Below are 115,343 nucleotides of genomic sequence, written 5' to 3'. Positions count from 1 at the left end.
CTACGCCTATTCCCTGCTCGCGGCCCCCTGGGAGCTGACGCTGCTGCCGGAAATGGCCCACTCGACCCTGCGCGCTCACCAGGATGAATTGCGCAGCCAATGGCAATCGGACTGGGAGAACTGGCAGGCGGTCGGTCAGTGGCGCGCTATCGTCGCGGGCGGCGGCCAGCATCTGGACGTGGACAGCCAGAGCAGTAGCGCCAGTGCCGACGGCAGCGGCTACAGCTTGAATATCGGTGGCAGCTATCGCCTCAACGAGGCTTGGCGCGTGGGCATAGCCGCCGGGCTTTACCGCCAGGACATGGAGGCCGGCCATAACGACTCGGACTACAAACTCAACAGCTACCTGGCCACCGCGTTCGCCCAGTTCCAGCAGAACCGCTGGTGGGCCGATGCGGCGCTGACCGGCGGCAAGCTTGACTACGACAATCTGGAGCGCAAGTTCGACCTGGGCGTCAACGAATCGCAGGAGAAAGGCGATACCGATGGTCACCTCTGGGCATTCAGCACGCGCGTGGGCTACGACATCGCCCAGCCGGGCAGTGAATGGCACCTGTCACCGTTTATCAGCGCCGATTACGCGAAGGTGGAGGTCGACGGGTATTCCGAAAACAGCGTCCGCTCCACGGCCCTGACCTTCAATGACCAGACCCGCGACTCGAAGCGCCTGGGCATTGGCTTGCAGGGCAAATACAACTTCACCCGTCAGACCCAGGTGTATGGCGAATATGCCCACGAACGTGAGTACGAAAACGACATCCAACAGGTGAACATCGCCCTCAACAGTTTGCCGGACAATGACTTCACGCTTGAGGGCTATACACCACCAAGCCACCTGAATCGCCTGAGCCTGGGGGTCAGCCACAAGTTGACCAATGATCTGGCGCTGCGGGGCGGTTATACATTGCGCAAGGATGATGACTTTACCCAGCAAGGGGTGAGTGTCGGGGTCAGTCTGGATTTCTGATCGCGCGCGAACCATGTGGGAGCGAGCCTGCTCGCGATGAGACCGTCATGTTCGACAAATGTATCGACTGACAGTCCGCTATCGCGAGCAGGCTCGCTCCCACAGCTGATCGGGTTCTACCTGAAGGAATGCGGGCTTCAGTCGCTTGTGGTCTGCTCGGCCAACGCCACGGCGCGGAACATCGCTCGGCGCTTGTTCAGGGTTTCTTCCCATTCCAGCGCCGGCACCGAGTCGGCGACGATGCCGCCGCCGGCCTGCACGTGCAGTTCACCGTTCTTGATCACGGCGGTGCGGATGGCAATGGCCGTGTCCATGTTGCCGTTCCAGGCGAAATAGCCCACGGCCCCGCCATACACACCACGCTTGACCGGCTCCAGTTCGTCGATGATTTCCATCGCGCGGATTTTCGGCGCGCCGGACAAAGTGCCCGCCGGCAGGATCGCCCGCAGGGCGTCCATCGCCGTCAGCCCGGCCTTCAGCTGGCCCGTGACGTTGGAGACAATGTGCATCACGTTGGAATAGCGTTCGATGACCATCTTCTCGGTGAGCTTCACCGAACCGATTTCCGAAACCCGCCCGGTGTCGTTGCGCCCCAGGTCGATCAGCATCAGGTGCTCGGCGATTTCCTTGTCATCCGACAGCAGGTCCTCTTCCAGCGCCCGGTCGGCCTCCTCCGTGGCGCCACGAGGCCGAGTGCCCGCGATGGGCCGCACGGTGATCAGGTTGTCTTCGACCCGCACCAGCACTTCTGGCGAACTGCCGACGACATGGAAGTCGCCGAAGTTGAAGAAGTACATGTAAGGCGTCGGGTTGAAGCAGCGCAGCGCCCGGTACAGATCGATGGGCGCGGCCTTGAAGTCGATGGACATCCGTTGCGACGGCACCACTTGCATGCAGTCGCCAGCCAGGATGTATTCCTTGATGGTATCGACCGCTCTTTCGTAATCGTCCTGGGTGAAACTGGAACGGAACACCGGGTCGGCCGCCGACTGCTTGCTGAAGTCCAGGCCCGGACGCGGAGTGATCGGCTGACGGAGTTTCTCCAACAGCGCCTGCAGGCTTTTCTGACCTTGCTCGTAGGCATCTTCCGAAGACGGATCGGCCAAGACGATGGCGTGCATCTTACCGGCAAGGTTGTCGAAGACGACGACTGCGTCGGACACCATCAGCAAAATGTCTGGCACACCCAGCGGATCAGGATTCGGGCAGGTGCCCAGGCGTTTTTCCACGTAGCGCACGCAGTCATAGCCGAAATACCCCACCAGGCCACCATTGAAACGCGGCAGGCCGGGAATGATCGGCACGTTGTAGCGGGCCTTGAAGGTTTCGACAAAGGCCAGCGGATCTTCAACGTCCAGGCTTTCGATCTCGACGCCGTCATGGGTCACGCTGATGCGATGGTCGTGGACCCGCAGCACCGTGCGGCATGGCAAACCGATAATGGAATAACGGCCCCATTTCTCTCCGCCCTGCACCGATTCGAGCAGGTAGGAGTTGGGCTGGTCGGCCAGCTTGAGGTAGATCGAAAGCGGAGTATCGAAATCGGCCAGGGTTTCGCAGGCAAGTGGGATGCGGTTGTAGCCGGCAGCGGCTAGACGCAGGAATTCTTCGCGGATCATGGGGTGCCTCGTGGCAAGAGAAGCTGACAGTCAGGTATGCAAACGCGCCGGATAACCGGCCAGGATCACGTCAGGCGCGCCAACGCCAGCGGGCCAGGGCCTTGATGACTTTCATCCAGAGTTTGCGAGTGACCACCACGATGGCGTTTCCAGAAGAGGATTGAACAGCGTCGGGCAACGTTATCTCAGCGGCCGGGTCCAGGCAACCGGGAATTAACAGACGCAAATCGTCGATCACCAGCGAGGGGAATTCTTCGGCGATCGGCCGGCCATGGTTGTAGCCGTAACTCAACCCCACGCACTTGACACCCGCCGCTTTCGCCGCCAGCACATCGCTGCGCGAGTCGCCGACGAACAGCGATTGGGAGGCGGGGATGTTGGCCATTTTCATCACGAAAAACAGCGCGGCCGGGTCGGGCTTTCTCTGCGCCAAGGTGTCACCGCCGATGATCCAGCGGAAATACCGACCGATTTTCATCTGATCCAGCAGCGGCGCGACGAAGCGCTCCGGCTTGTTGGTGATCAGCGCCATTTCCACGCCCTGCTTGTGCAGCCATTTGAGGGTGGAGTGCACGCCGGGGTAAACCACCGTCAGCTCATGATTACCCTCGTAGGCTTCGTTGAACAGTTCCAGCGCCCGCTCGGCCTCGGCCTCATCGACACCCTGGGCATCGATGTGGTTGGCCAGGGCTCGGCGCACCAGCATGGGCGCCCCGTTGCCGACCCACTGACGCACCGAGTCGAAGCCGGCAGGCGGGCGCCCGAGCTCGAGCAGCATGTTGTCCACGGCCACGGCGAGGTCTGGAACCGAATCGACCAGCGTGCCATCGAGGTCGAACATCACCAGACGCGGCAGGCTGCCGGGAAACAGCTGCTCGAAGCCGCTCATGGGCGTGCCAGAGCCAGTTCACTACGCATTTTTTCAATCACCTCTTTGTAGTCGGGTGCATTGAAGATTGCCGAGCCTGCGACAAAGGTATCGGCACCGGCCGCGGCGATTTCACGAATGTTGCTCACGTTCACGCCGCCGTCGATTTCCAGGCGGATGTCACGCCCCGAAGCATCGATCAGCGCACGGGCTTCGCGCAGCTTGTCGAGGGTGCCGGGGATGAACTTCTGCCCGCCGAAACCTGGGTTGACGCTCATCAGCAGGATCATGTCGACCTTGTCCATCACGTACTTGAGCACGTCCAGCGGCGTGGCCGGGTTGAACACCAGGCCGGCCTTGCAACCACCTTCGCGGATCAACTGCAGGGAACGGTCAACGTGCAGCGTCGCTTCGGGGTGGAAGGTGATGTAGGTGGCACCGGCCTCGATAAAGTCGCCAACGATGCGATCCACCGGGCTGACCATCAGGTGCGCGTCGATTGGCGCGGTGACGCCGTATTTGCGCAGCGCCGAGCAGACCATCGGGCCGATGGTCAGGTTGGGCACGTAGTGATTGTCCATGACATCGAAGTGCACGATGTCGGCCCCGGCGGCCAGCACGTTGTCCACTTCCTCGCCCAGGCGGGCGAAGTCGGCAGAGAGAATCGACGGAGCAATAGCGAAGGACTGCATGACGCACCTTTTTTGAGCGAAATCACGATGGCGCGCATTGTATACCTCCCAATTTGGCGCGCCCACCGTGACAGACGATCAATACGCTGCGCGGTAGATCTTCTCGATATCGCCGGGGCTCAGTTTGCGCGGGTTGTTGCGCATCAGCCGCTCGATCCCCGCGGCTTCCACCGCCATGGAAGGGATCACGTCCTCGGTCACGCCAAAGCTGCTCAGGCCTTGGGGAATTTCCATGGCGGCACAGAAGGCGGTCATGGCCTCCACGGCTTCGTCGGCGGCTTCGAGATCGCTCAGGTGCGCGGTCTTTATACCCATGGCTTCGGCGATGTCGCGCATGCGCTCCACGCAGGCCATCTTGTTCCACGCCATGACATACGGCAGCAACAAGGCGTTGGCGACGCCATGGGAGACGTGAAAACGCCCGCCCAGCGGATAGGCCAGCGCATGCACCGCCCCGACCCCGGCATTGCCGAACGCCATGCCGGCCATCAGGCTGGCGGTGGCCATGTCCTCGCGGGCTTGTAAGTGAGCGGGGTTGGCGTAGGCCTTGGGCAATGCACGAGTGATCAGTTTGATGGCACCGATGGCCAGGGCATCGGTGATCGGCGAGGCATTGAGCGACAGGTAGGCCTCGATGGCGTGCGCCAGCGCATCGACGCCACTGGCAGCCGTTACCTTGCGCGGACAGGTGAGGGTCATCTGCGGGCTGACCAGCGCCACATCCGGCAATAAATAATCGCTGACGATGCCTTTTTTCAGCTGCGCGGCCTTGTCGGAGAGGATTGCCACGTTGGTGACTTCCGAGCCGGTACCGGCCGTGGTGGGGATGGCAATCAATGGCGGGCCTTTGCGCGGCACCTGGTCGACGCCGAACAGGTCTTGCAGTTCGCCGTGATAACCGGCGTAGGCCGCCACGCTCTTGGCGATGTCGATGGCACTGCCGCCGCCCAGGCCAATCAGGCCATCATGGCCGCCATCGCGATAAGCCTGCATGCAGTCTTCGACGATGGCGATTTCCGGGTCCGGCATGACTCGGTCGAAAATCTCGTAGTCGCGCCCGCCCAGGTGTTGCAGGGCCAGCTCCACGGTGCCGGACTTGACCAGCGCAGCGTCGGTCACGATCAACGGGTTGTCGACGTCCAGCCGCGTCAACTCGTCCGCCAGTTGCTCGATGGCACCGGCGCCGGTGATCAGTTTGTGGGCGATCTTGAATGAAGAAAGACTCATGTGCGCGGCCTCTTATTCTAGAGTGGGCTGGCACAAGAATAGCTCGGTATTTAAGGTTGTCTTCTATTCAGGACATGAATGCGATCAGTACCCTGTGGGAGCGAGCCTGCTCACGATTGACGGTGTGTCAGCCGATGAAGATATCGAATGTCCCACCGTCAATCGCGAGCAGGCTCGCTCCCACACTGGATCGGCGAAAAGGCTTTAAACCTGCGTGGTCCGCAGTTTTTCGCTACGCCCACGCAGCCATTCCAGGGTCAGCAACAGAATCACCGAGAAGGCGATCAGCAGCGTTGCCGCAGCGGCGATGGTGGGGCTGAGGTTTTCGCGGATGCCGCTGAACATCTGCCTTGGCAGCGTCGCCTGCTCGGGGCCGGCCAGGAACAGGGTCACCACCACCTCATCGAACGAGGTCGCGAAGGCGAACAGCGCGCCGGAGATCACGCCCGGGGCGATCAACGGCAGGGTCACCCGACGAAATGCCGTCAGCGGCGACGCGCCAAGACTGGCGGCGGCTCGAACCAGGTTGTGGTTGAAACCCTGCAAGGTCGCCGACACCGTGATGATGACGAACGGCACGCCGAGCACCGCATGTACCACAATCAACGAAAAGAAGCTGTTACCCAGCCCCAGCGGCGCGAAGAACAGGTAACTGGCCACCCCGATGATCACCACCGGCACCACCATGGGCGAAATCACCAGGGCCATCACCAACGCCTTGCCCGGGAAGTCGCCACGGGTCAGGCCAATCGCCGCCAGCGTGCCGAAGACCATCGCCAGAAACGTCGCCGCTGGGGCCACGATGATGCTGTTTTTCAGCGCCCGCATCCATTCGGCCGAGGCAAAGAAATCGTGGTACCACTGCAGGGAAAAGCCTTGCAGCGGGTACACCAGGAAGCTGCCGGAATTGAACGACAGCGGAATGATCACCAGCACCGGCAGGATCAGGAACAACAGGACCAGGCCGCAAAGTGTACGCAAGCAGTAGAACCACACCCGTTCGACGGGGGACATGTAAGGACTCAGCATTTCAATCTCCCCTTAGCTCAGGCGCAGGCGACTGGCGCCCACCAGCCAGCTGTAAATCAGATAAAGCACGATGGTCGCCAGCAACAGCAGCCCGCCGAGCGCCGTGGCCATGCCCCAGTTGATGCTGGTGTTGGTGTAGAACGCGACGAAGTAGCTGACCATCTGATCGTTCGGGCTGCCCAGCAATGCCGGGGTGATGTAGTAGCCGATGGCAAGAATGAACACCAGCAGGCAACCAGCGCCGACGCCGGCATAGGTCTGCGGGAAGTACACCCGCCAGAAACTGGCGAACGGATGGCAGCCCAGGGAAATCGCCGCACGCATGTACGTTGGCGAGATGCCCTTCATCACGCTGTAGATCGGCAGAATCATGAACGGCAGCAGGATGTGGACCATGGAGATGTAGACACCGGTGCGGTTGAACACCAGCTCCAGGGGTTTATCGATGATGCCCATGGCCATCAGGCCGCTGTTGATCAGCCCGCCCGACTGCAGCAGCACGATCCACGCCGCCACCCGCACCAGGATCGAAGTCCAGAACGGCAGCAGCACCAGGATCATCAGCAGGTTGCTCTGGCGCGATGGCAGGTTCGCCAGCAGGTAGGCCAACGGATAGGCCAGCACCAGGCAGATCGCGGTGATCACCAGGCCCATCCAGAAAGTACGGGCAAAAATGTCGAGGTAGATCGCCTGGTCGGGGGTGGCCGGTGCCAGTTCACCGAGGTCATCGATGCGGTGATCGACGGCCGCCAGCAGGTAATACGGCGTGACGTCACTGGTGTTGCGGCGGATCACCTGCCAGTACGCAGGGTCGCCCCAGCGCTCGTCGAGGTTTTCCAGCGCCTCTTTATAAGAAGCCGGCTCGGTGGCGAACGGCAGCGCACGAGCGGTCTTGGTCAGCAGGCTGCGATAGCCGGCCAGTTCCATGTTCAGGCGCTTGGACAAGTCGCCCAGGGTCTGATTCTTGCGGGCTTCGGCCAGGTCTTCAGTGGCAGCCTTGTACACCGGCTCGCCAGGCAACCCACGCCCGTCCCATGCAGCGACCGCAGCCACGGTGCGCGGCATGGCGCCGACCACTTCCGGGTTACCAACGCTTTTGAACAGCAGCGCCACGATCGGTACCAGGAACACCAGCAACAGAAACAGCACCAGCGGCGCGATCAAGGCTTGGGCCTTCCAGCGGTTGACCCGCTCGGCGCGCTTGAGCCGCTGCTTCAGGGTGGGGCTGGTGCCCGCGTTCAGTGGAACGGCGATGGCCATGGCGAACTCCGCAAATCTTTTTGATCGTTACAGAGACGGCGGGCCGCCTCTGTTCTTTTGAAACACCCTAACTGTGGAAGCTGATTCCCCTGGGGGAGCAAAGCTTGCTCGCGATGGTGCGACACATTCAATATTGATGTGTCTGACAGACCACTATCGCGAGCAGGCTCGCTCCCACTTGGATCTCGTCCAGCTTCAGACCGTCGAGTTACTTCGCAGCCCAGGAGTTAAACCGCTGCTCCAGTTGCTCACCGTTGTCAGCCCAGAAGCTGACGTCGATCTGCACCTGGTTGGCGATGTTTTCCGGGGTGGTAGGCATGTCTTTCAGGACATCCTTGGCCAGCAACGGTACTGCCTGGGTGTTGGCCGGGCCGTAGGCGATGTTTTCGGAGTAGGTCTTCTGCTGCTGCGGTGCCACCGAGAAGGCGATGAATTTCTTCGCAGCTTCGGCGCGAGCCTTGTCCAGACCGCGTGGAATAGCCCAAGCGTCGAAGTCGTAGATGCCGCCGTTCCACACCACTTTCAGGTTGCTTTCTTTCTGTACCGCGGCGATCCGACCGTTGTAGGCCGAGCTCATGACCACGTCACCGGAAGCCAGGTACTGCGGCGGCTGGGCGCCGGCTTCCCACCACTGGATGCTCGGCTTGAGTTCATCGAGCTTCTTGAACGCGCGATCCTGGCCATCCTTGCCGGCCAGTACCTTGTAGACGTCCTTGGGCGCTACGCCGTCGGCCATCAAGGCGAATTCCAGGGTGTACTTGGCGCCTTTGCGAAGGCCTCGCTTGCCCGGGAATTTCTTGGTGTCCCAGAAATCCGCCCAACTGGTCGGCGCGGTTTTCAGTTTGTCAGCGTTGTAGGCCAGCACGGTCGACCACACGAAGAAACCCACGCCGCAAGGCTGGATGGCGCCCTTGACGTAGTCATCGGCTTTGCCGAACAGCGCCGGATCCAGTTGCTCGAACATGTCTTCGTCGCAACCACGGGACAATTCCGGGGACTCGACTTCTACCAGGTCCCACGAGACGCTCTTGGTATCGACCATGGCCTTGACCTTGGCCATTTCGCCGTTGTACTCGCCGGCGACGATCTTGCCGTTGCCGGCCGTTTCCCACGGTGCGTAAAAGGCTTTGACCTGAGCCGCCTTGTTCGCCCCGCCGAAAGACACCACGGTCAGGTCCGGACCCGCCGCCATCGCGCTTGCCGCACCCATCATGCCCAGTGTCAGGGCTGTAAACTTCAGGGATCTCAACATTTATTGTTCTCTCCACGTGCAGGGTTGGTGTTGGTACAGCAGGGGGCGATCAATTCGCCTCTAGAAGGGGATCGAGCGCACGCACATGCTCGACTTGCCAGCCAAGCGGAACCACGTCCCCGACGGCGAGCCCGGGATCGAGCTCGGCAATCGGTTGTTTCACGAAGAAGTCTTTCTTGCCGCAGACTTCCAGGCGAACCCGGACGTGGTCGCCCAGATAGATGAATTCCGCCACCCTCCCTGAAAAGCGGTTGACACATTGTTCGCTTGCGCCGTTGAGGCTCACCCGCTCCGGGCGGATAGACAGCGTCACCGGTTCGCCGGGCTTACCGACGTTCACCGCCAGCGCTTCGACTTTTTCACCGCGCCCCAGCTCTACCAGGCAACGATCGCCGGTTTGGCTGTGCAGGCGGCCGTTGAGACGGTTGTTCTCGCCGATGAAGTTGGCGACGAAGGTGTTTTTCGGCTCTTCATAGAGTGTGCGCGGCGAAGCAATCTGCTGGATTTCCCCCTGGTGGAACACCGCCACGCGGTCGGACATGGTCAAGGCTTCGCCCTGATCGTGGGTCACGTAAACCACTGTCACGCCAAGGCGCTGATGCAGGTGTTTGATTTCCATCTGCATGTGTTCACGCAGTTGTTTATCCAGCGCGCCGAGCGGCTCGTCCATCAACACCAACTGCGGTTCGAACACCAGCGCCCGGGCCAGGGCCACACGCTGTTGCTGGCCACCGGACAGTTGCGCCGGGTAGCGCTGGGCGAAGGTGTCTAGTTGGACCATGCTCAATACCCGCTTGACCCGATCGCTCACGTCGCTCTTGTTCAGGCCGCGCACGGTCAACGGGAACGCCAGGTTCTCGGCGACGGTCATGTGTGGGAACAAGGCGTAGTTCTGGAACACCATGCCAATGTCACGCTTGTGAGGCGGCACGTTGTTGATCGAGCGCCCAGCCAGCTGGATTTCACCGGCAGTGGGGGTTTCAAACCCGGCGAGCATCATCAGGCTGGTGGTCTTGCCGGAGCCGGACGGCCCGAGCAGGGTCAGGAATTCGCCTTTACGAATGTCCAGGTTGAGGTCTTTGACGATCAGGTTCTCGCCGTCGTAGCTCTTTTGCACACCACGAAAGCTGACCAGCACATCACTGGCCCCCGCGTTTGAATCGACCTGGCTCATACCCGCACCTTTTGTATTGATGACTGCTTGTGAATCAAGCCTAGTGGAGCCTGGGGCCCACGCAAATCGGGACGCAGGAGAGAATCGCCTCAGCCGGGTGGAAGAGTCGGGGTAGGGATTGCCCTACAAGGATGGCGGGATTGGATAAGGGCAGTGATGAGTTTGGGAGCGGCAAGCGGCAAGCGTGGGCAAAAGCGGTTTCGAGGCGTGTCGCAAATGGATACGTCGGCGTATTCCCCACCAGGGCATTGTGGTGAGGCTTAGAGCAGTTTGTGCTCCATCGCGTATTTCACCAGTTCCGCCAACGAAGTGATGTTGAGCTTCTGCATCAGCCGCGCCTTGTGAGTGCTGATGGTTTTGCTGCTCAGGGCCAGTTGCTGAGCAATGTCGTTGACGTTGGCGCCTTGGGCCAGGCGCTCGAAAACCGAGAATTCGCGCTCGGACAGCAACGAGTGCAGCGGGCGGGAGTCGGTCAGGCCGACTTCGAAGACCATGCGGTCGGCCAGGTCCGGATCGATGTAACGCCCGCCGGCCGCGACCTTGCGAATCGCCATCAGCAGCAAGGCCGGGTCGCTGTCCTTGGTCGCGTAGCCGGCGGCACCGACCTTCAGCGCACGCGCCGCCATTTGCGCCTCGTCGTGCATCGATAACACCAGAATGGCCGGTGGGTTATTCAGCGCACGGATCCGCGGGATTGCCTCCAGGCCATTGACCCCCGGCATGGAAATATCCAGCAGCACCACTTCACAGGGCAAATGCCGCAGGGTCTCGAGCAACTGCTCGCCATTGCTCGCCTCCCCCACCACCACCAGATCCTTCGCCAGGCCGATCAATTGCTTGATGCCTTCACGGACGATGGTGTGGTCTTCGGCTACCAGTACACGGATCACGTTTTTCTCCAGATTTAAAATCTCATCGCGAGCAAGCTCGCTCCCACAGGTTTTGTGCACACATCAATCAATGTGGAAGCGAGTCTGCTCGCGATAGGGCCAGCCCAGACAACCCAAAACCTTCAGGCATCACCCAAAGGCACCCGCACCGCCAGGGTAGTGCCCTCCCCCGGCTCACTTTCCAGCGACAACTGCCCGCCCATGATCAGCACCCGCTCACGCATGCCGACCACGCCAAAGGACGTCGGCCGGCCCGTAGGGGCGATAAAGCCTACACCGTCGTCGCTGACGGTCAGACACAATTCGTCGCCTTCCTGCACCAGCGTCAGCTCCACAGTATGCGCCTGGGCATGGCGCATCACATTGGTCAGTGCCTCCTGGAGAATCCGGAACAGGCCGATGGCCTTGGCGTCGCTCAAGGTCGGCAGATTGTCCGGCACCTGCACCAGGCACGGGATCTGAGTACGCGCCTCAAAGCGCCGGGCCTGCCATTCGATGGCCGAGGCGATGCCCGCATCAAGGATCGGCGGACGCAATGCCGTCGCCACGTCCCGCACCAGCTGGAACAGCTGGGCAATCAGGCGCTTCATGCTGTTGAGCCGCTCCTGCAGGCCCGGGTCGAGTTGCGCGTAGGCCAGCTCGCACATGGACGTTTCAAGCTTCAACACCGTCAGCATCTGACCCAGCTCGTCATGGACTTCCCGGGCGATGCGCGCCTTTTCCTCTTCCCGCACACTCTCCAGGTGCGCCGACAATTCGCGCAGCTGTTCCCTGGAGCTGGCCAGCTCCAGTTCGATGCGTTTGCTTTCGGTGATGTCCCAGACAATGCCGTCCCAGACGTAGGTGCCGTCCTCGAGACGACGGGTGATCGCCTTGATCTCGGCCCAACGCTCCCGTCCTTCGCGGGTCAGGATGCGGCCCTGCCACGACCAGTCGCTGTCGCTGTCCAGCGCCTGGTCCTGGGTACGGTGGTAACCGGCCTTGTCGTCCGGGTGCACCAGGCTGCGCAGGCCGGTGTCGCTGCGGGTCAGGGTCGCGGGGGAATAACCCACCAGGCTTTCGCTGCCTTCACTGATGTAGGCAAAGTCGATCTGGCCGGTCACCGGTGCCCGCTCCAGGCGAAAGACCAGGCCCGGCACGTTGGCGGCGATGCCCTGCAACCGCGCCTCGCTTTCGCGCAACGCCGCCAGCGCACGACGGCGCTCGGTCACGTCGTTGAGGTAGACCACCAGGTATTCGGCGTCGCGAAAACGCAGAAAACTCAAGGAAACATCGGCCGGCAGGATGCTTCCATCGGCCCGCACACATTCGGTTTCGAAACTCTGCGGCCCGTCTTCACTGGCCCGGGCGCGCTTCCACAGGTTCAACCAGCGATCCATGTGCAGGCCCGGCTCGAAGTCGATCAAGGGCCGGTCAATGATCGCGCCCGGTGCATAGCCGAGCATGGTTTCGGCCGCGTGGTTGGCGTAGCGCACATGGCTGTCCCAGTTGACCCAGAGGATGCCGACGGTGCTTTGATCAATGGAAAACTGCGTCAGGCGCAAGGCCTCTTCGCTGGCAGCACGCTGGACGATGTCCGCGCGCGCGGCGCGCAGGCGACGTTCCAGTGCCCGCTGCTGGCGGCGCTGCCAGAACACGATGGCCACGCTGCTTAGCAGCAAGGCCAGCATCAACAGGGTCAGGTTCTGCCAAAAGCCCGGGGTCTCGGTCAGGCGCGGATATTTGGGTTTGAGCCAGCGGCTGTGCAACTGCTCCAGGTCTTTGGCCGGGATCGCCTGCAAACCGCTCTCGATGATCCCGGCCAGCGCCGGCCAGTCCCGCCGCGTGGCGACCCGCAACAGCTGCGGCAAGCCGATGTCGCCCACCACCACCAGCCCGGCGAATTCCGGTTCAACCATCAGCCGCCCCAACTGCGCCTCGTCGACCACGGCGTAACGGGCCTGCTGGCTCAGCAGCAATTGCAGCGCCTCTCGCTCCATCGGCACGCCTTGCAGATTCAGCATCGGGAAATTGCTACGCAGATAGTCAGCCGTGGCACTGGGCATGCGCACCGCAACCCGGACCTGGGCATCGAGCTTTTCCAACTCCACGCCTTGCGCGCCCTTCTGCTCGCCGACGATCAATTGCGGCACGCGCATGTAAGGGTCGGAAAACTGCCAGAGCCTGAGCCCGACCGGGGTCTGGGTCAGGCCCGGAGCGACATCCACTTCGCCGTCGCGCACCGCCGCTTCCAATTGCGCCACATCCTGAAAGTTTCGCCAGGTCAGCTCGACCTTCAACGCCTTGCCCAGCCATTGCATCAACTCGACATTGGTGCCGGACAAACGCTGCAGGCGCCGGTCGTATTGCGCATAGGGCGCCTGCAATACCAGGCCGACACGCAATTGCGGGTGTTGCACCAGCCACTGGCGCTGCTCTGCATTCAATTGCACCCCATGCGTCGAGGGCGCGGGCGCGGCCCACGCCATCAAGGGAAGCCATAAACAGCCGATAACCCACAGGCAGCAAAAACGCATATCGAAGTCTCATGCACTGACAAATACTGACCAACCCATTAGGCTGCCGGAAATACTTCTGGTCCTGGAATATCCGATGCCCTTTGTTTACCGCCTGGCATTGCCAGCATTGTGCCTGTCGCTGATCCTGCCGAGTGCCTTTTCTGTACAGGCCAGCGAACCCGCGCCCGCCGAGGCACAGAAACCGGCCGAGGAAAAATCACCCGAGCGCCAGCCTTTGCTTGAGCGTAGCCAGGAAGAAGCGACGGCACTTGAACGACAAATCCCGGCCCAGGAACAACAACAGTTGCAAACGGGCAGCGACACTTTCCTGGCCCTCTGGAAACCGGCCAATACCAGCGACCCCAAGGGCGCGGTCATCATAATCCCCGGCGCCGGCGAAACGGCTGACTGGCCTCAAGCGATTGGCCCGTTGCGCAAAAAATTGCCCGACGTCGAATGGAGCAGTCTGAGTATCACCCTGCCGGACCTGCAAAGCGACGTCATCGCACCGCGCGAGGTGCAGGCACCACCCGAAACAAAACCGGCTGACACGGCTGCCGCAGCCCCGGACGCCACGACCGCAGCCCCGATCGAACAGGTTGCAGGGGGCGAAGCCGATGCGGCGGACCCGGCCGTTGCCGAAACCTTCGAAGAACACACCCGGGCCGACGCCGAACGTATCTTCGCGCGCATCGATGCGGCACTGGCCTACGCCGAACAGCAGAGCGCCCGCCGCATTGTGCTGCTGGGCCACGGCACCGGCGCCTACTGGGCGGCGCGTTACCTGAATGAAAAGCAGCCTTCGCAAATCGAGCGTTTCGTGATGGTCGCCGCGCAAAGCCCGGTTGCCGCCAAGCCCGGCCTGGCCGAGCTGACCCCAACCTTGAAACTGCCGACCGCCGACTTCTTCTATACGGACAAACTGCTGGACCGCAACGCCGCGCTGGAGCGCTTGCAGGCGAGCAAACGCTTGAAAGACTCGGCCTTCAGCCAGATCTCCCTCAAGGCTTTGCCGAACTTATCGGCGGAGCAGGAACAGCTGTTCCGTCGAGTTCGGGGTTGGTTGAGCCCGCAGAAACCGGGGGAGTGAGGGTTACCGCAGACCTCAGGCCAAACACAAAAAGTGGCGAGGGGATTTATCCCCTCGCCACACCTATCGAAAATCCCGCCGCTCCCGAATCAACCGAAAAGCGTTATGCAGCTCCCGGGTTTTGTCGGTGGCCTCACGCACCTGCAAAGGCGTTGCTCCGCTGCCGGCAATTTTGTCTGGGTGGTGCCGGCTGAGCAGGCGTCGATAGGCCCGTTTGATCTGCGACGGCTCACTGGTCGCCGAAACACCCAGCATGCGCAACGCCTCCTGATAGGTCATGCCACTGCTGGGCTGTGACAATTTATGGGGTTCGTAATCAGCCGCCAGCGCCTGGACCTGTTGCGGTGTCCAGCCCAACCACTTGCCCCACTGGGCAATCAACTCGCGCTCGCCTACGCCTGCGCGACCATCGGCCCAGACCATCCGCCAGCACGCCCGCAGCACGCCTTCAGCCGCGTAAGGCTGAGCGCTGAGACGACGCAGGTAACTGCGCAAGCGGTCGTTCCCGGACTTACCTCGGTTGAACGCAGCGATGGCCCGGCGTTGCGCCGGCTCGCTCAGGTCCAGCGCGCGCATCTCCTGACGAGCCTGCTGGATGTGGCCATCAACCACACGCCCATCGATTTTCGCCAGCCGCCCCAGCAAGACAAACAACAATTCATCGTTGCGCAATGCCGGTCGACCACCCAGACGCTCACGTACCTGCGCCCAACCCTGCAGGTTCAGGCGCCGATCCAGCGCCTGCCCTAACAACGCCCCCAGCATGGCCCCCGGAATGCTGGCTATTGCAAAGCCCGCTCCGGCTCCAATCAGAGTCCCTGGCCACCACATATCACTAGCTCGCTTCTATCAAGGTTTCGACTTGCGCCAGACGTTCATGGGTGCCGACATCCACCCAGTGCCCTTCCAGGTGCTCGCCGCTGACTCGCCCCTCGGCCATGGCCTTGCGCAACAGCGTTACGAGTTTGAACGTGCCGTCCGAGCAACCGTCGAACAGCCGCGGGTGCAGGACGGCGATGCCGCTATAAGTCAGTTTGTCGGCAGCCGGCGCCCCATCGTGAACCTTTCCGTCGGCCAGGATGAAATCGCCGCCCGGGTGATGCTCGGGATTATCCACCAGCACCAGATGAGCCAGCCCCTCGATCGGCCGACGCAAGGCACTGAAGTCGTAATCGGTCCAGATGTCGCCATTGACCACCACGAATGCTTCATCGCCCAGCAGCGCCAAGGCGCGGAAAATTCCGCCGCCGGTTTCCAACGGCTCACCTTCCGGCGAGAAGTGAATGCTCACGCCAAAGCGCGAACCGTCTCCCAGGTGATCTTCGATCTGCTGACCGAGCCAGGCGTGGTTGATCACGATATCGGTAAACCCGGCCTTGGCCAGGGCCCGCAGGTGGTATTCGATCAAGGGAACACCGCCGACTCGAATCAACGGCTTGGGGGTGGTGAGGGTCAGGGGGCGCATTCGCTCACCCTTGCCCGCCGCCAGGATCATCGCTTTCATGCAGTCGCTCCAGCCGGTTGACGCAGGCTGACAAGCAGCTCCTCCAGCGGCGCCAGTTCAGGGCGACGGGCGATGACCGCTTCTATATAAGCAAAGAAGCGCGGCACGTCGCCCAGGTAACGCGGTTTACCGTCGCGGTGGCAAATGCGCGCGAAGATCCCGATGACCTTGAGATGGCGTTGCACGCCCATCAAGTCGCTGGCCCGCAGGAAGTCTTCGACATCCGGCTGGACCGGAATGCCGAGCGCACCGGCCTGCTGCCAGTAATCCTTGAGCCAGCCGCCCACACGCTCCTCGGGCCAACTGAGGAAGGCGTCCTTGAACAGGCAGGTCACGTCGTAGGTGACAGGACCATAGACCGCATCCTGAAAATCCAGCACGCCGGGGTTCGGTTCACTGAGCATCAGGTTGCGTGGCATGTAATCGCGGTGCACCAGCACTTTTGGCTGGGCCAGGGCGCTATCGATCAGCAGGTCGCTGGCCTGTTGCCAGAGCTGTTGCTGCTGCGCATCAAATTCGATACCCAGCTCATGCTTGACGTACCACTCGGGAAACAATTCCAGCTCACGACGCAGCAACGCGACGTCGTAGCTGGGCAGCGGCGCCACCATCGGCAATTGCTGAAAAGCCAGCAGAGCCTGAAGGGCATCGCGGAATAAATCGTCGGCATTTTCGCCGTTGATCACGTCCAGATAGGTCTGGTTGCCCAGGTCATTGAGCAAAAGAAAGCCCCGTTCGAGGTCTTCGGCATAAATTTTCGGCACGTTAATGCCAGATTTCGCCAGCAAAAAAGCAATGTCCACGAAGGGTTTGCAGTTTTCCTGGGGCGGTGGCGCGTCCATCACGATAAAACTGCGGCCCTCGCCTTCCCAGCGAAAATAACGCCGGAAACTCGCGTCGCTACTGGCCGCGGTCAACGTGGCCGGGGGTACGGCGCCCCAACCCTGTTGGGTAAAAAGGATCGGCAGCTGCTCATCGAGCCAAACTTTCAGGTGTTGCAAGCGTACATCTTGGTCGGGCATTGCAAGGGTCTCCGACGGCGCTAGCCGTCAAGCGGGTCATGCTTTATTATCCAGCATCTTTTTCAGACCATCGAGAGGCGTGCGGCCCACACCGCGGGCAGATGGCACGCAGGAAGCCCGGACTAATAAGATGGCATTGAAATCCCCCGCGTTTCGTAAAAAATTTCCGTTGCTGGTCACCGGCAGTTTGCTGGCCCTGCAACCCCTGGCCTCTTCATTCGTCGTCGCGGCTGAGCAGTATGACTGCTCCGTCTCCGCTTCGGGTGCTTGGGACTGTGCGCCCAAGACACCGGCCGCTGCATTGCCGCCGCGTCCTGTGCACGATGGCAGCGCGGTTTCCGCCAGCGGCGACGCCCCGGCCGATACCGGCTCGGGCGAAGCCGTCGGCGACAAGCCGATGCTCGTCACCGAAGCCAAGGGCCGCGGCCTGAAGTCGCGCAGTGCAGACTACAGTCACCTGGACTGGGTTCCGCGCGCGAACCTCACGCCTGCACAATTGGCTGAAACCGGTCCTTACTGCTCTGGTTCCTATATCGAACCGACTCGTCCTGGCATGAATGACAAGACGAATAAAAGTGACGCGCCGACCTTCATCGGTGCCAAGGCGTCGCGCTACCAGCAGGAAGACCAGGTGGCAACCCTGGCCGGCGATGTGGTCATGCGCCAGGGCAGCATGCAGGTCGAGGCCGACGAAGCCAGCCTGTACCAGGCCGAAAACCGTGGTGAGCTGAACGGCAATGTACGGGTTCGCGACAACGGTGCACTGATCGTCGGCGACCACGCCGATGTTCAGTTGGACACCGGTGAAGCCAAGGTCGACAACGCCGAATACGTGATGCACAAATCGCGTATCCGCGGTAGCGCGCTATACGCCCGACGCGCTGAAAACGCGATCATCCGCCTCAAGGATGGTACGTACACCACGTGCGAACCAAACAGCAACGCCTGGACGCTCAAGGGCAACAACATCACCCTGAACCCGGCCACTGGCTTCGGCACCGCGACCAACGCGACGCTGCGGGTCAAGGACATCCCAGTCCTGTACACGCCGTACATCTATTTCCCGATCGACGACCGTCGCCAGTCCGGCTTCCTGCCGCCGACCATCGGCACCGGCAGCGATACCGGCTTTTTGCTGGTCACCCCGTACTACTTCAACCTGGCGCCGAACTACGACGCCACGTTGTACCCGCGCTACATGAGCAAGCGCGGTCTGTTGATGGAAGGCGAATTCCGCTACCTGACCAAGTCCAGCGAAGGTCAGTTCGGTGCCGCGTACCTCAACGATGAGGACGACGACCGCAGCAAGCAGACCGACTACAGCAAGACCCGCTACATGTACAACTGGCAGCACAAGGGCGGCTTGGATTCGCGTGTGCTGACGGAAGTCGACTACACCAAGATCAGCGATCCGTATTATTTCCAGGATTTGAAGACCGATCAGATCGGTGTCGAATCCAGGGACTTCGTGAACCAGCAGGGTGCGGTCAGCTATCGCGGGGACAACTACACGGCGCGGCTGAATGTCCAGGCGTATCAGTTGGCGACGATCTCGAACACTACGCCATATAACCGCCTGCCGCAGATCACCTTTAACGGTGCGCTGCCGGAGCATCCGTTTGGTCTGGATTTCGCTTACCAAACAGAACTGGTGCGGTTTGAACGCGATCTGCGAACTGGCGACTATAGCGATGAAAATGGGAACACGTCCGCGTTTCTCGACACCAACGTCAAGGGCTTGGCTCGGGCTAACGGTGATCGCTTAAATCTGGCACCGGTTGTCAGTCTGCCGATGGAAGCAACCTACGGCTATATCAAGCCGGCGCTTAAATACCAGTACACCCGGTACGACCTGGATCTCGATAATCAGGGCAAAACCGACATTGCCGGTCAGAACGCCGAAGGCGACCGTCTGAACGGCACCTACAGCAGCACCCAAAGCCGCGGCATTCCAATCGCCAGCATCGACAGCGGCCTGTATTTCGATCGCAACACCCAATGGTTCGGCACCAACTATCGCCAAACCCTGGAACCACGCCTGTTCTATCTCTATGTGCCTTATAAAGATCAGAGCGACATTCCAATCTTCGACAGCAGCGAAAGCACCTTCAACTATTCCTCGCTGTTCCGGGACAACCGCTTCAGCGGTTCCGACCGTGTTGGCGACGAGAACAAGCTGTCCCTGGGCGTGACCAACCGCTGGATCGAAGATAACGGCTTCGAACGTCAACGCATCAGCATCGGCCAAGCGCTGTACTTCAAGGACCGTGAAGTTCAACTGCCCGGTATCGACGCCAAGACGCGCGCCGACGCTCAGTCCAGTGTTTCGCCTTACGCGCTGGAATACGAATACCGCTGGAACCGCGACTGGCGCACCACCGCCGACTACAACTGGGACCCGGACACCCACAGCCCTCGCTCGGGCAGCGCAATGTTCCACTACCAGCCGGAAAACAACCCGAACAAGGTCATCAACGCCGGTTATCGCTATCGCAACGACCAGGTCCGTTACGATCAGAGCACCGGCACATGGGAAGTGGGCAGCGACTACGGCACGCCGGGTACAGCTGGCTACGTGAAGGACTACTACAAGATCGTACAGCACGACTTCTCGGTCATCTGGCCGATCGTGCCGCAGTGGAACGCAATCAGCCGCTGGCAGTATGACTACAACCGCAACCGTACCCTGGAAGCCTTCGGTGGTTTCGAATACGACAACTGCTGCTGGAAACTGCGCCTGATCAACCGTTACTGGGTCGACTATGAAGATAACAGTCAAGACGCCCCGCAAAACGAAAAAGGCGACCACGGCATCTTCCTCCAAATTGTTCTGAAGGGACTCGGCGGCCTCACTGGCGCCAAGGTAGAGAGCTTCCTCGACAAAGGCATTCAAGGTTATCGTGAACGTGAAGACCAAGCTTTCTGATTGTCTGCGCCCGCTGATGCTGGGCGCGTTGTTCCTGGGTACCGCAGCCAACGCCGCGGTTCAGTCCATCGATAAAGTGGTGGCCATCGTCGACAACGACGTGGTCATGCAGAGCCAGCTGGACCAGCGCGTCCATGAGGTGCAGCAAACCATCGCCAAGCGCGGTGGCAGCCTGCCGCCAGCGGGTGTACTGGATCAGCAGGTGCTCGAACGCCTGATCGTCGAAAACCTGCAGTTGCAGATCGGCGACCGCTCCGGCATTCGCATCACCGATGAAGAACTGAACCAGGCTGTCGGCACCATTGCCCAGCGCAACAACATGTCTGTCGACCAGTTCCGCGCCGCCCTGGCTCGTGATGGCCTCTCTTATGAGGACGCCCGCGATCAGATCCGCCGTGAGATGATCATCAGTCGTGTGCGCCAGCGCCGCGTGGCCGAACGCATCCAGGTGTCCGAGCAGGAAGTGAAGAACTTCCTCGCCTCCGACCTGGGCAAGGCGCAGCTTTCCGAAGAACTGCACCTGGCAAACATCCTGGTTCCTACGCCGGAAAGCGCCAACTCTGAAGCCATTCAGAGTGCTTACCGTCAGGCGATGGAGATCTACCAGCAGCTCAAGCAGGGCGCCGACTTCAATCAGATGGCCATCGCCAAGTCTGCCAGCGACAACGCGCTGGAAGGCGGCGACATGGGCTGGCGTAAAGCCGCTCAATTGCCACCTCCGTTCGATCGCGAACTGAGCACCATGGCCGTTGGCGACATCACCGAGCCAGCCCGCACGCCTGGCGGCTTCATCATATTGAAGCTGCTGGAGAAACGCGGCGGCGCAACCCAGGTGCGTGATGAAGTGCATGTTCGCCATATCCTGATCAAGCCAAGTGAAATCCGCAGCGAAGCCGAGACCAAGCGTCTGGCGGAGAAAATCTACGACCGCATCGAAGCGGGCGAAGACTTCGCCGAACTGGCCAAGAGCTACTCGGAAGACCCGGGGTCGGCCCTTAACGGCGGCGACCTGAACTGGGTTGACCCGAATGCACTGGTGCCTGAGTTCCGTCAGGTCATGGCTCAAACGCCTCAGGGCGAGCTGTCCAAGCCGTTCAAGAGCCCTTATGGCTGGCACGTACTGGAAGTCCTTGGCCGCCGCGCCACCGACAGCACCACCCAGGCCCGTGAGCAACAGGCGATGACCGTCTTGCGTAACCGCAAATACGACGAAGAGCTGCAAACCTGGCTGCGTCAGATTCGCGACGAAGCCTACGTCGAAATCAAACTCCCTGGTGCAGACCAGGCAGCGCAGTGAAACCCAAGCGTTTCGCGCTGACACCCGGCGAGCCTGCTGGCATTGGTCCCGACCTGTGCCTGCTGCTCGCCTCGCAACCCCAGCCACATCCCCTGATAGCCATCACCAGCCGCGACCTGCTCCTTGAGCGGGCCGCGCAGCTGGGGGTGGTCGTCGACCTGCTGCCGGTGACACCGAGCGCCTGGCCGGATGTTCCGGCGCCGGCCAATAGCCTGTATGTCTGGGACACCCCGTTGGGCGCCCCGGTCATCACCGGGCAGCTGGACAAGGCCAATGCGGCGTTCGTCCTCCAGACGCTTACCCGCGCCGGCCAGGGCTGCCTGGACGGGGCTTTTGCCGGCATGATCACCGCACCGGTGCACAAGGGCGTGATCAATGAATCGGGGACTGCCTTTTCCGGGCATACCGAATTCCTGGCGGACCTGACCCACACCGAGCAAGTGGTGATGATGCTCGCCACCCATGGCCTGCGTGTGGCGCTGGTGACCACCCACCTGCCCCTGCGGGACATCGCCGACGCCATCACCCCGGAACGCCTTGAGCGAGTCACGCGGATCCTGCATACCGACCTGCAGAAAAAATTCGGCATCGCCCGGCCCCGCATCCTGGTATGCGGGCTCAATCCCCATGCCGGTGAAGGCGGCCACCTGGGCCGTGAAGAAATCGACATCATAGAACCCACATTGGAGCGCTTGCGCAGCGAGGGCATGGACCTGCATGGCCCGCTGCCTGCCGACACTCTGTTTACCCCCAAATATCTGGAGCACTGCGACGCGGTGCTGGCGATGTACCACGACCAGGGCCTGCCCGTGCTGAAGTTCAAAGGCTTTGGCGCGGCCGTCAACGTGACCCTGGGCCTGCCGATCATCCGTACGTCGGTGGACCATGGCACTGCCCTGGACCTGGCCGGCAGCGGCAGGATCGACACCGGCAGCCTGCAAGTCGCGCTGGAAACCGCCTACCAGATGGCCGAGACCCATTTATGACCGAGCAATACCAACACCGTGCGCGCAAGCGCTTCGGCCAGAATTTCCTGCATGACGCCGGCGTGATCGATCGCATCCTGCGCTCCATTCATGCCAAACCCGATGATCGCCTGCTGGAAATCGGCCCGGGCCAGGGCGCCCTGACCGAGGGCCTGCTCAGCAGCGGTGCGCAATTGGACGTGGTGGAGTTGGACAAGGACCTGATTCCGATCCTCAACCAACAATTTGCCGGCATGAGCAATTTCAATCTGCATCAGGGCGACGCGCTGAAGTTCGACTTCAACAGCCTGAACGCCGCGCCGAACAGCCTGCGGGTGGTGGGGAACCTGCCATACAACATTTCCACGCCGTTGATCTTCCACTTGCTGAGTAATGCCGGCCTGATCCGCGACATGCACTTCATGCTGCAAAAAGAAGTGGTCGAACGTCTCGCCGCCGGCCCTGGTGGCGGTGATTGGGGTCGCCTGTCGATCATGGTTCAGTACCATTGCCGGGTCGAACACCTGTTCAACGTAGGCCCGGGGGCATTCAACCCGCCGCCGAAAGTCGACTCGGCCATCGTCCGCCTGGTGCCCCATGCGGTCCTGCCGCACCCAGCCAAGGATCATCGCCTGCTGGAGCGCGTGGTACGCGAAGCATTCAACCAGCGCCGCAAAACCCTGCGCAACACCCTGAAACTATTGCTCAGCAGCGCCGAAATCGAAGCCGCTGGCGTCGACGGCAGCCTGCGCCCCGAGCAGTTGGACCTGGCCGCTTTCGTGCGCCTGGCCGACAAGCTCAGCGAACAGGTCGTGCCAAAAGCCGACGCCAGCTGACCGCAGAAGATTGCTATCGGGTGGGACTCTGGTTTACTACCCGATACTTGGCCTAGACTGATCCCATCAGCTACGCCCGCGTCCCGCTTCGCTTTTAAGGCCTTCTTGCATGTCCGATCCTCGTTATCAGGTCGACGTCAGCGTCACCACCCGCTTTCTGGCAGAACAGTCTCAACCCGAGCACAACCGTTTCGCCTTCGCCTACAGCATTACGGTGCACAACAATGGCTCGTTGCCAGCCAGGCTGCTGTCGCGGCACTGGGTCATCACCGACGGCGACGGGCACGTCGAAGAAGTGCGCGGCAAGGGGGTGGTCGGCCAGCAACCGCTGATCGAGGCGGGTAAAAGCCACAGCTACAGCAGCGGAACGGTGATGACCACCACGGTCGGCACCATGCAAGGCACCTACCAGATGCTGGCCCAGGACGGCAAACACTTTGACGCCACCATCAACCCCTTTCGCCTGGCGGTACCCGGAGCCTTGCACTGATGGCCACGTATGCGGTCGGTGATCTGCAAGGTTGCCTCGACCCGCTTAAATGCCTGCTAGAGCGGGTCAGCTTCGACCCGCAGAAGGACACGCTGTGGCTGGTAGGCGACCTGGTCAACCGTGGCCCGCAATCGCTTGAGACCTTGCGTTTTCTCTACAGCATCCGCCAGTCGCTGGTGTGCGTACTCGGCAACCACGACCTGCACCTGCTGGCGGCCTGGCAGAACATTGAGCGCCTGAAAAAATCCGATACCTTGAGCGAAATCCTCAACGCCCCCGATTGCGTCGAGTTGCTGGAATGGCTGCGCCAGCAAAAGCTCATGCACTACGACGAGCAGCGCAACCTGGCGCTGGTTCATGCCGGTATCCCGCCTCAGTGGTCCCTGCGCAAGGCGCTCAAATGCGCCAACGAGGTCGAACAGGCGTTACGCGACGACAACCTGTTCGCCCCCTACCTGGACGGCATGTACGGCAACGAGCCGGTCAAGTGGGACAACGACCTCACCGGCGTCGCTCGCCTTCGCGTCATCACCAACTATTTCACTCGCATGCGTTTCTGCACCCGTGACGGCAAGCTCGATTTCAAGGGCAAGGAAGGCATCGAGACCGCGCCGCCCGGCTATGCCCCCTGGTTCAAGCACAAGGAACGCAAGACCCGTAACCTGAAAGTCATTTTCGGTCACTGGGCGTCGCTGGAAGGCCAATGCGACGAACCCGGGGTCTTCGCCCTCGATACCGGCTGCGTATGGGGCAGCGCAATGACGCTGATGAACATCGACACCGGCGAGCAACTGCGTTGTGATTGCGACGAACAGGGCCACGTCAAACCCCATCATCACCCGACCACTGCATCAGTGCCGGCCGGCCCCGCTCTTTGATCAGCGCTGCGCCTGGCTACAGGAGTCTTCTATGAGCGAATTCAAACGTATCCCCCCAGACCAGGCCCAGGCCTTGCGCGAGCAAGGCGCGGTCGTCGTCGATGTCCGTGACCCGGCCACTTTTGCTGCCCTGCACATCAGTGATTCCAAGCACCTGGACAACCACTCCCTGCATGACTTCATCACCCACGCCGACCTCGACGTCCCGGTCGTGGTCGTGTGTTATCACGGCAACTCCAGCCAGAGCGCAGCCGCCTATCTGGTCAGCCAGGGCTTCACCGACGTCTACAGCCTGGACGGCGGCTTTGAGCTGTGGCGCACGACTTATCCTTCAGAAACAGCGCAAGACGCTCACGAATAATTTTTTAATGTTGCCTGAGCCCACGTGAACCGTGGGCTTGAGCGATGGCAGACGAACGGTCTGCCATAACTTATTACGCATTCCACCTTTATCTCTCCGATTCCGAACTATCCTTAGCCTCAGGCCATCCAAAACAGGGGAGAGCCGGTACACCGGCGCGCGGGTCATCGGGAGTAAGCTTTCAAGAGCCTGCATTCTTGAAAGCATTCTGGGGGGTAAACGGCAGCTGGGTTCCCAGCGGCTGTCCAGCATCGACTGATTGATCCGACACCGGCTCCACGTATCGAGCGAGGTGACGTCATGAGTATTTTTAGCCACTTCCAACAACGTTTCGAGTCCACGCGGCAAGAGGAATACTCGCTGCAGGAATACCTCGAACTCTGCAAACAGGAACGCAGTGCCTACGCATCGGCTGCGGAACGTCTGTTGCTGGCAATCGGAGAACCGGAACTGCTGGATACCTCGGCCAACTCGAGGCTTTCGCGGATTTTTTCCAACAAGGTGATTCGCCGCTATCCGGCCTTTGAAGACTTCCATGGAATGGAAGAATGCATCGACCAGATCGTGTCCTATTTCCGCCACGCCGCCCAAGGCCTGGAAGAGAAGAAGCAAATCCTCTATCTGCTTGGCCCGGTGGGTGGCGGTAAATCGTCCCTGGCCGAAAAGCTCAAGCAACTGATCGAGAAAGTGCCCTTCTACGCCATCAAGGGCTCACCGGTGTTCGAGTCGCCCCTGGGGCTGTTCAACGCCACCGAGGACGGTGCGATCCTCGAAGAAGACTTCGGCATTCCACGACGCTACCTCAATACCATCATGTCGCCATGGGCCACCAAGCGCCTGGCCGAGTTTGGCGGGGACATCAGCCAGTTCCGGGTGGTCAAGCTCTACCCGTCGGTCCTTAACCAGATCGCGGTGGCCAAGACCGAACCGGGGGACGAAAACAACCAGGACATTTCGGCCCTGGTGGGCAAGGTCGATATCCGCAAGCTGGAAGAATTCCCACAGAACGACGCCGACGCTTACAGCTACTCGGGGGCGCTGTGCCGGGCCAACCAGGGCCTGATGGAATTCGTCGAGATGTTCAAGGCACCCATCAAAGTGCTGCACCCCTTGCTGACCGCAACCCAGGAAGGCAACTACAACAGCACCGAGGGCCTGGGGGCGATTCCGTTCACCGGTATCCTGCTGGCCCACTCCAACGAGTCGGAATGGCACACCTTCCGCAACAACAAGAACAACGAAGCCTTCATCGACCGGATCTATATCGTCAAGGTGCCGTACTGCCTGCGCGTCACCGATGAGGTGAAGATCTACGACAAGCTGCTGTTCAACAGCTCGCTGTCCAAGGCCCATTGCGCGCCCGATACGCTGAAGATGCTTGCCCAGTTCACTGTGCTGTCGCGCCTCAAGGAGCCAGAGAACTCCAACATCTATTCGAAGATGCGGGTGTATGACGGTGAAAACCTCAAGGACACCGATCCGAAGGCCAAGTCGATCCAGGAATACCGCGACAACGCGGGGGTCGATGAAGGGATGAACGGCCTGTCCACGCGTTTCGCGTTCAAGATCCTGTCCAAGGTCTTCAACTTCGACCCCCATGAAATCGCCGCCAACCCGGTTCACCTGCTGTACGTGCTGGAACAGCAGATCGAGCAGGAACAGTTCCAGGCGGAAACCCGCGAGCGTTATCTGCGCTTCCTCAAGGAATACCTGGCGCCGCGGTACATCGAATTCATCGGCAAGGAGATCCAGACGGCGTACCTGGAGTCCTACAGCGAGTACGGCCAAAACATCTTCGACCGCTACGTGCTGTACGCGGACTTCTGGATCCAGGATCAGGAATACCGCGATCCGGAAACCGGCGAAATCCTCAACCGGGTGGCGCTCAACGAAGAACTGGAAAAAATCGAGAAACCGGCAGGCATCAGCAATCCGAAGGATTTCCGCAACGAAATCGTCAACTTCGTGTTGCGGGCCCGGGCCAACAACAACGGCAAGAACCCAACTTGGCTCAGCTATGAAAAGCTGCGGGTGGTCATCGAGAAGAAAATGTTCTCCAACACCGAAGACCTACTGCCCGTCATCAGCTTCAATGCCAAGGCCAGCAAGGAGGACCAGCAAAAACACAACGACTTCGTCACACGCATGGTCGAACGTGGCTACACCGACAAACAGGTACGGCTGCTCTCCGAGTGGTATCTGCGGGTCCGGAAATCGCAGTAACGCAGCTGCAAGCTACAAGCTACAAGCTGCAAGAAAAGCGCGTGAGCCCGAGTATCGGACGACTGCTTCTACTTGCAGCTTGTAGCTCACAACTTGAAGCTGCCCGGAGGGCCACCTATGAGCTATGTGATCGACCGACGCCTTAATGGCAAGAACAAGAGCACGGTGAACCGCCAGCGGTTTCTGCGGCGTTACCGTGACCACATCAAGAAGGCCGTCGAAGAAGCGGTCAGCCGTCGCTCCATTACTGACATGGAACATGGCGAGCAGATCAGCATTCCCGGCCGCGACATCGACGAGCCGGTGCTTCACCATGGCCGCGGCGGCAAACAGACCGTCGTGCACCCTGGCAACAAGGAATTCACCAGTGGCGAGCACATCCCTCGCCCACCGGGCGGAGGCGGCGGTAAAGGGCCGGGCAAGGCCGGTAATTCCGGCGAAGGCATGGACGAGTTCGTGTTCCAGATCACCCAGGAGGAATTCCTGGAGTTCATGTTCGAGGACCTGGAGCTGCCGAACCTGGTCAAACGCAACCTGACCGGCACCGACACCTTCAAGACCGTGCGCGCCGGCATCAGCAATGAAGGCAACCCGTCACGCATCAATATCATCCGCACCCTTCGTTCGGCCCACGCCCGACGCATCGCGCTATCAGGCAGCAGCCGGGCAAAACTGCGGGAGATCAAGGAGGAACTGGACCGTCTCAAACGCGAAGAACCCGACAATTTCGGCGACATTCAAGCGCTGGAAGCGGAAATCGAGAAACTCAGCGCACGCATTCACCGGGTGCCGTTCCTCGATACCTTCGACCTCAAGTACAACTTGCTGGTGAAACAGCCCAACCCCAGTTCCAAGGCAGTGATGTTCTGCCTGATGGACGTGTCCGGCTCCATGACCCAGGCCACCAAGGACATCGCCAAGCGGTTCTTCATCCTGTTGTACCTGTTCCTCAAACGGAACTACGACAAGATCGACGTTGTGTTCATCCGCCACCACACCAGCGCCAGGGAAGTGGACGAGGAAGAGTTCTTCTATTCGAGGGAGACCGGCGGCACTATCGTCTCCAGCGCCCTGAAGCTGATGCAGGAAATCATGGCCGAGCGCTATCCGGCCAACGAGTGGAACATCTACGCGGCCCAGGCCTCTGACGGTGACAACTGGAACGACGACTCGCCGATTTGCCGGGACATTCTGATCAACCAGATCATGCCGTTCGTCCAGTACTACACCTATGTGGAAATTACTCCACGGGAACATCAGGCCTTGTGGTACGAATACGAACGCATTGCCGAAGCTTTTTCCGATACCTTTGCCCAACAGCAACTGGTCTCGGCCGGGGATATCTACCCGGTCTTCCGTGAACTCTTCCAGCGCAGGTTAGTGTCATGACCGCCAAAAAAGAGCAGAAGCGCCAGCCCATCTCCACCGGTTCCGAATGGACGTTCGAACTGATCCAGGCCTACGACCGCGAAATCAGCCGTATCGCGGACCGTTATGCCCTGGACACGTACCCGAACCAGATCGAGGTGATTACCGCCGAGCAAATGATGGACGCCTATGCGTCGGTCGGCATGCCGCTGGGTTATCACCACTGGTCCTACGGCAAACACTTCCTCAGTACCGAGAAATCCTACAGTCGCGGCCAGATGGGGCTGGCCTACGAAATTGTGATCAACTCCGATCCCTGCATCGCTTACCTGATGGAAGAAAACACCATCTGCATGCAGGCCCTGGTGGTGGCGCATGCATGCTATGGGCACAACAGTTTTTTCAAGGGTAACTATCTGTTCCGCACCTGGACCGATGCCAGTTCGATCATCGATTACCTGGTGTTCGCCAAGCAGTACATCATGCAATGTGAAGAGCGCCACGGCATCGACGCGGTAGAGGATCTGCTGGATTCCTGCCACGCCCTGATGAACTACGGCGTGGACCGTTACAAACGACCGTATCCGATTTCTGCCGAAGAAGAGCGCCGGCGCCAAAAGGACCGCGAAGAGCACCTGCAAAAGCAGATCAACGATTTGTGGCGCACCATTCCCAAAGGTGCAGACAAGTACAACGAGAAAGACAACGCGCGCTTCCCGGCCGAACCCCAGGAAAACATCCTCTATTTCATTGAAAAACACGCGCCGCTGCTGGAACCGTGGCAGCGGGAAATCGTGCGCATCGTGCGCAAGATCGCCCAGTACTTCTATCCACAACGCCAGACTCAGGTCATGAACGAGGGCTGGGCCACGTTCTGGCATTACACGCTGATGAACGACCTGTACGACGAGGGCCTGGTTACCGATGGCTTCATGATGGAGTTCCTGACTTCCCACACCAGCGTGGTGTTCCAGCCAGGCTTCGACAGCCCGTACTACAGCGGCATCAACCCTTACGCACTGGGCTTTGCCATGTACCGGGATATCCGGCGCATGTGCGAAAACCCCACTGAAGAGGATCGCCACTGGTTCCCGGAAATCGCCGGCTCGGACTGGTTGTCCTCCATCAAATTCGCCATGAGCAGCTTCAAGGACGAGAGTTTCATCCTGCAGTACCTCTCGCCCAAGGTGATCCGCGACCTGAAACTGTTCAGCATCCTTGATGACGACCAGAAAGATGACCTGTTGGTGCCTGCCATCCATGATGAGAACGGTTATCGCGTCATCCGTGAAACCCTGGCGGCGCAATACAACCTGGGCAATCGCGAGCCCAATGTGCAGATCTACAGCATCGACCGTCGAGGTGATCGCTCATTGACCCTGCGGCATCAGGCGCACGACCGAAAACCGCTGGGCGACTCCACCGATGAAGTGCTCAAGCATCTGCATCGCCTCTGGGGCTTCGACATTCATCTGGAAACCCTGCAGGGCGACCAAGTGATGAAAACCCATCATGTGCCGCCCAGAAACGAACAGACCGAAGGAGATTATGGTCGCCTGGACTTGGCCGTCATTCATCTTTGATCCCGTTTTCGCCTCCGAACGTCCGGCGCAAAGGTTATCCTGTCGGACCAACGGAGGTTTTTTATGCAGATCTATAAAGTCGGCGGCGCCGTTCGCGATCGCCTGCTGGGCATCCCCGTCACCGACATCGATCGGGTCGTGGTGGGTGCCACCGCCGAGGAAATGCTCGCCAAAGGGTTTCGCCCCGTGGGCGCTGACTTTCCGGTGTTTCTCGACCCGAAGACCGGCGAGGAGTACGCCCTCGCCCGTACCGAACGCAAAAGCGGTCGAGGCTATGGCGGCTTCGTGTTCCATGCCAGCCCTGAAGTGAGCCTCGAAGAAGACCTGATCCGCAGGGACCTGACGATCAACGCCATGGCCGAAGACGACCACGGCAACCTGACCGACCCGTACCATGGCCAGCGCGATCTCGAAGCCCGCACGCTTCGCCATGTTTCCCCCGCGTTTGCCGAAGATCCCCTCAGGGTCTTGCGGGTTGCCCGCTTCGCCGCGCGTTATGCTCCACTGGGGTTCAAGGTGGCGGACGAAACCCTTGAACTGATGCGCCAGCTCAGCGATTCCGGCGAATTGGAGGCATTGACCGCCGAACGCAGCTGGAAAGAAATTTCCCGCGCGCTCATGGAAAACCAGCCACAAGTGTTTATCCAGGTCCTGCGCGACTGCGCGGCCCTCAAGGTCCTGATGCCCGAGGTCGATGCGTTGTTTGGCGTGCCGCAACCTGAAGCCCATCACCCGGAAATCGACACCGGCGCGCATACCCTCAGCGTGCTGGAGCAGGCAGCACTGCACCGACAGCCACTGACGGTCCGCTGGGCGTGTCTTTTACATGACCTGGGGAAAGGCCTGACACCCGAACACGAATGGCCGCGACACATCGCTCACGAGCATAAGGGGCTCAAGCTGATCAAAGCGGTCAACGAGCGCTTCAAGGTGCCGCGCGACTGCCAGGAACTGGCGTTATTGGTCGGCCAATATCACACCCACGGTCACCGTGCGCTTGAGTTGAAGGCATCCACCCTGCTTGAGCTGCTGCAGAGCTTCGACGCTTATCGCCGACCTCAGCGCTTCGAAGAATTTATCGCAGCGTGTGAGATGGATGCGCGGGGACGTAAAGGGCTTGAAGAGCGAAGTTATCCACAGGCAGATTATCTGCGAGGCGCCGCAGCAGCGGCGCGCGGGGTGGCGGTGCAACCCTTGCTGGAGAAAGGCTTCAAGGGGCCTGAGCTGGGCGAGGCGATCAAGCGCGAGCGGCTTGGCGCGTTGAAGGCCTACAAGGAGGCGGCGAACTGACGGAAGGCACTGGGCGCCATCGCGAGCCTGCTCGCGATGGCTGCAGACGCATCACAGCAAGTTAGAGGGTGTGAGCTGCTCTCCCCGCCATTCAAAAGCCACCGGCGCCAGCACCTGATCAATCTGCGACTCGCCCCACAAAGTGGCGAAGCTCTTGTTTACACCAGGATGAACCCGATCCGGCGCGATCAACGACAATGGCCATAGAACAAAGGCGTTTTTGAGGATTTCGGCACGCGGCAGAATCAACCCGTCGAAATTACCGACCAGCTCACCATACAACAACACGTCGATATCCAGCGGCAACCCCTTGCGATCCGGCGCATAACGACCATTGTCCGCCTCGATGAATTTGAGGCGCCGGTCCAGCTCCATCAGCGATAGATCCGTGAAGGCCGACACGACGAAATTGAAGAACGGTCCGCTCTTGATACCCACCGGCTGGCTCTCGAATACAGCCGAGCAGCGTATGTCCACCAGAAAACTGGCCAGGGCTTCAAGCCCCGCACACAAATGGGTTTCGCGCTCGATATTGCTACCAAGCCCGAGAAATACCTGAGTCAGCGACATCCGCGCTCGATCTCCACGCCCACTCCACTGGCCGCCGGTACGGCGCCGGGCTTGGTTACTTTCAGACGCAGCCAGGTGATCTTGAACTCGTCCATCAGCTCCTGGGCCAGTCGCTCGGCAAAAGTCTCGACCAACTGGAACCGCGCTTGCTCGGCAAACGCCTGGATGCGCGACGATACGCTAGCGTAGTCGAGCGCCAGGGTCAGGTCATCACCCGCGGCGGCCGGGCGGTTATCCCAGGCGAAACTCAGATCAAGCCGCAGACACTGTCGGATGCCTCGTTCCCAGTCGTAGGCACCGATTACCGTGTCGACTTCCAGGCCCTCGATAAACACTCTGTCCAAGCACTCTTCTCCGCAGCACGACAAGGGCGCAATGCGCCGTTAGAATCAGGGCGTCCTCGCCCGGAATAGTTAGCATGTTTTGGTTACTGGCGACCCTCGCCTACCTGCTCGGCTCACTGTCCTTCGCCATTTTGCTCAGCCGCCTGACCGGTCGCCCGGATCCGCGAATGAGTGGCTCAGGCAATGCCGGCGCCACCAACATGCTGCGCCTGGCCGGACGCAAACTTGCCGTCCTGACCCTGCTTGGCGACCTCTGCAAAGGCCTTGTGCCGGTACTGATTGCCAGCCTTGCAGGGCTCTCGTTGCAGCAACAGGCCTGGATCGGCGTCTGCGCTGTCATCGGTCATCTGTTCCCGCTGTACTTTCGCTTTCGTGGCGGCAAAGGTGTCGCCACTGCCGCCGGCATGCTGCTGGGCCTATATCCGCCCGCCGCCCTGCTCGCTGTCTGTGCCTGGCTGCTGACGTTCTACCTGACCCGCACCAGCTCACTGGCCGCGCTGATCGCCACACCACTGACCCTGCCGCTACTGGCTTGGCAGGAACCGGCGGCGTTGCTGCCAATGACCGCACTTGTTGCACTGATCGTCTGGCGCCACCGGGGCAATCTACGCGACCTGTTTGCCGGGCGCGAACGGCATTTCTAATCAGCGCGCCTCACAGCGGCGACAACTGCTCCATGGGCCAGCGCGCTTGCACGCTGATCGCCAGGCTTTCCTGCTGGCCGGCCTGCAGGCGCTGACAGCCAGCAAAAGCAATCATCGCGCCGTTATCGGTGCAGAACTCCGGCCGAGCGTAGTAAACGTCGCCCTTCATGTCGCCGAGCATTTTCTCCAGCGATACCCGCAAGGCCTTGTTCGCACTCACGCCACCAGCGATCACCAGGCGCTTGAGCCCGGCCTGTTTCAGGGCACGCTTGCACTTGATGGTCAAAGTCTCCACCACGGCCTGCTGGAACGCCAGGGAGACGTCGCAACGAGCTTGCTCACCGTCGTCCCCAACGCTGACGCATTGCTGCCAGGTGTTCAGGGCAAAGGTTTTCAGGCCGCTGAAACTGAAATCCAGACCGGGCCGGTCGCACATCGGACGTGGAAATACGAAACGTCCTTCAACCCCTTGGCCCGCAAGCCGTGCGATTTCCGGTCCGCCTGGGTAATTGAGGCCCATCATTTTCGCGGTTTTGTCGAAAGCTTCACCGGCGGCGTCGTCGAGAGTTTCGCCCAGCAGCTGGTATTGGCCGATTCCATCGACCCGGACGAGCTGCGTATGACCGCCGGACACCAACAAAGCGACGAACGGAAATTCCGGCGGCTGCGGCTCCAGCATCGGCGCCAGCAGGTGGCCTTCCATGTGGTGCACACCCAGTGCCGGAATGCCCCAGGCAAAGGCCAGCGCCTGGGCACAGGAAGCGCCTACCAGGAGCGCCCCCACCAGGCCCGGCCCGGCGGTGTAGGCGATAGCATCGATCTCGGTCGGCACACAGCCGGCTTCGGCCAGGACCTGGCGAATCAAGGGCAGCATGCGCTTGACGTGATCACGGGACGCCAGCTCAGGCACCACGCCGCCATAGGCGCGGTGCAGGTCGATCTGGCTGAACAGCGCGTCGGCCAGCAGGCCGCGTTCACTGTCGTAAAGTGCAACGCCGGTTTCGTCGCAGGAGGTTTCTAATCCCAGTACTAGCATGGGTTTGCGCCTTGTAGAGGCTGAATTCGAAGGCGCGCATAATAGTCGCCGCGTTGTGCCCCGGCCAGCGGTTTTCGATCAGAGGCTTTGCATTCCGAGCGATGAGGGGTTAACATCCGCAACCCTTAAAAACCGACGTCTTCAAGTGCTCTTTTGCCGCGAGGATGTTGACCCCGGTAATGAATGAAGGTAGCTCTGGATGCCAGCCGTCAAAGTAAAAGAGAACGAACCCTTCGACGTAGCTCTGCGTCGTTTCAAGCGCTCCTGCGAAAAAGCCGGTGTTCTGGCTGAAGTTCGTAGCCGCGAATTCTACGAGAAGCCGACTTCTGAGCGTAAGCGCAAAGCAGCAGCCGCTGTTAAGCGTCACGCCAAGAAAGTTCAGCGCGAACAGCGCCGCGCCGTACGTCTGTACTAATACACAGACGTCCGTAGCAAGCTTCTGCCAAGCCCGGCCCTCAAGCCGGGCTTATGGCATTTGCGGAATAACGCTTGATGCTTCACCGTCAAAGCCGCAGACGCGACCGAGACAACCTGCTTCACCGCGTCAGACCTGGCTCTTTTGCCAGCGGTGCACGTCTCTTCTGACGAGCCTTCCAAGGCTACTGACGAGCACACCCCCTGATTCCTCTAACGACGATCAGCCCAAGGCACCTGCATGCGTGCCCGCTTGATGAGCTATCCGAGGCCTGACCGGCCGTTACCGGACTCAGCGCAACATATTCAGACAGTCGAATACTGATAGTAATAACGTCAGTGGATTATCGGCAGTTACACTTCCCGACAGCGATGATGCAGACGACCCGGTCGAGCCACAGTTTTACCGTGCCTCAGAACCAAGAACCGGTTACGCCTGCTGATTTCGGGTTCTATTTCGCGCAGTGATGATGAGAACGCCATGGCCGGGCTGATTCCCCAGAGCTTTATTGACGACCTCTTGAACCGCACCGACATCGTCGACGTGGTCAGCTCTCGCCTGCAAATGAAAAAAGCTGGCAAGAATTACACGGCCTGCTGCCCGTTTCATAAAGAAAAAACCCCCTCCTTCAGCGTCAGCCCCGACAAGCAGTTCTACTACTGCTTCGGGTGCGGCGCTGGCGGCAATGCCCTCGGCTTCATCATGGACCACGACAACCTGGACTTCCCCCAGGCCGTCGAAGAACTGGCCAAAGCCGCCGGTATGGAAATTCCTCGCGAGGAAAGCGGTCGACCGCACAAACCGCGTCAACCGACCGATTCGCCGCTCTATCCGCTGCTCACGGCAGCCGCCGATTTTTATCGCCAGGCCCTCAAAAGCCATCCAGCACGCAAGGCGGCGGTGGATTACCTCAAGGGCCGCGGCCTGACCGGCGAAATCGCCCGGGACTTCAGCCTCGGCTTCGCCCCGCCCGGCTGGGACAATCTTTACAAGCATTTAAGCAGCGACACGCTGCAGCAGCGGGCCATGATCGACGCCGGCCTGCTGATCGAGAATGCCGAGACCGGCAAACGCTACGACCGCTTCCGCGACCGAGTGATGTTCCCGATCCGCGACACGCGTGGGCGGATCATTGCCTTCGGTGGCCGCGTGCTGGGCGACGACAAGCCCAAGTACCTGAACTCCCCGGAAACCCCGGTCTTCCATAAAGGCCAGGAACTCTACGGCCTGTACGAAGCGCGCAAAAACAACCGCAACCTCGACGAAATCATCGTCGTCGAGGGCTACATGGACGTGATCGCCCTGGCCCAGCAAGGCCTGCGTAACGCCGTCGCGACCCTGGGCACGGCCACCAGCGAAGAGCACATGAAGCGCCTGTTTCGCGTCGTGCCCAGCGTGTTGTTTTGCTTTGATGGCGACCAGGCTGGCCGCAACGCCGCCTGGCGCGCATTGGAAGCCACCTTGCCGTGCCTGCAGGACGGACGACGCGCACGCTTTCTGTTCCTGCCCGAAGGTGAAGACCCGGACACCCTGGTGCGTTCCGAAGGCACCGATGCGTTCCGCGCTCGGATCAACCAGCACGCGCAACCGTTGGCCGATTATTTTTTCCAGCAGTTGACCGAAGAAGCCGATCCACGCTCCCTCGAAGGCAAGGCTCACATGGCCACCCTTGCGGCACCGCTGATCGACAAGGTGCCCGGCGCCAATCTGCGCACACTGATGCGCCAGCGCCTGACCGAAATCACCGGACTCAACAGCGAAGCGGTCAATCAACTGGTCCACAGCGCCCCCCAAGAGGCGCCGCCAGCTTACGACCCGGGCATCGATTACGACGCGATGCCGGATTTCGCCGACTATCATCAACCTCAGCAGGACTATGCGCCGCAGCAGGAATGGACGCCGAAAAAGCCCGGCAGCGGCGGCAAGAAATGGGACAAGAAACCCTGGGACAAGAACGGCAAACGCGGTGATCGCGACCAGCCACGTGCCCCGCGCGTGCCGGCCGCCGTCGAACCACCAACACTGGCTGCCCTGCGCACCTTGCTGCATCACCCGCAACTGGCTGGAAAAGTCGAAGACGCGGGGCACTTCGCCGCCGAGGACCACAGCAATACGCAATTGCTGGTCGCTCTCCTTGAAGCCGTGCAGAAGAACCCCAAGCTAAACTCTTTCCAGCTGATTGCACGATGGCACGGCACCGAGCAAGGGCGCCTGCTGAAGGCCTTGGCCGAGAAGGAATGGCTGATTGAAGGAGACAACCTTGAACAACAGTTTTTCGACACCATTAATAGCTTGTCCGCCCGCCAACGCGAGCGAAATCTGGAACAACTTCTGCGAAAAGCTCGCCAGAGCGAGTTGACCAGCGAAGAGAAAAACCAATTGCGCGACTTACTCAGCCGCAATGTTTGCGCATCAAACCCGACCTCAACTGGCGCGTGAGGTCATAGCTCAGGTATAATCCTCGGCTTGTTTTTTGCCCGCCAAGACCTTCAGTGGATAGGGTGTTATGTCCGGAAAAGCGCAACAGCAGTCTCGTATCAAAGAGTTGATCACATTAGGTCGTGAGCAGGGCTACCTGACTTACGCGGAGGTCAACGACCACCTGCCGGAGGATATTTCAGATCCGGAACAGGTGGAAGACATCATCCGCATGATCAATGACATGGGGATCAACGTATTCGAGGTTGCGCCAGATAAGGATTCCCTTATGCTGGCCGACGCCGATACCGACGAAGCCGCGGCCGAAGAGGCAGCAGCAGCGTTGGCAGCGGTCGAAACCGACATCGGTCGCACCACCGACCCGGTGCGCATGTACATGCGTGAAATGGGTACGGTAGAGCTCCTGACGCGTGAAGGCGAAATTGAAATCGCCAAGCGTATTGAAGAAGGCATCCGTGAAGTGATGGGCGCAATCGCGCACTTCCCTGGCACGGTTGACCATATTCTCTCCGAGTACACCCGCGTCACCACCGAAGGTGGCCGCCTGTCCGACGTTCTGAGTGGTTACATCGACCCGGACGACGGCATTGCGCCGCCTGCCGCCGAAGTGCCGCCGCCGATCGACGCGAAAGCCGTCAAGGCCGACGATGACACCGAGGACGACGACGCTGAAGCCAGCGACGACGAAGAAGAAGCCGAAAGTGGTCCGGATCCGGTCATCGCTGCGCAGCGTTTTGGCGCTGTGGCCGACCAGATGGAAATCACCCGCAAGGCGCTGAAAAAGCACGGCCGCAACAACAAGCTGGCGATTGCCGAGCTGTTGGTACTGGCTGAGCTGTTCATGCCGATCAAACTGGTGCCCAAGCAATTCGAAGGCCTGGTTGAGCGTGTTCGCGGCGCCCTGGATCGTCTGCGTCAGCAAGAGCGCGCGATCATGCAACTTTGCGTTCGCGATGCCCGCATGCCGCGTGCCGACTTCCTGCGTCAGTTCCCAGGCCATGAAGTTGACGAAAGCTGGACCGATGCACTGGCCAAAGGCAAAAGCAAATACGCTGAAGCTATCGGCCGCCTGCAGCCGGACATCGTTCGTTGCCAGCAGAAGCTGACCGCGCTGGAGGTCGAAACCGGCCTGACCGTCGCCGAGATCAAGGACATCAACCGTCGCATGTCGATCGGTGAGGCCAAGGCCCGCCGCGCGAAGAAAGAGATGGTCGAAGCGAACTTGCGTCTGGTGATCTCCATCGCCAAGAAGTACACCAACCGCGGCCTGCAATTCCTCGATCTGATCCAGGAAGGCAACATCGGCCTGATGAAAGCGGTGGACAAGTTTGAATACCGTCGCGGCTACAAGTTCTCGACTTATGCCACCTGGTGGATCCGTCAGGCGATCACTCGCTCGATCGCCGACCAGGCCCGCACCATTCGTATTCCGGTGCACATGATCGAGACGATCAACAAGCTCAACCGTATTTCCCGGCAGATGTTGCAGGAAATGGGTCGTGAACCGACCCCGGAAGAGCTGGGCGAACGCATGGAAATGCCTGAGGACAAAATCCGCAAGGTATTGAAGATCGCCAAAGAGCCGATCTCCATGGAAACCCCGATCGGCGATGACGAAGACTCCCATCTGGGTGACTTCATCGAAGACTCCACCATGCAGTCGCCGATCGATGTCGCCACCGTTGAGAGCCTCAAGGAAGCGACCCGCGAAGTACTCTCCGGCCTCACAGCCCGTGAAGCCAAGGTACTGCGCATGCGCTTCGGTATCGACATGAATACCGACCACACCCTTGAGGAAGTCGGTAAGCAGTTCGATGTGACCCGTGAGCGGATTCGTCAGATCGAAGCCAAGGCGTTGCGCAAATTGCGCCACCCGACGCGAAGCGAGCATCTGCGCTCCTTCCTCGACGAGTGACCTTCAAACCCCCGGCCCTGCCGGGGGTTTTGTTATGCACAGATAAAATCCCCTTCGTTACGCCCCCCGCCTATTGCCCGTCTACACTCGAAACATCCTCCCCAAGCCATAACGAGACCGTGATGCCGAGACTGACGGCCGCGCTGTTGCTGTCATTGATGACCTGGACCGCAACGGCTGGCGCGCTAACGCTCACCGACGAGGAGCTCCGCTGGCTCAAGGAACACCCCGACCTGCGGCTGGGTGTCGATGCCTCATGGCCGCCGTTTGAGTTTCGCGACGATCAGGGCCGCTATCAAGGCCTGACCGCCGACTACGTCGATATCATCCGTGATCGGCTGGCCGTCACGCTCACGCCCATCGAGCCAGCCAGTTGGACCGCGGTACTGGAACAGGTCGTACAGGGCAAGATCGACCTGTTGCCGGGCGTCATGTCCACCCCCGAGCGCCAGAATTACCTGGCGTTTACACGCCCCTATCTGGACTTCCCAATCGTCATCCTGGCCCATCGCGGCGGTGCCCAGCCTCACAACATCCAGGAGCTGTATGGGCTGAAAATCGCCGTGGTAGAGAACTATGCGCCCCACGAACTGCTGCGCAACTACCATCCCGACCTGAACCTGGTAGCGCTGCCCAATACCAGTTCAGCCCTGCAAGCCCTGGCAACCGACCAAGTGGACGCCGTAGTGGGCGATCTGGCTTCCAGTGTCTGGAGCCTGCGCCAACTCAAGCTCGAAGGGCTCTATGTCAGCGGGGAAACGCCTTATCGCTATCAGCTGGCAATGGGCGTCCCTCGCGACAACAAAATATTGGCGGGCATCCTGGACAAGGTCCTGTCGGACATGACCCCGGCCGAGATCAACGAGATCCAGGAGAAGTGGGTCGGCAATGTGCGTGATTACCGCCAGTTCTGGTCAGACCTGCTGCTTTACGGTCTACCAGCACTGATCCTCTTGATCGGCATCCTGGCGGTGGTGATTCGCATCAACCGCCGTCTCAGCCTGGAGATTGCCCGACGCGTCGATCTGGAACAGGAACTGCGCAGCAGCGAATACCATTACCGCGGGCTGGTGGAAAGCCTGTCGGCGATTGCCTGGGAAGCAAGGGTCAGCGATTTCACCTACAGCTATGTGTCACCCCATGCCGAAGAATTATTGGGTTACCCCCTCGCCCATTGGCTGATTCCAGGGTTCTGGCGCAACATCATTCATCCGGCCGACCTGATCCGCGCCCAAACCTATTGCGATCATGAAGTGCAGGCGGGCCGCGATCACTGCATCGATTACCGCGTGATCACCGCCGACGGCCGCTGCCTGTGGGTGCGCGATATTGTGAGCCTGATCGAGCACGGCCACGAACCGATCATGCGCGGGCTGATGATCGACATCAGTGAAGCCAAGCGCACCGAGGAAGCGCTGCGCCTCTCGGAGCAGAAATTTGCCTCGGTGTTTCGCCAATGCCCGGACATTCTGGTAATTGCGCGCCTGTTGGACGGCTGCCTGCTGGAGGTCAATACGGCCTTCGAAGAACAGATCGGCCTGAGCGCCGTCGAGGTGGTCGGCCGGAGCGCGACCGAACTGAATATCTGGGGCATCCAGGGCGTCGGCCCGAGCCTGTTGCAACGCTTGCAGGCCGGGAGCATCCGCAACCTGGAAATGCCCTTTCGGCGCAACAACGGCCAGGTGTTCACCGGGCTGATCTCCGCCGAACCTTTTGACCTCGACACGACACCAGCCCTGGTCGTGGTGGTGCGGGACATCAGCCAGCTCAAGGAAACCCAACAGCAACTGCAGACGTCCGAAGAGAAGTTCGCCAAGGCTTTCCACGCCTCGCCCGATGGCTTGCTGCTGTCCCGGCAAAGCGACGGCCTGCTGATTGAAGTCAACGAAGGCTTCAGCCGCATTACCGGCTTCAACAGCACCCTGTCGGTAGACCGCTCCACCCTGGACCTGGGCATCTGGGTCAACCTCAACGAGCGCAAACAGATGCTCGACATGCTGCAACGGGACGGTTATGTGAGGGATTTCAGCTGCCATATCCGCCGCAACGACGGGCAGATAAGGCTCTGCGAAGTGTCCAGCCGCCCGCTGCCCATCGGCAACGAAGACTGCATGCTGACCATCGCCCGAGACATCACTGAACGCCACCTGATGCAGGAAAAACTGCAACAGGCCGCCACCGTGTTCGAAAGCACCGCCGAAGGCGTACTGATCACCGATACGCAACAGCACATCAGCGCCGTGAACCGCGCCTTCACCGAGATCACCGGCTATAGCGAAACCGAAGCCTTGGGCCATACGCCACGCTTGTTGGCTTCCGGTCTGCATGACAGCGCATTTTACGCCGCGATGTGGCACCAGCTGACGGCGGAAGGGCACTGGCAGGGGGAGATTTCCAACCGGCGTAAAAATGGCGAGCTGTACCCCAGTTGGCTGACCATCAGCGCGGTGCGCAATCGGGACCGGCAGATCACCCATTTTGTGGCGGTCTTCGCCGACATCTCCAGCCTCAAACACGCCCAGGCGCGCCTTGATTACCAGGCTCACCACGACCCACTCACGGGCCTGCCGAATCGCACATTATTCGAAAGCCGTTTGCTGACGGCCCTGAACAACCAGCAGGAAAATGGTAGCCAGGGTGCGGTGCTGTTTCTGGACCTGGACCGCTTCAAGCACATCAATGACAGCCTTGGGCATCCGGTCGGCGACCTACTGCTCAAAGGCATTGCCGTGCGCCTGCGCGAGCAGTTGCGTGATATCGACACCGTGGCGCGGCTGGGCGGCGACGAGTTCATCATCCTGCTGCCAGGCTTGCAGCAACCCAGCGACGCCGAGCACATCGCCCAAAAGCTGCTGAATTGTTTTACCGCGCCGTTCCAGGCCGGGGAGCATGAGTTCTTCATCAGCGCCAGCATTGGCACCAGCCTCTACCCACAGGATGGCTGTGATGTCGCCACGCTGGTCAAGAATGCCGATGCGGCGATGTACCGCTCCAAAGCCAAGGGTCGCAACCGGGTGGAAAGCTACACCCGCGACCTCACTGCCCAGGCCAGTGAGCGCGTGGCGCTGGAACACGAGCTGCGGCGGGCCATTGAACGCAACGAGTTGTCACTGTCCTTCCAACCGAAAATCAGCCTCGCCGACAACCGATTGGTGGGCGCCGAAGCGCTGATTCGCTGGTATCACCCCACGTTTGGTGACGTACCGCCGGAACACTTCATTCCCCTGGCCGAAGAAAACGGCATGATCCTGCAAATCGGCGACTGGGTACTGGAGAATGCCTGTCGACAACTGTGCGAATGGAACAGCGTCTACGACAGCCTCGGCCCGCTGTCGGTCAACCTGGCCGGAGCCCAACTGCGCCAGCCCAACCTGCTGGGACGTATCGAACAGTTGCTGCGGGAGAACCATCTCAAGCCCGACTTGTTGCAACTGGAAATTACCGAAAACTTCATCATGAGCCAGGCCGAGGAAGCCCTGACGGTGCTGCACCAGCTAAAAACACTCGGCGTGCAACTGGCCATCGACGACTTCGGCACGGGCTACTCGTCCCTGAGCTACCTCAAGCGCCTGCCGCTGGACATTCTCAAGATCGACCAGTCCTTCGTACGAGGCCTACCCGACGACCCGCACGATGTAGCCATCGTGCGGGCAATCATCGCCCTGGGCCGCAGCATGCAATTCACCATCATCGCCGAGGGCGTCGAAACCCTGGCCCAGCAGCAATTCCTGGCTGAAGAAGGTTGCGAACAGATCCAGGGCTACATCGTCAGCCTGCCCCTTGGCGCCGAAGAATTTGCCGCAACGTTTCTTCGTATGCCCGTATCGGATTTTTCGGATAGCACAGCCGAGAAACCGTCGTTATAATCCGCGGCCTACTGAGGGCCTATAGCTCAGTTGGTTAGAGCAGAGGACTCATAATCCTTTGGTCCACGGTTCGAGTCCGTGTGGGCCCACCATACTCAAAGCCGCGCACTGCGCGGCTTTTTGCTGTCTGAGATTGCTATGCCAAGGACGTCATTCGCCATCCGAGCTTTTTTCGTCTGTTGCCTTTTGGTTGCAACCACCAATCACATCCGAGCAGATTTTCAGCATGGATTGTTCTGGGACTATGGATACGGGGCTAACGCCCACTGGGTTAGCCGTATTTTCTGGGGGGCGCTTACGTTTTTTGACCCGCTGGCAGCACTGCTTCTTTTCATCAAACCAAGGGTGGGCATCATCCTTACGGCAGCAATTATTTTGGCTGACGTCACCCATAACACCTATTACGTCGCATTGAATCAGCAATGGCTGGCGCCGTTCTACCTGTCCCAGGTAGCGTTTCTTATCGCGGTCTTTCTACTGTCGCCTATCGCCTGGAACTGCACCGTTCGCCGAACAGTAATAGCTAACACGATTCGATCGTGAAGGTGGCCAAAATAAAGTTGCTCGATTCCCTGTGGCAAATGCTGCGGTTTTAGTAGGCCCCCAGTCCTGGCTTGCGTGACCCGCGTTAGCCCGACTCGTGATATCCCTTTTCAGCCGGTGCAAGTTCGGGGAACTCGACCAGCAGCGCCTTGTTCCCCCTGGCAATTTGTTCCATTACCGCCAGGGTGATATTTTCACGCACCGCCCCGGCCGAGACGTAATACATAGCCCAGGCTTGTTCCGGCGTGCAGTGGCCGATCTGTTCCTCGATTTCCTTGTAGGCTTTGTACTCGTCCGACGCCAAGTCGCATGGGTCATCACCTGGGCACATGATTTTTCTCCTTCCCTGGAACCTCTGTGACAGCCCCTTAGTAAGTCGACGGATGAGAGCAACAAAAACGCCAACCCAGTCAGATCACGTACCACTCTTCACTTTGGTCCAAACCCGGGTGCGGATTCGCTCCAATTTCAATGGCAGTGGTTCAAGAGGAATGAGTGTAGCAATAGTCTTTTTGTCTGGATAAATCCAAGGGTTGTCTCGCAGCTTTTGCTCGACAAACTCAGTGGCATCTTTATTAGCGTTAGGGTACAGAGTGTGGTTTGAGGTCTTGGCAATAACATCTGGCCGTAACATATAATTAATAAACGCCATGCCTTCCTTTGGATGGGGAGCGTCTTTTAACAGAACCAGATTTTCCGACCACACCAGCGCTCCCTCGCGAGGCAGGCTGTAGGCAATCTTGCGTCCCGTGTTGGCCTTCTCGTTTATGGCCTGTGCAGCAAGGGCACCATTCGCCCATCCCACAACGGCACAAATATTGCCATCCGCCAGGTCAGAGTCGATTCTGGATGAGTCGAAATAGAGGATGTATGGACGGATTTTTAACAGCAGGGCTTGAGCCTTCTGGTAATCATCCGGGTTCCTACTGTTGCTAGGGAGCCCAAGGTAATTCAAAGCAATCGACATGATCTCACTTGGAGAGTCAAGCATTGCCACACCACACGACTTGAGTTTACTGATGTTTTCTTCTTTGAAGATCAAATCCCAGCTGTTCACCGGAGCATTATCTCCCAGTGCTGCTTTGACTTTATCAACGTCATAGCCAATGCCGGTGGTTCCCCATAAATAGGGCACAGCGTAGCGATTACCAGGGTCATTGACCGCGACCTGGGACAAGATATCAGGATCGAGATGTGACAAATTACTCAGTTGATCACGATCCAACGGCTGAAGCACTCCCGCCTGGATCAGGCTTGGCAACACATTGGAGGTAGCCACCACCACGTCATACCCCGTGCGCCCAGCCATTATTTTGCTCTGCATGATTTCGGCGCTGTCGAACGCGTCCATATGAAATCTAGTGCCGGTTTCCTGCTCAAACTCCTTCGGGGTCTCCGGTGCGATAAACCCGAACCAGTTATACAGATACACCCCAGGCTCTACAGCCGCCACTGATGTGCTTATTCCTACACAGAGAAGCGAGGCTGAAAAAATGGTTCGCAAAAGTGTTTTGCTCATATAACTATCCTTGTCAAGACGATAGACCCTCATGGCCATCGTAAGCCCTGGTAGCGAATATACCGGGCATTGACGAATAGTAAATACCTACGAATACTTAACTCTGACCTACGAATCCCTAACCCTAAAGGGGTAGAAAATGCCATTCGACCTTCATAGCCTGGCCTGGCACCGATCGATTGGAAAGCTGATCATGCAATTGAACCGCCCAGAATTCTGGAGTTCACTGATTCGTACGTTAAATGAATATGTACAAATCGACAACTGGGTTGTGTTAATTTTTAGCAATCAACACGTGCAAGTTGTCAGTCTTCCTGAAGCAATAGATACAGAGGAGATAGACGCCTTCACGCAGCGCTACGTCAAGGGACTTTATCTGCTGGATCCATTTTATATAGCGAATCGAGAAAACCCCCAAAGCGGTTTCTTTCATATGCGGGACATTGCGCCGGAATACTTTTTTGAAACCGAGTACTACCAGCAATACTTCGCACACTATATTTCTGTCGATGAGGCGCAATACAATGTCCAGCTCGATGCCGACAGAACCTTATGCATTTCCTTTGGCAGCCACGTCCGATTTAATCAAGAACAAATAACAACACTTGATATTATCAAACCTTGGGTGACGGCATTAATGCATCAACGCATGCATTTTGAGATTGACCTGGAAAAAAATCTCACCGAACCACCTCTATGGCCAGAAACGATTATCCGGCTTGGCACACAAATAACAACGCGCGAAAAAGACGTGCTCAAATTGTTACTCAGTGGTTTCTCCAACAAAGAGATAGCCGGAAAGCTATCCCTGTCGACGGAAACAATAAAAGTTCACCGCCGCAATATTTACACCAAATTAAATATCAAATCACAATCCGAATTATTTGCTCGATTTTTTATGCCGAAACAGGATATTTTCTCTACACATTGAAATCCAGAATACCTCGAAGGCAGCGACCCGATTGAACATCGATACACGAATCAAATTCCGTCATCTGGTGTGTTTCCTCGAGGTGGCGCGTCAAGGGAGCCTGGCACGTGCGTCAGACCAACTGGCAATCAGCCAACCGGCGCTTTCCAAAACACTGAAGGAGCTGGAGACCCTGCTGGCTGCCGTGTTGTTTGAGCGGAGTAAAAAGGGTTCGACGTTGACGGACGCTGGGGTGGCCTTTCTGCGATATGCAGGGCCGAGCGTGCAAGCGCTGCGCGAGGGGGTCAATAGTTTGCGCTCAGGGGTCCATGAGCCCATTGCCGTTAGAGTCGGCGTGCTGTCCACTGTCGAAAGTATGTTGGTTCCTGAAGTTGTCTGTCGTTTGCATGCTCGACACCCTGCCCTGGTGGTCAGCGTGGTAACCGGGCCAAGTGCGTACCTGCTATCCCAGCTGCGGGTCGGTGAGCTGGATCTGGTAGTGGGCAGAATGACCGACAGCCCATTGATTCATGGGCTGACGTTCGAGCATCTCTACAGCGAATCCATGACCCTGGTGGTGCGTAGCGGCCATCCGGTGCTCGCTGATCCACAGGGGCATAAAAACCTCGAAGACTATCCATGGGTATTGCCGTTGGCGGGAACGACGATCCGTAAATTCGCCGACGGCCTGTTTGTGCAGCACGGCATCACCCCATCCCGCCAACGCCTGGAAACCCTATCGGTCGCGTTGAGTCGGCGCTACGTACAATGCAGTCAGGCGATCTGGGTCGCGCCTTTCGATGCGGTCAGACAAGACTTGAAACATGGTGAGTTGGTGGAACTGGAGTTGGGGTCGCGTGAACCAGGCGGTTCTGTGGGGCTGTGCACAAATCCTGCGTTGCCGCTGACACCCGCCGCGCAGTGGTGCATGGCGGCACTGCGGGAAGTCGGGCAGGAATATCTTGAGGGCAAATATCCATAACCGTTTGGATATGTATCAAGTCGATTTTTTCAATTTTTGGTTGGGTCGCACAAGAGGAAACTGAGCTACAAGTCGCCGCCAACGCCGCGCTTGCCTCTGACTCACCATAACAATAGGAAGATCGACATGTCTGATGCGCATGACAGCCGCTTCGTCATTCGTGACCGAAACTGGCATCCAAAAGCCCTGACACCTGACTACAAGACTTCGATCCTGCGATCACCGCGCCAGGCGCTGGTGAGTATCCCTCAATCGCTATCGGAAACCAGCGGCCCGGATTTTTCCCATCTGAAGATGGGCCAGCACGATAACGATCTGTTGCTGAATTTCAATCACGGTGGCCTGCCCATCGGCGAACGCATTATCGTCGCGGGGCGGGTCTGCGACCAATTTGGCAAGCCGATCCCCCACACCTTGGTGGAGATGTGGCAAGCCAATGCGGGTGGTCGTTACCGGCATAAAAAAGACACCTATCTGGCGCCTCTTGACCCAAATTTTGGCGGGGTCGGCCGTGCGTTGACTGACCGTGATGGCAACTACAGCTTCCGCACAGTCAAACCCGGCCCCTACCCATGGCGCAACGGCCCCAATGACTGGCGCCCGGCCCACATTCATGTCTCTATCAGTGGCCCGTCTATTTCCACACGGTTGATTACTCAGCTGTATTTCGAAGGTGATCCGCTCATTCCCATGTGCCCGATCGTCAAGTCGATCTCGAATCAGGAAGCGGTGCAGAGTTTGATCGCCAAGCTTGATATGAGCATGGCCAATCCTATGGATTGCCTGGCTTATCGTTTTGACATTGTTCTGCGCGGACAGCGCAAGACCCACTTCGAAAACCGCTGAGGAGGCATGCGCATGTCCGTTCAACTTCTGCCTGAAACCCCTTCGCAAACAGCCGGCCCTTATGTACATATCGGCTTGGCACTGGAGGCGGCTGGCAATCCGCCGCGGGAGCAGGAAATCTGGAACGAAATGGCGAAGCTCGGTGCGCCAGGTGAGCACATAGTACTGATGGGCCACGTTTATGACGGCAACGGCCATTTGATTCGTGACGCGTTTCTGGAGTTCTGGCAGGCCAATCCAGAAGGTGTCTACGACGCCGAATACGATTTGGAAAAACCCTTCAACAGTTTTGGTCGTACCGCCACTACCGACGTCGGTGAATGGACAATCAAAACCGTAAAGCCTGGCGTGGTGAATAACGCCTCGGGTTTTCCTATGGCGCCCCATGTCAACGTTTCCCTGTTTGCTCGAGGGATCAACATTCACTTGCAGACCCGGCTGTACTTCGACGACGAATCCGACGCCAACGCCGTGGACCCCGTCCTGGGTCTGATCGAGCAACCGCCACGCCGCGAATCTCTGATTGCCAAGCGTTGCACGATTGATGGCAAGTTGGTTTATCGGTTCGACATTCATGTGCAAGGTGAATCAGAAACCGTTTTCTTCGACTTCTAGTCACCGCCGGCACAGGGCTGTGACATAAACACTCAATATTTAGGCCCCCCGCCCTCTAAAACCAGACGCTCCAGAGTCTGGTTTTTTTGTCGAAGTCGGTTTTAAAACTGGCCATTTTTTGACCGCTATAACAACTCTGGCAACCGACCGCTCCCCCGCCCTTGTCCCTGGACTCACCTGAAGCAATACTCTGGGGAGTTACGACACTACCCCCGCCTAAGACTGTTCAGGAAGCTACGCCGACATTTTGAAGATGGCGCGGGAAAGGCTCAGAGATGGATGACCGCAATGGTCCCAGGCTTGGTGAAAAACTCCCCAAATTGTGGTTTAGCCTTTGCCTTGCCCAAGTTCTTCTTGAGCAGAAATAGACTAGCGCATATCCGCATAAGGCGAGATCGGCTCCACCGGTAGCGGCAGGTTGCCTTGCCAAGGGTCAAACGTGTAACGCAAATAAAGCAAAGCGCGACTTGGGGCGTAGCCTTCGCTGTGCTGCCAAGTGATACCGGTACCCAGCACCAAATTGTCGGAAAGGCGACGCTCCACTAGGCCCTGGACACGGAAGTTGATGCCGTTGCTGCTACTGCCGCTCGTGGTCAGGGACGGGTTGTCAACCAGGGTCTGATTCGATTGCGCCAGCAGGTTTTGCAGATCGGCTTCGCGATTGTCTTTGGGGTAGAGATCAGAACCGTCGATTTTCGCGAACGACCAACCCACCGAGCTTTCGAGCAGGGCCGACCAGTCAGCGTTGCGCCAGGCATAGTTCACCGGCACGCTGACCGAGTAGTACTGCTGTGGGCTGTAGTAGCCGCCCTGGCCGAGTGTGACTTCGCTTAAGTCCTTGTCGTATCCCATGTACATCAGCGTCAGGCCAGTGCGCAGACGTTCGTCGGCGCGTTCCACCAGGCGATAGTAATAGCCGCCCATGGCGGTGCGTCGCTGGTTGTTCTCAACGTTCTGGCCTATCAACCAATGACTGCTCAGGCTTGCCCACACGCCATCATCGCCGCCTTGGTCATGGCTCAGGCCCAGGGTGAAACCGTTGGCCGTAACGCCGCCCCACTTGGTTCCGGTGACCGGATCGACCGCACCGGCATACGACACCAGTGAGTTGGTCAGGGGCCGCCGTGATGCCGTGAGGCGGTAGCCCAAGCTGTTCCAGTCACCGCTGTAGGTGACACCGCCCACCCAGTTGGACACCGTGAACTCTTGTGGCGTATGGCCAAGGTCAAAGGCCCAGCGATCATCGTGCCAGCCCATGCCCAGCAAGGTACCGCGCACGCTCTGCGAGGAGGTGGCACAGCCACCCTGCACCACCGCGCACAAGCCGAACCGGTCGGTGCTGGAGAAATTTGCGACATCCAGATTGATGTCTTCGGCCTGGACGAATCCCTGTCCTTGCGCCACCGGCGCGTCAATGCGCAGGATGGTGGTCTGGGTGGTCAGGTCCGAGACCCCCGATGAGCTGTTATCGGTGCGCCAGGCGAAGTCATGGTACAGGCTCACCGTCGGGTTCTGCTTTTGGTACAGCTCGTCGACGTCGCTGCGGATGCTGCGCTGCAACCAGTCATCGCTGTCCTTAGCACGGCTCGCCAAGGTCATGGCACGGTTGTCACGCGGTTCGGCCTGTTGCGGTTCGATCATCTTTGCCGCGCTCATGCTGCGCGCATAGTCATCCAGAGCCCGCTGCGGCTCTTCTCGGGACAGCAGACGCGCCGCATCCCGATAGACCAGCGGATCACTTTGCGGGGTTTTGAGCAACTGCGCGAACAGCGCGTTTGCACGCGTCTTGTCGCCCAGCGACGCCCAGGCATTGGCCAAGCGGCGCTGAAACGACGCATCGACCGGTACTGGCGCCGTCACTGCCATAAGACTGGCCTTGGCGGCGTTCGGCTGACCGCGGGCGATCAGCACTTCACTCAGGCCCAGTTGGGCCTCGGCATTTTTCGGCGCGCTGGCCAGCACCTTGCGGTAGCGGCTTTCGGCCTGCACCAGGTCGCCACGCTGCTGTGCCCAGTCGGCCAGGGTCAGATAGTCGTCAGTGGTCGGCGCGCGCATCAGCAGCGCTTCGGCCTGGGCCTCATGGCCGCCGTCGCGTAGTGCCCGGGCCTTCGCGAGTAACTGGCGACGCTGCAGGCGTGCCCACAGCTCGTTCATGTTGTCGCTCCAGGCGGCACGGGGGATCTGTTGCAGACTGCCCATGGCATCGCCGTCACGCTCACCATCGGCCAGAAACAGACCGTGGGCATAACGCGCCTCGGTGTTCTGGCCCTGAGTTTGTAACAGCAAGCGGAAGCTTTGATCAGCCTCGGCATTGCGGCCCAGTTCGCGCTGGGCATTGGCCAAACGGTACACCAGCCAGGGATTGTCCGGGTCCAGCACCCGAGCCTTGCTCAAAGCTACCGACACCTGCGCCCAATCGCTGCGTCGGGTAGCGTCATCTGCCTGCGCGTTGAGGCGATCCAGCGTCAGCCCCCGACGCACACTTTGGAACGCTTGCTGCTCCTTGGGCGTCAGGCTGTCTAGGTAGTGTTCGGCCTTTTCCGGTGATTGCGACTGGTACAGGCGGACCATCGCACGCACCACGCTTGCGTTGTTCGGATCGAGCTTGCGCGCCCGCACCAGCAGGGCTTCTGCGGTGATGTCATCGGATTCGCCCCTGGCAGCGTAGGACAGACCAATCAGCGGCGCAGGATCGTCCGGCTTGGCTTGGTTCGCCTGCCGATACCATTTTTTCGCAACGGGATAATCCTTTCGCTCGAGGGCTTCATCACCCTTTTGCAGCAGCATCCACTGGTAGTTGACCGCCTTGAGATCCTGCCACTTGGTCATCCAGGAGGTGTCCTGCTCGATGGCCGCGGCTCGAACGAACGTATTGTATGCCGCTTCGTTCTTGTTCTGGCGCATCTGCGCAATACCCAGCAAACCGAGCAGGCTGGAGTCTTGCGGATAACGCTTGATCGCCCGAAGCAAACTGGCTTCAGCACTGACGTTGTCGCCGGCATCGAGCAATGCCTTGCCTTTGACTCCGGCCTGCCAGGCGGGATCAGCCAGGTATTGCTCCTGGTCTTGCAACTGTTTAGTCGCGTCAGCGCGCAAGCTGGTGTCAGGATAGACATTCAGAAAAGCCCGCCAACCTTTCGCAGTTTCGGGCCCTACCGGCTGCTTGAGCCAATAGTTGTATTCACGTTCGGCAGCGTTGCTGCTGGCGTTCGGATCGCCAGCCAATTGATGCAGGACGTCCAGCGCCTCGGGATCACGTTTTTCGGCAAACAGCAGGCCGGCCAAGGTCTGGCGCAGTGAGGCATTGCCGGGATACTGCCGGTCCAACTCGCGCAACTGATCTATCACCACCGGCCGCTCAGCCTTGATGCCGCCACGCACGCTCAGGTATTCCAGAGCCGTGGCAAAGTCCGGCATGTCATCACCGAACAATTGCCGATAGGCTTTGGCCGCGTCTTCGGAACGGCCGGCGACGGCCAGCAGACGCGCCTCCTGCAGAGCTTTCTGACCATCGGTGCCGTGCATTTTCAGCAGGCTCTCGGCCTGACGCAGGGCCGCAGTCCCTGGCACCTGCTGGCGCAGTTGGGCGACCAGACGTTCGGCTTCCGGCTGATTCTTTTGCAGCAGTGCCTGGCGGACTTCAACGACTTTCACCAGAGGATTGTCCGGGGCGATCAGCTCCAGACGAGCCAGCGAGTCATGCACCAGGTCTTCGCGGTACAGAGCCTCACCAATGCGGACCTGCTCCAGCAGCCATTGCTGCTGGTCGGGCGGGCTGAGAGGCTGGCCCAGGGCGACCCCATAAACGCTACTCAACAGCAGCCCAAAACCGGTCAATTTGTGCATGCGGCAGTCCAGTTTGGCACGAGGCGTCCGTTTTTATCGAAGCGATAACGTTGTTGATCCCAGCCCTGCCCGAACAGCATCAGCGACTGGTTGTAATAGGCATCCGCCAAGGGCGGTTGTTGTTGCAGGCGTTGGCGTTGGGCCTTGAGGGCACCCACACTGTCCGTGCTTGCGGCCAGCAAGGGCAGCAATGCAGCACTGAAGCCGACCGGGCCGGTGCCATTGTCGAGGCCGGTGATTGTGTCGACTTTTTCCGGAACATGGCCCAGCCGCGCAGTCAGATCCAGCATGGGTTTGAAGTGCTCGATCAACCCGGTGCGCCCCGGCGCATCCTTGTCCAGCATGCCCAGCCAGAGGTAGACACGAATGGCGTCATAGCCACCAACACTGCCCTTCTGACTGTCCGCGGCCCAACCCTGCCCGGCTTTCCACAGTTGCCAGTCGGATGCCAGGCCCTTGGGCGAACTTTCGATCAGCAGACGCTCGGTATTGCTGGCCAGCTCTGCCCAGATCGGTGCTTCCTGGGCAAAGCGTGCCAGCAATTGCGGTGGCAGATAGCTGGCATTCAGGCGCCAACCCTCGGCATTATCGAATCCGACGTCGCCGGGCAACAGCATCAGGCCCAGGCCCGGCAGCTTGCGCAGGCTTTGCGCAGCGCTGCGCCAGAGCAGGTTGCGGCCCAATGCCAGGTAAGTTGGTTGATGCCACAGACGCCCGGCTTCCAGCAGGCTATAGGCGATCCACAAATCGGCGTCGGTGGCGTTGTTGCTATCAAGTACCTGCCAGCGGCCCGCTTTGTCGCGGCCCCACTGCCACGCCGGAAGCTGACGGTTCAGGTCTCCGCCGGCCAGGTTGTCCTGAGTCCAGCGCAGCACCTTGGCGAAGCTGTTGCGGTCATTGCCCAGCAGGGCGAAAAACAAACCGTAGCTCTGCCCTTCAGACGTGGTGATCGACTGCTCCGAGGCGTGGTCAATTACCCGTCCGTCCGAGCTGAGCATCGCTTGGCGATAATTCTGCCAGGCCGGCCAAGCGCATTCAGCAGCACCGGCAAAACCAGGAGCTACGATGATCGCGGTCAAAGCCAGCGCGAAGAAAGCTTTCACCCCGACTACTCCTGACCAGCCAGGCGACGACGGGCGGCCCAACGTAGTGCGCGCCACAGGAGGAACGCCGTCAGCAGCACACTGATGGTGGCCATGACTGCCAGCAGGATCGGGTGCTCGGACAATTGGTACCAAAGCAGCAGCCACCACGGAAGGTGGCCGACGAAGTACTGCTGGCCCACCCAACTGCTGTCTACGCCACTGCTGCGGATCAGCGCCACGGAACCGACAACGGCGTCCATTTTTCCCGTGTCGCCCAAGGTGTCGCGCAGCAGTTGGTAATCGGCGTCATCACTCGCCAGCAAGGCCACAATGCTGCGCTGCTGGTGATACGGCGACTGCAAGCCGACGATGGCGGCGATCGGTGCCAGGGCGCTGACTTCGACGCGGTTGGCACCCAAGTCGCGTTCATCGCTGAACTGGCCGGCGCGGGCCGACTTGCCGCTCTGCTCATTGGACGGTTTGAGTAGCCAGGCACGCGTCTTGTCCAGCACCAGATTGGCATCGGCACCATCGCCCACGCCCGACGCCATGGCGCCGAATACCAGCAGATCGGCATCCGCTTTGGCGTCGTCCCAGTTGTCCGAAAACCGCAGGCCAAACGCTGGCAGGCCCGAGCGCGCAGAGATTCCAGCAATGGTCTCGAACACAGTACTCAGTTGCACAGGGCGACTGTGGGTCGGGACCATCACCAGGGTTTGCGACAGGTCAGCCATGCGGCTGTATGGAAAACCGCCTCGGGCAAAGGCGCGCAGGTCGGGCATGGCGATGTAGTGATAGTAGCCGGACAGGTCAATGGTCGACTCTTCATCGATCACGGCCTGGTTGTTCACCGGCAGCGAAGTCTGGCAACGGTCGCGCTGGGAACTGCTGAAAGTGCTGGCGAAGTTGAAGTCAAAACGCAGGGTATTACGGTCGCCAATCTTCAGCGCTGGCACCAGTAGCTTGTCGCTGAAGTTAGCCGAATCGTTGGACAACACCGCCAGGCGCAACTCCTCCAGACGGCTGTCGGTCTGGCTTTTCAGCGGCAGGCTGGTGATGAACTGGTTGTTCAGGCTGATGGTCAAGCGCGACTCGTCGTTGACCGCCGGTGGCGTATAACGAAACTTGGTTTGCAGCGGGATCCCCTGGTTACGCCAGACGAACAGGTCAGGCGGCAGATTCACGTCCACCGTGATGGGCCGTGGCTGCAGACCGTGGGCCTGAAGCTGCTCGGGGTACTTGATCAACTCGGCGAAGCGTACCGAGCGGTCCGGGCGCATCCAGTTCGGCGCGTCATAAGGCACCCGAGGCTTGAGCTGCTCGACCTTGTTGACGGTCACGTGCGAGCCACGGAACGCGCCTGCGCCCAAGGCCAGGGCGCGGGTAGCCACAGCCAGGTCATCGTCGTTGCGACCCAACACCAGCAACATCTTGCTGTAGGGATCCTGCGGGTTGTCGATCATCTGTACAACGGGCGCATCCACCGCTGGAAACTTGTTTGTGTCAGCCAGGAAGGACGGGCGATGATCGTTGGTGGCGAAGACAATGACCGACTTGGCGCGATGGTGTTCATCGGCGGGCGGCAGTTGGTCGAACAGAACGGGAAACCGTGCACCACGCCAAGCGGCCTGGCTGCCGAAATAGGACGCCAGGATACCGGCTGCACGCTGCTCGCCCAGGGTCGGCGAATCAGCGAAGACCAAATTGATGACCGGCTTGTCCTGGCCTCGGATGTCGAAGAAAGGCATCGGGAAATAGGCCAGGTCGTTCTTGAGCGTTAATGCCTGCTCCTGCAATTGGATCTGACTACTGCGCCCCACGTTCAACCATAGTGTGCTGTTGGCCGGATCTTCGCAGACATCGGTATAGTGGCCGACGAACTCCAGGCGTATGCGGTTGAAGTCCGAAACCAGACGCGGGTCCAGGGCTACCGATTGGTTGACCCTCTTACCCAACTGGTCCTTCTCGATCGGCACAACGCTCATCAACACGTCGTTGAGGTACACACGTAAATGCGAGACCTGTGGCAGCAGCGAAGGCGACGGCGTGTACTCCAGCTGCAGTTTCGCAGCACTGGCAATACGATCGCGGCGCAGGCTGAATTCGATCTGGTCGCTATTGTGGATGCCCAGCAACAGACTGTCGGCGGGACGGCCCAGTTGTTCGAAGCTGTACGCGGTGCTCCAGCTCGGTACGTTGCTGACCGCGGCCGGTGCGACAGGTACAGGTACAGGTAGGGTGTCGGCCAAGGCGCAACCGGCGGCCAAGAGCGCCAGACTGGCAACAAGGGATTTGCTGAAGTAGCGGCTCATGGTGCGCTCACTGATGGGGAGTTGGAAATTGGGGCAGCAGTTGGCGTGCGCGGCAGGAAACTAACCAACCAGCGCAACATTCGCAAAGGCGGGCCGGCGATGCGGCGGATCCAGGCAGGCAGGTATTCATAGAGGCGGTAGTAACCGGTGCCGCCAAGTTTGAGAATGTCCACGAAGCTGTGCAGCGGGCGATCCGGAGTGAAATTTTCGCCCCAGTTGAGCCAGGCGTCGGCGCGGGCAAACGTGCACTGCACAAAGTCGATTTTCTGCTGTGCATTGAGGGCGGTGAAGCTGATGCCAATGAAGGTCTTGTGGCTGCGGCTGATATAGCCCGGGAACAGGAATTCACGAGTGCCGCGCTGCATCATCAGCGAGATGCTCCCGCCCACCGCCAGCGACAGCGAGGTGTCGAGCTCGATGCCTGCGCCACCGTCGGAATAGTCCTGCAACATGCCTGGATAACAGTGACCACTCTCAAGGCGCACCGCAGCGGGCAACTTGACGTATACACGGTGCGTCTGGCGAACCTGGCGCACTTCCGCGGCGACCGCCACGGCGCCCCCAATGATCAGCAGGTTGTAGGCCACCCAGATAATGCTCACCACAACGGTGACGATCTCGTCGCGGGGGCCGCAGGTCAGACGCCAGACGGCAAAACCCAGGCCGGCAATGTTCAGCAACGCCAGTAGCAAGTACGGCTGGGCGATTTTCCAGTCAAACTGGTTCTGCTCCATCAAGCCGCCCTTGGCGGTGACGTTGAACTTGCCCTTCTTGGGGTTAAACAGTGCAACGGTGGTGGGGCGCGCGATGTACCAGGCGAGTACGGTCTCGTACACCTCACCCCAGAACGTCCGACGATAGGCGCCCTGCATTCGCGAGTTGGTGAGGCTTGCGTGGATCATGTGCGGCAGCACGTACAGCAGGATCATCATCGCCGGAGCGTAGATGATGTAGGCATGCAGGAACAAAAACGCCAACGGCGCCATCAGAAACACCAGGCGCGGCAGGCCGGCCAAAAAGTGCATCATCGCGTTGGCGTAGCAGATGCGCTGGAAAAAGGTCAGGCCTTTTCCGAGCAAGGGGTTGTCGGTGCGGAATATCTGCGCCATGCCACGGGCCCAGCGAATACGCTGGCCGATGTGCGCTGACAGGCTTTCGGTTGCCAGGCCGGCCGCTTGCGGCACCTTAATATAGGCCGAGTTCCAGCCGTTGCGGTGCAGGCGCAGTGCCGTGTGGGCGTCTTCGGTAACCGTCTCGACGGCAAAGCCGCCGATCGAGTCCAGCGCGCTGCGCCGCAGCACCGCGCATGAGCCGCAGAAAAACGCCGCGTTCCACATATCGTTGCCGTCCTGAATCAACCCGTAGAACAGCTCGCCTTCATTGGGGTGCTCGCGGAACACATTGAGGTTGCGCTCGAAGGGGTCCGGTGACAGGAAATGGTGCGGGGTCTGCACCAGCGCCAGTTTCGGATCACGCAAAAAGCCCCCGGTGGTCACTTGCAGGAATGAGCGCACAGGTATGTGGTCACAGTCGAAAATGGCGACCAGTTCGCCGCTCAGTTGTTTCAGCGCCTGGTTGAGGTTACCGGCCTTGGCGTGACGATTGTCGCTGCGAGTGATGTAGCCCACCCCTACTTCGGCGGCGAACTCGCGGAAACTCTCGCGTCTGCCGTCGTCGAGAATGCAGATGTTCAGTTTGTCGGCCGGCCAATCGATGCCCATGGCCGCGTACACGGTACTCCGCACGATTGACAGGTCTTCGTTGTAGGTCGGGATCAACAGGTCGACGCTGGGCCACAGGCGCGTGTCGCGCGGCAGCGGCGTCGGTTTGCGGCCCAAGGGCCAGCAAGTCTGGATGTAGCCCAGGATCAGCACCACCCAGGAATAAGTTTCGGCCACCAGCAGGATCATCCCGCACACCAGGTCCAGGGGCTGGTTCCAGTTCAGGGTCGAGGTGTAGCGCCACCACAGGTAACGGCACGAGACGATGATCGACAACACCACCATCAACAACGTCGGAAAGCGTCCCGGAACCCGCCGCACCAGCATGGCCAGGCCCCACAGCAGCAAGACGAATACCAACTGGGCGACGTAGCCGAAGGGCTCGGTGATGCACAACAACGTAAAAATGAAGGCGACGACACCGATGGCGGCGTTGACCATTCGTTGGTTGTGACGGTCCAGGCCTTTCCACCAACGGCTGCTCTGGCGAATCTGCTGGCTGGCCTCCGCGCGCCGGGGCAACTCTTCCAACACCTTGCCAATCCGCGTCCACAGCCGCAGGTACGCCGCCCCGACGGTCTTGAGCCAGGCCGGGGTCGACAGCGTCCACGCCCGCGGCCTGGTCGGGCGAACCAGCAGCAGCCAGAGGCTTTGCACCGCATAGCGCAACGGGTCGCCCAGGCTCGGTGCCTTGTTGGCCAGTTGCGGATACCAGCGCTTTGGCTGATCGAGCACAGCGCGCCAGTTCGGTGATTCCAGACGCAATAGTAGCCACGCCAGGGCGCTCATTGTCGCCAGCAGCAGCGCAACGGGCAGCGCGCAGTCATAGCGCCGACGCAGGTGAGCATAAGGGAAAACGCGAGCGATCATACCGTCCCCAAGCGTCGAGTCAGGCACCAGGTGGCCAGGCTCAGCACATCCTGGGCAGCCAGACTGGCTTCGGCATAAGCACCCACCGGTTTCTTGAACGCCTGGGCTTCGCGCATGGCTTCATCCTGATGCACGTTGAGGGGCAGCAGGCGGGCACCATATTGTTTGCGCCAGATCAGCAGCAGGTCGCGCTGCAATTGGCTGACCGGGTCGAAGCGGTTGATCAGCAGATGCTCGCTGGGGGCTTCTTCCTGCTGCAACAGCACATGGCAGGCGGCATCCGCCTCGACAATCTGCAGGCGCAACGCGCAGGGGCCGACACGAGCATGACCGGGCAGTCGCAAGGGCACATCGAACAGGATCCAGTCAAAGTGTTCGGCAAGGCTGGCCTGCCGGCGGCGCCATAGATTCGGCTCGTTCAGCAGGTGCTGCTCGATTTGATCCTGCTCTTGCAGTTTCAGGCGACCGTAAGGCAACACGCTCAATCGCGGCTCCACGGTCCAGGCCTGGCTATTCCAACCCTCCCCGTCGATCATGGCGCGCGCCCAGCCGCCAGGTTCGCTGACGCTGACGTTGAAGTGCAGGCGAAGCAAATTCTCCGGGCACATGTCGACCAGCAGCACGCGCTCGCCAAGACTATGCAATGCATGCCCAGTGGCCGCCAGCAACGAGCTGGTGCCGACGCCGCCGCGCAGACCACGCAGACTAAGGGAGGTCACGGCAGCGTCTCCAGCTCGGACTGACGCGTCATCGGCTGCACCGCTGGTTGCAGGCGCTCCATCTCCGCCAGCAGTGGCCAGCGATGCACGGCCCTTTGCAATTCGATCTGTGCAGACGTGTCCACGTAGTCCAGTTCGGGCAGCTCAAGCTCCAGCTTCAGGCGGGCGATGTCATCGGCGCGATCCGCACGCGACTGCACCCTGGCCTTCACTTGAAGCGCTGTGGGTAGGGCAGCCATCCGGCTTTCTCCTTGATTCGTATGTAAGGTTTTCCGCCGTAGTCAACGACCACCGTGCCAGCGTTTTCAGAGACTGCCGCCGTCTGCGGCAGGTTGCTCAGCAGGGCCGACCAGCTGGGACCCTGGCCATCCGCCTCGGGTTGGGCGCTGTACAGGCGACTGATGAGTTCCGACAGGGCCAGGAAACTGCTCGGTTCGGTAACGTGCAGGGGTGCGGCATTGAGGTTATGCCCCATGCCCACCAGCTTGATACCGACCGGCACGTGGGTGATGGACTGACTCGGGATCTCGCGCATGCCGGGTATCTGCATGCGGTCGCCATGCAGCGCCGCGCCATGCTCCGGCACGATCACCACCACCACCCGACGGCCACTGAGCTCCAGTTGTTTTATGAAGCCACTGAGGTCATCAATCAGCCCCTGGGCAAGCGGTTTGTAATCGCGGCTCTTGGTGCCACCATCAGCGGTCAGCACACGGTTGCCGTCATGCAGCGTGGTGGTGTTGTAGAACAGCGCCACGCGATCGTTCTTTTCTTCTTCGCGGTGCTTCCACCAGGTGTCCAGTACCTGAGCATCGCGAAGGATCGGCGAACCGTCGAAGCCCACCAGTGCACGCGGCAATTTGCTGGTGCTGACAGCGGGGCCCGGCAATGAACCTTGGGCGCGGACTTCGTCAAGGAAGCCTTCGAACTGCCCGGTGTGGTTGAGCATCATTTCGCTGGAAAAGCCCAGCTTGCTCAGATCGTCCATCAACAGGCATTGCTCCGGGGCTGTGCCGTAGAGCTTGCTGTGCGGAACCTGCCCACAACTGGCGCGCAACAGGCGGATGGCCGCGGGACCGCTGTAGGAAGTGGCCGAGTTGAAGCTGTCGAAAATCACGTCCATCTGCTGAAACAGCGTGTTATCGCGAAGGCCCACGGCGTCCAGATCATCCCAGGCCATGGAACAGATATTGATCAGCAACAGGTCGAAAGGCTGCGCAGCAGAAGTCGCAGGCTTGAACTCCACCTGACGCCCCGCCTCGGTGCTATAGAATTTTTGCAGGTAGGCTTCCAGTGTCGCGTTGTCCGGGACGGCCGTGCTCACCGCAGCCACGGAGGTGCTACTGACCGGCGCCGCGACCGGATCGCTGTCGGAGTGCAGGGACAGCACATTGGCGCCAGCCAGCCAGGCTAAACCCAGCACGCTCAGGGTGGTCAAGCGCAGCCAGTGCCGGACGAAGGCATAGACCACCACCAGCACAACCAGCAGCGCACACAGGTTCCAGTCGATGAAGCGACTCGCCAGCTCGACCGCGTATGCGCTGGAGAAATCCAGCACACCAGGCTGGGCCAGCAGGCGGCTGAAGGGAGGAAACCAGGTGTCCTGATAAAACAGCGCAACGCCCACCGGGATCGCAATGACTGTGCGCAGTATGCGCAGATAACGATGCGGCAACGGCAGCAGCAACGCCGCAGCGAACACCAGGTTAGGCAATACCTGCGGGTTCAGGTAACCCGCCCACAGCAGTACGAACTTGAGGATGAAATACAGATTCCAGGGACCCAGTCCCGGCCAGACACGCACTGACGCCGGATTAATGACTTCATACCGGCTCATGGGGCTCGCTCTGGACAGGGGCACGACGACGCACACCACGGGATTTCAGGTAACGCGGGGGCAAGAGACCCTGCACGACGGATAGAAAATGGCGACCAAACCTGATCAATATCACGATCAGTGCCAGGGTCAGCAGGCTGCTGAGGCCAATCACCTGGATCAGCTCGGAATAATTCATGCACAGGGATCCGTAATGGGAAGTGTGGTGCGTTGAGGCGAATAGGCGCCACGCCCAGCGGCTTCGGCGGAGCTACCGGCCGTTCGCTCTTCTGCCAGAGCGAACGTGGGAGGCAGCAAGGCTGCCGTGAGGAAATCCTCGCGCGGCAACGCTTCAACGCCGGGGAGAATCTCGAAGTCGCTGAACAGATCGCGCCAGGCCAGCCGGCAGATATTCCCCAATGCGGGTTCCAGCCCGTCCGCGCGACAGGCAAACAGGAACAGATAAAAGGCACCGTTGACTACGCAGGCAACGTCACCGAAACGACGCAAGCCGATTTGATTCAGGTACTGCTCGATTTCCAGGCCACCGCGCGGTATCAGTCTGAGCAGTTGATGGCTGATTTCGCCAGAAGCGCCATTATAGACGCGCTCCACCATGCTGATGAATTCCTGGGGCGTTAACAGACCGCGCTCGGCGGGCGGCCGCAGACGTTCGAACAGCGACTGGAAATTGGTGGTGCGGCTCCGGCGCCAGGTCTGGCCTTGGGCACTGTCGATGATGCTGAAGAAGTGCGCCAGCGTCGTCCCATAGGGCACGGTGATGTTGGCACCGCAGGACACCAGTAAACGCTCGTCCCGATAACGCAGGCAGGGCTCTATCTCGCGTACGATGATCTTCAGCGCGATGCCGCAGCGCTCGCGCAGGGCGTGAATTTGACGAGCCAACTCTTCGACCTGCAGGTTGCTGTCGATGGCCACGATGATGCTGGCCGCACGAGCGTGGCTGGCTTGCCGGAGCAAATCCTCGCGGTTCTCGAACAGCCTCCACTGATCCGACAACGGCGGGGAGCCTTCAAGCACCGAACGCTGGGTCAGGTAGATTCGCTGGTCATCGGTATGGGTCAGTTGCACATTGGCCTGCTCATTGACCGATAGCGCAAAACCGTCCGCCTGCAACTCGAGCTCGAACTCTTGCCCGCTGCACACGCCCCGTTCGCTGTGCCAGTAGTGCAATTGATAGCGAATACCACCATCACGGCGATAGAGCTGAGCGAGCCCGGAGATCGTATCGTTGAGCTGCAACAAACGCTCATGCAGTTGAGGCCTCTGCCCATGGCTGATCACCAACAGGGTGCATTGGCGCCCGCCCAGCCATTGCCTCAGGGACAGGCAGCAATGCCGCAACTCTGGCGCGACGTCGCTCTGCCATGCGCTGTCCGGCAGCATCAGCACAATGGTCGTGCCGGCAACCGGAGCAGCACGGGTCAGCTCGCCGACCAGCGATTTGAGGGTCAGGCCGATGTCGGCTTTTCTGATGTCGAACAGCTTCAGCTGACCAGGACCGGTATCTGCCGCCAGCTTCTGGGTTAGATCCTGACTTGAATGCTCGCAGCACACCAATATTGCTCGTGCATTGGCCGGCATCGCTGCCAGGCACTGGACCGCCAGCGCGGCAGAATCGCTCACCCGATCCACTGCCACCCAATAAAGCCCGCCGTCACGCAACAAAATTTGCTCATCAAGCAGATGGCGGATACCTAAGGTGACCAGACTCAATCGTAGTTCCCTTCTCTTTGAACCGGATGCGGCACGATCAGCACCTCCTCGCCGGTAAAGCTTTGCAGGAGTGTCTTTTTTCTGACGAGCAATAAGTGCTCCGAGCCAAGCTCAGTGTCAGGAATAATTAGTAAAAATAGGATGTTGCATTACTAGGCGACCCCCTGTGGTGCTCAGGGTGTCAGCTTTCAACGCGATATAGAGCTGCAGGAAGCAGATGAGACATCGTATTTTGCGCCGATTACCATTCCCGGACTCTCCTACAACTCGAAAATGGCGCTCAATTGTTATGATGTCGGACTGCCATTGTCAATAAGTCGTAAGCAATAAGCGGAGTTGTTTATGTGGACGGTACGCCCGCAATAGATAGGATTGCGCTGTTCTGAATATAGAGGCGTTAGTCTTACTTATTTGAACGAAGGCAAAAGCTGCGCAGGACTGTCAAACGGTAGGCCGGAAGCAGCCAACTTTGGCGTAGCGGTCTTGATGGCTTCTATACATCGGAAAGAGCTTGCCTGGGTTTAAACATCTTGAGAGAGAGGTGACACATGGTGCATGGCGACCTGAATTTCCTTTGTGGAAAGACCCCCTCTTTAGCCGCCGACCGTAGGCGTGTCGATGGCCATGGGGAGAGGTTCCCAACTCCTTGACCGGCTCCAGTCCAATACGTCGAACGGCATTTGAATGGTTTTTGCTGAAGCTTCCCACGCCTGCGGGCTCTCCGTCTCGGTGATTACAGAAATTTTTAAGACTTCAATAAACAAGAATTCCCAAATAGCATCAAAAAATAAATTGTCTAAAATCAATCAAATAAATACACACACATCAGTTTTTTGATGAAATAGGGGTAACTACTTGGAGCTTCCTCAACGAGATTCTAATCATCGCTACCCCTAGCCTGTCTCGACTGTTTTTTGATCTGGCCTGGCAACTCAGCATTCTGCTGGTGCCGGCTTTTTTCGTCACACTGATGCCACCCGCGTTGGCTTTGTTGACGGTGATGCTCTTTGGCCTGCTCATGGGGCTTGCGGCGCGTTTGGGTTGGTTATCGACAGGACGGGCCTGTGCTCGACTGATGATCGGCACGGTGTTTGGCCTAGGTTTCAGCGTGGGAAGGGCCCTGCCTGAGTGGTGGGGCATCATCGCTGCAATCGTCAGCATCGTGGGCGGGCTTGCGTGCGTCAGTGCATGGGAGCGACGTATGGGTTTGGTGTCAGTTTGCGTCAAAGGGCCGAGTGCCTGGGGTGGAAGCGAGCCACAACTGACCCCTGAAGGCGAGCCGATCCGGGTATTCAACCACAGTGAAATTGCGATGGGTGGCCCCACCTATTGCGACTATCTGTTCCCTGATGGCGTGCTTCTGCAAGGCCTTGGCTCCTCGGCATTGTTCTCCAGCGACGGGCGTTATTTTGCTGCGCCAGTACCGTCCCGACAGAACTGGGGGCTGGTCGTCCTCGACCGTCAGCAGCGCCAGGTGTACCGCTGTGCCGATAGCGAGTTCTGGGAGCTGGACACTTTGGACCTCAATGTGCTGAGCGGCCGCCATAGCCCCCTGGTGGACGACAGTGTTCGCGAAACCCGACTCGATGAGCTGTTACAAACTGCCAGCGTTTCCAATCTGGTGCCCGTCGCCGATCTTTGGCTGGAGCCCGACTGGCATCCTGCAAGTGTTCTGCCGACCTTTGAGCGCCGCTCGGCTGATGGCCAGCAATGCCTGCTGGGCAACCTCTTATTGCCCTCGACCTTTCGTGATCTGGCCCAGCCACTGGAACCTCTGCTTTCGCCACTCTATACCGTCAGCGTCAATGGACAACCGTCCGGCCTACTGATGAACGCAGATGCGCCGTTGGTATGGAGCACCGATCAACGCGCCCTGGTGTGTCTGGCCCAGGCGCAAGCCAGTCACGCAACTGACGACCAGTACTGGTTATGGCACATCGACAAGGGTTGGCGCGCACTGCCCGCGCCTTGGGTGAAGAGCGCCAGTGAACCCTCTTTCTATTGGCATAAGTTATTGAGCCTCGACCCACAGCATGTGCGTATCGGGTCGTACCTCGACTATCCGCGACCGGACTCCGGCCGTTATGGCTACCGCCTGGACAGTATCCATAGCGACACCGAAACCCAGACCGGCCATGACGCCCAAGGTCGCGCGCAGATCGCTGAATTTAAATTGACCCGTATGGCAATTGTGATGCCGTTGGACAGCCGGGGCCTGCGAGGTGACTCACACATCGAGACGCAGCCAATGCAGGGCGGGGTGTGTGCCCAACTGGTCTGGCTGGTCGACAACGGCGAAGGGCTTGGGGGTTATCGTTGTCAGATCGGCGACTGGCACTTGCCAGGAAGCTGGTTGCTGGATCATCGAGTCTCTGATTGCGGGCGTTATCTGGTGCTGCTGCCCTTTGAAGATTCAACGACGGTGGCTACCCATGCGGTGGTTGCAGACTTGAAGGGGCGACGCCTGCTCAAAGGCCCCTCTATGTGGGTGGAACGAATACTCGATTTTCGTGACGGCCGGCTGAGTCTGGCGGTGATTGCTGGTCGCCTTGATCGAGACTTGGACAGCAGCGCGCTGCAACGCTTCAACGTGGCTGCGCCGTCGATGGGTAGCGACCCTTCATGTTGTCGTCCCGACGAGCAATACCGGCTGTTCTACAACACAGTGAACCTGCAGCCGACAGACGCCGAGTTACGCAGCGTCGCCAATTGGCGCCTGGTGGATCGCCCGCCCGTTGCCAACGCCGATGGCGACTTCATCCTGCCCGCGCCGGACCATCAGGATGCCGCCTGGTTGTTCGGCAGCGAAACCGAATATGGCGACAGTTGGGTGCGCGCGAGTACGCCCCGACTGGGAGGCTGCCTGCTGACGGCATCAGGCTGCGCCTTGACCGACCTGGCCCCCTCGATGATCTGGTCGGCGGATGGCCGTTATCTGGCCCTGACCTGTCTGGCAACAGGTGTGACAGCGCTTTGTGGCAGCTATCGAGGCTGGCAATTGCTGCTACTGGATGTTCAGGAGCACACGTTGCGGGTGCATTCGCAATGGCTGGGTAACCGGCCCCTGTTTGAAGGCTTCGACGACGAACAGGTGCATGTACGCTGTTTTGAGCGCGATTGGGAGGCCGAGGACGATGAGGACCCAGGTTCAATCCAGTCGTTCTCACTGGACCTTTTGCTGCAATTGCCCACCGAACAGCTGGTTTGCCAAGACGGTCTCTGGCTCAAGTCTTCGCAGGTGCACCTTGCCCCCCATTGGCGAGCGCAGACTCCACCTGCCATTGGCTATTTCGAGCGCTGGATGAAGTGAGCCCATACGCATCGGTGCGTGAGAGCCTGTAACATGCCCGCCACCGATGTCCGCGCCGGAGCCCACCTTGTCTGATACCCGTCCTCCCGTCCTCGACGAAATCGACCGCCAACTGATCGCGGCGCTGCAAATCAATGCCCGTGAAAGCGTCGCCATGCTTGCCCGGCAGTTGGGCATCGCCCGGACGACCGTGACCTCACGGCTGACGCGACTGGAAAAAGCCAAGGTCATTACCGGATATGGCGTGCGTTTGGGGCAGCGGGTGATTGATGGCGGCTTGCAGGCTTACGTCGGCATCAAGGTTCAGCCGCGCTCCGGCAAGGATGTGCTGCGGCGCTTGAGCGCCATGGCCCAGGTCCAGCAGTTGTGTGCGGTCAGTGGCGAATTCGATTACGTCGCCTGGCTGCGCACGGACTCGCCGGAGCAGCTGGATCAGTTGCTGGACCAGATCGGTAGCGTGGAGGGTGTGGAGAAAACCACCACCTCGATCATTCTCAGTAGCAAGATTGATCGGGGACAACCGGTCTAGAGCCTGCGACTCAGCCTGTGGGAGCGAGCCTGCTTCCAAAGAGGACATGTTTCGTCATTACGACTCATTGATGCTTCAAAATGACTGATAACAATCCAAAACGACGACACATTGAGTCTTATTAACGTGTTTCACCCTCTCTAGAATGGCTGGCATCTTTCCTATACTCAGACGCGAACGCCGCGTCGAGTCGCCCATCAAGGTCAGCCATGAACAAGAACAATCGCCACCCAGCAGACGGTAAGAAGCCCATCACCATTTTCGGGCCGGACTTTCCTTTCGCCTTTGACGACTGGATCGAGCATCCGGCCGGCCTGGGCAGTATCCCGGCCCACAACCACGGTGCGGAAGTGGCGATTGTCGGAGCCGGGATCGCCGGCCTGGTGGCGGCGTATGAGTTGATGAAGCTGGGCCTCAAGCCTGTGGTCTATGAGGCGTCGAAAATGGGCGGGCGGCTACGCTCACAGGCGTTCAACGGCGCCGAAGGGGTGATCGCCGAGCTGGGCGGCATGCGTTTCCCGGTGTCGTCCACGGCGTTCTATCACTACGTCGACAAGCTGGGCCTGGAGACAAAACCGTTTCCCAACCCGTTGACCCCGGCCTCGGGCAGCACCGTCATCGATCTGGAAGGCCAAACCTACTACGCACAGAAATTGGCGGATCTTCCTGCACTGTTCCAGGAAGTGGCCGACGCCTGGGCCGATGCGCTGGAGGACGGCTCGCGTTTTGGCGAGATCCAGCAAGCGATCCGTGATCGCGACGTGCCGCGCCTCAAGGAACTGTGGAATACCCTGGTGCCACTGTGGGACGACCGCACTTTCTACGACTTCGTCGCCACCTCCAAGGCGTTCGCCAAGCTCTCGTTCCAGCACCGCGAAGTGTTCGGCCAGGTCGGTTTCGGCACCGGGGGCTGGGATTCGGACTTCCCCAACTCGATGCTGGAAATTTTCCGCGTCGTGATGACCAACTGCGACGACCACCAGCACCTGGTGGTTGGCGGCGTGGAGCAGGTGCCCCACGGTATCTGGAATCACGTGCCAGAGCGCTGCGTGCACTGGCCGGAAGGCACCAGCCTGAATTCGCTGCACCTCGGTGCCCCCCGCAGCGGAGTGAAGCGCATCGCCCGCGCGGCCGATGGCCGGTTCAGCGTGACGGATGTATGGGATAACACCCGCGAATATGCCGCAGTGCTGGTCACCTGCCAGAGCTGGCTGCTGACCACCCAGATCGAATGTGAAGAGGCGCTGTTCTCGCAAAAAATGTGGATGGCCCTGGACCGCACCCGCTACATGCAATCGTCGAAGACGTTTGTGATGGTCGACCGGCCGTTCTGGAAGGACAAGGACCCGGAAACCGGCCGCGACCTGATGAGCATGACCCTCACCGACCGCCTGACCCGTGGCACGTATCTGTTCGACAATGGGGATGACAAGCCGGGCGTGATTTGTCTGTCGTACTCCTGGATGAGCGACGCGCTGAAAATGCTGCCGCATCCTGTAGAAAAACGCGTGAAGCTGGCCCTCGATGCCTTGAAGAAGATCTATCCCAAGGTGGACATCGCTGCACGGATCATCGGTGATCCGATCACCGTGTCCTGGGAAGCCGACCCGCATTTCCTTGGCGCATTCAAGGGCGCCCTGCCCGGCCACTATCGCTACAACCAGCGCATGTACGCGCATTTCATGCAGGACGACATGCCGGCCGAACAACGCGGGATCTTTATCGCTGGCGATGACGTCTCATGGACACCGGCCTGGGTTGAAGGCGCGGTACAGACCTCGCTCAATGCCGTGTGGGGAATCATGAAGCACTTCGGCGGTGAAACTCACGCCGAGAACCCGGGGCCAGGTGATGTGTTCCACGAGATTGGTCCGATCGCCCTCCCCGAATAAAAGGAGTTTTTGATGCGTGTAGCCCTTTACCAATGCCCACCGCTGCCACTGGATCCGGCCGGCAACCTGCAACGCCTGCACCAAGTGGCGCTGGAGGCCAGGGGCGCCGATGTGTTGGTGCTGCCGGAGATGTTCATGACCGGCTACAACATCGGCGTCGACGCGGTGAATGTATTGGCCGAGGTCTACAACGGCGAATGGGCACAGCAGATCGGCCGCATCGCCAAGGCGGCCGATCTGGCGATTGTCTATGGCTACCCCGAACGCAGCGACGACGGGCAGATTTACAACGCGGTTCAACTGATCGATGCCCACGGCGAGCGTCTGGCCAACTACCGCAAGAGCCACCTGTTCGGTGACCTTGATCACGCCATGTTCAGCGCTGGCGACTCGGCGTTGCCCATCGTGGAGCTCAATGGCTGGAAGCTCGGTTTCCTGATCTGTTACGACCTGGAGTTCCCGGAAAATGCCCGACGCCTGGCCCTGGCCGGCGCCGAACTGATCCTGGTACCCACCGCCAACATGCAGCCCTACGAGTTCATCGCCGACGTCACCGTGCGCGCCCGAGCCATCGAGAACCAGTGTTTCGTGGCGTACGCCAACTATTGCGGTCATGAAGGTGAATTACAGTATTGCGGCCAAAGCAGCATCGCCGCACCGGATGGCAGCCGCCCGGCACTGGCGGGGCTGGATGAGGCCTTGATCGTGGGCGAGCTGAACCGACAGCTGATGGAAGACTCACGGGCGGCCTACAACTGCCTGCACGACCGCCGCCCTGAGCTTTACGGCGACTTGCACAAGCACTGACCCGGGCCAGGAGCGTGCTCAATCAAGTGGGGAAACTGATGGAGAACCCTCCCCAATCCGCTAGCATGAGCGCTTCTCTGTTCTGGAAGCGCTCATGTCGGCCCCCGATTCCCTTCGCCCTCATACTGAAACCCTGGCCAACGGCTTGCGGGTGACCTTGCGTCATGCCCCCGGCCTCAAGCGCAGCGCTGCGGTGCTGCGGGTGGCGGCCGGCAGCCATGACGTGCCCCTGGCCTGGCCCGGATTGGCGCACTTTCTTGAGCATCTTTTCTTCCTGGGCACCGAGCGCTTTCCCACAGGGCAGAACCTGATGGCCTACGTGCAGCGGCACGGCGGCCAGGTCAATGCGCGCACCAGCGAACGCACCACGGACTTCTTCTTCGAATTGCCACCCGCCGCTTTCGCCAGTGGACTGGAGCGGCTATCGGACATGCTCGCTCATCCGCGCCTGGATGAAGCTGATCAATTGCGCGAACGGGAAGTGCTGCACGCGGAATTCATCGCCTGGTCCCAGGACCCGGCAGCCCAGCGGCAGGTTGCCTTGCATGACGGACTCTCGACGGCCCATCCGCTACGAGGTTTTCATGCGGGCAATCGCGACAGCCTCCCAGTGATGCAACCCGAATTCCAAACGGCATTGCACGACTTCTATCGAAGGTTTTACCAGAGCGGCCAGATGACGCTGAGCCTGGCCGGCCCACAAAGCATCGATGCATTGAAAGCACTGGCCGAACAGTTCAGCGCCAATGTGCCTGAGGGCGAGGCAGTGGTCAGGCCGTCACCGCCGAAGTTGATGGAATCATCCCAAGCCAGTTATCAACAGGCCCGCGAAGGTTGCCTGGATTTGCTATTCGCCTTCGAACACCTCCCCGTCGCCTCGCCTCAAGCCCTGGACTTTCTCTGCGCCTGGCTGAACACCAGTAAACCGGGCGGTTTGCTCGCCACGTTGCGTCTGCGCGGCCTGGCTGACAGCCTCAAGGCCACGCCGCTGTATGAATTTTCCAGGCAGGCGCTGTTGCACATCGAATTAAAGCTCGACAACGCTCAAGCGCCGAGTGAAATCCAGCCGTTGCTGCACGATTGGTTGGGGTTCTTCGCAGCCCAGGACGACTGGGCACCATTGCGCCAGGAATTCACCGCGTGGCTGCAGCGGCGGCAAGAGACGGGAACAGCCTTGCAACTGGCTCGCTGGGACAGTGAAGAACGCGAAGGGCCGCTGTCGCAAAACGACCTCGTCAGGCTCAGGGAAATCCTCAAGCAATTGCACCCTGTGGATAACATCACCGGGCAATGGCAACTGCCCGCGCCCAACCCGTTTCTGCAAACGGCAAGCGAACCACCTCGCGCCGGGCTGATACGCGGCCAGACCAGCGCCCACCGCGGCTTGCGAACCTTCGCACAAGACCGCTCCCGAGGCCGGCGGGAACGCTCGCCCATGCAATTTTGCCAGGCGTTTGCGGATAACACCGACGAAGGCGCGGTGTATCTGCGCTGGCGGTTGGTGACTCAAGCCCCCCTCGACCTTCAATCCAGACTCGACCGGCACCTGCTGGATCTACGTGAAGATGCTCGTCAGGCCGGCGTGGACGTCACCTTCGAGCCCATCGGCAACCAATGGCTGCTGAAGCTGGTCGGCTTGCAGGCACCGATGCCGTTGGTGCTCGAGCACGTACTGACGAAACTGGAACAGCCATTGCCATCGGCCCGGGTCGTGGACGACACCCCGCTGATACCGATTCGGCACCTATTGAAGGCGTTGCCGAATCATTGTCAGGCAAGCGTGCAGCCGTTGCCGTTGCCACTGTCCGACAGCCTGTGGACAACGGCCCAGTGGGACGGCCTGGCCATCGGCCTGTCAGCCGCCACCCAAGGAGCAATCGGCCCGGCGCTGGCCCGGGTGCCCGGCATTGCCGGCCAGGACGTCGAACAGAAGGCGCCTTCCGGGCAGCGTAGCTGGCACACGCTCCTGACCCAAGGCGACGAGCAGGCCGTGTTGCTGTTTTGTCCCACACCGACCCAGACCTTGTCTGACGAAGCCGCGTGGCGGTTGCTGGCGCAGCTGTGTCAGACACCGTTTTACCAGCGCCTACGGGTCGAATTGCAATTGGGCTATGCGGTGTTCAGCGGCTTGAAGCAGATCGATGGGCAAACCGGGTTGTTGTTCGGTGCCCAATCGCCCAGCACCTCGGCGACGCAGTTGATCGCCCACATTGAACAGTTCCTGAGCGGCTTGCCAACACTGATCCAGCAGATCGACGACTCGACCCTGACCGGCCAGCAGCAGGCCCTCGCCACCCAGTTCCAGAGCACCGCCCTGCCCTGCGCGCAAGCGGGCGAACTGCTCTGGCAGGGCAAACTGGCCGGCCGCCCGTCGGATTACCTACAGCAACTGCCCGAGGCCATCGTGCATCTGGATCGCGAACAGCTACTCGATGCCGCCCGGCGTTTGATCGACGCAGAAGGGGGCTGGTGTTGCCTGGCCAACGGGACCTGCCCGGGAATGCCTTGGCAAGCTGTGCCATGATCATTGCAGCCGCTGCAACGAGCTTTCTGGAGAATCGTGGCCAACGAATAGGTCTAATTTAGTAACATAGCCGCCTAAGCATCTGAACATCTCCGAACGGAGGTGGACTATATGTATAGGTCTCAACCGTTCCATCTAACTAAAGCATCCCAACCAAAGGAGTATTTCCATGTCCTGGTCCAAACCCGCATATATCGACCTGCGTATCGGTTTCGAAGTCACCATGTACTTCGCCAGCCGTTGATTGCTGCAGGCAGTTAAACATGCAGCACAACGCCTCGGTCAGCCGGGGCGTTTTTATTTCGGTTTGCAGATGGAGCGGCCATGTTTGTCCAGATTCTAGGTTCCGCCGCCGGCGGTGGTTTCCCTCAGTGGAACTGCAATTGCGTCAATTGCGCAGGTTTTCGCAATGGCAGCCTGCGGGCCCAGGCGCGCACCCAGTCGTCCATCGCGATTTCCGATGACGGTGTGAATTGGGTGTTGTGCAACGCCTCTCCGGACATTCGCGCCCAGCTCCAGGGTTTCGCCCCAATGCAGCCGGGCCGAGCCCTGCGCGACACCGGCATCGGCGCGATCATTTTGATGGACAGCCAGATCGACCACACCACCGGCCTGCTCAGCCTGCGCGAAGGCTGCCCGCATCAAGTCTGGTGCACCGACATGGTCCATGAAGACCTGAGCACCGGCTTCCCGCTGTTCAACATGCTGACCCACTGGAATGGCGGGCTGAGCTGGAACCGCATCGAACTCGACCAGAGCTTCACCATCCCGGCCTGCCCGAACCTGCGCTTTACCCCGCTGCCGCTTCGCAGCGCCGCGCCGCCCTACTCCCCGCACCGCTTCGATCCGCACCCGGGAGACAACATCGGCCTGATCGTCGAAGACCTGCGCACCGGCGGCAAACTGTTCTACGCCCCGGGCCTGGGCAAGGTCGACGGGCCGTTGCTGGACATCATGGCCGGCAGCGATTGCCTGTTGGTGGACGGCACGATGTGGGACGACGACGAAATGCAGCGCCGTGGCGTTGGTACCCGCACCGGTCGGGAAATGGGCCATCTGGCCCAGAACGGCCCCGGTGGCATGCTGGAAGTGCTGGAGCAGTTGCCCGAGTCGCGCAAGGTCCTTATTCATATCAACAACACCAACCCGATCCTCGATGAAGACTCACCCGAGCGGGCCGAACTTGTACGCCGAAAGGTTGAAGTGGCCTACGACGGAATGAGTATTGAGTTGTAGGAACGGCGCAACGATTGTGGGAGCGAGCCTGCTCGCGATGGGGCCAGCCCTGACGCCACAGAACCCAACGGTTATTCCCCCGGAGACCGAAAATGACTGACACCCCCCTGTCCCCCGCCGAGTTTGAAGCAGCCCTGCGTGCCAAGGGCGCGTATTACCACATTCATCACCCGTATCACGTGGCGATGTATGAAGGCCGCGCCACTCGTGAGCAGATTCAGGGCTGGGTCGCGAATCGTTTTTACTATCAGGTGAACATCCCACTCAAGGATGCCGCGATCCTGGCCAACTGCCCGGACCGGGAAATCCGCCGCGAGTGGATTCAGCGCCTGCTCGACCACGACGGCGCTCCCGGCGAAGACGGCGGCATTGAAGCCTGGCTGCGGCTGGGTCAGGCGGTCGGCCTGGACCCCGATCAGCTGCGTTCCCAGGAGCTGGTGTTGCCGGGCGTGCGTTTCGCAGTGGATGCCTACGTTAACTTCGCCCGTCGGGCCTGCTGGCAGGAAGCCGCCAGCAGCTCGCTGACCGAACTGTTCGCCCCGCAGATCCACCAGTCGCGCCTGGACAGCTGGCCACAGCATTACCCATGGATCGACCCGGCCGGCTACGAGTATTTCCGCACCCGCCTGGGCCAGGCCCGGCGTGACGTGGAGCATGGCCTGGCGATTACCTTGCAGCACTACACCACCCGCGAAGGGCAGGAGCGCATGCTGGAAATTCTCCAGTTCAAATTGGACATTCTCTGGAGCATGCTCGACGCCATGAGCATGGCCTACGAATTGAACCGCCCGCCCTATCACAGCGTGACCGAGCAACGGGTGTGGCACAAAGGGATTACCTTATGAGTTTCGACCGCAGCAGAACCCCTCGCTGGCGCCCCGGCTATCGCTTCCAGTACGAACCGGCACAGAAGGGCCACGTGCTGCTCTATCCTGAAGGCATGATCAAGCTTAATGACAGCGCAGCGCTGATTGGCGGCCTGATCGGCGGCGAACGGGATGTCGCGGCCATCATCAGTGAGTTGCAGAAGCAGTTTCCCGACGCGCCGGAACTCGGTGACGACATCGAGCAATTCATGGAGGTCGCCCGTGCAGAGCACTGGATCGAACTTGCCTGAGACCATCGGCCTGCCGCCCAAGGCTGAAATCGGTCTGCCGCTGTGGCTGCTGGCCGAGCTGACTTACCGCTGCCCGCTGCAATGCCCGTACTGCTCCAACCCGCTGGACTTCGCCGAGCAGGGCCAGGAACTGAGCACCGAGCAATGGTTCAAGGTGTTTCGCGAAGCCCGGGAAATGGGCGCCGCGCAATTGGGTTTTTCCGGTGGCGAACCGCTGGTGCGCCAGGACCTGGCCGAACTGATCGGCGAGGCGCGCAAGTTGGGTTTCTATACCAACCTGATCACCTCCGGCATCGGCTTGACCGAACAGAAAATCAGCGATTTCAAAAAGGCTGGCCTGGACCACATCCAGATCAGCTTCCAGGCCAGCGACGAGCAGGTGAACAACCTGCTGGCCGGCTCGAAGAAAGCCTTCGCGCAAAAACTGGAAATGGCCCGGGCGGTGAAAGCCCACGGTTACCCGATGGTGCTGAACTTCGTGACCCATCGGCACAACATCGACAAGATCGACCGCATCATCGAGCTGTGCATCGCCCTTGAAGCAGACTTCGTCGAACTCGCCACCTGCCAGTTCTACGGCTGGGCGCAACTCAACCGCGTTGGCCTGCTGCCCACGCAAGAACAATTGGTACGCGCCGAGCGCATCACCAACGAATATCGCACCAAGTTGGAAGCCGAAGGGCATCCGTGCAAGTTGATCTTCGTCACGCCGGACTACTATGAGGAACGCCCCAAGGCCTGCATGAACGGCTGGGGTAGCATTTTCCTGACCGTCACACCGGACGGCACCGCATTGCCCTGTCACGGCGCCCGACAGATGCCGGTGCAATTTCCCAACGTGCGCGACCACAGCATGCAGCACATCTGGTACGACTCGTTCGGCTTCAACCGCTTCCGTGGCTATGACTGGATGCCCGAGCCGTGCCGCTCCTGCGATGAAAAAGAAAAGGACTTCGGCGGCTGTCGCTGCCAGGCATTCATGCTCACGGGGGACGCCAGCAATGCCGACCCGGTGTGCAGCAAGTCCGACCATCACGGCATGATTCTCCAGGCTCGCGAAGACGCCGAGCACGCCACCCAAACCATCGAACAACTGGCCTTTCGCAATGAACGAAACTCACGCCTCATCGCCAAAGGCTGATCCCTTCAGCGCCGCCCAGGCCGTCGCCGCGGGCATCGACTTCGCCGAACTGCAGGTCGGGCCCCTTGGTCTGTTCTGGAATGAATACCGTCCCGAAGACGCGGCCTGCCGGATCTGGCATTGGCACGACGCCAAAGCCCGATGCCTGACCCCGGACGGATTCAGCGCGCGCAGCCGGGTCTATGAATACGGCGGCGGATCGTTCTGCCTGAGCGCTGACGGCGTGTTGTTCGTCAATGAGGCTGACCAGCAGGTGTACCACCAATCGTTGGCGGGCGAGCGGCCCGTGGCGCTGACATCGGGTGATTGTCGATACGGGGATCTGAACCTCGCCGCAGGTCAGGTGCTGGCGGTAGAGGAACAGGCCAATCAGCATCGACTGGTGTCGATCGGGCTGGCGGATCGGCAGCGGCATCTGCTGGCCGAAGGCGCGGACTTCTATGCCTCGCCGACCTTGAGCCCGGATGGCCAGCGACTGGCCTGGGTTGAGTGGAGTCGTCCACATCAGCCGTGGACCGCAACGCGGTTGATGGTGGCCGAGCGCAACACTTCAGGTTGGGGTGAGCCACGTTGCGTGGCTGGCAACGGCGAAGAGGAGTCCATCCAGCAACCGCGCTTCGATGACGCCAATCGCCTGTATTGCCTGAGCGATCGCGACGGTTACTGGCAGCCCTGGGTTGAATCAGTCCAGGGCCTGGAACCGCTACCCAGCACCGCAGCCGACCACGCCCCCGCCCCATGGCAATTGGGCGGTTGTACCTGGCTGCCATTGAACGAACACACGTACCTGGCGAGTTGGACCGAAGCGGGTTTCGGGCGCCTGGGCATGTGCCGCAGCGGCGATGCGAACGAAGATTACACCGGCACTTACAGCCGTTTTCGCAGCCTGGCGCTGGATGAACGGTTCATTTACGCCATCGCCGCCTCCCCGGCCAGCCCATCGGCCGTCATTGCGATTGCGCGAAACAGCCATGAAGTGACGGTACTGGCCGGCGGTATTGCCCCGTTACCCGTCGAACACATCAGCCAACCCCGAACCCTGCGCTATCCCTCTGCCTCAGGTGAAGCCCATGGGTTTTTCTACCCGGCCGTGAACGCTGAAGAAAAACCGCCCCTGGTGGTGTTCATCCACGGCGGACCGACCTCGGCCTGCTATCCCGTATTTGATCCGCGCATCCAGTATTGGACCCAGCGTGGCTTTGCCGTCTCCGACCTCAACTATCGCGGCAGCAGTGGCTATGGACGGGCCTATCGGCAGGCGCTGCATTTGAACTGGGGCGTTGTGGATGTCGAGGATGCCTGCGCGGTGGTCGCGTACCTGGACGAACAAGGCTTGATCAATGGTCGCTGTGCGTTCATTCGTGGCGGCAGTGCCGGTGGATACACGACCCTTTGCGCCCTGGCGTTCCATGACGTGTTCCGTGCTGGCGCCAGCCTTTATGGCGTCAGCGACCCCGTCGCCCTGGGCCGCGCTACGCACAAATTCGAAGCTGATTATCTGGATTGGCTGATTGGCGACCCCCAACAGGATGCCGAACGCTACCGCGCCCGCACCCCGCTGCTGCACGCCGACCAGATCCGCGCACCGGTGATCTTTTTCCAAGGTGAACTGGACGCCGTGGTCGTGCCGCAGCAAACCCGCGATATGGTCAAGGCTCTGGAAGACAACGGCATTGCGGTCGAGGCGCATTACTACGCCGACGAGCGCCACGGCTTTCGCAAGGCTGCGAACCAGGCTCATGCGCTGGAGCATGAGTGGTTGTTTTATCGCAAGGTGATGGATGGCCGTCTATAGAAACGGCGATATCCATTGTGGCGAGGGAGCTTGCTCCCGCTTGATTACGCAGCAATCGCAAAAAGTTGGGACCGCTGTGTGGCCCAGCGGGAGCAAGCTCCCTCGCCACAGAAAAGTCAGCGCTTGGCGATGATGTACACCGCATGCACCATGCCCGGGATGTAACCCAACAGTGTCAGCAGAATATTCAGCCAGAAAGCCCCGCCGAACCCGACTTGCAGAAACACCCCCAGCGGCGGCAGCAGGATGGCGATGATGATACGAATGATATCCATGGATGAGCTCCTGATTGGTAATGGCTACGTTGCCCTATAGCCCATTGACCCCCGGCCGCTCGTCAGGGTTCAGTGAAAACAATCAGCAAAGGCGACCCGAATGGGTCAAACCGTGTAACGACAAAAAACGCAGGCAAAAGAAAACCCCGCCGAGGCGGGGTTTTGCAGACTGTTTCCCTGACATCCATTTCACTCCGCCATCCTGGCAGAATCCTTCGTGTCCGTGTTATTGCTTTGCGCGTCCTGCGCGACGTCCATGTGAAGTAGATTAGCGGTGGATCCAATCGCCCGATAGAGGGAAAACGCCAGCACGCAATGTAAGCATTTTCTTACACTGCGACATATTTCAAAATTGCCCCGCTTCCAGCAAGTACAGTGACTCGCTGCCCGCCTTCACCGAAGCACTCAGGGAATGGATTCGCGGCAGCAGGCGGGCGAAGTAGAACCGTGCCGTCCCCAGCTTGCTCGCATAGAAATCATCCTGACCTTCTTTACCCAAGGCCGCCTTGGCCATCAGCGCCCACATGTAGGCATAAGCGGTGTAGCCGAACGCCTGGAGGTATTCCACCGAAGCCGCGCCGATTTCGTTCGGGTTGCTTTTTGCCCGGTCCATTACCCACTCGGTCAGTTCATCCAGCGTACCGACAGCATCATTCAGCGGCTTGGTGAACTCCGCCAGGTCGCTGCTCGCGGTGGCGGTGAAGTGGCGGATTTCATCGGCGAACAATGTGTAGAACGCACCGCCGTTGCCGACAATCTTGCGCCCTACCAGATCCAGCGCCTGGATGCCGTTGGTGCCTTCGTAGATCTGGGTGATGCGCACATCACGCACCAATTGCTCCTGGCCCCATTCGCGAATGTAACCGTGACCGCCGAAAATCTGCTGGCCATGGACAGTGGTTTCCAGGCCCAAGTCGGTCAGGAAGGCTTTGGCCACCGGAGTCAGCAATGCCACCAGATCTTCGGCACGCTTGCGGGTGGTCGGGTCTTCGCTGAACTTGGCGGTGTCCAGTTGCATCGCCACGTAGGTGGAAAATGCCCGGCCACCCTCATTCGAGGCTTTCATGGTCAGTAACATGCGGCGTACATCGGGGTGGACGATGATCGGGTCGGCAACCTTGTCTTTGTTCTGCGCGCCGGTTGGCGAACGGCTTTGCAGGCGATCACGGGCGTATTCGATGGCGTTCTGGTAAGAGCGTTCACCAGAAGCCAGACCCTGGATACCCACCCCAAGACGTTCGTAGTTCATCATGGTGAACATCGCGGCCAGGCCTTTGTTCGGCTCGCCGACCAGGTAACCCACGGCTTCATCGAAGTTCATCACACAGGTCGCGGACGCCTGGATGCCCATCTTGTGTTCGATCGAACCGCAGTTGGCCGCGTTGCGTACACCCAGGCTGCCGTCGGCATTGACCATGAACTTGGGCACCAGGAACAACGAAATACCTTTCGGGCCTGCCGGTGCGTCCGGCAGTTTCGCCAGCACCAGGTGAATGATGTTCTCAGTGAGGTCGTGTTCGCCGCCGGTAATGAAGATCTTGGTGCCGCTGACCTTGTAGGAACCGTCGGCCTGGGGTTCGGCCTTGGTGCGAATGATCCCCAGGTCCGTCCCGGCATGAGGCTCGGTCAGGCACATGGAGCCAGCCCAGACGCCGGCGTACATGTTCGGCAGGTAGGCCGCTTTCAACTCTTCGCTGGCGTGGGCATTGATCGACAAACAAGCGCCGGCGGTCAGCATCGGATACAGACCGAAGGACAGGCTGGCGGAATTGACCATTTCTTCGACCTGGGCCGAAACGGCCTTGGGCATGCCCATGCCGCCGTACTCCGGATCACCACCGACACCGACCCAACCGCCTTCAGCGTAAGTCTTGTAGGCCTGTGGGAAACCTGCCGGAGTAGTAACGGCGCCGTCGGCCCAGTGGCAACCTTCTTCGTCAGCCGAACGGCTGAGGGGGGCGATGCTTTTGCTGGTGACTTTGCCGGCTTCTTCAAGAATCGCTTCGACGGTTTCAGCGTCTACGGTATCGGCCAAGGCCGGCAGTTCGGCCCAGAGTTTCGCGACCTCGAACACTTCATTGAGGACGAAGCGCATATCGCGCAGGGGCGCTTTGTAGTCAGCCATGGCAAACCTCGCAGGATCTAAACAGTTGGTTCGTAAGAAAACGGTTTTTGCATGGCCCGAGTGTACCTCAACAACTTTTGTGACACATAGGGTCAACCCATGACTATTTTATTGCTTTAAGTCACAAACAAAGGCATCCCTTAACTCAGAGAGCAAACAGCTCCGCCGGCAGCTTCATCAGACAATCGCTCCCCGCCTCAACAGCGGCCCGATGGGCGGCTGTGCGCGGTAGCAAACGCTTGAAGTAGAACTCACAGGTCGCCAGTTTGCCTCGACAGAAATCCGCCTCCCCATTACCGCTGTCAAGTTGCGACTGGGCCACCCATGCCATGCGCAACCACAGGTAGGCCAGGATGATGTAACCGCTGTACATCAAATAATCCACCGAAGCGGCACCCACTTCATCCGGATTTTTCATGGCGGCCATGCCGACCCCGGTCGTCAGTTCGCCCCATTGCTGGTTGAGGTCGTTGAGTTGGCCGACGTACGCCTTGAGCTGCGGATGTTCGGCATTCGCAGCGCAGAATGTGTGGACGATTTTGGTGAACCCACGTAGCAACTTGCCCTGGCTGCCCAGCACTTTGCGCCCCAGCAGGTCCAACGCCTGGATCCCGTTGGTACCCTCGTAGATCGGCGCGATACGGCAATCGCGCACCAGCTGCTCCATGCCCCACTCGCGAATGAAACCGTGGCCGCCAAACACTTGCATGCCGTGGTTGGTCACCTCAAGCCCGGTGTCCGTCATGAAGGCCTTGCAGATTGGCGTAAGGAACGCCAACAGATCCTCAGCCTCCTGGCGGGCGGTTTCGTCAGCGCTCAGGTGCGCAGTATCGAGCAGTTGCGCGGTGAAATAGGTCAACGCCCGGTTGCCTTCGTTGAAGGCTTTCATGGTCAGCAACATCCTGCGCACATCAGGATGGACGATGATCGGGTCGGCGGCTTTGTCTGGCGCTTTGGGGCCGGTCAGTGCGCGCATCTGCAAACGGTCGTTGGCGTATTTGATCGCGCCCTGAAAGCTCGCCTCCCCCAGGCACAGGCCCTGCATGCCGGTGCCAAGCCGGGCATGGTTCATCATGGTGAACATGCAGTTCAGGCCCTTGTTGGCCTCGCCAATCAGAAATCCCTTGGCTCCCTCGAAATTCAGCACGCAGGTGGCTGAAGCCTTGATGCCCATCTTGTGCTCGATCGAGCCGCAGGAAACGCCATTGCGCTCCCCCGCCCCGCCAGTGGCGTCGGGCAGATATTTGGGCACGATGAACAACGAGATGCCCTTGGTCCCGGCGGGAGCATCCGGCAACTTGGCAAGTACCAGGTGGATGATATTAGCGCTCATGTCGTGCTCGCCGGCACTGATGAATATCTTGCTGCCACTGATCCCATAGCTGCCGTCGGCCTGAGGCACGGCGCGGGTCTTGATGATGCCCAGGTCGGTGCCGCAATGGGCTTCGGTGAGGCACATGGTGCCGGTCCACTCACCGGCGGTGAGCTTGCTGAGGTAGGTCTGTTTCTGCTCTTCGGTGCCGTGGGCATGAATGGCCGACATAGCCCCGTGAGTCAGGCCCGGGTACATGCCCCAGGACGTGTTGCTGGAGCCGATCATTTCGCTGATGACCAGGCCCAGGGAACTGGGCAGGCCCTGGCCACCATACGTCGGGTCGGCCGCCAGCCCGTGCCAGCCACCCTCTACGTATTGTGCGAAAGCCTGCTTGAAGCCTGTAGGCGTGGTGACTACGCCGTTGTCGAAATGGCAGCCTTCTTCGTCGCCGGAACGATTGAGCGGCGCCAGTACATTTTCACAGAACTTGGCGCCTTCCTCGAGGATCGCGCTGACCATGTCCGGGCTCGCATCGCTGGCCCCCAGCGCGGCATAACGGCCATGGAAATCAAACACGTGGTCGATCAGAAAGCGCATGTCGCGCAGGGGGGCTTTGTACTCGGGCATGGTGGTTTTCTCCGGTAACAGGTCGTTCAAACCTACTGCCGGCTACCGGGCCCCACAATCACAGTCCAGACGCTGAATGCGCCGTCATCACTCAACCCGAGGCGGCCTCGGTGCGCACCGCGCCGCGTCGGTTCTGCCCAAAGGCAATCACACAGTTACGCCCCGCGCCCTTGGCGTTGTAGAGGGCCTGATCGGCGGATTTGAGCACCTCTTCGGGCGTGCGTTGCTCGATGCGTTCGGCCACGCCGATGCTGACCGTCACCGACACACTGGACGTGCCAGCGCCGGAGCGGCGTTGGCGGCCTTGCTGATCACTCTGGGGGCGACTGTCGGGATTACGCAGCTGAATGTTGTACGTCGCGATGGACTCGCGGATAACTTCCAGATGGGGCATGCACTCATCGATGGTTTTGCCCGCAAACACCAGTGCAAATTCCTCACCACCATAGCGATACGCCTTACCGCCACCGCCAATTTTCGACAGTTTGCTGGCCACCAGGCGCAACACCTGGTCGCCCACGTCGTGGCCGTAGGTGTCATTGAATTTCTTGAAGTGGTCCACGTCGCACATTGCCAACACATAATTGCGGCCCAGGCGCTGCATGCGTTCATTCAGCGCCCGACGTCCCGGCAGACCGGTCAGTTCGTCACGGAATGCCATTTGATAGGCCTCGTGGGCGACCGCCGCAGCGATCATCAACATCACCTGGCTGCACATGATGTTCAGGGTGAACGGCAGGATGAAAGTCTTCGGTAGCATCCAGAACAAGCCCAGCAATCCCACCCATTGCGCAGCGTGCAACGGTCGGGGGTTGCGCCAGTATTGCCAGGTCAACAGCAGGAACGCGGCGATGAACACCGGGTAGGACAACTGGATCAGGCTCATCCAGGCGCCGTGTAACGCTGGCCAGCGGATCTCCGAAAGCCACAACAGCATGGCCTGGGGAAAACTCTGCTCCAAGGCCAGTGACACGCCGCCAAAGACCGCCAGCACCGCGAAACGCGCCAGCATGTCCTGGAACAAATGGGTGCGCTCCTGCCATGCCGCAAACAGGCCAAACAGCAGCGGCAACAACAGGCAGACGAGGTGAAACACCACTGCTGCATCTTCGCGCACCTTGCCGTTATCGCGGTAAAAATCAGTCTGGGCGTCCAGCAGGAAGTAGGCGATGTACACCGTGACCATCAGAAACAGCTCACGTTGACGTCGGTATACGGCGCAATACGCACCGCCCAACAGCAACACCAACGTAGGAAGAACGTTGAACAGGGACGTGAAAAAGACGTTGAGATCCTTGACGTAGGCAGCCGCAAGCCCCGCCAGTAATAGCAACAGTGACGGTAGGAAATGGCTGAAACGTACAGCGGATGAACGCAGCAAAGGTGAAGCTCCAACCCGTCCGACCAAAGATGGCATTGTGCCTGCCATTAGGGCAATAAGGCATGGGAGATGTGACAGATGTCACACTGCCATCCCTGTAACGGCAGGCGGGGATGTTTTCTTAGGGTTCTGTTGGAGGAAAGTTGTTTGGCGATTGCCATCGATCCCACAGGGGGATTTGGGGCCAGGCATAAAAAAGCCGCTGCTTGCGAAGAAGCAGCGGCTTTGTGGAAGAACCGCGTAGGGTTTAGTAACCCAGCGCGAAGTCTTCTTCTTTCATGTCCATCAGGTTGTTGGCGCCCGACAACATGGTTGCCACGTGAGTGCGAGTACGTGGCAGGATGCGCTGGAAGTAGAAGCGCGCGGTCTGCAGCTTGGCGGTGTAGAAGGCTTCTTCGGTGGTGCCGGCAGCAATTTTTTCCGCCGCCAGGCGCGCCATGTCGGCCCAGAAGTAGGCCAGGCAAGCGTAACCGGAGTACATCAGGTAGTCCACCGAGGCCGCGCCGACTTCTTCGCGGTCTTTCATGGCAGCCATACCGACTTTCATGGTCAGCTCGCCCCATTCCTTGTTCAGCGCAGCCAACGGCTCGACGAACTCTTTGAGCGCGTCGTTGCCTTCGTTGCCCTGGCAGAACTTGTGGACGATCTTGGTGAAGCCCTTGAGCGCTTCGCCCTGGGTCATCAGCACTTTGCGGCCCAGCAGGTCGAGGGCCTGAATGCCGGTGGTGCCTTCGTACAGCATCGAGATACGGCTGTCGCGAACGTTCTGCTCCATGCCCCACTCGGCGATGAAACCGTGGCCGCCGTAGATCTGCACACCGTGGTTGGCCGATTCGAAGCCGACTTCGGTCATGAACGCCTTGGCGATCGGCGTCATGAACGCCAGCAGCGCATCGGCTTTTTTCTTCTCTTCCTCGTCCACACCGTACTTGACGATGTCCACTTGCTTGGCGGTGAAGTAAACCATCGCCCGGTTACCTTCGGCGAAAGCCTTCATGGTCAGCAGCATGCGACGCACATCGGGGTGCACGATGATCGGGTCAGCGGCTTTGTCCGGTGCTTTTGGGCCGGTCAGGGAACGCATTTGCAGGCGGTCACGAGCGTATTTCAGGCCGCCCTGGAAGCCGATCTCGGCATGCGCCAGACCTTGCAGCGCGGTACCCAGGCGAGCGGTGTTCATGAAGGTGAACATGCAGTTCAGGCCTTTGTTCGCCGGGCCGATCAGGAAACCGGTGGCCGCGTCGAAGTTCATCACGCAAGTGGCGTTACCGTGGATACCCATTTTGTGTTCCAGGGAACCGCAGGTCACCGCGTTGCGCTGGCCGATGGAGCCGTCGGCGTCAGGCAGGAATTTTGGAACGATGAACAGCGAAATGCCCTTGGTGCCGGCCGGTGCATCCGGCAGGCGCGCCAGAACGATGTGGACGATGTTGTCGGCCATGTCGTGTTCGCCGGCGGAAATGAAGATCTTGGTGCCGCTAACCTTGTAGGAACCGTCGGCCTGAGGCTCGGCCTTGGTGCGCAACATGCCCAGGTCAGTGCCGCAGTGCGGTTCGGTCAGGCACATGGTGCCGGTCCATTCGCCGGAAACCAGCTTGGTCAGGTAAGCCTCTTGCTGCTCCGGCGTACCGTGTTCGGAAATAGTGTTCATCGCACCATGGGACAGGCCCGGGTACATGCCCCACGACCAGTTGGCTTCGCCGACCATCTCGCTGACCGCCAGGCCCAGGGACTCCGGCAGGCCTTGACCGCCATGCGCCACGTCGTGCGCCAGGCTTGGCCAGCCGCCTTCGACGAATTGCTTGTAGGCTTCCTTGAAACCGGTCGGGGTTTTCACGCCGGACTCGCTCCAGGAGCAACCTTCGATGTCGCCCACACGGTTCAGCGGAGCCAGCACCTGCTCACAAAACTTGGCGCCTTCTTCGAGAATGGCGTCAACCATGTCTGGAGTTGCGTCCTGGCAAGCCGGAAGGCTCTGATAATGCGCTTCATAGCCAAGCAGTTCGTCACGAACGAAGCGAATATCACGCAAGGGGGCCTTGTAGTCAGGCATAGCGATAAACCTCTGCTGATGTAACCGGGAATGAACGACCGCGTGGATTTGTTGTAGCGGTCAAACAGTTGTTTGAAACATACGTTTACGCCCAAATCTTGTCAAGCGCCGATCTTTTGCCGTTCGTCATCGTCTCGCAAAACCATCGGACACACGCACCCCATCGCTGCAAAAACATCCACAGCGTGCATAGAAAAAGATTAGTTGAGCAAGAAGGAGTTAGAGACGAAAACGCCGCGAATAATCGCGGCGCTTACGTAAATCTGGAGTACAGGATCAGGCGAAGGTATCGATCAACGTACCGAGCATTTCGTCGGACGCCTTGGCCACGTTCGCGCCCAATTGCACCTGAAACTTGCCCTCGGACATTTCGATCACGTTACTGGCCAGGTCCGATTGCTGGCTGCGATCCACCGAGCGCAGGCGATCGACCTGGACATCAGAGGACTGGCTGGTGAGCGAACGCTCGATTGTGTTGTTGGCGATCTGGCCAGACGCCTGATCGACACGGCTCTGCCCTGTCTGAATAGTGCTCAGACCGGCATAGAACGCGGTGTTTCCTGAGATTTCCATGGCAGAACTCGTCTTCTTGAAGGGTCGACAAAAGCCATTGAATCAGAAGACCTGGGAAAAGGCCCGACAAAAACACTAATGGCACAGTGCCTCGTCATAGTGAAAACCTTCGCCGGCACTATTAATCCAGCAAATCCAGGTGCAGATGCTTGGCCACTATTTCGGCCGTCACGCCTTTGATTCTCGGCACACGCCCCAGGTATGGCGCCGGGAGGCGTTCGGCGAGGGTCGCCAGGTTTTCTTCCAGGCGCGACATTTTGGGGTCGATGATGTTCGCCACCCAACCGGCCAGTGGCAGGCCATCCCGGGCGATGGCTTCGGCGGTTAACAGCGCATGGCTGATGCAGCCCAGGCGCACGCCCACCACCAGGATCACCGGTAGGCCCAGCGCCATCGCCAGGTCCGAAAGATTGTCCTGATCAGCCAGCGGCACACGCCAGCCACCCGCGCCTTCGATCAGGGTAAAATCGGCCTTCAGGGCCAGTATCTCACGCATCGGCCCCAGCAACGATTGCACCGTCAGCGCCACACCGGCCTCCCGAGCAGCCAAGTGAGGCGCGATTGCCGGCTCGAACGCCACCGGGTTGACCTGTGCATAATCAAGCGGCACCGAGCATTCGGCCAGCAGCGCCAGGGCATCGGCATTGCGCAGGCCCTTGGGCGTCACCTCGCAACCAGAGGCCACGGGCTTGCCGGCGGCGGTGCTCATGCCGGCCTGTCGCGCCGCGTGCAGCAGGCCGGCCGCCACAGTGGTCTTGCCCACATCGGTGTCCGTGCCGGTGATGAAATAAGCCTGAGTCATAACGGTTTCTCCAACACGCCGTAGACCACTTGGTAAGTCGCGGGCAGCCCCTGCGCCTGACGAAACTGCTCGTAGGCGTCAATCAGCGCCAGGATCCTCGCCCTGCCCGTCAACCCACCGGGCCGACCGGGGTTCAGATTGTGGGCGCCCAGGGCTTTCAATTCGTGGGTCAGGCCGCGCACGTCGGAGTAATGCAACACATGGGCGCGGTTTTCAAGGCTGACGACGTTCAGCCCACTGGCCGCGCACAGTTGTTGATACGTCTCGAACGCCCGGAAACGGTTGACGTGCACCAGGCCATCCACCTGACACCAGCTGTCTCGCAATTCGTACAGAGTGCCGACACAAAGGCTGGTAAAGGCAAACACCCCGCCTGGCTTCAATGCGCGATGGGCCTCACTTAACACCGAAGCAAAGTCCGCGCACCACTGCACCGCCAGGCTGGAGAATATCAGGTCGCAGCTCGACGCCTGCAAGGGCAGGCGCTCTGCATCACCGGCGATAAAATGCGCAGCCCCGCCCTGGGGACGCGCATGGTTGAGCATGCCTTCAGCGATATCCAACGCCAGGCCGCTCCCTTCGCCGAAGCGCGCGCCCAGCGCCCGGGTGAAATAACCGGTGCCGCAGCCCAGGTCCATCCAGCGTCCCGGAACGTGCGAAGCAGGTAACCGCTCCAGCAATTGATGGCCCACGTCACGCTGCAGTTCGGCCACGCTGTCATAGCTGGTTGCCGCCCGGGAAAACGAGGCCGCCACCTGGCGCTTGCCGGGCAAGGCTCCGGGCAATGGAGGAAGAGACAAATCAGTCATCACCGGACTCATGCAAAAAAGCCTGGATCGCCCCGGCTACACCGTGGGGGTCTTCCAGAAGGAATCCGTGGCCAGCCTGTTCGATCAGGCCGATTTCGACATCCGGCAGCAACGCCAGCAACTCACCCGCCGCCTCGGCCGGCACCAAGGCGTCGAGCCCGGCAAACAGATGCAGTTGTGGGCCACGGAACTTCTGCAACGCGGCGCGGGTGTCCAGTTGCGCCAGCAGCTCGAGCCCGGCCATCAACACCTCGGGCGAAGTGCCCGGCGCACCGGCCAGCAGCAACCGCGACAAGCCGCGCGGATCGCTGCAACCATGGGCGCACAACAGACTGAAGCGTTTGAGGGTTTGGCGTGGATCGGCAGCGCACCCGACGAGAAACCCATCGAAGGTTTCGCCGGCCATCGCACTCGGCCATTGCGCATGGCTCACGAACGACGGATTGCTCGCCAGGGTCAGCAAGCCGCAGCAGCGCTCGCCCCGACGTGCTGCCAGCTCCGAAGCCAGCATGCCGCCCAGGGACCAGCCGCCCAGCCAGGCATCCTGGGGCACGGAGGCGTCCAATTCATCGAGCCACTCGTTGACATCGTTCGATGCCAGTGCCGGCAACGGCTCGATTTCCACCCGCAAATGTTCGTCGAGCCCTTGCAGCGCCGCCGCCAACGGCTCCAGCGGTGAAATGCCCAAACCCCAACCGGGTAACAGTATCAGTCGATCACGCATGGCTTGGCTCCGGTTCCAATTGTGCAAAACACTCGGCCAGCGCATTCAACAGCCGTTGCACCTGGGCTTCGCTGTGGGCGGCGGTCAGGGTCACGCGCAATCGAGCGCTGCCGGTCGGCACGGTGGGCGGCCGGATCGCGGTGACCATCAGCCCCCGCTCGCGCAACATCTGCGACAACCGCATCGCCCGCCCCGCATCGCCGATCAAGATCGGCTGGATCGGAGTGAAGCTGTCCATCAATTGCAGGCCGATCTGCTCGGCGCCGTGGCGGAACTGGCGGATCAGCACCTGCAAATGCTCGCGCCGCCAATGCTCGCTGCGCAGCAGCTCAAGGCTCTTGAGGGTGGCGCAGGCCAGGGCCGGTGGCTGGCTGGTGGTGTAGATGTAAGGCCGAGCGAACTGGATCAGGCTCTCGATCAGCTCTTCGCTGCCGGCGACAAAAGCCCCGGCGGTACCGAAGGCCTTGCCTAGGGTGCCGACCAGCACCGGCACGTCCTCCTGGCTCAGACCGAAGTGTTCGACGATACCTCCGCCATTGGCGCCCAACGGACCGAAGCCATGGGCATCATCAACCATCAGCCAGGCACCTTTGGCCTTGGCTTCACGGGCCAGGGCCGGCAGGTCGGCGATGTCGCCGTCCATGCTAAATACGCCATCGGTGACCACCAGGGTATTGCCGGTGGCTTTTTCCAGGCGCGTGGCCAGGCTCTGGGCATCGTTGTGCAGGTAACGGTTGAAGCGCGCACCGGACAACAGCCCGGCGTCGAGCAACGAGGCGTGGTTGAGCCGGTCTTCCAGCACCGTGTCGCCCTGCCCTACCAGGGCCGTGACGGCGCCGAGATTGGCCATGTAGCCGGTGGTGAACAGCAACGCTCGTGGACGGCCGGTCAGGTCGGCCAAGGCTTCTTCCAGGGCGTGATGAGGACCGCTGTGACCGATCACCAAGTGGGAACCGCCGCCACCGACGCCCCAACGGGTTGCCCCGGCGCGCCAGGCTTCGATCACTTGCGGGTGATTGGCCAGGCCCAGGTAATCGTTATTGCAGAACGCCAGCAACGGCTGGCCGTCCACCACCACTTCCGGCCCTTGGGGGCTTTCGAGCAGCGGCCGCTGGCGATAGAGGTTTTCGGCACGACGGGCAGCCAGGCGTGCGGCGAGATCGAAGGGCATGCAGGCCTCGGGATGAACCGCTATTTAAAAGCTGGAAGAAACTCCTGTGGGAGCGAGCCTGCTCGCGATGAGGCCATGACATTCAACCTCTCAGTTGGCTGCTATATTGCCATCGCGAGCAGGCTCGCTCCCACAGTGTCTTGCATTCCAGTCAGAGAAATCGGTGAGTGATCAAACAGCGGCGTTGTAGAACTGCTCGCTGCTCTTCTGCTCCACCAAGGCCTGTTCAATAGCCGCCTGATGCACTTCGTCGGCATGTTCTTCTCGGGCTTCGGGCTGGATACCCAGGCGGGCGAACAGCTGCATGTCCTTGTCGGCTTGCGGGTTAGCGGTGGTCAGCAGTTTGTCGCCGTAGAAAATCGAGTTCGCGCCGGCGAAAAACGCCAGGGCCTGCATCTGTTCGTTCATGGCTTCGCGGCCGGCGGACAGGCGCACATGGGACTGGGGCATCAGGATCCGCGCCACGGCGAGCATGCGAATGAAATCGAACGGATCGACGTCTTCGGCGTTCTCCAGCGGCGTGCCAGCGACTTTTACCAGCATGTTGATCGGCACCGATTCCGGATGCTCCGGCAGGTTCGCCAGTTGGATCAACAGATTGGCGCGGTCGTCCAGGGATTCGCCCATGCCCAGGATGCCACCGGAGCAGATTTTCATCCCCGAATCACGCACGTAGGCCAGGGTTTGCAGGCGCTCGCTGTAGGTGCGGGTGGTGATGATGCTGCCGTAAAACTCCGGCGAGGTGTCGAGGTTGTGGTTGTAGTAGTCCAGGCCGGCCTTGGCCAGCGCTTCGGTCTGGTCCTGGTCGAGGCGCCCCAGGGTCATGCAGGTTTCCAGGCCCATGGCTTTCACACCTTTGACCATCTCCAGCACATAAGGCATGTCCTTGGCCGACGGATGCTTCCACGCCGCGCCCATGCAAAAACGGGTCGAACCGATGGCCTTGGCCCGCGCGGCTTCTTCGAGGACCTTTTGCACTTCCAGCAATTTTTCTTTTTCCAGCCCGGTGTTGTAGTGGCCGGACTGCGGACAATATTTGCAATCTTCTGGGCAGGCGCCGGTTTTGATCGACAGCAGCGTGGAAACCTGGACGCGGTTGGCGTCGAAGTGCGCGCGGTGCACGGTCTGCGCCTGGAACAGCAGGTCATTGAATGGCTGGACGAAGAGAGCTTTGACTTCGGCCAAAGACCAGTCATGACGCAGGTTGGCAGTGGTGCTGGCGCTCATGGGCATTTCCTTGATTATGCTTGGCTGGCACCTGGGGTACGCAATACCCACAGGCGCGACACGGATGTTCGGCATATTTAAGGAAGAGCCATGCGCTGTCAACCACGATACGAAAGACCGGTTTACATCTGGTTAAAAAACAAACAATTCTGCTTGCTGTGCGGCGAAGCCACCGATACGGCCCAGCCCATCTGCACACCTTGTGAGAGCGAGTTGCCCTGGCTTGGCGATCAATGCAGCGTCTGCGCCCTGCCGCTGCCAATGGCCGGGCTGCGTTGCGGCCAATGCGCCACGCGGCCGCCGGCCTTCGAGCGGGTGCTGGCGCCTTGGGCCTATGATTTTCCGCTGGACAGCCTGATCACCCGTTTCAAGCATCAGGCCAAATGGCCGCTTGGTCGGCTGATGGGCGAACTGCTGGCGCAGTCGCTGCAACATCATTTCAACGAAGGACTAGAGCGGCCCGACGCGCTGGTGCCGGTGCCATTGGCGACCAGGCGCTTGCGCCAGCGCGGGTTCAATCAGGCAACCCTGCTCGCCCGCTGGCTCAGCGGTCCATTAGAGATCCCCTGCGAAGAAAACCTGCTGCTGCGTATCCAGGACACCCCCGCCCAACAGGCACTCGATGCCAGGGCCCGACACCGCAACCTACGCCAGGCTTTTGCCGTGACGCCCAATGCCCTGCTGCGCAACCGTCACCTGGCGCTGGTGGACGATGTGCTCACCACCGGCGCCACCGCCCAGGCGCTGGCCCGCCTGCTGCTCGATGCCGGCGCCGCACGCGTCGACGTGTATTGCCTGGCCCGTACGCCGAAACCCGGTGAGCCCGCTTGACGCGCCGCGCCCAAGGCGCCAACGTCGGCCCATCAACCATTGCGCGCAGTTTTCTGTCATGTCATTGCCCACGCTTCTGACCCAGCACATCGTTAGGCGCCCACAACGTATCGCCCTGTTGCAGCACATCGCCGAACAGGGCTCGATCACCCGCGCCGCCAAGAGCGCGGGCCTGAGCTACAAGGCGGCGTGGGATGCCATCGACGAGTTGAACAACCTGGCGGACCAGCCGCTGGTGGAGCGCAGCGTCGGTGGCAAGGGCGGTGGCGGCGCCAAACTGTCGGACGAAGGGCAACGCGTGCTGCACCTGTATCAGCGCCTGCAAGCCTTGCAGGCGCAGTTGCTGGAAGCGAGCGAAGACGCCGGGGACCTGAGCCTGCTGAGTCGCCTGATGCTGCGCACCAGCGCCCGCAATCAATTGCATGGCAAGGTCGTGGGCATCGAGGCTCAGGGGCATAACGACCGGGTGCGCCTGGAACTGGCCCGCGGCCTGGTCATCGAAGCGCAGATCACCCACGACAGCACGGTGCGCCTGGAACTGGACGTCGGCACCGAAGTGGTTGCCCTGATCAAGGCCGGCTGGCTGGAGTTGCACCCTGTCGAGCAACCGGAAAAATCGGGAAACAATGTTTTGCGAGGCGTGATCGAACATGTCGCCGCCGCCGAAAACGGCCCCAGCGAAGTGCGCATCACCCTGCCCAACGGCCAGACGCTGTGTGCCCTGGCCGACCCGCTTCAACTGCGCGAGCGAAACCTGGACGCCGGCTCCCCGGTGCAAGTGGAGTTCTCGGCGACAAATGTGCTGCTCGGCACTCCGCTGTAGGGCGCTGCAACAATAGCTTCATCGCCCGGCTTTATGGTGGCAGCCAAAACCAGCAGGAAGCCTGAAATGAGCCTATTAGAAGAAAACCAATCCACCGACCTGGAAAAAATCGTTGGCCTGAGCCGTCGCGGCTTTATCAGCGCCGGTGCCCTGTGTGGCGCGGCAATGTTCCTGGGCGGCAACCTGCTGAGTCGCAGCGCCCTGGCCGCCGCCGTGAGCGAAGGCAACAGCCAAATGCTGAACTTCGACAGCATTGCTGCCGACACGACCGACACCCTCACGTTGCCGCCGGGCTACAAATCCTCGGTACTGATCAGTTGGGGCCAGCCGCTGCAGAAGAACGCACCGGCGTTCGACCCAAGTGGCAACGGCACCGCCCACGCACAGGAAGTGCAGTTCGGTGACAACAACGACGGCATGAGCCTGTTCCCGTTCCCTGGCGACAACGACCGGGCGCTGATGGCGATCAACAACGAATACACCAACTACCGCTACCTCTTCCCCCACGGCGGCCAGCCGCAGTCGGCCGAAGAAGTGCACAAGGCCCAGGCCAGCGAAGGCGTGTCGGTGATTGAGGTTCGGCGTAGTGGCGGCCAATGGCAATTCGTCCAGGATTCGCGCTACAACCGCAGGATCCACGGCAACACGCCCATTCACTTCAGTGGCCCGGCAGCCGGTCACGACCTGCTGAAAACCAGCGCTGACAAGAGCGGCAAGAAAGTGCTGGGCACGTTCCAGAACTGCGCCAACGGCATGACGCCGTGGGGCACTTACCTGACCTGCGAAGAAAACTTCACCGACTGCTTCGGCAGCAGTAAAGCCGATTTGCAGTTCGATAAGGCGCAGAAGCGTTACGGCGCCACCGTCACCAGCAGCGAGATCAACTGGCACCTGCACGACCCGCGCTTCGACCTGGCGCAGAACCCCAACGAACTCAACCGCCACGGCTGGGTGGTGGAAATTGACCCATTCGACCCAACATCCACCCCGGTGAAACGTACCGCCCTGGGCCGTTTCAAGCACGAAAACGCCGCCCTGGCACAGACCCATGACGGTCACGCCGTGGTGTACATGGGCGACGATGAGCGTGGCGAATTCATCTACAAGTTCGTCAGCCGGGACAAGATCGACCACAAAAAGCCCAAAACCAACCGCAACCTGCTGGACCATGGCACGTTGTACGTGGCGCGTTTCGATGCCGGTGACAGCAACCCGGACCATCCCAAAGGCCAGGGCCAGTGGATAGAGCTGACCCACGGCAAGAATGGCCTCGACGCCAGCAGCGGTTTCGCCGACCAGGCCCAAGTACTGATCCACGCGCGCCTGGCCGCCAGCGCCGTGGGTGCCACGCGCATGGACCGCCCGGAGTGGATCGTGGTCAGCCCCAAAGACGGCCAGGTCTATTGCACCCTGACCAACAACGCCAAGCGCGGCGAAGACGGCCAGCCGGTGGGCGGGCCAAACCCTCGGGCCAAGAACGTCTACGGGCAGATCCTGCGCTGGCGCACCGACCGCGACGATCATGCCTCCAATACCTTCGCCTGGGACTTGTTCGTGGTCGCTGGCAACCCCACGGTAAACGCCGGCACGCCAAAGGCCGGTTCGTCCAACATCAACGCACAGAACATGTTCAACAGCCCTGATGGCCTGGGCTTCGACAAGGACGGCCGGTTGTGGATCCAGACCGACGGCGACTCGAGCAACGCTGGGGACTTCGCCGGCATGGGCAACAACCAGATGCTCTGTGCCGACCCCAACAGCGGCGAGATCCGTCGCTTCATGGTCGGGCCGGTGGGTTGCGAAGTGACCGGGATCAGTTTCTCGCCGGACTACAAAGCCATGTTCGTCGGGATCCAGCACCCCGGGGAAAAAGGCGGCTCGACCTTCCCTGAGCACCTGCCCAACGGCAAACCGCGTTCGTCGGTGATGGTAATTACCCGGGAAGACGGCGGGGTCATCGGCGCCTGACACTGAGCGTTCCCACGCAAAGCGTGGGAACGATCACCGATCAATCCAGACTGCTTTGCGCTACCATGCTGGGCCGGACGCGGCAGCCCTGCCGCTGCGCAGGAGTCAGCATGTCCCATCCGTTTGAAACCCTCACGCCCGACCTTGTGCTCGATGCCGTTGAAAGCATTGGCTTTCTCAGCGACGCCCGCGTGCTGGCCCTCAACAGCTACGAGAACCGCGTCTATCAGGTTGGCATCGAAGACGCCGAGCCACTGATCGCCAAGTTCTACCGCCCTCAGCGCTGGACCAACGAAGCCATTCTCGAGGAGCACCGCTTCACCTTCGAGCTGGCCGATTGCGAGGTGCCGGTGGTGGCGCCGCTGATCCACAACGGCGCCAGCCTGCATGAACACGACGGGTTTCGTTTCACCCTGTTTCCCCGTCGCGGCGGCCGTGCACCGGAGCCGGGCAACCTCGATCAGCTCTATCGCCTGGGGCAATTGCTCGGGCGCCTGCACGCGGTCGGAGCCACCCGTCCGTTCGAACACCGTGAAGCGCTGGGTGTGAAAAACTTCGGTCATGATTCGCTGGTTACCGTACTGCAAAGCGGTTTCGTGCCCCGTAGCCTGCTTCCGGCCTACGAGTCGGTGGCCAGGGATCTGCTCAAACGAGTCGAAGAGGTCTACGCCGCCACGCCCCATCAGAACATCCGCATGCACGGCGATTGCCACCCCGGCAACATGATGTGTCGCGACGAGGTGTTCCACATCGTTGACTTGGACGACTGCCGCATGGGCCCGGCGGTGCAGGACTTGTGGATGATGCTCGCCGGTGATCGGCAGGAATGCCTGGGGCAGTTGTCGGAATTGATGGACGGCTACCGTGAGTTCCATGACTTCGACCCGCGGGAACTGGCGCTGATCGAGCCGCTGCGAGCCCTGCGCCTGATGCACTACAGCGCCTGGCTGGCACGCCGCTGGGACGACCCGGCCTTCCCCCGCAGCTTCCCGTGGTTCGGCAGCGAACGCTACTGGGGCGACCAGGTATTGGCGCTGCGCGAACAACTGGCGGCGCTCAATGAAGAGCCATTGAAGTTGTTCTGACTTGGCTTGGTTCTAACAGCCACCACGGATCCCTGCTCGCGATGACGGTGTGTCAGTCGACGTCAATGGCGAATGTGTCGTCGCATCGCGAGCAGGCTCGCTCCCACAGGGGGTACGGCGGTGAATTGTTCACAATGTTCACAGCGTAACCCGACAAATCTGCTTACAATCACTCTTTTGTTAGCTGCCTAAGCAAGGATTTTGCATGCAAGCCGCCAACCCGCGTCGCGGGTATATCCTGGGCCTGAGTGCCTACATCATCTGGGGTCTGTTCCCGCTCTATTTCAAAGCCATCGCCAGCGTGCCGTCCGTGGAAATCATCATCCACCGGGTACTCTGGTCGGCGTTGTTCGGCGCGGCGTTGCTGATGGTCTGGAAACACCCGGGCTGGTGGGCTGAATTGCGCGATAACCCACGTCGCCTGGCGATCCTGGCCCTGAGCGGGACGCTGATCGCCGCCAACTGGCTGACCTATGTCTGGGCGGTGAACAACGGCCGCATGCTCGAAGCGAGCCTGGGGTATTACATCAACCCCCTGGTGAACGTATTGCTGGGCATGTTGATTTTGGGTGAGCGGTTGCGGCGCATGCAGTGGCTAGCGGTGGGGTTGGCGGCGGTCGGCGTGGCGCAGCAGGTCTGGCAAGTGGGCAGCCTGCCGTGGGTGTCGCTGGTGCTGGCGCTGACCTTCGGTTTCTATGGGTTGATCCGCAAGCAGGCGCCGGTCAAGGCCTTGCCAGGGCTAGTGGTGGAAACCTGGATGCTGGTGCCGATCGCCATCGCCTGGTTGCTGTTCAATCCGACAGCCACCAGTGCCCAAGCGGCCTTCTGGACCACCTCCGAAGCCTGGTGGCTGGTGGCGGCCGGCCCCGTGACGTTGGTTCCGCTGGTGTGTTTCAACGCTGCGGCGCGGCACTTGCCCTACACCACGCTGGGGTTTCTGCAGTACCTCGCTCCGACGCTGGTGCTGTTGCTGGCGGTGACGATGTTCGGTGAACACCTGTCGTCCAGCACGTTAGTGGCGTTCCTGTTTATCTGGGCCGGGCTCGCGGTGTACAGCGTCGATGCCCTGATCAGCATGCGCCGCCGCAACTGATCAAAAATCACACAACCCTCCACAGGCCACGTCTGGCGTGGCCTGTGCTGATCCTTCCCAAGGTTATCCACAGCGTGATCCCCGCCATTTGTGCACAAACCCTTGAAAACTGGTGATTTTTTGATCATTCGTCGCTGATGCCCGACGGGCCTGGGCTGGCGCTGAGTCTCTACAGGTTATCCACAGGCAGGCGCAGTTTTTTCTTGGATAACCTGCATCACACCTCGTCGCTGAGTTTGAGCTCCACCATCAACTCATCGGCCAGGGTCTCGAGACACTCCTGCAACGTGTCCAGTGAAAGGGTCAAGGGCACCCCCAGGATCGCTTCAGCGTGAAACAGCAACTCGCTGCTCATCGGCGCCGGCCGAACATGGGTGACCAATCGCTCGACGTTTACGCCCTGTTCGCTCAGCAACCGGGTGATGTCGCGCACGATGCCGGGACGATCGTTGCCCACCAGTTCCATGGCAATGGGTTTCCAGGTGCAGGATTCTTCAAGGGTGTTCTCGGCGATCAACACACGGATACCGTCGGCTGACAGTCCCTGCAAGGCTTCGATCAGTTCTTCATGGGCCTCGGCCGGGGCACTGAGACGCAGGATCCCGGCAAATTGCCCACCCAGGTGCGACATGCGGCTTTCCAGCCAGTTACCGCCGTGCTCGGCGATGCACTGGGCAATGCGCTCGACCTGCCCGGGCTTGTCTGGGGCGAAAACAGTGATGACGAGGTGGTCCATGGCACAGCCCTCTTGTTGTGGAAGCAAGAGTATAGGCAGGTGGTCACGGACAGATGTTGCCCTGGGAATTTAGACCTGACCCGCCGTGGGAGAGAAAAAACATCGTGTACATGTTTTAAGAATTATCTGGAACAATCGATCTGTTTTTTGAGAACATCCCATGCCTCGTCGTGACCGTAACACTTTAGTCGGTCGCAGAACGACGCAATTAGTCTAATTTTCACAACCGCAATTGATCATGTAGTATGCCGCAGCACGCACTACATAATGTTGGACCGATGTCTGCTTAAGGCACAGTCGCATCCCTGAAAAGCCCCGTCAGCAAGGCTACAAGGTCCTACCCAGCCGCCAGCGATGGCATGTACTGGTGCCGGGGTTTGTGGTTTAAATGTCCCGAGGCTTCATTGTCAAAATCGAAGAGCTGAAAAGCGAAATAGCTGAGCAGAGTGAGGCAAGCAATGACTGAACACGTTCAAGTCGGTGGCCTGCAGGTCGCCAAAGTCCTGTTCGACTTCGTGAATAACGAAGCCATTCCCGGAACCGGCCTCACCGCCGAGGCATTCTGGGCCGGTGCCGACAAGGTCATCCACGACCTGGCGCCGAAGAACAAAGCCCTACTCGCCAAACGCGACGATTTCCAGGCGCGGATCGACGCCTGGCACCAGGCCCGTGCCGGCCACGCCCACGACGCCGTGGCTTACAAAGCCTTCCTGCAAGACATCGGTTATTTGCTGCCAGAAGCGGCGGATTTCCAGGCTACGACCCAAAACGTCGATGACGAAATCGCCCGCATGGCCGGCCCGCAGCTGGTTGTACCGGTGATGAATGCCCGTTTCGCCCTCAACGCATCGAACGCCCGCTGGGGTTCGCTGTACGACGCGCTGTACGGTACCGATGCCATCAGCGAAGCCGACGGCGCGGAAAAAGGCAAAGGCTACAACAAGGTGCGCGGCGACAAAGTCATCGCCTTTGCCCGCGCCTTCCTCGACGAAGCGGCACCGCTGGCGGCCGGCTCCCATGTCGATTCCACGGGTTATAAAATCGTCGACGGCAAACTGGTGGTCGCCCTCAAGGGTGGCAGCAACAGCGGCCTGCGTGACGATACTCAACTAATTGGCTTTCAGGGCGACGCTTCGGCACCCACCACGGTGCTGCTGAAACACAACGGCCTGCACTTCGAAATCCAGATCGACGCCAGCACCCCGGTCGGCCAGACCGACGCCGCCGGCGTCAAAGACATCCTGATGGAAGCCGCACTGACCACCATCATGGACTGCGAAGACTCGGTCGCCGCCGTCGATGCCGATGACAAAGTGGTGATCTACCGCAATTGGCTCGGCCTGATGAAGGGCGATCTGTCGGAACAAGTCGCCAAGGGCGGCCAGACGTTTACCCGCACCATGAGCGCCGACCGCGTATACACCGCTGTCGACGGTTCGAGCGTGACGCTGCATGGCCGTTCGCTGTTGTTCGTGCGTAACGTCGGCCATCTGATGACCATTGACGCGATCCTGGACAAGCACGGCAATGAAGTGCCGGAAGGCATCCTCGATGGCCTGATCACCAGCCTGGCGGCAATCCACAGCCTCAACGGCAACACTTCGCGTCGCAACAGCCGCACCGGCTCGGTGTACATCGTCAAGCCGAAGATGCACGGCCCGGAAGAAGCCGCGTTCACCAACGAGCTGTTCGGTCGCGTCGAAGATGTGCTGAACCTGCCGCGCAACACCCTCAAGGTCGGGATCATGGACGAGGAGCGCCGTACCACGGTCAACCTCAAGGCCTGCATCAAGGCTGCCAGCGAGCGCGTGGTGTTCATCAACACCGGCTTCCTGGACCGCACCGGCGACGAAATCCACACATCCATGGAAGCCGGCCCGATGGTCCGCAAGGCCGACATGAAGGCCGAGAAGTGGATCGCCGCCTACGAAAACTGGAACGTCGACATCGGCCTGAGCACCGGCCTGCAAGGTCGTGCACAAATCGGCAAAGGCATGTGGGCGATGCCGGACCTGATGGCCGCGATGCTTGAACAAAAAATCGCTCATCCAATGGCCGGGGCCAACACCGCATGGGTTCCGTCACCGACCGCCGCCGCCCTGCACGCGCTGCATTATCACAAGGTCGACGTGTTCGCCCGCCAGGCCGAACTGGCCAAGCGTGCCCGCGCTTCGGTGGACGACATCCTGACCCTCCCGCTGGCCGTCAACCCAAACTGGACGCCGGAGCAGATCAAAAACGAGCTGGACAACAACGCCCAGGGCATCCTCGGCTACGTGGTGCGCTGGATCGACCAGGGCGTGGGCTGTTCAAAGGTGCCGGACATCAACGACGTCGGGCTGATGGAGGACCGGGCAACGCTGCGTATCTCCAGCCAGCACATCGCCAACTGGTTGCGCCACGGCATCGTCACGCAAGACCAGGTGATGGAAAGCCTCAAGCGCATGGCGCCGGTGGTGGACCGCCAGAACGCCAGCGACCCGTTGTACCGTCCGCTGGCGCCAGACTTCGACAGCAACATCGCCTTCCAGGCGGCGGTCGAGCTGGTGATCGAAGGCACCCAACAGCCTAACGGCTACACCGAGCCGGTGCTGCACCGTCGTCGCCGCGAGTTCAAGGCAGCCAATGGGTTGTGATTGAGTGGTAGATGCAATGAAAAAAGCCCTGATCGCGAGATCAGGGCTTTTTCATGTCCAGTTGATTGATCGTTCCCACGCTCCGCGTGGGAACACAGCCCGGACTGCTGGTTACACATCCATCCCCAACTCATGCTTCACCAACCCCAGCAACTTTTCGGTATCGATGGGCTTGAGCAGAAAATCCACCACGCTCAGGTGCATGGCTTCGATGGCGTCCTTCACGTCGGCGTCACCGGACACGATGATGATCGGCAGCGCTGCCCGCTCCGACTCCCGCACCAGGCGGACCAGCTCCAGGCCATCGACATTGCCCATGCGCAGGTCGGTGATCAGCAGGCCAATCGACGGTTTGGTTTCCAGCATCTTGAGTGCCGTTTCGCCGCTGGCAGCGGTCATGCAGTGAATACCGTCCAACGCCAGAATTTCCGACAGCAGCTCGCGGGCGTCCTTGTCGTCATCGACGATCAAGACGCGCTGCGGCGGCAGGTCAGGTTCCAGCATGACGGCACTCAGCGCCTCGCGCTCGGCGTCACTCAAAATATCGTGGTCGGACATGATCTCTCTACGTTCTCTAAATCGAACCCTTGGCAGTGGTCAGACATCGTTCTGCGGCGCTTCAATGTGCACTTCGTCGGATTTTTTTCCAAGTGCATTTATTGAAGGTTTTTCAAGAGACGTCACAGCGTCCTTCCTCGATACCTGCCTTTGTCGGCCACCTAGACTTACGTCCAATGGGCACCCCGCGCCCAGGAGCCGACCATGGGGGACAGTTCCGACCACAACAATTCAAAGAAAGACTGCCTAATGGTTATGAAAAAAACGGACGCCTTCATCCAGGCAGGGAAAACCGCGGTGTTGCAAAACATCCAGGGTACGTTGCAGTTTCTCCAACGGTTTCCCCCGTTCAACCAAATGGAAAATGCCCACCTGGCCTATCTGGTGGAGCAATGCCTGCTGCGTTTTTACGCACTGGGGGACACCATCATCAAACCGGCCGACGGCCCGGTGGAACACTTTTACATCGTCAAGCAGGGCCGAGTGGTGGGCGAGCGTCCGCATTCGGCCAAGGGCGGCACCGAGACCACCTTTGAAATCACCACCGGCGAATGTTTCCCCCTCGCCGCGCTGCTGGGTGAACGGGCCACACGCACCGAGCACCGCGCCAGCGAAGACACATTCTGCCTGCAATTGAACAAGCAGGCCTTCATCAAGCTGTTCGCCCTGTCGGGCCCGTTTCGCGACTTCGCCCTGCGCGGGGTCAGCAGCCTGCTCGACCAGGTCAACCAACAGGTTCAGCAAAAGTCCGCACAGACCCTGGGCACCCAATATTCCCTCAATACGCGGTTGGGCGAACTGGCCATGCGTCATCCGGTGAGTTGCAGCCCCCAGACGCCGCTGCGCGAAGCCGTGAAGCTGATGCACGAGCAGCAGGTCGGCAGCATCGTGGTGGTGAACGAGCAGAAAGCGCCTGTAGGGATTTTCACCCTGCGCGACCTGCGGCAGGTGGTGGCCGACGGCTCCGGGGACTTTTCCCAGGCCATCGCCAGGCACATGACCCAGGCACCGTTTTTCCTCTCGCCGGACCACAGCGCCTTCGACGCGGCCATCGCCATGACCGAGCGCCACATCGCCCACGTCTGCCTGGTCAAGGAGCAGCGCCTGTGTGGCGTGGTGTCGGAGCGGGACCTGTTTTCCCTGCAACGAGTCGACCTGGTGCACCTGGCACGAACCATTCGCAGCGCCCCGAAGGTGGAAAACCTGGTGGCCCTGCGCGGCGAGATCGGTCAACTGGTCGAGCGCATGTTGGCCCACGGTGCGTCGTCGACCCAGATCACCCACATCATCACCCTGCTCAACGACCACACCGTGTGCCGGGTCATCGAGCTGACCCTGGCCGACAAGGGCGACCCAGGCGTGCCGTTCAGTTGGTTGTGCTTCGGCAGTGAAGGCCGGCGCGAGCAAACCCTGCACACCGACCAGGACAACGGCATCCTGTTCGAAGCCCGGGACGCAGCCCATGCCGCACAGATCCGCGGCCTTCTGCTGCCCATCGCCCAACAGATCAACCAGAGCCTGGCGCTGTGCGGTTTCACCTTGTGCAAGGGCAACATCATGGCCGGCAACCCCGAGCTGTGCCTGTCCCGCGCAGAATGGGCCCGGCGCTTTGCCGCGTTCATTCGTGAAGCGACCCCGGAGAACCTGCTGGCCTCAAGCATCTATTTCGACCTGCGGGTGGTCTGGGGCGATGAGCAAGGCTGCGAACAATTGCGCCAGCAGGTTCTCGAGCAGGTGGCCGATAACCGTTTGTTCCAGCGCATGATGGCCAACAACGCCCTGCGCCATCGCCCGCCGGTGGGACGTTTCAGGGACTTCGTGCTGAGCCGCAAAAACGGCGAAAAGGCCACCCTCGACCTGAAAGTACAAGGCCTTACCCCCTTCGTCGACGGCGCTCGCTTGCTGGCACTGGCCAACGGAATCAAAGCCAACAACACGCTGGAACGCTTGCGGCAACTGGTCGTCAAGGAAGTGATCGAGCCGCTGGATGGTGCGGCCTATGAAGAGGCCTATCACTTCATCCAGCAGGCGCGCATGCAACAACATCAACTGCAAACCCGCGAGAACCTGCCCTATTCCAACCGAGTCGACCCCGACAGCCTCAATCATCTGGACCGGCGCATCCTGCGCGAATCCCTGCGCCAGGCCCAACGCCTGCAAAGCAGCCTGACACTGAGGTATCAGCTGTGAAGCTGTTTTCCTGGCTGCGCCAGGCCCAGCCCATGTTGCCGGACGCGTTGCATCAGCGCCTGGAACGCCTGCCTGCGCCCTCGCAACTGAGTGAATGCAGCCTGCGGGAACAGCGCTGGATGGTGGTGGACCTGGAGACCACTGGCCTGAACCTGAATAAAGACCAGGTGCTGTCCATCGGTGCGGTGGTGATAGAAGACGGTGCCATCGACTTTGGCCAACAGTTCGAACGCACCCTGCAGTGCACCAAGCAGCCGCTGGGGCCGAGCGTGTTGATCCATGGCCTGGCCCCCAGTGCAATTGCCGCCGGCAGCAACCCGGCCGAGGCGCTGCTGGCGTTCATGGAGTTCGTCGGCGACAGCCCGATGCTGGCGTTCCACGCACCGTTCGATTCCCACATGCTTGGGCGAGCACTGAAGGACTACCTGGGCTATCGCTTGCAGCATCAATTTCTGGACGTGGCGGACCTGGCGCCGATGCTCTGCCCCCAGGCAATGCTGCGCAAGGCCGGCCTGGACGACTGGATCGACTGGTTCAAGCTGCAAGTCTTCGACCGTCATAACGCCAGCGCCGACGCCCTGGCCACGGCCGAGCTGGCACTGATCCTGTTCAGCCGCGCCCGACAGCAGCAGATCCTCAGCCCGCTTGATCTGCAACAGCGCCTGAGCCAGTGGAAGCGGCGGCAGCAGGCGCATTCGCTTTAACTCCTCTGCTCCCTGCTCTCAGTGCGATTCACCTGGGCCCACAGATCGGGGCCCGACCAGCGCCAATTGCTTTCCCTAGCTCGTCTCTGCCACAATCGCGAACAATTCTCGTTACTTAAAACGTCGGAGATGCTCCGTGTCGTCAATCCCTAGCCCTCACAGTGATCTGGTTGGTGCGTTGTACCGTGACCATCGCGGATGGCTATTGGCATGGTTGCGACGCAATGTGGCCTGTCCGCAGCGGGCCGAGGACTTGAGCCAGGATACTTTCGTGCGCCTGCTGGGCCGTGACGAGCTGAAGACACCCCGCGAGCCCCGGGCGTTTCTGGTAGCGATCGCCAAAGGGCTGCTGTTCGATTATTTCCGCCGGGCGGCATTGGAGCAGGCTTACCTCACCGAACTGATGCTGATCCCCGAAGGCGAGCAGCCTTCGGTGGAAGAACAGCAACTGATCCTCGAAGACCTCAAGAATATCGATCGCCTGCTCGGCAAATTGTCGAGCAAGGCCCGCGCCGCTTTCCTCTACAACCGCCTCGACGGCCTTGGCCATGCCGAAATCGCCGAGCGCCTGGGGGTTTCGGTGCCGCGGGTACGGCAGTATCTGGCCCAGGGCGTGCGGCAATGCTACATCGCACTTTATGGTGAGCCGACATGAACCCGGCCCATTCCAGGCCGGTTTCGGCCAGCGTTCTGGACGCGGCCATTGCCTGGCAGTTGTCCCTGGATTCAGGCAGCGGCAGCGCCCAGGAGCGTGAGGCGTTCGCTCGATGGCATGCCGCCGAGGAAGAACATGCCCGGGCCTGGCGGCAGCTGGGCATGCTCGACCAGCGTTTCAGTGTTGCCAGCGGGCCGGCGCGGGCCGCGTTGCTGCAATCGCGGGTGAGCATCCGTCGGCGGGTACGCAAAGTGGGCAGCGGCCTGGCCAGTATCGTCGCGGTCATCGGCCTGGCGTTGTTTGCCGGGGATCGTTACCTGCAACTGGATTACTGGCTGGCCGACCAGCGCACCGCCACCGGCGAGCAACGCACCCTGCGCCTGGCCGACGGCACACTGATCAACCTCAACACCCACAGTGCACTGGACGTGCGTTTCGATGACAAACAGCGACGAATCGTCTTACAAGAAGGCGAGATCCTGGTGGAAACCGGCCACAACGATCCGCGCCCGTTCATCGTCGAAACCCACGAAGGCAGCATGCGCGCCCTGGGCACACGATTCCTGGTCAAGCGCGAAGACGAAGGCACGCGCCTGAGCGTATTGAAATCTGCGGTGGCGGCGCATCCACAGGCGACGGACCAGGAACAGATTCTGCACGAAGGCCAGCAGGTGCTGATGCGCCGTGAAGGCCTCGGGCCGACGGTCGCCCTGAGCCCCGGCGCCGACGCCTGGACCCGAGGCATGCTGGTGGTGGACAACGCCCGTCTTGAAGACCTGGTCCATGAGCTGGGCCGCTATCGTCGTGGCTACCTGGGCGTCGAGCCACAAGTGGCAAACCTGCGCATCACCGGTAGCTTCCCGCTGCACGACACCGACCTGGCCCTGAGCGCCCTGCTGCCGACCTTGCCCGTGCAGATCGAGCATCACACGCAGTGGTGGGTGGTGGTGGGGCCGAGCAACGCGCCAAAACTTTGAGCCTGATCGTGCCCACGCTCTGCATGGGAACAATCACCCGGGCTGAATCTAAATTATTTTCATCCAGCCCTATCACTTTTCGATTTTCATCCGGCACCCAGGCAATTGAGAAGTATTTCCATTCAGGAGCCGCCGTATGTCCCGCCCGCTTGACACCCTGTTGCGTCCCAGCCTGTTAGCCATCGCCATCGCCTTTGCCGCCCCGTTGGCCAGCGGCCCGCTCATGGCAGCCGAACAGGCCTTAAGCGTGCGCAGCTACAACTTGCCCGCCGCGCCATTGGCCAGCACCCTGAACCAGATCGCCAGCCAGGCCGGCCTCGCCCTGAGCCTGAACCCGTCCCTGGCTTCGGGCAAAACGTCGGCCCCGGTCCAAGGCCAGTTCGACGCCACGGGTGCATTGCGTGAGGCTTTACGCGGCACCGGTCTGCAACTGGAACAGAGCAGCGCCGGCACCTACAGCCTGGTGGCCGTGCCCGAAGGCGTCATGGCCCTGCCGGAAACTAGCGTGATCGGCGCCACTGTGAGCGAAACCGCGTGGGGCCCGACCGAAGGCTACCTCGCCACCCGCACCGCGGCCGGCACCAAGACGGACACCGCCATTGCCGAACTGCCGCGCTCGGTCTCGATCGTGACACGCGACCAGATGGACGATCGCTCCGTTCTCAACCTCAATGACGCCCTGCGTTACACCGCCGGCGTGCAGAGCAGCGGCTACGGCTCGGACTCGCGCAACGACTGGCTGCTGGTTCGCGGTTTCTCACCGACCCAGTTCCTCGATGGCCTGCCGCTGCCCGACGGCAACTACATCACGCCGAAAATCGAGCCCTGGGACCTTGAACGCATCGCCGTGCTGCGTGGGCCGGCGTCTTCGGTCTACGGCCAGACGCCCCCCGGCGGCCTGCTCGACATGGTCAGCCGTCGCCCGGAAGCCGAAAGCAGCCACGAAGTCGAAGTTCAGGCCGGCACCAATGAGCACAAACAGCTCAACTTCGACAGCACCGGCAAGATCGATGATGAAGGCAAATTTCTCTATCGGGTCAGCGGCACCGTGCGTGACAGCAATTCCCGGATCGATAATGTCCCGGACAAGCGCTACAACATCGCCCCGAGCCTGACCTGGAACATCGACGACGACACGCGCCTGACCTTCCTGTCGCAGTACACCCGCGACGACACTGGCATCACCTCGCAATTCCTGCCGCTGCAAGGCACCAAACTGGCCTCGGCCGCCGGCAAGATTTCCCACCATAAAAACCTGGGCGACCCGGACTGGGAATTCTACGACCGCACCTACTACGCACTCGGTTATGCCTTTGAACATCGTTTCAACGACACCTGGCAGTTCCGCCAGAACCTGCGTTACACCAAGAGCGACCTGGAATATCAGGCCCTCACCGCCGGAACATACCCTTACGATGAAGCGGTTAGCGCCAATGGCGACGTCAAGCGCAGCGCCAGCATTGTTGACGAGGACATCAGCCAGTTCGCCGTGGATAACAACTTCCAGGCGGACTTCCAGACTGGAAGCCTGAGCCACACGTTGCTGCTGGGCCTGGACCATCAGCGCTCCAACACCAATTCACGCTGGCTGTGGGGTTCCACGGGTGTTCCCGACAGCAACGTCAACAACCCGATCTATGGGCAGGATTACTCCAAGGTCGAGTACTACACCATGTATGACTACGACCAGAAGACCAATCAGACTGGCCTGTACGCTCAGGATCAGATCGCTCTGGATCAGTGGCGCCTGTCTATCGGTGGTCGTGAGGACTGGGTCCACACCGGCACCGTCTTCCACAACCAAGACAACGCCACCAACACCCAGCGCGACAAGAAATTCAGCGCCAACGGGGCTCTGAGCTACGTCTTCGAAAACGGTATCACGCCTTACATCTCCTACGCCGAGTCGTTCCAGCCAGCATCCGGTACAACCGTCAACAGCACCGAGTCGTTCAAGCCGACCGAAGGCGAACAATACGAAATCGGTATCAAGTATCAGCCGCCGGGCACCAAAACCCTGCTGAGCGCCGCGGTGTTTGACTTGACCCAGAAAAATGTCTCGGTCACCGAAAACAGCGTTACCCGCCAAGTGGGTGAGGTGCGCGTGCGTGGCCTTGAGTTGGAGGCCACCGGTAACGTGACCGATAACCTGAAGCTGGTCGGTTCCTACACCTACAACGACAGTGAAATCACCAAGGGTAGCGCCGAAGAAGAAGGCAATCGCATGGCCCAGGTGCCGCGTAACCAGGCAACTGCATGGGCCGATTACACCTGGCATAACGGCCCGCTTGACGGCTTCGGCATTGGCGCGGGTGTGCGTTATGTCGGCGACACTTATGGCAACACCACCAACACCTACTTGGGCCATGTCAGTTCCTACACCGTGTACGACGCTTCGGCCCATTACGACCTGGGTCGCCTGTACAGTTCGCTCAAAGGTGTCTCGGTGGCCGTGGATGCGAAAAACATCTTCAACAAGGACTACCTGGCCACCTGCGACGGTTACTACTGCTACTACGGCGACGAACGTAACGTCGTGGCCAGCGTGAATTACAAATGGTAATCGGTTAGCCTTCGGGCAAGGCTCTTGAGGGTCACGCCACAGCGTGGCCCTTTTGCATTTGGAACAATCATGAAAAGTAAAACCATCCGCCGCTGGTCCTTTGTCCACACCTGGACCAGCCTGATCTGCACGGTGTTTCTGCTGATGCTGGCGATCACCGGGCTGCCGTTGATCTTCCATCATGAAATCGAACACCTGCTGGGCGATGCGCCCGAACTGCGGGAAATGCCGGCCGACACGCCGCCGCTGGACCTTCAGCAACTGGTGGAAAAAGCCAAGGCCCATCGCCCCGGTGAAGTGGTCCAGTATTTTGGCTGGGACGAGGACGAACCCAACGGCGTCATCACCATCATGGCGCCGACGCCGGGCACCGAACCCAATTCCTCACACACCTTCATGCTCGATGCGCGCACTGGCGAAGCCCTGGAAATGCCGTCGGCCAATGGCGGTTTCATGATGCTCATGCTGCGCCTGCACGTAGACATGTTCGCCGGTTTGCCGGGCAAGTTGCTGCTGGCATTCATGGGTTTTTTGTTCGTGATTGCCATCGTCTCCGGGGTGGTCCTGTACTTGCCGTTCATGCGGCGCTTGAAGTTCGCCACGGTGCGCCGGGACAAATCCACGCGCCTGCGCTGGCTTGACCTGCACAATCTGATCGGCGTGGTGACGTTGACCTGGGCGCTGACCGTGGGCGTCACCGGGGTGATCGCCGCGTGCGCCGACCTGATCATCGCCGCGTGGCGCAACGACAGCCTCAGCGCCATGGTCGAGCCCTACCGCAACGTGCCGCCGCTGACGCAATTGGCACCGGCCACCCGTTTGCTCGACATCGCAAAAAACGCCGCACCGGGCATGGAGCCAAGCTTCATCGCCTTCCCCGGCACGCTGTTTTCCAGCGAACACCACTATGGCGTGTTCATGAAAGGCAGCACCCACCTGACCTCTCACTTACTGACACCGGTATTGATCGACGCCAGCACCCTGGACGTCACCGCCGTGGCCGAACGCCCGTGGTACATGGACGTCATGGGCCTGTCCCTGCCACTGCATTTCGGCGACTACGGCGGCCGGCCGATGCAGATTTTCTGGGCGGTCCTCGACGTGCTGACCATCATCGTGCTCGGCAGCGGCGTTTACCTGTGGGTCGTGCGGCGTAAAGCCGCCAAGCGTGCAACAGTCGGCGCGCAGGTGGCTTCGTGAAATCTCGGCAATCGAGTTTCTGGAAGGTGTTTGGAATTCCGCTGGTGATCGGTGTTCTTTGCGCGGCGGGGCTATTCAGCGCCTTGCTTGGCGATGGCCTGTGGGACGCGGTGAGTTGGCTGGGGCTGGGCATACCCTCGGTATTGGCGGTGTGGGGGCTGGTCCCGCGCCGCTGAGTCATGCGGGGTCATCGATGCCATCGGCACCAAGATGGGTTTCGTCATTTTCGCCTTCGCCTGGTCCATCGCCTGCGCCGCAGCCGCAATGGCCTCAGGCTGGCAAGGTCTGGCGTTTTTCCGCGGTTTGCTTGGCCTGACGGAAGCGGCCGGGCCTCCTTGGCTCGGTCGCGCCAACAAACAAACCGGCAATCAGCGCCACCAACATTTCCCCCTCCCGCTGATCCTCACGCAACCCCAGCGACCGGCTCATTTCACCTCTCCCAAATCGAAGGTCATGGCAGTCGCCGGTTTCGATCCAACCCCGTACCAGTCCAGTTTGCGGGTCAACACCATGAACACGCCCAGCAGGCCGAACAGCAACAACGAGCCCATCAACAGCGCATAATCCTCAGCGCTCAACAAGCCGTAGAGCAAGGCGTACAGCCCCGCCAACCCCACCGAAAAACCCAGACCATGGCTCACGCTGCGCAGCACATGGCAGACATAAAACCCGATCAGCAGCACACAGGCACTGGCCGACAACAGGTACGCCAGGGCGAAACCGATGTGCTCCGACAATGACAGCAGCAACAGGTAAAAGAACGCCAACGCCACGCCCACCAAGGCGTACTGGACCGGGTGCACCGCCAGGCTCTTGAGCACTTCGAAGAGGAAGAACCCGGCGAAGGTCAGGGCGACGAACAGCAGCGCATACTTAATCGCCCGGTCGCTCTTGAGATACTGGTCCACCGGGTCGATGAAACTCACACCAAAGGCACGGCTGCGCAACGCTTCACAACCCTCGCTGGGTACGCAGCTTTGCAGCGTTTCCAGAAGGTTGGTGGAGAAGAACGACGTCTGCCAGTCGGCACTGAAACCTTGCTCATTGATGTCGCGACTGACGGGCAGGTAGTTGCCGATGAAGCTTGGGTGCGGCCAGTCGGCCGACAGGTGCACTTTGCTGGTTTTACCCACCGGTACAATTTGCAGCTCGCCGGTGCCTTGCAGGCGCAGGTCAAAACCAAAGGTCAGCTCGGCGCTGTTCTGAGCCGTGACCATCGGCAGTGGCACATGCACACCCTGCCCCAACCAGCCGACCCGCGAGCCAGGCAGGAAATCGACGGTCTGCTGGTTGAGAGTCAGGGTCAATGCATTCTCGATGCCGCGAATGTCGCTGATGCCCACGCTCAGGTACGGTTCGTCGAAGCGGTAGTCGGCAAAGTCCTTGGTGGCCACGCCGTAGCGCTCAGGCACTTTGAAGCGGCCATCGATCCGGCTGTCGGCATGGAACATCCGCGCCTCGTAAATCCCCCGGGCACGGGTTTCGGTCCGGACCTGGCCGTCGAGCTCGAATTGCTCCGGCAGAAAGTACAACTCACCACTTTGCTCGACGGTTTCCAGGAACCGGACGCCGGTCTTCTCGTTGGTATTCCAGACCCGCACTTGCTTGCGAAACGGCACCACGATCATCGGCCCGATGAGTTGCTGGCTGTGGCTGGAGCTGCGGGCGATGTCCTGCAGCACGCCATCGCGCAACGCCTGGCGCTCGTCGATGAGGCCGTTGATCATCAACAGCGGGATCATCAGCAAAAGAATCAAGAGGGCAATCATGCCCAGTTTAATGGCGAGGCTGCGGTTCATGTGGGGCTCTCCCTGTTCGAATGAGGAAGAGTCTGAAGTGCCTGTGTGGGGTGTTTATGGGGGGAGTGTGGAGATTGTGTGGAGACTGGGCCGGCCCCTTCGCGCCTTGGTTTCAAGGCAACCGCAAAACCACCTCAACCCCACCCTCGACATTGCCAATCCCGAATTCCCCTGCATGCAACTGCACCACTTCCTCCACAAAGTTCAGCCCCAGGCCGGTGCTTTTACGGCCGCTGTCCGGGCGCGGCAGGGAGTAGAAACGCTCGCTCAGGCGCGGCAGGGCGTAGTCGGGAATCGGTTCGGCCTGATTGAACAAGCGGATCTCGACGCGCTTGCCAATGCGCTCGGCGTTGATACGCAGTAGCCCATTGACGGGCGTGAAGTCCAAGGCGTTTTCCAACAGATTGCCCAAGGCCTGGCGCAACAGAAACGCCTCCCCCGTCAACGTCAGGCCGGCGGGGATGTGCCGCTCGATCTTCAACTGCCGACTCTCGATCCAGCCGCCGCGCGCTTCCAGCAGCTCATCCATCAACGCTGCCAGCGGCACGGCGACCTCTTCTTCCAGCCCTTGACGCTGCTCGATCTGGGCCAGGTTGAGCAAGCGTTCGATCAACTGCTGCATGCGCGCGCTTTCACTGTCGATGTTGCTGACGAAGCGCTGGTGCTGGGCCGCGGGCATGTCGCTTTGCAGCAGCTCGGCAGCGCCACGAATCGCCGCCAGCGGGCTCTTGAGTTCGTGAGTCAGGGTGTGCACATAGCGTTCAACGTAGGCCTTGCCTTCAAGCTGAGTGCGCATGTGTTCCACGGCGCCCGCCAGTTGCTCGAACTCACCGCCGCGATAATGCGGGACCTCCACCCGACGCCCCTCGCTGACCGCCTGGGCATACGTCATCAAACGACGCAGCGCCGCGCTGAGCCACCACGACAGCAATGCCCCCAGCAATAGGCCCAGCCCGATCAACCCGACGCCATAAGCCAGCAGGCGCCGTTCCGTACGGTCGATATAAGGCTGCAGCGAGCTGTTGGGCTTGGCCACGGTGACCACGCCGATGATCTGGCCGTTGTCGCGGATCGGCGCGCCGACGTGCATCACCGAAGACGTCGGATCATCCGCGACGCTGCGGGTCGAACGGGCGCCGTATTCGCCGCGCAGGGTCAGGTAGACGTCGTTCCAGCGCGAATAATCCTGGCCCACCGCCACACCGCTGGAGTCCAGCACCACGATGCCGTTGGCATCCGTGACGTAGATGCGATGGCTGACCTGGTTTTTCGGCAAGCCCCAGATCGTCGCCGCCGGCTGGCGCTCACCGTAGGCCTTGAGCAACTGTGGCCAGCGGTTCTGGTTGAGGGTCCCGGCCTTGAAGTCGTCCCGCAGGATCTCGGCCATCAGGTTGGCGGTGTCCACCAGGGTTTCTTCGGTGGACTGGCGCACGCCTGGGCGGATTTCTTCCATCACCGTGCCGAGGACGAAATACCCGGTCAAACCGATAAAGAGCACATAAACCAGGAAAATCCGAATCCCCAGAGACATCAGCTGTGCCCCGGGCTGTAGCTGTAACCGAGGCCGCGGTGAGTCTGAATCGGTTCGGCCTCGGCTCTGACCAGGCGCAACTTGGCGCGCACGCTCTTGATGTGGCTGTCGATGCTGCGTTCGTAGCCGGCATCACTGGCCACGCCCAGGGCGTCGAGCAATTGTTCGCGGCTGAAAACCCGTTCAGGTTGCTCCAGCAAGCAGTTCAGCAGGCGAAATTCGTGGCGAGTGAGGTTCAGCGGCTTGCCGCGATAGTTGATCTGCACGCGGTCGCTGTCCACCTGGAACAGTGCAGCGCCCACCTCGGCGATCGGTCGCGGCGCCACACGCTTGAGGATCGCGCGGACCCTGGCCGCCACCTCACGAGGGCTGAAGGGTTTGACCACGTAGTCGTCGGCGCCGATTTCCAGGCCCACCACCCGGTCGATCTCGCCATCCCGGGCTGTCAGAAAAATGACCGGAACGTCGCTGAAACGTCTGAGATTTTTACAGGTCTCGAAACCGCTGATATCCGGCAGGCCCACATCGAGGATGATCAGGTCTGCCGGGGTGCTTTTCTGGTGCTCGAGCGCCGCCGCGCCGAGACTCAGCCAGGTGGTGTCAAAGCCTTCCCCCTGCAGGGCAAACACCAGCGTATCGGCGATGGCGGCTTCGTCTTCGACAATCAGAATATGAGGCATGCGTCCGAGCCCGACAGTAAAGTTGCCGGAACGGTGCCCCAAGCCTCAGGGCACGTCAATCAGGGAAATCAGCAGTCGGGTTTGTCCGCCGTAAAGCGTCGGGCCGGGTTCACCGCCGCGCCGAACTCGCGCAAGGCCTTGGCGCCGATCAGCAGCGGGTAATTGAAACTGCTGCGGTCGGTCAGGTTGACCTCCACGGTGCGCTTGACGTTACCCAGGCACAGCTCCAGATCCACCACTGGACGCTTGCTCGGGGCGACTGCCTCATTCTCGTCTTCATCTTCTTCGGAACGGGTCTTGATCTTGCTGATGCGCGCGACCTTGTGCTCGTAGACCTTGTTGCTCGCGTCTTTGGTGGCCAGGCGGAAGCGTACCCAGTCCTCGCCATCGCGGGTGAAGGTTTCGATATCCTTGGCCGACAGCGAGGCGGTCAGGGCGCCGGTGTCCATTTTAGCCCTGAGCACTTCGCCGCCGATTTCCGGCAGCGCGATGTATTCGTAGCGCCCGTACAGGGTCGGCTCGGCGGCCAGCACGGGAAGGGCCATCAGAGAAAGCAGGGCGAGAAGGGATTTCACGTAATGGGCTTCCTTTTTTAGGGGTTGGGCAGCGGGATTTTAGACCGTGGCCTGTGGATTCGTTCGATTGATCGTCAGCGAGCGGGTCAAGCCTACACAAACCAAAGTGAAACATTCGTCCACCGATTTGGCCTGTCGCCCGAAGCTGCTTATCATGGCCCGTCCACCTGTTTGCAAGAGTCATTTATGCGCCGCCTGCTCACCGGCTGTTTCGTCACCCTGCTGCTGTTGCTCAATACCTTGGTGCTGTTCGGGCCGTTGATGGTGTTCGCACTGTTCAAACTGGTTCTGCCCGGACGCCTTCGCGACTATGCCTCGTGGGCGGTGATGTGGATCGCCGAGACCTGGGCCGAAATCGATAAACTGATCTTTGCCCTGTGCATCCCCACCCGGTGGGACATTCGCGGCGGCGCAGACCTGCGTGGCGACACGTCTTATCTGGTCATCAGCAACCACCAGTCCTGGGTGGACATTCCCGCCCTGGTCCAGACCCTCAACCGGCGCACGCCGTTCTTCAAGTTTTTCCTCAAGAAAGAGCTGATCTGGGTGCCCTTTCTGGGGCTGGCCTGGTGGGCGCTGGATTACCCGTTCATGAAGCGCTACACCAAGGCCTTTCTGGCGAAGAACCCGGAGCTGGCGGGCAAGGACCTGGAAATCACCCGAGCTGCCTGCGAGCTGTTCAAGCGCCAACCGGTCACCGTGGTGAACTACCTCGAAGGCACACGCTTCACCGCCGCCAAAAGCCAACAGCAGCAATCGCCCTTCACCCACCTGCTCAAGCCCAAGGCCGGTGGGGTGGCGTTCGTACTGGCGGCGATGGGCGAACAACTGGACGCGATACTGGACGTGACGGTGGTGTACCCGCAGGCACGGATTCCCGGGTTCTGGGATTTGATCAGCGGTGCGGTGCCCAGGGTCATCATCGACATCCAGACCCGCGAACTCGACCCGGCGCTGTGGCAGGGTGATTACGAAAACGACCCAGTGTTTCGCCAGTACGTTCAGAACTGGGTCAACCGGCTCTGGAGCGAAAAGGACCAGCGCATCGCCGCCTTGCGCAGCGAGCGCGGCTGATGCCGATCGTTCCCACATTTACTTAGGAAATCACCCGCAAGAGCGAGCCTTGCGCCACCCATCGAGCGATGCCTATAGTTCGCCTCGTTGTCCACATGATGACTCGGGTTTGGCGACTCGATTGAATGAAGTGCAAAAGCTCCTGCTACATTGCAGGGGTTTTTGCACCCGCAGAACTGCTTTATGGCAGCTGTGCGCGGGAGACCTTCGGGTCTGCCGGTTCGCTTCATTCCCGGTTCGCCAACCCGCGTACAGCTGCCACCCATTCATTTGGCGACGCTTGAGTGGTAGTCCTTTTCAATTGAATGAGGTACTACCCAATGAACCGATATATGCCCATCACCGGCGTCGACTGCACCCCCGCCGCCCTGCTCATCGACACCCAAGCTCCTCTCGATGTCCTCCACGAAACCGCCGTCTACCACATCCGTGCCGTCACTCAACTGCTGGAAAACATCGCCTTTCGCGAGGAGATCAGCTGCGACGCCGTCGTTCTCCATGACGTTGCTTGCTGCTATCGATTCCGCTGCGCGATGGCTGCGACTTGCTGGATGTGATCGGCCGGCGGTTGCAGGCGCAAACCATGGCATGACCGCCTCTGGCAGTTATCTGAATATCTCATAAGGTCAGTTATTGATCGCGGCAGGGGGCCTCCACTCTCCATTAATGGTGAGCTGGGGCCCTGGCGATTGTTCGTTCATGTAACCAGTCCCTGTAGGACAGATTGATCGCTTCGCAACCGCGGAACGATCATTCTGCTGACATGCTGCGTGTATCCGTGGCGAGCGCGCTTGCTCGCGCGTGCGAAGCGCTCGCCCTGGCATCTGAAAAGCGGGCGCTGCTTCGCAGCCCAGCGGGAGCAAGCTCCCTCGCCACAACGGCGCTCGATCATCGTCGACTAAAAATCTTACAACTACTTGGGAAATCACCCTCAACGGCGAGCCTTGCCCCGTCCAATCTGCGATGCCTATAGTTCGTCCCGTCGCCCAAATGGCGACTCGGGTTTGGCGACTCGATAAACTACGGTCAGAAGCCCTGCTCTTTGGCACGGGCTTTTACACTCGCAAAACTGCTCAATGGCAGTTGTGCGCGGGAGATCTTCGGGTCTGCCGGTTTCCGTAGTTAACCCGGTTCGCCAACCCGCGTACAGCTGCCACCCATTCGTTTGGCGACGAGTGAGTGGCGGCATTCACCGAACTACGGAGTTTTACCCAATGAACCGATACATGCCCATCACCGGCGTCGACTACACCCCCGCCGCCCTGCTTATCGACACCCAAGCTCCTCTCGATGTCCTCCACGAAACCGCCGCCTATCGCATCCGTGCCGTCACTCAACTGCTGGAAAACATCGCCTTTCGCGAGGAGATCAGCTCTGACGCCGTCGTTCTCCATGACTTTGCTTTGCTGCTATCGATTCCGCTGCGCGATGGCTGCGACTTGCTGGACGTGATCGGCCGACGCTTGCAGGCGCAAGCCACGACGTGACCGCCCCTGACAGTCATCTGAATATCACTCCCGGTCAGTTATTCCCTCTCGGTATTGCCTACTGTCAACTCTGACAGTAGGCAACCATTTCCGCTGAATGTGTCAAGAGGGATATAAGCAATCTCCATTGCTTATACGTATCAATCATTCGACCAGGCGGATAGAAAAGTGAGCGATAGCGGAACTGGAACTGTTGCATGGTTCGACGATACAAAAAATTTGGATTTATCACGGATGACGGAGGAGCGGGTGAACTCTTCGTCCATGTCTCAGCCTTACAAGGTGGCGTTCAAACCCTGCAAAAAGGACAAAAGGTGAGCTATGTCATCACCCAGGGACCAAACAGGCCGGACAGAACTTGACGTACGAGCTGATGTTGGGCAGTGATGATGAATAAGCAAGATCGCGTCAGTCGAATCTTAAAACGGCGGCCTAACAATCGCCGTTTACTCCTGTGTTAATAAAAAGGGCGACATCACTGTCGCCCTTTTTCCGTCCTGCATCCAACCTTACGCCGCACTGAACAACTTATGCGGATCGATCACAAACTTCTTCGGCACGCCCGCATCGAACTCGCCGTACCCACGCGGGGCGTCGTCGAGGCTGATGACTTCCACGCCGACGATGTCGGCGATCTTGATGCGGTCCCACATGATGGCTTGCATCAGTTGGCGGTTGTACTTCAT

96 protein-coding genes, 1 tRNA gene and 2 pseudogenes (2 of these 99 running past the window's edge) are annotated in these 115,343 nt (G+C 60.2%); 53 read left to right on the top strand and 46 right to left on the bottom strand.

Annotated features, from left to right (window positions below; translation table 11 throughout):
* Window positions 1-967 carry the 3' portion of an esterase EstP gene (estP, locus tag ACA047_RS02885; RefSeq protein ID WP_497356564.1) on the top strand. The gene continues 941 nt to the left of window position 1, outside the view, so the window shows 967 of its 1,908 coding nt (coding positions 942-1,908); the start codon falls outside the window, past its left edge; it ends in the stop codon at window positions 965-967.
* A gap of 137 nt (window positions 968-1,104) precedes the next feature.
* On the opposite strand, the gene trpE is transcribed toward estP, so the two are convergent.
* From trpE to ACA047_RS02835, 10 genes are all read right to left on the bottom strand, one after another.
* Complete coding sequence (gene trpE / locus ACA047_RS02880) at window positions 1,105-2,586, bottom strand: anthranilate synthase component I (protein WP_497356562.1); 1,482 nt, start codon at window positions 2,584-2,586, stop codon at window positions 1,105-1,107.
* Window positions 2,587-2,656: 70 nt separating this feature from the next.
* Complete coding sequence (locus ACA047_RS02875; protein ID WP_497356560.1) at window positions 2,657-3,475, bottom strand: phosphoglycolate phosphatase; 819 nt, start codon at window positions 3,473-3,475, stop codon at window positions 2,657-2,659.
* Window positions 3,472-4,146, bottom strand: coding sequence for a ribulose-phosphate 3-epimerase (rpe, locus tag ACA047_RS02870; protein WP_497356558.1), 675 nt, complete (start codon window positions 4,144-4,146; stop codon window positions 3,472-3,474). The genes ACA047_RS02875 and rpe overlap by 4 nt, the downstream gene beginning before the upstream one ends.
* Before the next feature lie 78 nt (window positions 4,147-4,224).
* Window positions 4,225-5,373 carry an iron-containing alcohol dehydrogenase gene (locus ACA047_RS02865; RefSeq protein ID WP_497356556.1) on the bottom strand — a complete coding sequence of 383 codons (1,149 nt, stop codon included), beginning with the start codon at window positions 5,371-5,373 and terminating at the stop codon, window positions 4,225-4,227.
* 204 nt (window positions 5,374-5,577) lie between these two features.
* Complete coding sequence (locus ACA047_RS02860) at window positions 5,578-6,402, bottom strand: ABC transporter permease (RefSeq protein WP_497356554.1); 825 nt, start codon at window positions 6,400-6,402, stop codon at window positions 5,578-5,580.
* 12 nt (window positions 6,403-6,414) lie between these two features.
* Complete coding sequence (locus tag ACA047_RS02855; RefSeq protein WP_497356552.1) at window positions 6,415-7,662, bottom strand: ABC transporter permease; 1,248 nt, start codon at window positions 7,660-7,662, stop codon at window positions 6,415-6,417.
* Window positions 7,663-7,870: 208 nt separating this feature from the next.
* Window positions 7,871-8,914 carry an ABC transporter substrate-binding protein gene (locus ACA047_RS02850; protein ID WP_497356550.1) on the bottom strand — a complete coding sequence of 348 codons (1,044 nt, stop codon included), beginning with the start codon at window positions 8,912-8,914 and terminating at the stop codon, window positions 7,871-7,873.
* A gap of 49 nt (window positions 8,915-8,963) precedes the next feature.
* A complete protein-coding gene (locus tag ACA047_RS02845; protein WP_497356548.1) occupies window positions 8,964-10,088 on the bottom strand; it encodes an ABC transporter ATP-binding protein in 1,125 nt (374 codons plus the stop codon).
* Window positions 10,089-10,348: 260 nt separating this feature from the next.
* Window positions 10,349-10,978 (bottom strand): response regulator, encoded by a 630-nt coding sequence (locus tag ACA047_RS02840; RefSeq protein ID WP_497356546.1) that lies wholly within the window; start codon window positions 10,976-10,978, stop codon window positions 10,349-10,351.
* 122 nt (window positions 10,979-11,100) lie between these two features.
* Window positions 11,101-13,494 carry a PAS domain-containing sensor histidine kinase gene (locus ACA047_RS02835; protein WP_497356544.1) on the bottom strand — a complete coding sequence of 798 codons (2,394 nt, stop codon included), beginning with the start codon at window positions 13,492-13,494 and terminating at the stop codon, window positions 11,101-11,103.
* A 76-nt stretch (window positions 13,495-13,570) separates the two neighbouring features.
* Between ACA047_RS02835 and ACA047_RS02830 the strand changes: the two genes are divergently transcribed.
* On the top strand, window positions 13,571-14,566 hold the full coding sequence (locus tag ACA047_RS02830) for an alpha/beta hydrolase family protein (protein WP_497356542.1): 996 nt from the start codon (window positions 13,571-13,573) through the stop codon (window positions 14,564-14,566).
* A gap of 63 nt (window positions 14,567-14,629) precedes the next feature.
* Here ACA047_RS02830 and ACA047_RS02825 read toward each other — a convergent pair whose 3' ends face one another.
* Genes ACA047_RS02825 through ACA047_RS02815 form a run of 3 tightly spaced genes read right to left on the bottom strand, consistent with a single transcriptional unit; the run spans window position 14,630 to window position 17,092 of the window.
* The gene (locus ACA047_RS02825) at window positions 14,630-15,397 is read right to left on the bottom strand and encodes a TerB family tellurite resistance protein (protein ID WP_497356540.1); all 768 of its coding nucleotides are present in this window, start codon (window positions 15,395-15,397) and stop codon (window positions 14,630-14,632) included.
* A 4-nt stretch (window positions 15,398-15,401) separates the two neighbouring features.
* Entirely contained in the window at window positions 15,402-16,070 is a 669-nt protein-coding gene (gene murU / locus ACA047_RS02820; RefSeq protein ID WP_497356538.1) for an N-acetylmuramate alpha-1-phosphate uridylyltransferase MurU, read from the bottom strand.
* Complete coding sequence (locus ACA047_RS02815; protein WP_497356536.1) at window positions 16,067-17,092, bottom strand: aminoglycoside phosphotransferase family protein; 1,026 nt, start codon at window positions 17,090-17,092, stop codon at window positions 16,067-16,069. The genes murU and ACA047_RS02815 overlap by 4 nt, the downstream gene beginning before the upstream one ends.
* A 130-nt stretch (window positions 17,093-17,222) precedes the next feature.
* On the opposite strand from ACA047_RS02815, the gene ACA047_RS02810 reads away from it, so the two are divergent.
* The 11 genes from ACA047_RS02810 to ACA047_RS02760 all read left to right on the top strand — a co-directional run bounded on the left by ACA047_RS02810 (window position 17,223) and on the right by ACA047_RS02760 (window position 31,309).
* Window positions 17,223-20,018, top strand: a complete 2,796-nt coding sequence (locus ACA047_RS02810; RefSeq protein ID WP_497356534.1) for an LPS-assembly protein LptD — start codon at window positions 17,223-17,225, stop codon at window positions 20,016-20,018.
* Window positions 19,999-21,315, top strand: a complete 1,317-nt coding sequence (gene surA, locus ACA047_RS02805; protein WP_497356532.1) for a peptidylprolyl isomerase SurA — start codon at window positions 19,999-20,001, stop codon at window positions 21,313-21,315. Before ACA047_RS02810 ends, surA begins: the two co-directional genes overlap by 20 nt.
* The gene (gene pdxA, locus ACA047_RS02800; RefSeq protein ID WP_497356530.1) at window positions 21,312-22,301 is read left to right on the top strand and encodes a 4-hydroxythreonine-4-phosphate dehydrogenase PdxA; all 990 of its coding nucleotides are present in this window, start codon (window positions 21,312-21,314) and stop codon (window positions 22,299-22,301) included. Before surA ends, pdxA begins: the two co-directional genes overlap by 4 nt.
* A complete protein-coding gene (rsmA, locus tag ACA047_RS02795) occupies window positions 22,298-23,116 on the top strand; it encodes a 16S rRNA (adenine(1518)-N(6)/adenine(1519)-N(6))-dimethyltransferase RsmA (RefSeq protein ID WP_497356528.1) in 819 nt (272 codons plus the stop codon). Before pdxA ends, rsmA begins: the two co-directional genes overlap by 4 nt.
* A gap of 109 nt (window positions 23,117-23,225) precedes the next feature.
* Window positions 23,226-23,606, top strand: a complete 381-nt coding sequence (gene apaG / locus ACA047_RS02790; protein WP_497356526.1) for a Co2+/Mg2+ efflux facilitator ApaG/CorD — start codon at window positions 23,226-23,228, stop codon at window positions 23,604-23,606.
* Entirely contained in the window at window positions 23,606-24,484 is an 879-nt protein-coding gene (locus ACA047_RS02785) for a symmetrical bis(5'-nucleosyl)-tetraphosphatase (RefSeq protein WP_497356524.1), read from the top strand. The genes apaG and ACA047_RS02785 overlap by 1 nt, the downstream gene beginning before the upstream one ends.
* A gap of 31 nt (window positions 24,485-24,515) precedes the next feature.
* Entirely contained in the window at window positions 24,516-24,845 is a 330-nt protein-coding gene (gene glpE, locus ACA047_RS02780) for a thiosulfate sulfurtransferase GlpE (protein ID WP_497356522.1), read from the top strand.
* Window positions 24,846-25,145: 300 nt separating this feature from the next.
* Complete coding sequence (locus ACA047_RS02775) at window positions 25,146-27,068, top strand: PrkA family serine protein kinase (protein ID WP_497356520.1); 1,923 nt, start codon at window positions 25,146-25,148, stop codon at window positions 27,066-27,068.
* Window positions 27,069-27,185: 117 nt separating this feature from the next.
* Entirely contained in the window at window positions 27,186-28,457 is a 1,272-nt protein-coding gene (locus tag ACA047_RS02770) for a YeaH/YhbH family protein (RefSeq protein ID WP_497356518.1), read from the top strand.
* On the top strand, window positions 28,454-30,019 hold the full coding sequence (locus ACA047_RS02765) for a SpoVR family protein (RefSeq protein ID WP_497356516.1): 1,566 nt from the start codon (window positions 28,454-28,456) through the stop codon (window positions 30,017-30,019). Before ACA047_RS02770 ends, ACA047_RS02765 begins: the two co-directional genes overlap by 4 nt.
* A gap of 63 nt (window positions 30,020-30,082) precedes the next feature.
* Window positions 30,083-31,309: a multifunctional CCA addition/repair protein gene (locus tag ACA047_RS02760; RefSeq protein WP_497356514.1), complete on the top strand. Its 1,227-nt coding sequence runs from the start codon at window positions 30,083-30,085 to the stop codon at window positions 31,307-31,309.
* A 51-nt stretch (window positions 31,310-31,360) separates the two neighbouring features.
* Here the strand turns inward: ACA047_RS02760 and folK are convergent, their stop codons facing one another.
* Complete coding sequence (folK, locus tag ACA047_RS02755; protein WP_497356512.1) at window positions 31,361-31,879, bottom strand: 2-amino-4-hydroxy-6-hydroxymethyldihydropteridine diphosphokinase; 519 nt, start codon at window positions 31,877-31,879, stop codon at window positions 31,361-31,363.
* The gene (gene folB, locus ACA047_RS02750; protein WP_256231072.1) at window positions 31,870-32,223 is read right to left on the bottom strand and encodes a dihydroneopterin aldolase; all 354 of its coding nucleotides are present in this window, start codon (window positions 32,221-32,223) and stop codon (window positions 31,870-31,872) included. The genes folK and folB overlap by 10 nt, the downstream gene beginning before the upstream one ends.
* A 74-nt stretch (window positions 32,224-32,297) precedes the next feature.
* Here folB and plsY point away from each other — a divergent pair, with 74 nt between their 5' ends.
* Entirely contained in the window at window positions 32,298-32,867 is a 570-nt protein-coding gene (gene plsY, locus ACA047_RS02745) for a glycerol-3-phosphate 1-O-acyltransferase PlsY (RefSeq protein ID WP_497356509.1), read from the top strand.
* A gap of 10 nt (window positions 32,868-32,877) precedes the next feature.
* On the opposite strand, the gene tsaD is transcribed toward plsY, so the two are convergent.
* The gene (gene tsaD / locus ACA047_RS02740; RefSeq protein ID WP_497356507.1) at window positions 32,878-33,903 is read right to left on the bottom strand and encodes a tRNA (adenosine(37)-N6)-threonylcarbamoyltransferase complex transferase subunit TsaD; all 1,026 of its coding nucleotides are present in this window, start codon (window positions 33,901-33,903) and stop codon (window positions 32,878-32,880) included.
* 199 nt (window positions 33,904-34,102) lie between these two features.
* On the opposite strand from tsaD, the gene rpsU reads away from it, so the two are divergent.
* From rpsU to ACA047_RS02710, 6 genes are all read left to right on the top strand, one after another.
* Window positions 34,103-34,318 carry a 30S ribosomal protein S21 gene (gene rpsU / locus ACA047_RS02735; protein WP_002551877.1) on the top strand — a complete coding sequence of 72 codons (216 nt, stop codon included), beginning with the start codon at window positions 34,103-34,105 and terminating at the stop codon, window positions 34,316-34,318.
* Window positions 34,319-34,798: 480 nt separating this feature from the next.
* The gene (gene dnaG / locus ACA047_RS02730; protein ID WP_497356505.1) at window positions 34,799-36,757 is read left to right on the top strand and encodes a DNA primase; all 1,959 of its coding nucleotides are present in this window, start codon (window positions 34,799-34,801) and stop codon (window positions 36,755-36,757) included.
* A gap of 67 nt (window positions 36,758-36,824) precedes the next feature.
* Complete coding sequence (gene rpoD, locus ACA047_RS02725) at window positions 36,825-38,672, top strand: RNA polymerase sigma factor RpoD (RefSeq protein ID WP_497356503.1); 1,848 nt, start codon at window positions 36,825-36,827, stop codon at window positions 38,670-38,672.
* Window positions 38,673-38,794: 122 nt separating this feature from the next.
* Window positions 38,795-42,538 (top strand): bifunctional diguanylate cyclase/phosphodiesterase, encoded by a 3,744-nt coding sequence (locus ACA047_RS02720; RefSeq protein ID WP_497356501.1) that lies wholly within the window; start codon window positions 38,795-38,797, stop codon window positions 42,536-42,538.
* Window positions 42,539-42,553: 15 nt separating this feature from the next.
* Window positions 42,554-42,630: transfer RNA gene (locus tag ACA047_RS02715), tRNA-Ile, on the top strand.
* Window positions 42,617-43,081, top strand: coding sequence for a hypothetical protein (locus ACA047_RS02710; RefSeq protein WP_497356499.1), 465 nt, complete (start codon window positions 42,617-42,619; stop codon window positions 43,079-43,081). Before ACA047_RS02715 ends, ACA047_RS02710 begins: the two co-directional genes overlap by 14 nt.
* 85 nt (window positions 43,082-43,166) lie before the next feature.
* Here ACA047_RS02710 and ACA047_RS02705 read toward each other — a convergent pair whose 3' ends face one another.
* Together ACA047_RS02705 and ACA047_RS02700 are read right to left on the bottom strand one after the other, a co-directional pair.
* Complete coding sequence (locus ACA047_RS02705) at window positions 43,167-43,412, bottom strand: hypothetical protein (RefSeq protein WP_497356497.1); 246 nt, start codon at window positions 43,410-43,412, stop codon at window positions 43,167-43,169.
* A gap of 84 nt (window positions 43,413-43,496) precedes the next feature.
* Window positions 43,497-44,600 (bottom strand): polyamine ABC transporter substrate-binding protein, encoded by a 1,104-nt coding sequence (locus ACA047_RS02700; RefSeq protein ID WP_497356495.1) that lies wholly within the window; start codon window positions 44,598-44,600, stop codon window positions 43,497-43,499.
* Window positions 44,601-44,739: 139 nt separating this feature from the next.
* Here ACA047_RS02700 and ACA047_RS02695 point away from each other — a divergent pair, with 139 nt between their 5' ends.
* The 4 genes from ACA047_RS02695 to pcaG all read left to right on the top strand — a co-directional run bounded on the left by ACA047_RS02695 (window position 44,740) and on the right by pcaG (window position 47,953).
* Window positions 44,740-45,531, top strand: a complete 792-nt coding sequence (locus tag ACA047_RS02695) for a helix-turn-helix transcriptional regulator (RefSeq protein ID WP_497356493.1) — start codon at window positions 44,740-44,742, stop codon at window positions 45,529-45,531.
* 31 nt (window positions 45,532-45,562) lie between these two features.
* On the top strand, window positions 45,563-46,492 hold the full coding sequence (gene pcaQ / locus ACA047_RS02690) for a pca operon transcription factor PcaQ (RefSeq protein WP_497356491.1): 930 nt from the start codon (window positions 45,563-45,565) through the stop codon (window positions 46,490-46,492).
* Window positions 46,493-46,618: 126 nt separating this feature from the next.
* On the top strand, window positions 46,619-47,338 hold the full coding sequence (gene pcaH / locus ACA047_RS02685; protein WP_497356489.1) for a protocatechuate 3,4-dioxygenase subunit beta: 720 nt from the start codon (window positions 46,619-46,621) through the stop codon (window positions 47,336-47,338).
* A gap of 12 nt (window positions 47,339-47,350) precedes the next feature.
* Window positions 47,351-47,953 (top strand): protocatechuate 3,4-dioxygenase subunit alpha, encoded by a 603-nt coding sequence (pcaG, locus tag ACA047_RS02680; protein WP_497356487.1) that lies wholly within the window; start codon window positions 47,351-47,353, stop codon window positions 47,951-47,953.
* 369 nt (window positions 47,954-48,322) lie between these two features.
* Here pcaG and bcsC read toward each other — a convergent pair whose 3' ends face one another.
* The 9 genes from bcsC to bcsE are packed head-to-tail and all read right to left on the bottom strand — an operon-like array spanning window position 48,323 to window position 62,059.
* Entirely contained in the window at window positions 48,323-51,799 is a 3,477-nt protein-coding gene (gene bcsC, locus ACA047_RS02675; protein WP_497356485.1) for a cellulose synthase complex outer membrane protein BcsC, read from the bottom strand.
* The gene (gene bcsZ, locus ACA047_RS02670) at window positions 51,787-52,902 is read right to left on the bottom strand and encodes a cellulose synthase complex periplasmic endoglucanase BcsZ (protein ID WP_497356483.1); all 1,116 of its coding nucleotides are present in this window, start codon (window positions 52,900-52,902) and stop codon (window positions 51,787-51,789) included. The genes bcsC and bcsZ overlap by 13 nt, the downstream gene beginning before the upstream one ends.
* Window positions 52,903-52,907: 5 nt before the next feature.
* Window positions 52,908-55,196, bottom strand: a complete 2,289-nt coding sequence (bcsB, locus tag ACA047_RS02665) for a cellulose biosynthesis cyclic di-GMP-binding regulatory protein BcsB (protein ID WP_497356481.1) — start codon at window positions 55,194-55,196, stop codon at window positions 52,908-52,910.
* Window positions 55,193-57,787, bottom strand: coding sequence for a UDP-forming cellulose synthase catalytic subunit (gene bcsA, locus ACA047_RS02660; protein WP_497356479.1), 2,595 nt, complete (start codon window positions 57,785-57,787; stop codon window positions 55,193-55,195). Before bcsA ends, bcsB begins: the two co-directional genes overlap by 4 nt.
* Window positions 57,784-58,506, bottom strand: a complete 723-nt coding sequence (gene bcsQ, locus ACA047_RS02655) for a cellulose biosynthesis protein BcsQ (RefSeq protein ID WP_497356477.1) — start codon at window positions 58,504-58,506, stop codon at window positions 57,784-57,786. Before bcsQ ends, bcsA begins: the two co-directional genes overlap by 4 nt.
* Window positions 58,503-58,745 carry a cellulose biosynthesis protein BcsR gene (gene bcsR / locus ACA047_RS02650; protein ID WP_497356475.1) on the bottom strand — a complete coding sequence of 81 codons (243 nt, stop codon included), beginning with the start codon at window positions 58,743-58,745 and terminating at the stop codon, window positions 58,503-58,505. The genes bcsQ and bcsR overlap by 4 nt, the downstream gene beginning before the upstream one ends.
* The gene (gene bcsG / locus ACA047_RS02645; protein WP_497356473.1) at window positions 58,715-60,343 is read right to left on the bottom strand and encodes a cellulose biosynthesis protein BcsG; all 1,629 of its coding nucleotides are present in this window, start codon (window positions 60,341-60,343) and stop codon (window positions 58,715-58,717) included. Before bcsG ends, bcsR begins: the two co-directional genes overlap by 31 nt.
* Entirely contained in the window at window positions 60,330-60,521 is a 192-nt protein-coding gene (bcsF, locus tag ACA047_RS02640) for a cellulose biosynthesis protein BcsF (RefSeq protein WP_497356471.1), read from the bottom strand. The genes bcsG and bcsF overlap by 14 nt, the downstream gene beginning before the upstream one ends.
* Window positions 60,518-62,059: a cellulose biosynthesis protein BcsE gene (gene bcsE / locus ACA047_RS02635; protein WP_497356469.1), complete on the bottom strand. Its 1,542-nt coding sequence runs from the start codon at window positions 62,057-62,059 to the stop codon at window positions 60,518-60,520. Before bcsE ends, bcsF begins: the two co-directional genes overlap by 4 nt.
* 1,201 nt (window positions 62,060-63,260) lie before the next feature.
* Here bcsE and ACA047_RS02630 point away from each other — a divergent pair.
* The 11 genes from ACA047_RS02630 (at window position 63,261) to ACA047_RS02580 (ending at window position 76,410) form a co-directional block, all read left to right on the top strand.
* Window positions 63,261-65,369: a hypothetical protein gene (locus ACA047_RS02630; protein WP_497356467.1), complete on the top strand. Its 2,109-nt coding sequence runs from the start codon at window positions 63,261-63,263 to the stop codon at window positions 65,367-65,369.
* A gap of 67 nt (window positions 65,370-65,436) precedes the next feature.
* Window positions 65,437-65,898: an Lrp/AsnC family transcriptional regulator gene (locus tag ACA047_RS02625; protein ID WP_497356465.1), complete on the top strand. Its 462-nt coding sequence runs from the start codon at window positions 65,437-65,439 to the stop codon at window positions 65,896-65,898.
* A 209-nt stretch (window positions 65,899-66,107) separates the two neighbouring features.
* The gene (locus ACA047_RS02620; protein ID WP_497356463.1) at window positions 66,108-67,790 is read left to right on the top strand and encodes a flavin monoamine oxidase family protein; all 1,683 of its coding nucleotides are present in this window, start codon (window positions 66,108-66,110) and stop codon (window positions 67,788-67,790) included.
* A 12-nt stretch (window positions 67,791-67,802) separates the two neighbouring features.
* Window positions 67,803-68,597 (top strand): carbon-nitrogen hydrolase family protein, encoded by a 795-nt coding sequence (locus ACA047_RS02615; protein WP_497356461.1) that lies wholly within the window; start codon window positions 67,803-67,805, stop codon window positions 68,595-68,597.
* Between the two features lie 94 nt (window positions 68,598-68,691).
* A complete protein-coding gene (pqqF, locus tag ACA047_RS02610) occupies window positions 68,692-71,121 on the top strand; it encodes a pyrroloquinoline quinone biosynthesis protein PqqF (RefSeq protein WP_497356459.1) in 2,430 nt (809 codons plus the stop codon).
* Between the two features lie 169 nt (window positions 71,122-71,290).
* Entirely contained in the window at window positions 71,291-71,365 is a 75-nt protein-coding gene (gene pqqA / locus ACA047_RS02605; RefSeq protein ID WP_003177660.1) for a pyrroloquinoline quinone precursor peptide PqqA, read from the top strand.
* Between the two features lie 80 nt (window positions 71,366-71,445).
* Window positions 71,446-72,357, top strand: a complete 912-nt coding sequence (gene pqqB, locus ACA047_RS02600; protein WP_497356457.1) for a pyrroloquinoline quinone biosynthesis protein PqqB — start codon at window positions 71,446-71,448, stop codon at window positions 72,355-72,357.
* Window positions 72,358-72,449: 92 nt separating this feature from the next.
* Window positions 72,450-73,202 carry a pyrroloquinoline-quinone synthase PqqC gene (pqqC, locus tag ACA047_RS02595; protein WP_497356455.1) on the top strand — a complete coding sequence of 251 codons (753 nt, stop codon included), beginning with the start codon at window positions 72,450-72,452 and terminating at the stop codon, window positions 73,200-73,202.
* Complete coding sequence (pqqD, locus tag ACA047_RS02590; RefSeq protein ID WP_497356453.1) at window positions 73,199-73,474, top strand: pyrroloquinoline quinone biosynthesis peptide chaperone PqqD; 276 nt, start codon at window positions 73,199-73,201, stop codon at window positions 73,472-73,474. The genes pqqC and pqqD overlap by 4 nt, the downstream gene beginning before the upstream one ends.
* On the top strand, window positions 73,446-74,615 hold the full coding sequence (gene pqqE / locus ACA047_RS02585; protein WP_497356451.1) for a pyrroloquinoline quinone biosynthesis protein PqqE: 1,170 nt from the start codon (window positions 73,446-73,448) through the stop codon (window positions 74,613-74,615). The genes pqqD and pqqE overlap by 29 nt, the downstream gene beginning before the upstream one ends.
* Window positions 74,581-76,410, top strand: coding sequence for a S9 family peptidase (locus ACA047_RS02580; RefSeq protein WP_497356449.1), 1,830 nt, complete (start codon window positions 74,581-74,583; stop codon window positions 76,408-76,410). The genes pqqE and ACA047_RS02580 overlap by 35 nt, the downstream gene beginning before the upstream one ends.
* 116 nt (window positions 76,411-76,526) lie before the next feature.
* Here the strand turns inward: ACA047_RS02580 and ACA047_RS02575 are convergent, their stop codons facing one another.
* The 11 genes from ACA047_RS02575 to bioB form a co-directional block, all read right to left on the bottom strand.
* Window positions 76,527-76,685, bottom strand: coding sequence for a YqaE/Pmp3 family membrane protein (locus tag ACA047_RS02575; protein WP_497356447.1), 159 nt, complete (start codon window positions 76,683-76,685; stop codon window positions 76,527-76,529).
* 346 nt (window positions 76,686-77,031) lie between these two features.
* Complete coding sequence (locus ACA047_RS02570) at window positions 77,032-78,810, bottom strand: acyl-CoA dehydrogenase C-terminal domain-containing protein (protein ID WP_497356445.1); 1,779 nt, start codon at window positions 78,808-78,810, stop codon at window positions 77,032-77,034.
* 145 nt (window positions 78,811-78,955) lie between these two features.
* Window positions 78,956-80,752 (bottom strand): acyl-CoA dehydrogenase C-terminal domain-containing protein, encoded by a 1,797-nt coding sequence (locus tag ACA047_RS02565; protein WP_497356443.1) that lies wholly within the window; start codon window positions 80,750-80,752, stop codon window positions 78,956-78,958.
* A gap of 91 nt (window positions 80,753-80,843) precedes the next feature.
* On the bottom strand, window positions 80,844-82,133 hold the full coding sequence (locus ACA047_RS02560; RefSeq protein WP_497356441.1) for a GGDEF domain-containing protein: 1,290 nt from the start codon (window positions 82,131-82,133) through the stop codon (window positions 80,844-80,846).
* Window positions 82,134-82,380: 247 nt separating this feature from the next.
* Entirely contained in the window at window positions 82,381-84,186 is a 1,806-nt protein-coding gene (locus ACA047_RS02555; RefSeq protein WP_497356439.1) for a phenylacyl-CoA dehydrogenase, read from the bottom strand.
* 276 nt (window positions 84,187-84,462) lie between these two features.
* Entirely contained in the window at window positions 84,463-84,759 is a 297-nt protein-coding gene (locus ACA047_RS02550) for a pyrroloquinoline quinone biosynthesis protein PqqE (protein ID WP_497356437.1), read from the bottom strand.
* Between the two features lie 121 nt (window positions 84,760-84,880).
* Complete coding sequence (gene bioD / locus ACA047_RS02545; RefSeq protein ID WP_497356435.1) at window positions 84,881-85,561, bottom strand: dethiobiotin synthase; 681 nt, start codon at window positions 85,559-85,561, stop codon at window positions 84,881-84,883.
* Window positions 85,558-86,370 carry a malonyl-ACP O-methyltransferase BioC gene (gene bioC, locus ACA047_RS02540; RefSeq protein WP_497356433.1) on the bottom strand — a complete coding sequence of 271 codons (813 nt, stop codon included), beginning with the start codon at window positions 86,368-86,370 and terminating at the stop codon, window positions 85,558-85,560. The genes bioD and bioC overlap by 4 nt, the downstream gene beginning before the upstream one ends.
* On the bottom strand, window positions 86,363-87,094 hold the full coding sequence (locus ACA047_RS02535) for an alpha/beta fold hydrolase (protein WP_497356431.1): 732 nt from the start codon (window positions 87,092-87,094) through the stop codon (window positions 86,363-86,365). Before ACA047_RS02535 ends, bioC begins: the two co-directional genes overlap by 8 nt.
* Window positions 87,087-88,265, bottom strand: a complete 1,179-nt coding sequence (gene bioF / locus ACA047_RS02530) for an 8-amino-7-oxononanoate synthase (protein ID WP_497356429.1) — start codon at window positions 88,263-88,265, stop codon at window positions 87,087-87,089. Before bioF ends, ACA047_RS02535 begins: the two co-directional genes overlap by 8 nt.
* A gap of 171 nt (window positions 88,266-88,436) precedes the next feature.
* The gene (gene bioB / locus ACA047_RS02525; protein ID WP_497356427.1) at window positions 88,437-89,492 is read right to left on the bottom strand and encodes a biotin synthase BioB; all 1,056 of its coding nucleotides are present in this window, start codon (window positions 89,490-89,492) and stop codon (window positions 88,437-88,439) included.
* 90 nt (window positions 89,493-89,582) lie between these two features.
* Here bioB and ACA047_RS02520 point away from each other — a divergent pair, with 90 nt between their 5' ends.
* From ACA047_RS02520 to rarD, 5 genes are all read left to right on the top strand, one after another.
* Window positions 89,583-90,323, top strand: a complete 741-nt coding sequence (locus ACA047_RS02520; RefSeq protein WP_497356425.1) for a double zinc ribbon domain-containing protein — start codon at window positions 89,583-89,585, stop codon at window positions 90,321-90,323.
* Between the two features lie 58 nt (window positions 90,324-90,381).
* Window positions 90,382-91,146: a TOBE domain-containing protein gene (locus tag ACA047_RS02515; RefSeq protein ID WP_497356423.1), complete on the top strand. Its 765-nt coding sequence runs from the start codon at window positions 90,382-90,384 to the stop codon at window positions 91,144-91,146.
* A 66-nt stretch (window positions 91,147-91,212) separates the two neighbouring features.
* Window positions 91,213-93,114: a PhoX family protein gene (locus tag ACA047_RS02510; RefSeq protein WP_497356421.1), complete on the top strand. Its 1,902-nt coding sequence runs from the start codon at window positions 91,213-91,215 to the stop codon at window positions 93,112-93,114.
* Window positions 93,115-93,224: 110 nt separating this feature from the next.
* Window positions 93,225-94,199, top strand: coding sequence for a serine/threonine protein kinase (locus tag ACA047_RS02505; protein WP_497356419.1), 975 nt, complete (start codon window positions 93,225-93,227; stop codon window positions 94,197-94,199).
* 205 nt (window positions 94,200-94,404) lie between these two features.
* The gene (rarD, locus tag ACA047_RS02500; RefSeq protein ID WP_497356417.1) at window positions 94,405-95,292 is read left to right on the top strand and encodes an EamA family transporter RarD; all 888 of its coding nucleotides are present in this window, start codon (window positions 94,405-94,407) and stop codon (window positions 95,290-95,292) included.
* A gap of 217 nt (window positions 95,293-95,509) precedes the next feature.
* Here rarD and ACA047_RS02495 read toward each other — a convergent pair whose 3' ends face one another.
* Complete coding sequence (locus tag ACA047_RS02495) at window positions 95,510-96,028, bottom strand: glycine cleavage system transcriptional repressor (RefSeq protein ID WP_497356415.1); 519 nt, start codon at window positions 96,026-96,028, stop codon at window positions 95,510-95,512.
* A 458-nt stretch (window positions 96,029-96,486) separates the two neighbouring features.
* Between ACA047_RS02495 and ACA047_RS02490 the strand changes: the two genes are divergently transcribed.
* The gene (locus tag ACA047_RS02490; RefSeq protein ID WP_497356413.1) at window positions 96,487-98,664 is read left to right on the top strand and encodes a malate synthase G; all 2,178 of its coding nucleotides are present in this window, start codon (window positions 96,487-96,489) and stop codon (window positions 98,662-98,664) included.
* A gap of 111 nt (window positions 98,665-98,775) precedes the next feature.
* Here ACA047_RS02490 and ACA047_RS02485 read toward each other — a convergent pair whose 3' ends face one another.
* Complete coding sequence (locus ACA047_RS02485; protein ID WP_497356411.1) at window positions 98,776-99,222, bottom strand: response regulator; 447 nt, start codon at window positions 99,220-99,222, stop codon at window positions 98,776-98,778.
* A gap of 249 nt (window positions 99,223-99,471) precedes the next feature.
* On the opposite strand from ACA047_RS02485, the gene ACA047_RS02480 reads away from it, so the two are divergent.
* The 8 genes and pseudogenes from ACA047_RS02480 to ACA047_RS02445 all read left to right on the top strand — a co-directional run.
* Entirely contained in the window at window positions 99,472-101,412 is a 1,941-nt protein-coding gene (locus ACA047_RS02480) for a putative nucleotidyltransferase substrate binding domain-containing protein (RefSeq protein ID WP_497356409.1), read from the top strand.
* Window positions 101,409-102,116, top strand: coding sequence for a 3'-5' exonuclease (locus tag ACA047_RS02475; RefSeq protein WP_497356407.1), 708 nt, complete (start codon window positions 101,409-101,411; stop codon window positions 102,114-102,116). Before ACA047_RS02480 ends, ACA047_RS02475 begins: the two co-directional genes overlap by 4 nt.
* 136 nt (window positions 102,117-102,252) lie before the next feature.
* Window positions 102,253-102,771: an RNA polymerase sigma factor gene (locus ACA047_RS02470; protein WP_497356405.1), complete on the top strand. Its 519-nt coding sequence runs from the start codon at window positions 102,253-102,255 to the stop codon at window positions 102,769-102,771.
* Window positions 102,768-103,748, top strand: coding sequence for a FecR family protein (locus ACA047_RS02465; RefSeq protein ID WP_497356403.1), 981 nt, complete (start codon window positions 102,768-102,770; stop codon window positions 103,746-103,748). The genes ACA047_RS02470 and ACA047_RS02465 overlap by 4 nt, the downstream gene beginning before the upstream one ends.
* Before the next feature lie 136 nt (window positions 103,749-103,884).
* Window positions 103,885-106,311, top strand: coding sequence for a TonB-dependent siderophore receptor (locus ACA047_RS02460; RefSeq protein ID WP_497356401.1), 2,427 nt, complete (start codon window positions 103,885-103,887; stop codon window positions 106,309-106,311).
* A 69-nt stretch (window positions 106,312-106,380) separates the two neighbouring features.
* Window positions 106,381-107,511, top strand: coding sequence for a PepSY-associated TM helix domain-containing protein (locus ACA047_RS02455; RefSeq protein WP_497356399.1), 1,131 nt, complete (start codon window positions 106,381-106,383; stop codon window positions 107,509-107,511).
* Window positions 107,508-107,687 (top strand): hypothetical protein, encoded by a 180-nt coding sequence (locus tag ACA047_RS02450; protein WP_497356397.1) that lies wholly within the window; start codon window positions 107,508-107,510, stop codon window positions 107,685-107,687. Before ACA047_RS02455 ends, ACA047_RS02450 begins: the two co-directional genes overlap by 4 nt.
* A 10-nt stretch (window positions 107,688-107,697) precedes the next feature.
* A pseudogene (locus tag ACA047_RS02445) lies at window positions 107,698-107,847 on the top strand (MFS transporter); the annotation flags it as partial.
* Here ACA047_RS02445 and ACA047_RS02440 read toward each other — a convergent pair.
* The 5 genes from ACA047_RS02440 to rloA2 form a co-directional block, all read right to left on the bottom strand.
* Entirely contained in the window at window positions 107,782-107,940 is a 159-nt protein-coding gene (locus ACA047_RS02440) for a hypothetical protein (RefSeq protein ID WP_497356395.1), read from the bottom strand. The pseudogene ACA047_RS02445 and the gene ACA047_RS02440 overlap by 66 nt on opposite strands.
* A complete protein-coding gene (gene creD, locus ACA047_RS02435; RefSeq protein WP_497356393.1) occupies window positions 107,937-109,310 on the bottom strand; it encodes a cell envelope integrity protein CreD in 1,374 nt (457 codons plus the stop codon). Before creD ends, ACA047_RS02440 begins: the two co-directional genes overlap by 4 nt.
* A gap of 112 nt (window positions 109,311-109,422) precedes the next feature.
* Window positions 109,423-110,841 carry a two-component system sensor histidine kinase CreC gene (gene creC / locus ACA047_RS02430; RefSeq protein WP_497356391.1) on the bottom strand — a complete coding sequence of 473 codons (1,419 nt, stop codon included), beginning with the start codon at window positions 110,839-110,841 and terminating at the stop codon, window positions 109,423-109,425.
* Window positions 110,841-111,521, bottom strand: a complete 681-nt coding sequence (gene creB, locus ACA047_RS02425) for a two-component system response regulator CreB (RefSeq protein WP_497356389.1) — start codon at window positions 111,519-111,521, stop codon at window positions 110,841-110,843. Before creB ends, creC begins: the two co-directional genes overlap by 1 nt.
* 68 nt (window positions 111,522-111,589) lie before the next feature.
* Window positions 111,590-112,096, bottom strand: coding sequence for a retropepsin-like aspartic peptidase RloA2 (gene rloA2, locus ACA047_RS02420; RefSeq protein ID WP_497356387.1), 507 nt, complete (start codon window positions 112,094-112,096; stop codon window positions 111,590-111,592).
* 186 nt (window positions 112,097-112,282) lie between these two features.
* Between rloA2 and yihG the strand changes: the two genes are divergently transcribed.
* From yihG to ACA047_RS02400, 4 genes and pseudogenes are all read left to right on the top strand, one after another.
* A complete protein-coding gene (gene yihG / locus ACA047_RS02415; RefSeq protein ID WP_497356385.1) occupies window positions 112,283-113,170 on the top strand; it encodes a 1-acylglycerol-3-phosphate O-acyltransferase, YihG family in 888 nt (295 codons plus the stop codon).
* A gap of 320 nt (window positions 113,171-113,490) precedes the next feature.
* Window positions 113,491-113,762, top strand: a pseudogene (locus ACA047_RS02410) (hypothetical protein).
* A 622-nt stretch (window positions 113,763-114,384) separates the two neighbouring features.
* The gene (locus ACA047_RS02405; protein ID WP_497356383.1) at window positions 114,385-114,657 is read left to right on the top strand and encodes a hypothetical protein; all 273 of its coding nucleotides are present in this window, start codon (window positions 114,385-114,387) and stop codon (window positions 114,655-114,657) included.
* Window positions 114,658-114,854: 197 nt separating this feature from the next.
* Window positions 114,855-115,019: a cold shock domain-containing protein gene (locus tag ACA047_RS02400; RefSeq protein ID WP_497356381.1), complete on the top strand. Its 165-nt coding sequence runs from the start codon at window positions 114,855-114,857 to the stop codon at window positions 115,017-115,019.
* Window positions 115,020-115,166: 147 nt separating this feature from the next.
* On the opposite strand, the gene fdhA is transcribed toward ACA047_RS02400, so the two are convergent.
* Window positions 115,167-115,343 carry the 3' end of a formaldehyde dehydrogenase, glutathione-independent gene (gene fdhA / locus ACA047_RS02395; protein WP_497356379.1) on the bottom strand. Its footprint extends 1,023 nt past the window's final position, so only the last 177 of its 1,200 coding nucleotides appear in the window; its start codon lies beyond the right edge, outside the window; it ends in the stop codon at window positions 115,167-115,169.

The sequence above is a fragment of the Pseudomonas sp. LBUM1664 genome (assembly GCF_059695895.1).
Note: the sequence above shows the minus strand (reverse complement) of the source record. Positions and strands in the feature narration are given on the sequence as shown.

Bases quoted from the DNA above. Each gene is read 5' to 3' on its own strand.
- yihG (WP_497356385.1), top strand. From the start codon at position 112,283: ATGCGCCGCCTGCTCACCGGCTGTTTCGTCACCCTGCTGCTGTTGCTC.
- ACA047_RS02865 (WP_497356556.1), bottom strand. From the start codon at position 5,373: ATGAGTCTTTCTTCATTCAAGATCGCCCACAAACTGATCACCGGCGCC.
- bioC (WP_497356433.1), bottom strand. From the start codon at position 86,370: ATGACTGATTTGTCTCTTCCTCCATTGCCCGGAGCCTTGCCCGGCAAG.
- ACA047_RS02825 (WP_497356540.1), bottom strand. From the start codon at position 15,397: ATGTGGTGGCCAGGGACTCTGATTGGAGCCGGAGCGGGCTTTGCAATA.
- trpE (WP_497356562.1), bottom strand. From the start codon at position 2,586: ATGATCCGCGAAGAATTCCTGCGTCTAGCCGCTGCCGGCTACAACCGC.
- murU (WP_497356538.1), bottom strand. From the start codon at position 16,070: ATGAAAGCGATGATCCTGGCGGCGGGCAAGGGTGAGCGAATGCGCCCC.
- pqqF (WP_497356459.1), top strand. From the start codon at position 68,692: ATGTCGGCCCCCGATTCCCTTCGCCCTCATACTGAAACCCTGGCCAAC.
- ACA047_RS02630 (WP_497356467.1), top strand. From the start codon at position 63,261: ATGGGTTTGGTGTCAGTTTGCGTCAAAGGGCCGAGTGCCTGGGGTGGA.
- folK (WP_497356512.1), bottom strand. From the start codon at position 31,879: ATGTCGCTGACTCAGGTATTTCTCGGGCTTGGTAGCAATATCGAGCGC.
- ACA047_RS02835 (WP_497356544.1), bottom strand. From the start codon at position 13,494: ATGCGTTTTTGCTGCCTGTGGGTTATCGGCTGTTTATGGCTTCCCTTG.
- creD (WP_497356393.1), bottom strand. From the start codon at position 109,310: ATGAACCGCAGCCTCGCCATTAAACTGGGCATGATTGCCCTCTTGATT.
- glpE (WP_497356522.1), top strand. From the start codon at position 24,516: ATGAGCGAATTCAAACGTATCCCCCCAGACCAGGCCCAGGCCTTGCGC.
- rpe (WP_497356558.1), bottom strand. From the start codon at position 4,146: ATGCAGTCCTTCGCTATTGCTCCGTCGATTCTCTCTGCCGACTTCGCC.
- ACA047_RS02855 (WP_497356552.1), bottom strand. From the start codon at position 7,662: ATGGCCATCGCCGTTCCACTGAACGCGGGCACCAGCCCCACCCTGAAG.
- ACA047_RS02440 (WP_497356395.1), bottom strand. From the start codon at position 107,940: ATGAGCCGGTCGCTGGGGTTGCGTGAGGATCAGCGGGAGGGGGAAATG.
- ACA047_RS02490 (WP_497356413.1), top strand. From the start codon at position 96,487: ATGACTGAACACGTTCAAGTCGGTGGCCTGCAGGTCGCCAAAGTCCTG.
- rsmA (WP_497356528.1), top strand. From the start codon at position 22,298: ATGACCGAGCAATACCAACACCGTGCGCGCAAGCGCTTCGGCCAGAAT.
- bcsB (WP_497356481.1), bottom strand. From the start codon at position 55,196: ATGAGCCGCTACTTCAGCAAATCCCTTGTTGCCAGTCTGGCGCTCTTG.
- ACA047_RS02830 (WP_497356542.1), top strand. From the start codon at position 13,571: ATGCCCTTTGTTTACCGCCTGGCATTGCCAGCATTGTGCCTGTCGCTG.
- pqqC (WP_497356455.1), top strand. From the start codon at position 72,450: ATGACTGACACCCCCCTGTCCCCCGCCGAGTTTGAAGCAGCCCTGCGT.
- ACA047_RS02480 (WP_497356409.1), top strand. From the start codon at position 99,472: ATGGTTATGAAAAAAACGGACGCCTTCATCCAGGCAGGGAAAACCGCG.
- ACA047_RS02550 (WP_497356437.1), bottom strand. From the start codon at position 84,759: ATGGAAATCTCAGGAAACACCGCGTTCTATGCCGGTCTGAGCACTATT.
- ACA047_RS02485 (WP_497356411.1), bottom strand. From the start codon at position 99,222: ATGTCCGACCACGATATTTTGAGTGACGCCGAGCGCGAGGCGCTGAGT.
- ACA047_RS02620 (WP_497356463.1), top strand. From the start codon at position 66,108: ATGAACAAGAACAATCGCCACCCAGCAGACGGTAAGAAGCCCATCACC.
- ACA047_RS02875 (WP_497356560.1), bottom strand. From the start codon at position 3,475: ATGAGCGGCTTCGAGCAGCTGTTTCCCGGCAGCCTGCCGCGTCTGGTG.
- plsY (WP_497356509.1), top strand. From the start codon at position 32,298: ATGTTTTGGTTACTGGCGACCCTCGCCTACCTGCTCGGCTCACTGTCC.
- ACA047_RS02850 (WP_497356550.1), bottom strand. From the start codon at position 8,914: ATGTTGAGATCCCTGAAGTTTACAGCCCTGACACTGGGCATGATGGGT.
- bcsA (WP_497356479.1), bottom strand. From the start codon at position 57,787: ATGATCGCTCGCGTTTTCCCTTATGCTCACCTGCGTCGGCGCTATGAC.
- bioD (WP_497356435.1), bottom strand. From the start codon at position 85,561: ATGACTCAGGCTTATTTCATCACCGGCACGGACACCGATGTGGGCAAG.
- ACA047_RS02505 (WP_497356419.1), top strand. From the start codon at position 93,225: ATGTCCCATCCGTTTGAAACCCTCACGCCCGACCTTGTGCTCGATGCC.
- dnaG (WP_497356505.1), top strand. From the start codon at position 34,799: ATGGCCGGGCTGATTCCCCAGAGCTTTATTGACGACCTCTTGAACCGC.
- creB (WP_497356389.1), bottom strand. From the start codon at position 111,521: ATGCCTCATATTCTGATTGTCGAAGACGAAGCCGCCATCGCCGATACG.
- ACA047_RS02515 (WP_497356423.1), top strand. From the start codon at position 90,382: ATGTCATTGCCCACGCTTCTGACCCAGCACATCGTTAGGCGCCCACAA.
- ACA047_RS02520 (WP_497356425.1), top strand. From the start codon at position 89,583: ATGCGCTGTCAACCACGATACGAAAGACCGGTTTACATCTGGTTAAAA.
- ACA047_RS02555 (WP_497356439.1), bottom strand. From the start codon at position 84,186: ATGCCTGACTACAAGGCCCCCTTGCGTGATATTCGCTTCGTTCGTGAC.
- ACA047_RS02510 (WP_497356421.1), top strand. From the start codon at position 91,213: ATGAGCCTATTAGAAGAAAACCAATCCACCGACCTGGAAAAAATCGTT.
- pcaG (WP_497356487.1), top strand. From the start codon at position 47,351: ATGTCCGTTCAACTTCTGCCTGAAACCCCTTCGCAAACAGCCGGCCCT.
- pqqD (WP_497356453.1), top strand. From the start codon at position 73,199: ATGAGTTTCGACCGCAGCAGAACCCCTCGCTGGCGCCCCGGCTATCGC.
- ACA047_RS02580 (WP_497356449.1), top strand. From the start codon at position 74,581: ATGAACGAAACTCACGCCTCATCGCCAAAGGCTGATCCCTTCAGCGCC.
- tsaD (WP_497356507.1), bottom strand. From the start codon at position 33,903: ATGCTAGTACTGGGATTAGAAACCTCCTGCGACGAAACCGGCGTTGCA.
- ACA047_RS02495 (WP_497356415.1), bottom strand. From the start codon at position 96,028: ATGGACCACCTCGTCATCACTGTTTTCGCCCCAGACAAGCCCGGGCAG.
- ACA047_RS02405 (WP_497356383.1), top strand. From the start codon at position 114,385: ATGAACCGATACATGCCCATCACCGGCGTCGACTACACCCCCGCCGCC.
- ACA047_RS02565 (WP_497356443.1), bottom strand. From the start codon at position 80,752: ATGCCCGAGTACAAAGCCCCCCTGCGCGACATGCGCTTTCTGATCGAC.
- ACA047_RS02460 (WP_497356401.1), top strand. From the start codon at position 103,885: ATGTCCCGCCCGCTTGACACCCTGTTGCGTCCCAGCCTGTTAGCCATC.
- creC (WP_497356391.1), bottom strand. From the start codon at position 110,841: ATGTCTCTGGGGATTCGGATTTTCCTGGTTTATGTGCTCTTTATCGGT.
- rpsU (WP_002551877.1), top strand. From the start codon at position 34,103: ATGCCAGCCGTCAAAGTAAAAGAGAACGAACCCTTCGACGTAGCTCTG.
- apaG (WP_497356526.1), top strand. From the start codon at position 23,226: ATGTCCGATCCTCGTTATCAGGTCGACGTCAGCGTCACCACCCGCTTT.
- bcsR (WP_497356475.1), bottom strand. From the start codon at position 58,745: ATGGCTGCCCTACCCACAGCGCTTCAAGTGAAGGCCAGGGTGCAGTCG.
- ACA047_RS02535 (WP_497356431.1), bottom strand. From the start codon at position 87,094: ATGCGTGATCGACTGATACTGTTACCCGGTTGGGGTTTGGGCATTTCA.
- bcsF (WP_497356471.1), bottom strand. From the start codon at position 60,521: ATGAATTATTCCGAGCTGATCCAGGTGATTGGCCTCAGCAGCCTGCTG.
- ACA047_RS02785 (WP_497356524.1), top strand. From the start codon at position 23,606: ATGGCCACGTATGCGGTCGGTGATCTGCAAGGTTGCCTCGACCCGCTT.
- ACA047_RS02765 (WP_497356516.1), top strand. From the start codon at position 28,454: ATGACCGCCAAAAAAGAGCAGAAGCGCCAGCCCATCTCCACCGGTTCC.
- ACA047_RS02760 (WP_497356514.1), top strand. From the start codon at position 30,083: ATGCAGATCTATAAAGTCGGCGGCGCCGTTCGCGATCGCCTGCTGGGC.
- bioB (WP_497356427.1), bottom strand. From the start codon at position 89,492: ATGAGCGCCAGCACCACTGCCAACCTGCGTCATGACTGGTCTTTGGCC.
- ACA047_RS02615 (WP_497356461.1), top strand. From the start codon at position 67,803: ATGCGTGTAGCCCTTTACCAATGCCCACCGCTGCCACTGGATCCGGCC.
- ACA047_RS02575 (WP_497356447.1), bottom strand. From the start codon at position 76,685: ATGGATATCATTCGTATCATCATCGCCATCCTGCTGCCGCCGCTGGGG.
- ACA047_RS02815 (WP_497356536.1), bottom strand. From the start codon at position 17,092: ATGCCCGACCAAGATGTACGCTTGCAACACCTGAAAGTTTGGCTCGAT.
- ACA047_RS02570 (WP_497356445.1), bottom strand. From the start codon at position 78,810: ATGGCTGACTACAAAGCGCCCCTGCGCGATATGCGCTTCGTCCTCAAT.
- ACA047_RS02400 (WP_497356381.1), top strand. From the start codon at position 114,855: ATGGTTCGACGATACAAAAAATTTGGATTTATCACGGATGACGGAGGA.
- ACA047_RS02775 (WP_497356520.1), top strand. From the start codon at position 25,146: ATGAGTATTTTTAGCCACTTCCAACAACGTTTCGAGTCCACGCGGCAA.
- ACA047_RS02705 (WP_497356497.1), bottom strand. From the start codon at position 43,412: ATGTGCCCAGGTGATGACCCATGCGACTTGGCGTCGGACGAGTACAAA.
- ACA047_RS02720 (WP_497356501.1), top strand. From the start codon at position 38,795: ATGCCGAGACTGACGGCCGCGCTGTTGCTGTCATTGATGACCTGGACC.
- rpoD (WP_497356503.1), top strand. From the start codon at position 36,825: ATGTCCGGAAAAGCGCAACAGCAGTCTCGTATCAAAGAGTTGATCACA.
- ACA047_RS02810 (WP_497356534.1), top strand. From the start codon at position 17,223: ATGGCATTGAAATCCCCCGCGTTTCGTAAAAAATTTCCGTTGCTGGTC.
- bioF (WP_497356429.1), bottom strand. From the start codon at position 88,265: ATGCCCTTCGATCTCGCCGCACGCCTGGCTGCCCGTCGTGCCGAAAAC.
- ACA047_RS02770 (WP_497356518.1), top strand. From the start codon at position 27,186: ATGAGCTATGTGATCGACCGACGCCTTAATGGCAAGAACAAGAGCACG.
- rarD (WP_497356417.1), top strand. From the start codon at position 94,405: ATGCAAGCCGCCAACCCGCGTCGCGGGTATATCCTGGGCCTGAGTGCC.
- pqqB (WP_497356457.1), top strand. From the start codon at position 71,446: ATGTTTGTCCAGATTCTAGGTTCCGCCGCCGGCGGTGGTTTCCCTCAG.
- ACA047_RS02465 (WP_497356403.1), top strand. From the start codon at position 102,768: ATGAACCCGGCCCATTCCAGGCCGGTTTCGGCCAGCGTTCTGGACGCG.
- bcsG (WP_497356473.1), bottom strand. From the start codon at position 60,343: ATGAGCCGGTATGAAGTCATTAATCCGGCGTCAGTGCGTGTCTGGCCG.
- ACA047_RS02845 (WP_497356548.1), bottom strand. From the start codon at position 10,088: ATGAGCCAGGTCGATTCAAACGCGGGGGCCAGTGATGTGCTGGTCAGC.
- bcsC (WP_497356485.1), bottom strand. From the start codon at position 51,799: ATGCACAAATTGACCGGTTTTGGGCTGCTGTTGAGTAGCGTTTATGGG.
- ACA047_RS02700 (WP_497356495.1), bottom strand. From the start codon at position 44,600: ATGAGCAAAACACTTTTGCGAACCATTTTTTCAGCCTCGCTTCTCTGT.
- ACA047_RS02695 (WP_497356493.1), top strand. From the start codon at position 44,740: ATGCCATTCGACCTTCATAGCCTGGCCTGGCACCGATCGATTGGAAAG.
- pcaH (WP_497356489.1), top strand. From the start codon at position 46,619: ATGTCTGATGCGCATGACAGCCGCTTCGTCATTCGTGACCGAAACTGG.
- ACA047_RS02860 (WP_497356554.1), bottom strand. From the start codon at position 6,402: ATGCTGAGTCCTTACATGTCCCCCGTCGAACGGGTGTGGTTCTACTGC.
- ACA047_RS02455 (WP_497356399.1), top strand. From the start codon at position 106,381: ATGAAAAGTAAAACCATCCGCCGCTGGTCCTTTGTCCACACCTGGACC.